Raw genomic sequence first — 115,343 nt, forward strand, 5'->3', positions numbered from 1 at the left:
TGTCGACGGTGCCGTGGGCGAGCGTGAGGCGGCCGCGGCGCGCGGCGCCGTGCTGGGCGAGGAGTTCAAATTGCATCGTTGCGGTGGGTGATGAACATGGCATCGCCGTAGCTGAAGAATCGGTAGGAATGGCCGACGGCGTGCGCATACGCGCGGCGCACCGTCTCGAGGCCCGCGAACGCCGACACCAGCATCAGCAGCGTTGATTTCGGCAGGTGGAAGTTCGTGATCAAGGCGTCTGCAACCTGGAAGCGGTAGCCCGGCAGGATGAAGAGTTCGGTCTCGCCGGTGCCTGCTTCGAGCGGTCCGTCCTGCGCGGCGCCTTCGAGCGCGCGCAGGCTGGTCGTGCCGACCGCGATCACGCGACGCCCGGCGGCGCGCGTCGCGGCGATCGCGTCCACGGTTTCCTGCGGGATCACGTAGCGTTCGCGGTGCATGCGGTGCTCGCCGAGATCATTGACGCGCACCGGCTGGAAGGTGCCGGCGCCAACGTGCAGCGTCAGCCAGGCACCGCGTACGCCTCTCTTCGCCAGTTCGGCGAGCATCGGCTGGTCGAAATGCAGTCCGGCGGTCGGTGCCGCGACCGAACCGCGCTCGCGCGCATACACGGTCTGGTAGCGCGATTCGTCGTGCTCGTCGGCGCTGCGGTCGATGTAAGGCGGCAGCGGCAGCTTGCCGTGCTGTTCGAGCAGGTCGAACAGGTCGTCGCTGTCGGGGAAGCGCAGATGGAAGAACTCGCCGACGCGGCCGAGCACCGTGACGGCGAACGCGTCGGCCAGGCGCAGCCGGCTGCCGGCGCGCGGCGACTTGCTCGCGCGGACCTGGGCGAGCGCTTCGTGCGGGCCGACCGCGCGTTCGATGAGGACTTCGATGTGGCCGCCGGTTTCCTTGGTGCCGTACAGGCGCGCGTGGATGACTCGCGTGTCATTGAATACCAGCAGATCACCGGGCTGCACGAGTTCGGGCAGGTCGCAGAAACCGCGATCGTCCAGGCGGTCGCCGTCGAGCACCAGCAGGCGGCTGGCGCAACGCTCGGCGAGCGGCGCCTGGGCGATCAGTTCGGGCGGGAGTACGTAATCGAAATCGTCAAGAGTCAGTGACATGCGCTTGCTGCTCGCGGGCAGTTTCATGGATAATGCGGCGCTTCCCTGCCGGGATGGCGGAATCGGTAGACGCAGCGGATTCAAAATCCGCCGGTGGTAACACTGTGAGGGTTCGAGTCCCTCTCCCGGCACCAGTCAAGACCGGAAAGCGCGACAAAGCCGCGCATTCTATCAGAGTCCGGCGCGGCACGCGGCCCCCTCTCCGGGTCACACCTGGCACGAGCCCGCGCAATCGCTGTCCTTCCTCTTCATCCCGGACCCCGGGCCCGCGCTTTCGTACGGCTCCCGATCGCCCTCAATCCCGCTTCGCGCCCTCCAGTCCCGAACGGCTGATCGCCAGCGTCGCCGGGTGGGAGATGCGGCGCTCGACCGAGATCGCGTAGTAGGCTTCGCTGACCGCGGGCGCTTCGCCGATGCAGCGCACGCCATGCTGGCGGCACACCTGTTCCGCGATCAGCGTCGCCGCAGGGAACACGCCGACGCCCGCTTCGCCGAACGCTTTCATCAGCGCGGCATCGTCGAACTCGCCGACGATGTGCGGCGCGATGTGCTGCTCTTCGAACCACTGCATCAGCGGCCGCCGCACCGCGGCATCGGCGCCCGGGATCAGCATCGGCTGGCGGGCGAGGTTCGCCGGAAAACTGCCCGTCAGGCTTTCGGCGAGCGAAGGTGCGGCGAAGAAGCTGATCGTCGATTCTCCCAGCTTGTGGTTGTAGCCGCGCACGTCCATGTGGGCCGGCATCGGGCTGTCGGCGAGCACGACGTCGAGCTTGTGGATCGCCAGTTCGCCGAGCAGCCGGACCATCTTGTCCTCGCGGCAGACGATGCGCACCGGTTCGGCGAGCTTCATCGACGGTGCGAGCAGCAGCCACGCGATCGCTTTCGGCACGACATCGGCGATTCCGACGCGGAACGGAATCGCGCGACCGGCGGCACGGTTGTGCAGCGCCTCCTCGAGTTCGCTGCCGACGCGGAAAATCTCCTCGGCGTAATCGAGCACCATCTGGCCGGTTTCGGTCAGGGCGAGCCCGCGTCCGCGACGGCGGAACAGCGAGACGCCGAGGCTCGCCTCGAGGATTGCGATCTGGCCGCTCAGCGTTTGCGGAGCGAGGCCCGAGCGCTCGCTTGCGCGCACGATGCCACCTGCGCGCGCAACGTTCCAGAAGTGGTGGAGCTGCTTGAAATTGAGCATCGCGCCCTCTCGACTCTTCGGTAAAACATGATAAAAATTCCGTTGAACTCGTATTTTATCGAACAGTCTCACGCTTAGTATCAACGAGCAGATGCCGGTATCAACCACAAGGGAGAAGAAACATGCGCATCGATCTGCAATGTAGCGGTCTGGAAGCACCGTCGGGTCTGCGGGACTACGTCGCGCGGCGAATGCGTTTTGCGATCGGCCGCTTCCGCGACCAGATTCAGTGGGCCCGCATCAAGGTCGCGGACGTAAACGGGCCGCGCGGCGGGGCCGACAAACGTTGTGTGGTACAACTGCGGTTGCGCAATTGCCCGGACGTGATTTTTTCGGTGACCGGGACGGACGCGCGCCCGGTCGTCGATCTGGCCGCGGAACGGGTCTCCCAGGTGCTGATACGCCGCCTCGCGCGGCTGCGGCAGTTCAGCCGCGATGCGGCAGCCGGCCCGGATCCCGTTATGGCCGGGACCTGATCCGGGCAGCGGGTTCAAACAAGTTCGATTCAAGGAGGTAGACATTCAATGGAAAACCGCATCGGTACGATGACAAGGTCGGAGGCCTCGGTCCTGTCGACGAACAGGGTCATCCGCAACACCTACATGCTGCTGTCGCTGACGCTGGCATTCTCGGCGCTCACCGCCGGCGCGTCGCTCGCGCTCGGCCTGCCGCACCCGGGGATCATCGTCACGCTGGTGGGGTACTTCGGCCTGCTGTTCCTGACGACGAAGTTCCGCGACAGCGGGCTGGGCATCCTGTTCGTGTTCGCGCTCACCGGTTTCATGGGCTACACGCTCGGCCCGATCCTGTCGCACTACCTCGCGATGCCGAACGGCGGGCAGGTGGTGATGCAGGCGATGGGCGGCACCGCGGCGATCTTCCTCGGCCTGTCGGCGTACGCGCTGACCAGCCGCAAGGACTTCTCGTTCATGGGCGGCTTCCTGGTGGTCGGCATCCTCGTCGCCTTCCTCGCCGGCCTGGGCGCGATCTTCTTCGAGATGCCCGGCCTGTCGCTCGCGGTGTCGGCGATGTTCGTGCTGCTGATGTCCGGCCTCATCCTCTATGAGACCAGCAACATCATCCACGGCGGTGAAACGAACTACGTCATGGCGACCGTGACCCTGTACGTGTCGATCTACAACCTCTTCACGAGCCTGCTGCACATCCTCGGCGTGATGAACAACGACTGAGCGTTGCCGCTGCGGCGGCCAAGCGGGGCGGTTCGCGCAGGCGGGCTGCCCCGTTTTTTTGGTGCGACCTCTCCCCGCTGCTGCCGGCGGCGCAATGGTCTATGGCTGCTTGCGAGCGGGAAACAGCCGCCGCTGCAGCAGCTTGCGCGCTTCGTCGAGCAGCAGGACGCTCGAGGCGACCGCCGCGGAGAGTAGCCAGTCCCCGCTCTCCAGCGCGGTCGTGCCGAAAATGGCCTGAGCCGGTGGCCAGTGGACCACCACCCCCTGCAGCGCGAGTACGCCGCCGAGCGCGATCCATAGCCGGACATTGGTGAGGAATTGCGAGTTGAATGCGCTGCCGTGTTCGTTGCGGGCGTTGAACACGTTGAAGAACTGGAACAGCACGAAAGTCGTGAACGCCAGCGTCAGCGCGCGCGCCTCGCCGTGCTCGGCCAGCGCGGAGCGGAACAGCCACAGCGTGCCCACCATCATTGTCGCGCCGTATAGCGACAGCCGCGCGAGGCGGTGCAGCGTGAGAATCTGTGCGTCCTGTGCGCGCGGCGCGGCGCGCATGATGCCCGGGCGGGCCGGCTCGATGCCGAGCGTCATCGCCGGTGGGCCGTCCATGATGATGTTGATCCACAGCAGCTGGATCGCGGTGAACGGCGCCGGCATCCCGAGCAGCGTCGCGGCCAGCACGGTCAGGATCGCGCCGATGTTCGTCGACAGCTGGAAGCGCACGAACTTGACGATGTTGTCGAAGATCACGCGCCCTTCCTCGACCGCGCGCACGATCGTCGCGAAGTTGTCGTCGGTCAACACCATCGTCGCCGCCTCGCGCGTCACCGCGGTCCCGGTGATGCCCATTGCGATGCCGATGTCGGCCGCTTTCAGCGCCGGCGCATCGTTGACGCCGTCGCCGGTCATCGCGACGACATGGCCGGCCGCTTTCAGCGCCTTGACGATCCTGACCTTGTGCGTCGGCGACACGCGCGCGAAGACGGTGATGCGGTTGACGCGCGCGGCCAGCTCGGCGTCCGTCATCACGTCGAGCTCGGCACCGCTGACCACGTCGCCGCGCAATCCGATCTCGCCGGCGATCGCCGTCGCCGTGACCTTGTGGTCGCCGGTGATCATCTTGACCTGGATGCCGGCCCGGTTGCAGCGCTCGATCGCCGCCGCCGCTTCGGGGCGGGGCGGATCCATCAGGCCGGCGAGGCCGACGAAAGTCCAGCCGTCGGCCCACGCCCACAGGTCGGCCTCCGGATCGAATTCGTGCTTCGGAATGCGGCGCCGCGCGACCGCGAGCACCCGCAACGCCTGTCCGGCGAGATGGTCGTTCTCGGTGATGATGCAGTGGCGCGCGGTCTCGTCGAGCGGCTCCTCGCGGTCCGCCACGAGCCACCTCGAGGAGCGCGCGAACAGCACGTCCGGTGCACCCTTGATGAACATGTCGACGTGCTCGCCAGCGTCGTGGAACGTCGCCATGAACTTGTGCGCCGAGTCGAACGGGATTTCGGCGATGCGGGCGCGCCGTTCCTGTTCGGCGGGCGGCTCGCAGCCGCCTTTTTGCGCGAGCACCCACAGCGCGCCTTCGGTCGGATCACCGACGAGTTCGCCGTCATGCACACGCGAGTCGGAGCACAGCGCCACCGGCAGCAGCAGCGGTCGCAAGCGCAGGGCCGCGTCGCCGTCTCTGCTGCCGGTGATGCAGCCCTCGGCGCGGTAGCCCTCGCCACTGACCGCGAACCGCTCGCACGCGATCCAGCACGCGCGCGCGGTCATCTGGTTCAGCGTCAGCGTGCCGGTCTTGTCGGAGCAGATCACGGTCGTGCAGCCGAGCGTCTCGACTGCGGAGAGTTTCTTCAGGATCGCGCGGTTCTGCGCCATCCGCCACATGCCGATCGCGAGCGTCACCGTGACGACCGCCGGCAGGCCTTCAGGGATCGCCGCGACGGCCAGTGCCACCGCGCTCATCGCCGCCTGCGTCCAGGGCAGGCCGCGCGCGAAGTCGAGGGCGAAGATCACGGTCACGACGACGCCGGCAATCGCCGCGAGTTTCTTTCCGAGGCTGTCGAGCTGGCGCTGCAGCGGAGTCTCGGTCTCGGCGGTGCTGGCGATCATGCCGGCGAGCTGACCCATCTCGGTCGCCATGCCGGTCGCGACGACGATCAGCTCGGCGCGTCCGCGTGTCACCACGGTGTTCATGTAGAGCAGATTCGCGCGCTCGCCGAGCGGTAGCTCCGCCGTCTCCAGCGCCGCGGTCGATTTGCCGACGGCGTGGGATTCGCCGGTGAGTGCCGCTTCCTCGACTTCGAGGTGGTGCGCGGCGAGGAGCCGGCCGTCAGCGGGGATGCGATCGCCCGCCTCGAGCAGCACGATGTCGCCGGGAACCAGCTCGCTGGCGTCGACTTCGACGAGCCTGCCGTTGCGCCGCACGCGAGCCCGCGCGGCGAGCATGTCCTTCAGTGCCGCGAGCGTGCGTTCGGCGCGATGCTCCTGGTAGAAGCCGAGTGAAGCGTTCAGCAGCACGACGACGAGGATCACCATCGCATCCTTGAATTCGCCGATCGCCCAGGCGAGGACGGCGGCGAATATCAGGACGATCACCAGGAAGTTCCTGAACTGATCGACGAACTTGAGCCACACCGGCCGCGGTGCCGCTTCGGCGAGCCTGTTCGGGCCGAAGCGCGCGAGCCGCTCGGCGACCTGTTCAGTGCTCAGGCCGCGGACGGCGTCCAGCCCGAGCGCCTCGGCGGCGGTCTCGGCGGTCAGGGTGTGCCAGCGGCGGGTTTCGGTAGCCATGAGCATGCGGTCGGTGGTGCCAGTCGGTGATGCGATAAATGGCCGCCACCACGGATTCGGCCGGCTTCAGTCTGCGGGCGGAGTCAGCGCCGGAGAATCCTGCGTCACGGCAGCCGAGGGTTCCGGGATGCGGGTCGCGAGCACCTTGTCGATGCGCTTGCCGTCGAGATCGACGACCTCCAGTCGCCACTCCCCCCACTGGGAAACATCTCCGGTATGCGGCAAGCGGCCGAGCAGCCACATCACCATGCCGCTCAGCGTGTGGTAGCGCCCCCTTTCTTCCTCCGGTACCGTCTTGAGTTCGAGACGGTCTTTCAGTTCTGGGATCGGGATCATGCCGTCGAGCAGCCAGGAGCCGTCCTCGCGTTGCACCGCCCAGGCTTCTTCCAGGCTGTGCGGGTGGAATTCGCCGGTGACCGCCTCGAGCACGTCCTGCAGCGTCACCATGCCCTGGATTTCGCCGTATTCGTCGATGACGAACACCATCTGTGTGCTCGATGCGCGGAACTGGTCGAGCAGTTCCATGCCGGTCAGCGACTCGGGCACGTAGATCGGCGGCTGCAGCTGTTGCGTGAGATCGGTCTTGCCGCCTTTGAGCGTCTGGTTGAAGAGCTGCTTCGACGAAATGATGCCGAGGATGTCGTCGAGCCCGCCGCGACACACCGGAAAGCGCGAATGGTCGGACTCGGCCATCCGCGCGAGGTTCTCGTCGAGCGGGCGCGTGACGTCCAGCCATACGATGTCGGCGCGCGGGACCATCAGCGAGCCGATCTGGCGGTCGTCGAGGCGGAACACGTTGCGCACCATCGTGTGCTCGTTCTTTTCGATGATGCCGGCTTCCGATCCCTCTTCGAGCAGCGCGTGGATCTCTTCCTCGGTGATGCTCGGTCCGCCTTCGTCGCGCTTGCCCAGCAGGCGCAGCAGCAGCGCGGTCGACCACATCAGCAGGCGCACGAACGGGCGCGACCCGATCGCGAGCGCCTTCATCGGGCGGGCCACGAGGATCGCGATGCCTTCCGGGTTGATCTGGCCGATCCGTTTCGGCACCAGTTCGCCGACAACGATCGAGACATAGGTGATCACGACGACGACCAGCACCGTCGCGCCGACTTCGCTCGGATCCTGCGCGAGGCCGAGCGTCTGCAGCCAGGTGGCGAGCGGCGCCGCGAGCGCGGCTTCGCCGACGATGCCGTTGAGGATGCCGATCGACGTGATGCCGATCTGGATCGTGGACAGGAAGCGGGTCGGCTCCTCGCCGAGTTCGATCGCGACGCGGGCCGACGCGTCGCCGTCTTCGGCGAGCCGCGCAAGCCGGCCACGGCGCGCGGTGACGAGGGCGATCTCGGACATCGCGAAGGCCCCGTTCAGCAGAATCAGGGCGACGAGAAGGAAAATTTCCATTTTCGGACTATCCGGGAAAAGCGTGGAACGAACCGGCCGCAGCCCGCTTGTCGCCAGCAACGACATGACGTGCTGCAGGCGGCAGGGCGGCGATCAGCGGAGGGACGAAGCGGAGAGGCTGCGACACGGAATGTGCCGGGACCCGGACGGCCGGGGCAGGGCCGGGTGAGGGCGGAGTCGATCGGGGGTGAACGAGCGTGTTCGCGCGATGGCGGGAGAAAGCGTTCTCCGGGCGACATCGCCGGGAGCCTTCGCTGCTGTTGCGCTTGCCGCGCATGGCGTCTTTCGGTGTGGCCGAAAAGGCCGTCGTCGGAGTGTTTCGACTACTCATGGCGCGGAGATTGTGTCGTCCCCGCTGCTCCTTTGCGTTGTATGTCTGCGTGCATCATGCCTCAGCGGTCCCGAGCTGTCACGTCCGGGCGGCCCGCGAAGGGTGCGACGGCGCATGCGGCAGGCCCGCGGCTTTGCGGTGACAAGCGTTACAATGTCGCACTTTTTTTCGCTTGGAACGGTCGGATGAAGACCACCTTTCTGGATTTCGAACAACCTGTTGCCGATCTGGAAGCAAAGATCGAGAAGCTGAGATTCGTCCAGGACGATTCGGCAGTGGATATTTCCGAGGAGATCGCACGCCTCGAAGCGAAGAGCCAGACGCTGTCCAGGAACCTGTACGCGAAGCTCACGCCGTGGCAGATCGCGCAGGTGTCGCGCCATCCCCAGCGGCCCTACACGCTGGATTACGCGCGCCACATCTTCACCGACTTCGTCGAGCTGCACGGCGATCGCAGCTACGCCGACGACAAGGCGATCGTCGGCGGCCTCGCCCGCTTCAACGGCCAGAGCTGCGTCGTCATCGGTCACCAGAAAGGCCGCGACACGAAGGAAAAAATCCTGCGCAACTTCGGCATGCCTCGGCCGGAAGGCTATCGCAAAGCGCTGCGGCTGATGCGGCTGGCGGAGAAGTTCGGTCTGCCGGTGTTTACTTTCGTCGATACCCCCGGCGCGTATCCGGGGATCGGCGCCGAGGAGCGGGGCCAGTCCGAGGCGATCGGCCGCAATCTTTACGTGATGGCCGAACTCAAGGTGCCGATCATCGCGACGATCATCGGCGAAGGCGGTTCCGGCGGCGCGCTGGCGATCGCGGTCGGCGACCAGGTGATGATGCTGCAGTACGCGACGTACTCGGTGATCTCGCCGGAGGGCTGCGCGTCGATCCTGTGGAAGAGTGCCGAGAAGGCGTCCGAGGCGGCCGAGACAATGGGCATCACCGCGGCCCGCCTGAAGTCGCTCGGTCTCATCGACCGGGTCGTCAACGAACCGGCGGGCGGCGCGCATCGGGATCATCGCGCGATGGCGCAGAGCCTCAAGCGTGCGCTGCAGGATGCGTTGCGCCAGGTGGCGGATCTTTCTCCGACCGAACTGGTCGAGAAGCGGTTCGAGCGCCTGATGAGCTATGGCCGGTTCAAGGAACAGAACGTCGCCTGACCCCATCCCCCTGCTTGCCGATGCTGTCGCCGGCGTGCTCGCGGCGGCAGCGGTGGCGCCGCGACAGCGCCTGTGCGTCGCGTTCAGCGGCGGGGCCGACTCGACGACGCTGCTGCATCTGCTCGCCCGCCTGCGGCCGCGCTTCGGCTTCGACCTCTGCGCAGCCCACGTCCATCACGCACTGAGTCCGAACGCCGACGCGTGGCTCGACTTCTGCGCGCGACAATGCGCCGCGCTCGGCGTGGCTTTCCACCCGTTTCGCGAGCAGGTCGCGCGCGATCATCCGGCAGGGCTCGAGGCGGCTGCGCGCGAGGTCCGTCATGCCGCGCTCGCGCGCGTCGCGTGCGACTGGCTGGTGTTCGGCCATCACCAGGACGATCAGGCCGAAACGCTGCTGTTCCGGCTGCTGCGCGGCACCGGTCTGCGCGGCGCCGCGGCGATGGCAGCGATCGAGCCGGGATCTCCGGGACGGCTGCGGCCGCTGCTCGGCGTGCGCCGTGCCGACATCCGCGCCTTCGCGCAGGCGGCTTCGCTCGAGTGGATCGAGGACGAGAGCAACGCCGATCCGCGCCATGCCCGCAATTTCCTGCGTCACCACGTATTTCCGCTGCTCGGCGAAGCCTTCCCCGGTGCGGTCCCGGCGCTCGCGCGCGCGAGCGGCCATTTCCACGAGGCGGACGGGCTGCTCGGCGATCTCGCGGTGCTCGATTGCGCCGCGTGCGGCGGCTGGCCATTGCCGCGTGACCGGCTGCTGGCGCTGTCCGACGAGCGGGTGCGCAACGTCTTGCGTTGGCGGATCCGGGAGATGGGTTGCGAGGCGCCGGCGCGCGCGCGGCTCGTCGAGGCCGTCCGGCAACTGCGCGCCACGCAGGCGCCGCTGTACCTGCCGCTCGGCACGGCGGCGTGCTGCACCTACCGGGGCCGGCTGTGGCTGGAGCCGCCGCGCGACGGCGCACCGGAGCAGCCGCTCGCGTGGCGGCAGGAGCCGGTGCTGCGCTGGGGGGCCGGCGTCGTGCGCTTCGAGCCGGTGACCGGCGCGGGCCTCGGCCGGGCCGCGCTGCAGCGTGCGGTGGACGTCGCGCTGCTGCCGCGCTGGCCGGGGCTCACGTTGCGGCAGGACGGCGGGCGTCCGCGGCGCAGTTTCAAGAACCTGTGCCAGGAAGCGGGTATCCCGGCGTGGCTGCGTCCACGGCTGCCGGTGTTGTGCGTCGATGGTGAAGCCGCGTGGATCGGCGAGATTGGCGTCGCGGCCGAATTTCGCTGCGGTGCGGGCGAAGCCGGACTGCTGCCGGTGTGGCAGCGCTGAACGCAGGCGGCTAGCGCCCGCCGACCAGGTTGATCAGCTGAGCGAGCTCGACGGCTGAGCGCACCGCCATCTTGTCGAAGACTTTCGAGCGATGGGCCTCGACGGTGCGCATCGAGATGTTCAGGTGGTCCGCGATCACCTTGTTGTATTTGCCGGCGAGAATCTGCTCCATCACTTCGCGCTCGCGCGCCGTCAGCAGCGCGAGCCGTGCTTCGACCGTTTCACGCGTCGCGGCCGCAACCTGGCGTTGGGCGTCGGCATCGAGGGCGCGCACCACGACGTCGACGAGATCGCTGTCGTTGAACGGTTTCTCGATGAAATCGAACGCGCCTTTCTTCAGCGCCGCCACCGCCATCGGCACGTCGCCGTGGCCGGTGATGAACACCACCGGCAGCAGATTGCTGCGCGCACGCAGCGCGTCGAAGCACTCCAGCCCGCTCATGCCTGCCATGCGGATGTCGATCACCGCGCAGCCGCGCCAGTCCGGCTGCACGGCGGCAAGGAATTCTTCGGCGCTCGGCCACGTCGCGCACGCCACGTCGCGCGTCTTGAACAGCCACTGCAACGCGTCGCGGATCGCTTCGTCGTCGTCGATGATATGGGCGCAGGCGGGATTCATGAGAGTTCGACCGGGAACGACAGGATGAAGATGGTACCGCCGTCCGGATTGCTTTCGAAACCCAGGCGGCCATGATGAAGTTCGGCGATCGAGCGGCAGATGTTCAGGCCCATTCCCATTCCTTCGGGCTTCGTCGTGAAAAACGGTTCGAACAGGCGGCGCGCGGTGTCCGCGTCGATGCCGCGGCCGGAATCGGCGACCCGCACCACGAGCTGGCCGCCTTCCTCGCGCGTGGCGACGCGCACCGTGCGCCGGTCGGGCGGATTGTCGTGCATCGCGTCCATGCCGTTGCGCACCAGGTTGACAATGACCTGCTCGATCATCACCGGATCGGCGGGGATGTCTGGCAGGCGCGGCGCCAGGTCGGTTTCGATGCGCATGCGCCGCTTGTGCGCGTCGGCTTCGATCAGGCCGATCGCTTCGCGGATCACCGTGTTGAAGTCGAGCGCTTCGCGTTTGGGCTCGGCGCGGCGGACGAAATCATGCACGCGGCGGATGATCTCGCCGGCACGCCGCGCCTGGCGGCCGAGCTTCGCATGGATGTCGCGCAACTCGTCGCGATCGATCGTCGCCTGCTCGAGCCGGTTCAGGCAGCCGGTGTTGTAGCTCGCGATCGCGGCCAGCGGCTGGTTCAGCTCGTGCGCGAGCGTCGAGGCCATTTCGCCCATCGTCACCAGCCGCGAAGTCGCCTGCAGCCGCTCTTCCTGCTGGCGCCCGAGCTCGCGCGCGCGTTTCTGCTCGGTGATGTCGAGCAGCGACCCCATCCAGCCGGTATGGCAACCGGCGGCGTCGATCAACGGCGCTTCGAAGATCAGCGCGTCGAGCCGCTCGCCGTTCTTGCGGCGCAGGCGCAGTTCGACGCCTTCGGGCGGCGCGGCGCCGGAGAGGATCATGTCGTGGACCTCCTGGGTGCGTTCGAGGTGATCGGGGTCCCAGTAGGGCATCGGCGGCAGGCGGCCGATCAGCTCTTCCGGGCTGTAGCCGACCATCTTGCAGAACGCTGGGTTGACGTAGGTGATGCGCCCGTCGAGATCGCGGGCGCGCAGCCCGGTCAGCAGCGAATCTTCCATCGCCTTGCGGAACAGCGACTCGCGGCGCAATGCCTGTTCGGCGCTGTGGCGGCGCACCAGCTGGCGGCGCAGCTGCCACACGCTCCACACGATGATGCCGGCGAGCAGCACGATCGACGCGATCAGCAGCACCGGCACCCAGCGCGTCTCGCCCCGGTAGGCGGTGATATGCAGGCTCAGCCCGTGGCCGGGCGGATCGAAAGGGATCATGTATTTCATGTCCCCGGACAGCGGCGCGACTTTCGACTTGGCGACGATCTGCCGGCCATCGGCATCCAGCACGCTGACGCGGTAGCGCTCGGAGAACCACCATGGCAGCTCGCCCGCGATCAGTTCGTGCAGCGAGTAGATCCCGACCGCTGCGCCGATGAACGCGTCCTCGGAGTAGATCGGCACGTGCACCTCGAACTGATGGCTGCCGTCGGCGACCTCGTAGGCCGGCCCGTAGGCGCGCCGGCCGATCGCGCGCGCAAGGCGGAAAACCGAGTTCGCCGGGACTGCGCCGACGCTCTCGCCGATCAGGTGGCTGCCGGACATCGGCGGCATCTCGCCTTTCCGGCGGCCTTCGGCGTCGAGCCATATCACGCGCACGAGCCCGCTCTCGGGGCGCAGCAGCTGGCGCAGCTTCGCCTCGGTCGATGCCGGCTGGGTGTCGTGCGCGAAGAGTTCGGGGCCGATCTGGGCGAGCAGCGAGGCGTTGCGGTCGAGCTGGAACTGGAGGTTCTGTTCCATCCACAGCACGTCGTTGATCAGCGTCATCCGCTGCTCGTCCCGGTCGGCGCTGCGGGTCAGCCATACCAGCGCGGCGATGACCGCGAGAAACAGGGGCAGGGTCAGGTACGGCAGCACGGCGAGCCATTTCGCCGGCGCCGGGGTCGGCGCATCGGGCGCGCGCCGGCGAGGTGCAGGCTGCAAGACGGTGGCGCGAGGCGTCGGCGCGGGGTCGGGCCGTTGGCTCATCGTGTCGGTACGAAGGGGGCGGAGTTGCGGATGACCACAATATGGCCGGATCGAGGACGGTACTAGACTTTACCTGTATCCGGGGCCCCGGTTCTTGTTTTGCCAAGGCTCTGGTACTCGAGAATAGACAAATTCGCCGGAGGAGAGAGTAATGAAAATTCGCGCACTTTTGGTTGGCCTGTTTGCCGTCGGCCTGTCCGCCGCGGCGGTTGCCGCCGAACCCATCGTGATCAAGTTCAGCCACGTCGTGGCAAACGACACGCCGAAAGGCAAGGCGGCCGAAAAATTCAAGGAGCTCGCCGACAAATACACCAAAGGGGCGGTGAAGGTCGAAGTCTACGCGAACAGCACGCTTTACAAGGACAAGGAAGAAATGGAGGCGCTGCAGCTCGGTGCGGTGCAGATGCTCGCGCCGTCGCTCGCCAAGTTCGGTCCGCTCGGCGTGCGCGAGTTCGAGGTCTTCGACCTGCCTTACATCTTCGATGGCTACGATGCGCTGCACAAGGTCACGACCGGTGACGTCGGCAAGGAGCTGCTCGGCAAGCTCGAAAAACGCGGCATCAAGGGCCTCGCATTCTGGGACAACGGCTTCAAGTCCTTCTCCGCGAACACCCCGATCAAGAAGCCCGAGGACCTGAAGGGCAAGAAGATGCGCGTGCAGTCGTCGAAGGTGCTCGAGGAGCAGATGCGCGCGCTCGGAGCGATTCCACAGGTGATGGCGTTCTCCGAGGTCTACCAGGCGCTGCAGACGGGCGTCGTCGACGGCACCGAAAACCCGCATTCGAACCTGTACACGCAGAAGATGCATGAAGTGCAGAAGCACATGACGCTGACCGACCACGGCTACCTCGGCTACGCGGTGATCACGAACAAGAAATTCTGGGACGGCCTGCCGGCCGAGACGCGCACCCAGCTCGAACAGGCGGTGAAGGAGTCGACCGAGTTCGCGAACAAGATCGCGAAGGAGGAAAACGACAAGGCGCTCGAAGCGGTGCGCGCGTCGGGCAAGACGGAGGTCTACCAGCCGACCGACGCCGAGAAGATGGTGTTCAAGAAGGCTCTGGTGCCGGTGCACAAGAAGATGGAATCGCGCATCGGTGCCGAGACCATCCAGTCCATCTACAAGGACACCGGGTTCGACCCGTCCAAGCTGTAATCCATCATCCGCTCAACGCCCGCCGGCCCCTGCGCAACGCCGCGTACCGGCGGGCGTTTTCGTGACGGGAGTATCCCATGCTAAAAATCCTTGACCACATCGAGGAGTGGCTCATCACCTTCCTCATGGGTGTGGCCACGATCATCATCTTCGCATCGGTCGTGCACCGCTACGGTTCCGGGCTGGCGATTCCCGGCCTGCAGGACTGGCTGCTGTCGCTGCATTTCGGCTGGGCGCAGGAGCTGTGCATCATCATGTTCGTCTGGATGGCCAAGTTCGGCGCCGCCTATGGCGTGCGCACCGGCATCCACGTCGGCGTCGACGTGCTGATCAACCGGCTGTCCGCCCCCAACCGCGCCAGGTTCGTCGTCATCGGGCTCGGTGCCGGCGCGCTCTTCACCGGCATCGTCGGCACGCTCGGCCTGACGTTCGTGCTCGAGAACGGCGCCCATTATCAGTTTCTGACGTGGTTCGGCATGGACACCGGCGACCTGTATGAAGGACCGACGACGCCGGACCTCGAATGGCCGACGTGGATCGTGTATTCGGCGATCCCGCTGGGGTCGTACCTGATGTGCTTCCGCTTCCTGCAGGTGATGGCGGCGTTCCTGCGCACCGGCGAGCTGCCAACGCACGACCACGGCCACGTCGAGGGCATCGACGAGGAGCACCTGCCGGTCGACGCGAACTACTACGACATGGACGACAACCTGCACCCGCACGACCTGAAGCATAAACAGCTGGGCAAGAACGGCAACGGTGCCCGGGGAGACAAGCAATGAGCGCCGCAATCATCTTCGTATTGCTCCTGGTGCTGATGCTCACCGGGATGCCGATCTCGATCTCGCTCGGCCTCACGGTCCTGACCTTCCTATTCACGATGACCGAAGTGCCGATCGAGTCGGTCGCGCTGAAGCTCTTCACCGGCATCGAGAAGTTCGAGATCATGGCGATCCCGTTCTTCATCCTCGCGGGCAACTTCCTGACGCACGGGGGTGTGGCGCGGCGGATGATCAACTTCGCGACCGCGATGGTCGGCCACTGGTACGGCGGTCTGGGTCTTGGCGGCGTCGTCGCGTGCGCGTTGTTCGCCGCGGTATCGGGCTCGAGCCCGGCGACGGTCGTCGCGATCGGCGCGATCCTGCTGCCGGCGATGGTCAGGCAGGGCTTCCCGAACAAGTTCGGCGCCGGCGTGATCACGACTTCGGGCGCGCTCGGCATCCTGATCCCGCCGTCGATCGTCATGGTCATGTACTCGGTGTCGACGAACACTTCGGTCGGCTCGCTGTTCATGGCGGGTGTCGTGCCGGGCCTGCTGCTCGCGATGTTTCTCGGCTTCACGACCTGGTACCGCGCGCGCAAGTACGACTACCCGCGCCAGCCGAAGGCGAGCTGGGGGCAGCGGCTGCGCGCGTTCAAGGAATCCGCGTGGGGTCTGTTCCTGATCGTCGTCGTCATGGGCGGGATCTACTCCGGCATCTTCACGCCGACCGAGGCGGCTGCGATGAGTGCGGTGTATGCGTTCTTCGTCGCGGTGTTCGTCTACAAGGACCTCGGCATGAAGGACGTGCCGAAGGTGCTGCTGAACTCCGCGAACATGAGCGCGATGCTGCTGTACATCATCACCAACGCGGTGCTGTTCTCGTTCCTGCTGACGCATGAAAACATTCCGCAGGAGATGGCGGACTTCATGATCGGCACCGGCGTCGGCATGATCGGCTTCCTGATCATGGCCAACATCCTGATGCTGATCGCCGGCAACTTCATGGAGCCGTCGTCGATCGTGCTGATCCTCGCGCCGATCCTGTTCCCGATCGCGATCAAGCTCGGCATCGACCCGGTGCATTTCGGCATCATCATGGTCGTCAACATGGAAGTCGGCATGTGCCATCCGCCGGTCGGCCTGAATCTTTACGTCGCCAGCGGCATCACGAAGATGGGCATCACCGAGCTGACGGTGGCAGTGTGGCCGTGGCTGCTGTCGATGCTGGTATTCCTGATCCTCGTCACCTACGTCCCGGCCATCTCGCTGGCCCTGCCGCGCGCGCTCGGCATGATGTAGCGAGGCCGTGTCGTCGCACAGCAAAGGCCCGCCTTTCGAGGCGGGCCTTTTTACTTCCAGACGGTGCGATCGGGCGAGCTAGAATACGTGTCCCCTCGTGCATCGGCGGGAGCATTTGCGTGGATTGCTGGGCAGGAGATACATGGCGATATATCTGAATGAAGCCGAAGTCGGCGGCCTCCTCGACATGCCGATGGTGCTCGGCGCGGTCGAGCAGGTCATGGCCGCTCACGGGCGCGGCGAAACGATCGACTTCCCGCGGCAGCGCGTACGTCTGCCGGCGACGATGACACACCTGCTGCAGGGCGGTGTGCCCGCCGTCAACCTCTCCGGGCTGAAGGTCTATACGAGCGCCGGCGGCCGCAACCGGTTCTGGGTGCACCTTTTCGACGCCACCAGCGGCGATCCGGTCGCCGTGCTCGAGGCCGACCGTCTCGGCATGATGCGCACCGGCGCCGCGGGCGGGATCGCCGCGAAATGGCTGGCGCGAGCCGATGCCCGCGTTGCGGGCGTGTTCGGTGCTGGCTGGCAGGCGCAGGGGCAGATCCTCGCGCTGTGCGCGGTACGGCCGGTCGAACGCATAAAAGTGTTCGCGCGCAACCCGGACCGGCTGCAGGCTTTCTGCACGCAGATGAGCCTTGACACCGGCCGCGAGGTGGTGCCGGCGGCGAGCGCCGAGGACACCGTACGCGGCGCCGATGTCGTCGTCACGATCACGACGTCGCCAAAGCCGCTGTTCGACGCCGCGTGGCTCGCCCCGGGCATGCACATCACGGCCGCCGGTTCGAACAGCCTCGCCCGCCAGGAGCTTTCGGAGGCGGCGGTGAGGCGCGCCGACGTGATCTGCGTCGATTCGCGCGAGATCGCGCTGCGCGAGGCGGGCGACCTGATGCCGCTGCTCGAAAAAGGACGCACGCAGCCGGGGCGGTGGGTGGAACTGGGTGAAGTGGTCGCCGGGATCCGCCCGGGACGCACGAGCGACGCCCAGATCACGCTGTTCGAATCGCAGGGCATGGCGATCCAGGATATCGCCGTGGCGGCGCAAGTCGTCGCGCGCGCCCGCGAACGCGGCCTCGGCACCGCGCTGCCCTACTGAAAGCCGCGCGGCCGCCGCGGGCAGCGCGCTTCCGCACTCGAGAAATGGAACAAATGCAATGCCGAAGTTGATCCTCAGCATGGACGGGCTGGTCCTCAAGGAAATCGTCCTCGACAAGCCGCGCACGACCATCGGGCGCAAGCCCAGCAATGACGTCCAGATCGACAACCTGGCGATCAGCGGCCAGCACGCCGTGATCACGACGATCCTCGATGACGCCTTCCTCGAGGACCAGAACAGCACCAACGGCACCTACGTGAATGGCCAGCCGATCAAGAAGCATGTGCTGCGCAACAACGACATCGTCGAACTCGGCAAGTACCGCCTCAAGTACATCGTCGAGCCGGCCGCGCCGGCGGTGCACGCGTTCGGCTATGCCGGGACGGTTGCGGACGGGCCGGTATTCGTGCCCCCCGAGGTCGCGCCCGCCGCCGGCCGGGCGCCGGGCGCAGCGGCGCCGGAGATGCCGCCACCTCCGGCTTCGTCGCCCGCCGCGGGCGGTGGCGCGGTGGGTGTCATGCAGCTGCTCAACGGCCCGAATGCGGGGCGGGAACTGGAACTGACCAAGTCGCTGACGACGCTCGGCAAGCCCGGCAAGCAGGTGGCGGCGATCACGCGGCGGGTGAACGGATATTTCCTCACCCACGTCGAGGGCGAAGAGTTCCCGCGCGTCAATGGGCGCCCGCTGGACGCCCAGGCGCGCCGCCTCGACGAACACGACATCGTCGAGATGGCCGGGGTCAAGATGGAGTTTTTCCTGCGCCCCTGACTCGCCCGGGCCATCGCGGGCCACCCGCCCCGCGTCGTGAGGTAATGTCGTGAAGTAATGCACGCAGCACGATCCGCAGGTAGTGGTAGCGTGCTGCGTCACCTCACCGGAGCGACGCTCGCAGCCCGCCGCGGCGGACTCCCGGCGCTGCGACCCAAACCCATGAAGCTCAGGATACTTGGCTGCAGCGGCGGAATCGGCGGACGGGCTTCGGGCACGACGGCGTTCCTCGCTGACGACGACATCCTCGTCGATGCGGGCACCGGCGTCGGCGAGCTGGAACTCGACGACTTGCTGCGCATCGATCACGTTTTCGTCACGCACGCGCATCTCGACCATATCGTATCGATTCCGCTGCTCGTCGATTCGGTCGGCGAACTCCGCGACACGCCGCTGACGGTGTACGCCACGGCGGAAACCATCCGCATCCTGCGCCTGCACGTCTTCAACTGGCAGATCTGGCCGGATTTCACCACCATCCCGGACTGCCACCGGCCGTACCTCCGCTTTCATCCCGTCGAGGCCGGCCGCCCCATCCGGCTCGGAGCACGAACAGTCACGCCGCTGCCGGCCCGCCACAGCGTGCCGACGGTCGCCTACTGTCTCGACAGTGGCGAGGGCAAGCTCGTCTATACCGGCGACACCGAGTATTCGACCGAACTGATCACCGCCATCAACGCGCTCGACAACGTGCGCCACCTGATCGTCGAGACCGCTTTCCTCGAAAGCCAGCACGGTCTCGCGCTCACGGCGCGCCATCTGTGTCCCAGCCTGCTGCATGCGATGCTCGAAGAGCTCACCGGGGCGCCCGAGGTCCACATCACCCACCTCAAGCCCGGCCAGTGCGAACGCATCATGCGCGAGATCGCGGCCGGAGCCGGGCGTCTGCATCCGGTGAGGCTCGAGCAGGGCACGATCCTCGAGTTCTGAATTTCCTGGCGGCGCCGGCTAGAATGGCCGGCCCCGAGCACGCCTTCGTTGAATGCCCTGACCAACAGGAACAGGAATGCCCATGACAGCAGCGCCCGGACGAGCTGGGAAAGGTAGCGACGTCGCCGGTCGTCTCGCGTTTTTCAAAGGCCTGCAGGCGATCACGACACGAATCGACGCGGCCGACGACGTCGATCGCGTCGTCCTCGACCTTTCCGCCGACCTGTGCGCGCTGTTCGACGCTGACAGCCTGTGCTTGTTCGCCCTCGACGAGGCCGGTACGACGCTCGTTTCGCGCGTCAGGACGGGCGCGGCCCCCGCCGACGCACGACTCCCGGTCGAGGCGCGCAACATCGCCGGCTACGTCGCATTGAGCCGGCAACCCGTCAATATCCGCGACGTGCACGACCAGGCCGAACTCCGCGCGCTTTCCCCGGAGCTGCGCTTTCCCCGCAGCGGCGACGAGCGCAGCGGCTACCGCACGCGGCAGATGCTTGCGGCGCCGGTCATCGATCCCGCGAGCGGCGCGCTGCAGGGCGTGATCCTGCTGATCAACGCGACGCAGGGCGAGAAATTTTCAAGCGTCGCGAAGGACGGTCTGCTTGGGCTTGCGCAGGCGCTGGGCGTCGCGTACGCCCAGCGCGGCAGGGCGCCGGCGGCGCTGCGCTCGCGCTACGACGCGCTGGTCGTCGACGGGCGCCTCGGCGCGGCCGAACTCGAAGAGGCGGTACGCCGCGCCCGCGAAGGGGGGGCGACGGTCGATGAGGTGCTCGTCGCGACCCGCGGTATCGCGCTGTCCGAACTGGGCGACGCCGCCTCGCGCTTCTTCCATGTGCCGTACGAGCCTTATCGTCAGGATCGCGTCAAGCAGCTTGACTTGCTGCGCAACATCAAGCGCGAGTACGTGCAGCAGACCGGATGGCTGCCGCTCGAGGAGACGCCCGAAGGCGTCGTCGTGCTCGCATGGGACCCCGAACAGGTCCGCGCGTCGCGCATCGCACACAACGTGTTCCCCAAACGCCGGCTCGCCTTCTGTGTGACGACGCGCGACGAGTTCGACCGCACCGTCGATCAGTATTTCGAGCCCTCGATGGAGCTCGGCTCGGTATCCGACCTGCTGCACGACCTGCCCGAAGACGAGCAGGACCTGTCGGTCGCCGACGACGTCATGGCCGCGGCGGACAACGAACTCGTCAAGCTCGTGAACAAGGTCATCATCGACGCGTACCGGCAGGGCGCGTCGGACATCCATATCGAGCCGCGCCCGGGCAAGGACAAGACGCACATCCGTTTCCGCAAGGACGGCACGCTCGTGCCGTACATCCAGGTGCCTGCGAGCTACCGCAACCCGCTCGTGACGCGCATCAAGATCATGTGCGACCTCGACATCTCGGAGCGGCGCAAGCCGCAGGATGGCAAGATCCGCTTCCGCAAGTTCGCGCCGCTCGACATCGAGCTGCGCGTCGCGACGGTGCCGACCGCCGGCGGCATGGAAGACGTCGTGATGCGCCTGCTCGGCCACAGCGAGCCGATCAGGATCGAACAGCTCGGTCTGACCGAGCACAACCTCGAGCGCCTCAGGCGCACGATCGCCAAGCCCTACGGCCTGTTCTTCGTCTGCGGGCCGACCGGCTCGGGCAAGACGACGACGCTGCACTCGATCCTCGGCCACCTCAACACGCCGGAAACGAAGATCTGGACCGCCGAAGACCCAGTCGAGATCACGCAGAAGGGGCTGCGCCAGGTACAGGTCAACCGCAAGGCCGGCCTCGACTTCGCGACGATGATGCGCGCGTTCCTCCGCGCCGACCCGGATGTCATCATGGTCGGCGAAATGCGCGACCTCGAGACGGTGTCGGTGGGCATCGAAGCGTCGCTGACCGGCCACCTCGTGCTGTCGACGCTGCATACCAACAGCGCGCCGGAATCGATCGTGCGCCTGCTCGACATGGGCATGGACCCGTTCAACTTCGGCGACGCGCTGCTCGGCGTGCTCGCGCAGCGGCTGGCGAAGCGGCTGTGCACCCATTGCCGGCAAGCCTATCGCGCCGACGAGGCCGAAGTCGTGCAACTGCTCGACGAGTACTGCGAAGACATGCACGCGACGCCGGAATTCCGCGCCGATCCGCTCGCCGCCCGCGCCGCGGTGTTCGAGCGGCTGCGCGCGACGCACGCGGATGCCGAAGGCCGCTTCACCCTTTACCGGCCGATTGGCTGCGCCGAGTGCAACTCGGGCTATAAGGGGCGGGTCGGACTGCATGAGCTGATGCTCGCCTCGGCCGAGATCAAGCGGATGATCCAGGAGCGCGCGCGTGTCGCGCAGCTGCTGGGTGTCGCGCTCGCCGAGGGATTGCGCACGCTGCGCCAGGACGGCATCGAGAAAGTGCTCGGCGGCATCACCGACATGGCGCAGGTGCGGCGCGTGTGCGTGCGCTGAACGGTTAGAATCCGCCGCTCGAACGAACAGGAGAACTTCATGCACCGCATTGCCCCCAGCCTGCTCTCGGCGGATTTCGCCCGCCTGGGCGAAGAGGTCCGGGATGTGGTCGCGGCCGGCGCCGACTGGATCCACTTCGACGTCATGGACAACCATTACGTGCCGAACCTCACGATCGGTCCGCTCGTCTGCGAAGCAATCCGGCCGCACACGAGCACGCCGATCGACGTCCACCTGATGATCAAGCCGGTCGACCGCATCGTCCCGGACTTCGCGAAGGCCGGCGCGAACATGATCACTTTCCATCCCGAGGCGTCCGAGCACATCGACCGCACGCTGCAGCTGATCCGCGACTGCGGCTGCCAGGCGGGCCTGGTGTTCAACCCCGCAACGCCGCTGCATTATCTCGACCATGCGCTCGACAGCATCGACATGGTGCTGCTGATGAGCGTCAATCCCGGCTTCGGCGGGCAGAGGTTCATTCCCGGCACGCTGCCGAAACTGCGCGCGGCGCGCGAGAAGCTCGATGCGTACGAGGCCACAAGCGGGCGGCGGATCCTGCTGCAGGTCGACGGCGGCGTGAAGGTCGACAACATCGCGCAGATCGCCGCTGCCGGCGCGGATACCTTCGTTGCCGGCTCGGCCGTGTTCGGCGCCGGCCGCGACGCCGACCCGCACCGCTATGACAGCGTGATCGCCGCGCTACGCGCCGAACTCGCGAAGGTGGGGGCGTGAGCGCCTCGCCTGGCCGCCCCAAGAAGCGCGCAGTCCCGCTTGGCGGTACCGCGCGTAGCGCGAGGGCGCACCAGTGAACGCGCGGCGCTTCCCGGTGCGGGCGGTGTTGTTCGATCTCGACGGCACGCTGCTCGACACGATCGCGGATCTCGCCGAAGGCGCGAACCGCATGCTCGCCGAACTCGGCCGGCCGACGCGGCCGCTCGCCGAGATCCATTCCTTCGTCGGCAAGGGCATCCCGCACCTCGTGCGGTGCTGCATGACCGAGAACGCCCGGGCGAGCGAGGCCGAGATCGAAAGCGCGGTGGCGGTCTTCCGTCGTCACTACACCGAAGTGAACGGCCGGTACACGACGATCTACCCCGGCGTCGCCGAGACTCTTGATGCGATGCGGGCGATGGATCTGCGGCTCGCGTGCGTGACGAACAAGGCCGAAGCCTTCACGCTGCCGCTGCTCGAACGCATGCGGCTCGACCGCTACTTCGACGCCGTCGTCAGCGGCGACACGCTGCCGGTGAAGAAGCCCGACCCGGCAGTGCTGCACCACGCGTGCGGCCTGCTCGGCGTCGCCAGCGCGCAGGCGCTGATGATCGGCGACTCGGCCAACGACGCGCTCGCGGCGCGCGCCGCCGGCATGCCGGTGCTGCTCGTGACCTATGGATATAGCGAAGGCATGCCCGTGGACACCATCGAATGCGATGGGCTACTATCGATCGCCACCGGGGCGCTCGAGCGCATCGAAGTCGTCTGACGGCTCTGCTGCCCCGCTTGCACCCATCATGAACGAATCGACATGACCCACAACGACCGGGCTTCGGACAAGAAACGCAACGAGTCTGCCGCAGTGCTGCGCTGTTGGCGGCGCTGGTGCTCGTGGCCTGCGGGCCACTAAAACACGACCGTTTTCGCGGGCCGGCCACGCGCCCGCACTCCTTGTTCCGATTGAACCGTTTTTTGTGGAATCTCCATGCTTGAGCACGAATTCAACGCGCTGGCCGCGCAGGGCTACAACCGCATCCCGGTCACGCTCGAAACCTTCGCCGACCTCGACACGCCGCTGTCGATCTACCTGAAGCTCGCGAACGAACCCTACAGCTACCTGCTCGAATCGGTGCAGGGCGGCGAACGCTTCGGCCGCTACTCGATGATCGGTCTCGCGGCCTCGACGCGCATCGAGGTGTATGGCCGCTCGGCGCTTCTCCTGACCGGCAACCGCCTCGTCGAGCGGCGCGACTACGGCGACCCGCTGAACTACGTCGCCGAGTTCATGGCGCGCATCAAAGTGCCCCCGCGCGACGGCCTGCCGCGCTTCGCCGGCGGCCTGGTGGGCTGCTTCGGCTACGACACGGTGCGCTACATCGAGCCGCGCCTCGCGAAGACCGAGAAGACCGACACGATCGGCACGCCCGACATCCTGCTGCTGCTGTCCGAGGAAATCGCGATCGTCGACAACCTCTCCGGCAAGCTCACGCTGGTGGTCTATGCGGAACCCGAAGTGCCAGGCGCGTTCAAGCGCGCGAAAAAACGCCTGCGCGACCTGCTCGCGCGGCTGCGCGCGCCGGCGGTGATCCCCGAAGACGTGCATGCCGAATCGCAGCCGGCGACGTCCTGCTTCGGCGAGGATGCGTTCAAGGCGGCGGTGAACCGCGCGAAGCAGTACATCATCGACGGCGACATCATGCAGGTCGTGCTGTCGCAGCGCATGAGCAAGCCCTACGCGGCGAGCCCGATGGCGCTGTACCGCGCGATCCGCACGCTGAACCCGTCGCCTTACATGTTCTATTTCAACTTCGAGGATTTCCACGTCGTCGGCGCATCGCCCGAAATCCTCGTCCGGCTCGATCAGGACGGCGACGCGAAGCGCGTCACGGTGCGCCCGATTGCCGGCACCCGCCCGCGCGGCGCGACCGTGGCGGACGACCTCGCGCTCGAGGCGGACCTGCTGTCCGACGAGAAGGAACGCGCCGAGCATCTGCAACTGCTCGACCTCGGGCGCAACGACGCCGGCCGCGTCGCCGAGATCGGCAGCGTGAAGGTCACCGAGCAATTCACGGTCGAGCGCTACTCGCACGTGATGCACATCGTCTCGAACGTCGAAGGGCGCCTGAAGGACGGGCTCAACGCGCTCGCCGTGTTGCGCGCGACCTTCCCGGCGGGCACCGTGTCCGGCGCGCCGAAGCTGCGCGCGATGGAGATCATCGACGAGCTCGAGCCCGTCAAGCGCGGCATCTACGCGGGCGCCGCCGGCTACATCGGTTTCCACGGCGACATGGATCTGGCGATCGCGATCCGCACCGCGGTCATCAAGGACGGGCAGATCCACGTCCAGGCTGGCGCCGGCATCGTCGCCGATTCGAACCCCGACGCCGAATGGACCGAGACGCAGAACAAGGCGCGCGCGATGCTGCGCGCGGCGGAGATGGCCGAATCGGGGCTCGATACGCGGGTCGACTGAACGCGCGGCCGGCTGCGCGATCCGGTCCCGCATCCGTCGGCGGGCGCGGCGCCGGCGGGATTTTTCTGGCGGAACGTGAGACTTGCCCGCGAGAAAATTTCCATATGCATTATCGTAGCGGCTGACCCGATGAACCCGCCCAAGGACTGCCGATCATGAATGTCGTCATCGTCGACGACACGCCAACGAACCTGCAGCTGATGAGCGGCCTCGTCCAGCGACTGGACGGATGCCGCCCGCTCCTGTTCGCCGACTCCGGCTCGGGCCTGTGGTGGTGCCTCGAACATGATCCGGACCTCATCATCGTCGATTACATGATGCCGAGCCCGAACGGGCTGGAGTTCATCCGGCAGGTCCGCCGCGAGCCGCGGCATGCTGATCTGCCGATCCTGATGGTGTCCGCGGACCACGAGAAGCAGGTGCGCTACGCGGCGCTCGACGAGGGCGCCACCGACTTCCTCAACAAGCCGGTGGACGGTGTGGAGTTCCTCGCGCGAGCGAGGAACATGCTGGCCTTGCGGCGCAGCCAGCTCGCGCTCGCCGGCCGGGCGCTGACGCTGGCCGAAGAGGTCCGGCGGGCCGTCGCCGACATCCACGACCGCGAGCGCGAGACCATCATCCGCCTGGCACGTGCCGCCGAATACCGCGACCCGGAGACCGGCTCCCACATCCTGCGTATGACGCAGTACACCGAACTGATCGCCGCCCGTCTCGGCCTGCCGAAGGACTTCCAGGAAATGCTTCTGCACGCCGCGCCGATGCATGACATCGGCAAGCTCGGGACGCCCGACCACATCCTGCTCAAGCCGGGCCGGCACACCCCGGAGGAATTCGAGATCATGCGGCGGCACACGTTGATCGGCTATGAGATCCTCAAGGAAAGCAGCTCCCGGGCGATCCAGCTCGCGGCCTCGATCGCGCTGCACCATCATGAAAAGTTCGACGGTTCCGGTTATCCACGCGCGCTGGCCGGCGAGGCCATTCCAATCGAGGGGCGGATCGCCGCGGTGGCCGATGTGTTCGACGCGCTGACCTCGGAGCGCCCGTACAAGTCGGTGTGGAGCCTCGAGGATGCCGCCGCCTACCTGCGTGACCATCGTGGCCGGCATTTCGATCCGGCCTGCGTCGACGCGTTCTTCGACTGCTGGGGCGGCGTGCTCGAAATCGGCCACCGCTTCGACGGCGCCTGATGACGGGCCTTGCGCGCGGCGTCGATGTCGAACCTGAGGAGGCCTGACGATGCAGGATGAACCGTTGTTCGATCGCCGCGCGACGCTCGACAATCTCGGCCAGGACCTCGCGCTCATGCGGCTGATGGCTCAAACGTTCATCGACGACATACCGCGGATGTTCGCGGAACTGCGTGCCGCGCTGTCTTGCGGGGACGGGCCTGCGGCGGTCCGCGCGAGCCACAGTCTCAAGGGATCCGCGGCGAATTTCGGCGCGGCGCCGCTCGTCGGTTGGGTCGGCGGGATGGAACGGGACTGCCGGGCGGGGGACCTCGCCGGCGCCAGCGCACGGACCGACGAGGCGGCACGTCTGACCGCAGTCCTCGTCGCCGAGCTTTGGGCGGAATTGTCCGGTCCGGCGTGACGGGCTCCAGGGAAAAGGCCCGGAGCGCCGGATTCACTCAGTTCCTCCAGCCCCGCATGATGTCGGACCAGTTGGGCTTCGGTGCACTTCGGTGCGCGATCGCCCGCTGCAGCAATTGGTCGAGCGCCTCGCGCCGGATCGGCTTGGACAGATAGTCGTCCATGCCTGCGGCGAGGCAGCGTTCGCGATCGCCTTCCATCGCGTGCGCGGTCATCGCGGCAATGTAGCTCAGACGCTGGCTCTCGCCGACGAACCAGCTGCGGCGCATCTCGCTCGCGCGGATCTTCTCGGTGGCTTCCATGCCGTCCATCACCGGCATCTGCAGATCCATCAGGATCAGGTCGAAGCGCTGCGTCTCGAAGCACTCGATCGCTTCGAGGCCATTGTTCGCGACGGTCACGCGATGGCCCGCCTTGTTCAGCAGATGCACCGCGAGGGTCTGGTTGACCGGCGTGTCCTCGACCAGCAGCACGGCGAGAGGTTCCGACTGTCCGTCCGCATCGGCGGGATCGCGGTCAATGACGAGTTCGTCGAGTTCGACGCTGGCGAGTTCGTTGACACCGAGAGCGGTTTTCAGCGCATCGAACAGGTCCGCTTCGAACACCGGCTTGACGACATATGACCGGATCGCGTCGCGCCCGTGGCGCCCGAGTTCCTGACGCTGGCCATGGTTGGCGAGCAGCATCACCAGCGCCTCGCCGCCACCACCTTGCGCGAGCGCGGACGCCAGCGCGAATCCGCCCGGTGGCGGCATGCCCGCATCGATGAGCAGCAACTCGACCGGCTCGCCCGCCTGCCGCCGCGCCACGAGCCGTGCAGAAATGCATGCCGGATCACCGGCGATCTCGGTTTCGATGCCGAGGCGCTGCAACATGCGTGCAAGCAGTTCGGCGGCGCTCGGGCAATCGTCGACGATGAGGGCCCGCCGGCCGCACATGCTGGCTGGGGGTGCCGGCGGTAGCGACTCGTTGCGGTCGGTCGCGAGCCGCACGCTGAAATAGAAGGTGCTGCCTTGGCCCGGCTCGCTCTCGAGCCAGAGCTGGCCGTCCATCAGCTTGACAAGCAGGTCGCTGATCGACAGGCCGAGCCCGGTCCCGCCGAAACGGCGGGTGGTCGAGGCATCGGCCTGCGAGAACGCGTCGAAGATCTGTTCGTGGTGGTCGGTCGCGATGCCGATGCCGGTGTCGTGCACGGCGAACTGCAGATACAGCGACATCCCGCTGCGCCGGAGTACGCTCACCTGGACCGAAATTTCGCCGCGCTCGGTGAACTTGATCGCGTTGCCGACCAGGTTCGCGAGGATCTGGCGCAGCCGGGTCGGGTCGCCATAGAGCCGCTCGGGTACGTCGGGGGCGATATCGAGCATGACCTCGAGGCCCTTGCGCTGCGCGGACACGGCAAGCCCGCGGATCGACTCGCTCAGCGTCGTGCGCAACGGAAAGACGACCGTCTCGAGATCGATGCGGCCGGCTTCGATCTTTGACAGATCGAGGACGTCATTGATGATCGTCAGCAAGGCTTCGGCCGAAGACTTCACGGTCGTAAGGTAGCTGTGCTGCTCGTCGTCCAGCGTGGTATCCAGTGCCAGTTCGGTCATCCCGAGGATTGCATTCATCGGCGTGCGGATCTCGTGGCTCATGTTGGCGAGGAAGGTGCCGCGCGCCCGGCTTGCCGTCTCGGCTTCCTCCTTCGCCCGCAGCAGCGCGGCTTCGACCCGTTTCTGGTTGCTGATGTCGCGGTGCAGTACGAGCAGGCGCGTCGGCTTGCCCTGGTCATCCCGCGCCGCCACCCTGCCGCGCAGCAGCCACCAGCGCCATTCGTCGCCCGGCGCCTGCAGGCGGTGCTCAAACTCGATCAGGGGCGCGCGGCCCTGCAGCACGACGTTGAGTCGTTCGTTGACGAGTACCCGATCTTCGGGGTGCACCCAGGCGCTCCATTCGCTGATCGGCTTGTCGGCGTCGTGGGGCGCGGCACCGAAACGCTGCTTCCACACCGTCGAGCCCCGAATCGTCCGCGTCACGAGATTCCACTCGCAGACGATGTCGCCGCTCAGGTCGAGCCGGTCCAGCAGGTGTTTCGCCTTCGCGGCGGCGCGCTGGACCGGTGCGAACTTGAGGTAGGTGTCGTCCACCCTGGCGAGCAGGCGCTCGAAGTTCGCGGCAAGTCCGGACAGGCCGGCGGCGTGCAGCGGCGCCAGCGCATGCTCGAGCGGTTCGTCTCCGGATGTGCCGAACGCGGACGCGATCTGCTGGTTGAGGCGCGGTGATCTCATCGGCGGGTCGTGGTCGAAAAACGGCGTCGGGAATGGGGGCCGCGGCACGGACGGAGGGTTGCGGGGGTGGACCGTGTCGCCGCGGGCGATTCCGCATTCTATGGCGCCCGCGGCGCAGCGCTTGTGCGGTAATGCCGCCGTTCCTGATTATGTCATTGCAGTGGGGCGCCGGGCAGGTCGCGCCGGAGCGCACCGGGCCCCAGGGGACGGCTGGTGCGCTCCCTAGACCGCCGCGAGCGCGCGCTCGAGGTCCGCGATCAGGTCGGCCACGTCCTCGATGCCGACCGACAGGCGCACGAGCGCGTCCCCGATGCCGAGCGCGGCGCGCACCTCCGCCGGCACCGACGCGTGCGTCATGAGCGCCGGGTGTTCGATGAGGCTCTCGACACCGCCGAGGCTCTCGGCGAGCGTAAACAGCTCGCAATGCTCGAGAAAGCGCCGCGCCTCGTCTTCTCCGCCCTTGACCACCGCCGTCACCATGCCGCCGAAGCCGCGCATCTGACGGCACGCGAGTTCATGCTGCGGGTGGCTCGGGAGGCCGGGATAGATCACGCGCTCGACCTGCGGATGGCGTTCGAGCCACTGCGCGACCGCGAGGCCGTTGGCGCAGTGGCGTTCCATGCGCAGCGCGAGCGTCTTCAGGCCGCGGTTGACGAGGAAGCAGTCGAACGCGCCGGGAATCGCGCCGACCGCGTTTTGCAGGAAGCCGAGCCGCTCGGCGAGCGCCGCGTCGCGCACGACGGAGACGCCGCCGATGACGTCCGAGTGGCCGTTGAGGTATTTCGTCGCCGAATGCACGACGACGTCAAAGCCGAGCGCGAGCGGGCGCTGCACCCATGGCGACGCGAACGTGTTGTCGGCGACCGCGAGCACGCCGTGGCGCTTCGCGACCCGCGCGACCATTTCGAGGTCGACGAGCTTCAGCAGCGGATTGCTCGGCGACTCGACCCAGATCATCCGCGTCTCGGGCGTGATCGCCGCTTCGAGCTCGGCTTCGGAGGCGAGCGTCGAATAGCTGAAGCGTAAGTCCGCCGAGCGCCGCCGCACGCGCTCGAACAGCCGGCGCGTGCCGCCGTAGAGATCGTCGAGGGCGACGACGTGGGCGCCGGCGTCGAGGAGTTCGAGCACCGTCGCGATCGCCGCCATGCCCGAGCCGAACGCGAATCCTGCGGCGCCGTCCTCGAGCGCCGCGACGCAGCGCTCGTACGCCCAGCGCGTCGGGTTGTGGCTGCGCGCGTAGTCGAGTCCCTGATGCACGCCGGGGCTTGTCTGCGCATACGTCGAGGTCGCGTAGATCGGCGTGATCACCGCGCCGGTCGCCGGGTCCGGTGCCTGGCCGGCGTGCACCGCGAGGGTCGAGAATCCGGCTTTGTCGGTCATGGTCTCTTGACCCGGCGGCGCAGGTGGTTCAGCAGGTCGATGCGCGTGATCAGGCCGACGAAGCTGTCGCCGTCCATGACGATCGCGACCATGCCCTGGTCGAGGATCTGCACCACGCGCGCGAGCGGCGCGTCGGGCTGCAGGGTTTCGAGCCGCGTGCTCATCACCGACGACACCGTGTCGCCGAAGTGCGTCGCTTCGCTGACGACCGCGTGCAGCACGTCGGACTCGTCGATGATGCCGACGACGTCGTTGCCATCGAGCACCGGCAACTGCGACACTTGGTACAGCTTGAAGCGTCCGAACGCGGTCAGCAGCGTGTCGTCCGGGCGCACCGTGACGACCGAGCCTTCGGCGTAGCGGCGCTGCACGAGATCGGTCAGGCCGCCCGCGGCCGGGTGCGTCAGGAAGCCCTGGTCGTACATCCAGAAGTCGTTGAACATCTTCGACAGGTACTTGTTGCCGCTGTCGCAGGCGAAGGTCACGACGCGCTCGGGCTGCTCGCGGCTGCGGCAGTAGCGCAGGGCCGCGGCGAGCAGCGTGCCCGACGACGAGCCGGCGAGGATGCCTTCGGTCGCGAGCAGCTCGCGCGCGGTCGCGAAGCTCTCGGCGTCGTCGATCGTGTAGGCCTCGGCGACGCCGGAGAGGTCGGCTATCGGCGGCACGAAGTCCTCACCGATGCCTTCGACGAGCCACGCGCCGGCGTCGGTCATCTCGCCGGTCCTGACGAAATGCGCGAGCACCGAACCGGCCGGGTCGGCGAGCACCATTTTTACGTGCGGCGCATTGCTGCGGAAATAGCGCGTGAGTCCCGTCAGCGTGCCGCCGCTGCCGACGCCGCAGACAACTGCGTCGAGCCGCTCGCCGGTCTGCGCCCAGATCTCCGGGCCGGTCGTCTTTTCGTGTGCGTCCGGGTTCGCGGGGTTGCCGAACTGGTTGATATAGACCGAGTTCGGTGTGCGCACGGCGATCGCCTCGGCCATGTCCTGGTAATACTCGGGATGGCCCTTGCCGACATCCGAGCGCGTCATGATGATCTCGGCGCCGAGCGCGCGCAGGTGGAAGATCTTCTCCTGGCTCATCTTGTCCGGGATCACGAGCTTCGTGCGGTAGCCTTTCGCGAGGCCGACCAGCGCGAGCGCGAGACCGGTGTTGCCGGCGGTCGCCTCGATCAGCGTGCCGCCGGGGCGGATGCGGCCGTCGCGCTCGGCGGCGTCGATCATCGACACCGCGATGCGATCCTTGATCGAGCCGCCGGGATTCTGGCTTTCGAGCTTGATGAAGAGCTCGCACGGCCCGGTATCGATGCGGGTGATCGGCAGCAGCGGCGTGTTGCCGATGAGCTCGAGCAGGCTTGCGGGCGCCATCGATGCCTCCTCCCGAACCGGGGCCGGACGTGGCTTGGACCGAAACGTGGCGGCGAGTCACAAACCCGCCGCAAACATGCGACAGCGCAGCGGTGCGCGGAGTTCGCGGGGGCCGCTGCAATTCGGGCCGTTCCGGCGCCGCCCTTTTCTCGACTCGGGGCGGGCAGTCCCGCCGGGGCCGGGCTGCTTTCGGGCGGACCGCGCGAGTTCCCGCGCGGTCCGCTTTTCTACCGCCGTGTGCCGGCTGGGGCAGGCAGTGCGGAGCGCAGCGGGCGGAATCCGGAAGGCGTATTGAACCGGATCGTCCGGAGAGCCTCTGAATGAGCGATGCCGCGATCGCTTTCACCGGATGTTCTTTCCCCGTCACTCTGCACAACCTGGGAGGCCCCGATGACCACCGAAACCCTGACCATTGCCTGTCCGCACTGCCACGTCCTGAACCGCTTGCCGGGCGGCCGTCTCAGCGACGACCCGAACTGCGGCAAATGCCATCAGCCGCTCTTCACCGGCCATCCGGTCGAACTCGACGCCACGAGCTTCGACGTGCACGCCGGTCACGGCGATCTGCCGCTGCTCGTCGATTTCTGGGCGTCGTGGTGCGGCCCGTGCCGGACGATGGCGCCTGCGTTCGAGGAGGCCGCGGCGAAGCTCAAGCCGCATGTTCGGCTCGCGAAAGTCAATACCGAGGAGGCGCAGGATCTCGCGGCGCGCTACGCGATCCGCAGCATCCCGACGATGGTGCTGTTCCGCGCCGGGCGCGAAGTCGCGCGCCAGTCCGGGGCGATAAACACCGGGCAGATCCTGCAGTGGGCGAAGGCGCAGGGACTGTGAGGGCGTCCGCCCGCCTGCAACGACGCTGCCGCGCGACGCAAGGGTTGCCGAGGCCGGGCGGGGCGCGGATACTGCCGGCCTTCGAACCCGATAGCCTGAGGAACCATGTCCACGATCCCCGCTTGCCCCCGATGCGCGATGGAGAACACCTACCCGGACGGCGGCAATTACATCTGCGCCGATTGCGCCCACGAGTGGCCGATCGCGGCAGCCGCCGACGCGGATGATGAGGCCGATGCGCTCGTGAAGGATGCCAACGGCAACGTGCTGGCGGATGGCGACTCGGTCGTGCTGATCAAGGACCTGAAGGTCAAGGGGTCCTCGATCACGCTGAAGGTCGGCACGAAGGTCAAGAGCATCCGCCTTGTCGGCGGAGACCACGAGGTCGACTGCAGGATGGACGCCGGCAGCTTCATGCTGAAGGCCTGCTACCTGAAGAAGGTCTGAGCGGCTTTCTTCCTGCCGGCCGCGGCTGGGGTCAAGCGGAGCGTACGTGGCGCAGCACCGGATGAGTCCGGTCGATCTCTTCGAGCGGGCGCTTCTTGCCCGCGGGCGACAGCGCCGTGTAGGCGCCCAGCATGTCGGCGGGGAGCCGCCCGACGATGCCGAACAGGTCCGCGAAACGCACGCCCTGGCGCACCAGATAGGCGATGTAGCTGTGACGCAGCGCCGCGGACGTGATCTCGTCCGCGCCGGGGATGCCGGCATCGTGCGCGGCGTAAAGAAGCGTCGCATCGAGCGCGTCGGACGTCTCGCCACTCGCGGCGGGGACGACAGGGCCGTCGTCCGTTTGCGGAGGGTGTTCCCGGTACCGGCCGAGTTGCGCCTCGAACGCTGCAGACAGCGGCACGGCGCGGTCCGGCAGGAGAATGCGGCGGTTGGCCAGATCGACCGCCGGCCATTTCAGCCGTGCGAGTTCGTCGAACGACAGGCCGGAAAGCAGCGCGAGCGCGCCGATGCGGGCGTCGTCGGGCAGTTCGTCGAGCAGCTGCGCGATCTCGGTTTCGTCGAGTTCGCGCGGCAGTTGCGCGGCGCCCGCGAGCAGCGCCGACGACGCGAACTGCCCGAGCGCCTCCGGTGCGCGCGCTGCCGGCAGCTGCACGCTGCGCAGCCACGCGGGCGCAATGACGAGCGACGGAGCCGGGGCCGTGCGGTTGAATAGCTCGACGATCCAGGTCGTCAGCAGCGCCAGCAGCAGCGACGCCGTCACGCCGATCGCCGCGTCCCGGCCGTATTGGGGCCGCCACGGCTCGCCCGGCGGGAAAGCCGCTTCGAACGTCGTCACTTCCGGGACGCGGATCCGCTCCGCGGCCTGCAGTCCGGTCGCCCTGACGACCGCGGTCCGGTGCATCTCCTCGAGTCCGGTCAGCTCCTCCTGCATGGCCTTGAACTCGCCCAGGCGCGCAGTGAACGCCTGGACCGTCCGCCGCTCGCCGCCCGCCTGTTGAGCCAGCCGGTCGACGGCCGCACGCGCCGCCGCGACTTCCTCTTCGGCGTCGCTCAGCGCTGCCTGCTGCCCGCCTTCGCGGACCTGCTTCATCTGTTCGTCCAGGCTCGCGATCCGCATGCGCAAGGCCTTGGCGCGCGGATCGAACGCGAGGAAGTCCGGCGTGTAGGCCCGCTCCAGCTCGTGCTGCTCCTCGCGCAACTGCGACGCACGCTGCTCGAGATTGGACAGCGTCGGGTTGTCGCGCGCCCGGACGATCGACTTGCCGGCCGCGATCGACTCGCGCAACGAACGCAGTTTCGCTTCGGCTGCGACGAGCCGGTCGTTCGCCGCGTTCAGCGATTGTCCGACGCCCTTGACCTGGCTCAGGACGTGATTTTCGTCGCGCTCCAGCGAGACGATGTCGTGGCGGCGGCGATAGTCGTCGAGCGCGCGCCGCTTCTCGGCGACGCGCTCTTCGAGCTTCTCGGCCTCGTCCTGCGCCTTGGTCGCACGGCTGCCCGAATACTGGCGATAACGTTCGGCGAGCTGGCCGCGGTAAGTGTCGATCAACGCGTTGACGAGCGGAGCGAGCGCGTCGGCCGGCCTGCCGCTCGCGGCGAGCTCGACGACGTCGGTTCCTTCGACCGGTGTCGCGTCGAGCATCCGCCGATAGTCCTCGACGCTATCGCCGCTATCGCCGCTGCCATCGCCGGAGCCGGCCGGCAGCGGCGTGCCGATGCCGGCGAGCCGGGCGGCCGCTTTCTCGACGAGCGGGCGGCTCGTGAGCACTTCGACTTCGGTCAGGAACGCCGCCTGGACTGCGGCCCTGCGTTCGTCGGCGGTGTCGCCGTTGCCCGGCATGTCGATGCGCAGCCGCGCGGCAGTGCGGTATTCGGCGGGACGCGAGTAGTCGTAGATCAGGCTCGCGGTGGCGAACAGCAGGAAACTCAGGCCGAAGACGGCAATGCGCCGCCGCTTGTGCGGAGCTGGGTGGGCGGTCGGGGCGAGGCCGCTCCAGAACGGATCGACAGTAGTGGGGCCGGTGTCGTCGCGGATCATGCTCTCGATCCGCACAGAATATCTGAGCAGCATGACGCGGTGCGCAAAGCGAATTCTTCCATGTGCCTGTCTCCTTCCTCGCCGCATCGCCTCGACTTGACGGACGGATTAAGTGGATGAACTGCGTATGCCTATTGAAGCATTCCGGCGGCGAAAACTCATGCAGGTATTCATCCGCTTACAGTCTCGGCGGACAGGGGCGCAGCCGTGCCGCCCACGTGGCCTGTGGTCGGTCGGGGCCTGTTGCGGGGAGTGCTACGGGCGGGTTGTGTCGCCGCGGCGACAGGCGCTGGTGCTGCGCCCTCCAGCGCGCGACAGCGCAAGCTTCAGTTGAAGCCGGGCGTGAAATCGGGCGCCGTGCCGCCATCTCCGGCAAGGGATGGACGGCCCTGCAGGGCGGTGAGGATGCCGGCGAGGATGTCCGCCGGGGGCGGGGGGCAGCCGGGAACGGTGACGTCGACCGGAATGACGTTCGACACCCGCCCGCAACTCGCGTAGCTTTCGCCGAAAATGCCGCCGGTGCAGCCGCAGTCACCGATTGCGACGACGAGCTTCGGTGCCGGGGTCGCATCGTAGGTGCGCTTCAGCGCGAGCTCCATGTGCCGCGACACCGGGCCGGTGACGAGCAGCATGTCGGCATGACGCGGGCTCGCGACGAACTTGATGCCGAGTCCCTCGATATTGTAGTAGGGGTTGTTCAACGCGTGGATCTCGAGCTCGCAGCCGTTGCACGAGCCGGCGTCGACCTGCCGGATCGCCAGCGCGCGGCCGAGGATCGCGAGAATGTCGGCGTGGATCAGGTGTGCCCGGTGGCGCGACGCGGAAAGGGGCTGGGGGGCCGATGCGCCGGGACGGCCATGGCGGACGATGTACTTGAGGATGTGCCACATCACAGATCCTGCGCGGAATAGCCGAGGTTGAAGGATTTGTTGATCAGCGGGAAGTCGGCGACGATGTTGTCGATGATCGCGTGCTCGATCACCGGCCAGTTCTGCCACGACGGATCGTGGCAATGGCAGCGCGCGATGCGCCCGCGCGCATCGGTTTCGAGTGCGACGAATATTTCGCCGCGCCAGCCTTCGATCCAGCCGGCGCCGGACCCCGCGGCGCGAATTGCGACCGGTACATGGAGCGGACCCTCTGGCAGCGCGGCGAGCAGGGCGTCGATCAGCCGCAGCGACTCGAAGCATTCGTCGAAGCGCAGCGCGACGCGGGCGGCGACGTCGCCGTTGAGCTGCGTGGACGCGGTCACCGCCAGCTCGTCGTACGGCGGCCACGGAAAGTCCGCGCGCAGGTCCGCGGCCTGCCCGCTCGCGCGCCCGGCGAGCCCGGTCAGACCGAGCCGCGCGGCGAGTTCCGGCGTCACGCGGCCGGTGGTCACGAAGCGGTCCTGCAGGCCGGCGTGCTCGTCGTAGATGTCCTTCAGTTCCGCGACTTCGGCGGCGAGCGCGTTCGCCTCGCGGCGCAGCTGCGCGGCGGTGGCGGCGTCGAGATCCTGCACGACGCCGCCCGGGCGGATGCGGTCCATCAGAAGCCGGTGGCCGAACGCCTCGAAGTTCGCCCGCAACCAGTCTTCGCGCAGGCGCGAGAACTGCGCGAGCGCAAAGCCGAATGCGGCGTCGTTGCCGAGCGCACCAAGATCGCCGAGGTGGTTCGCGACGCGCTCGCGCTCGAGCAGCAGCGCGCGCAGCCATGCCGCGCGCTCCGGCACCACCACGCCGGCAGCCGACTCGGCCGCCATCGCGTATGCCCACGCATACGCCACCGTGCTGTCGCCCGACACGCGCCCCGCCAGCCGCGCGCCTTCGTCGATGTCCATACCCATGAAGCAGCGCTCGATGCCCTTGTGCGTGTAGCCGAGCCGCTCCTCGAGCCGCAGCACTTTCTCGCCTACGACCGAGAAGCGGAAATGCCCCGGCTCGATCGTGCCGGCGTGCACCGGCCCGACCGGGATTTCATGCACGCCGTCGCCTTCGACAAGGACGAAGGGGTAGTTGTCGGGTTGCGGTGCGAAGCGTTCCTGGCCGGTGTTCTCGATGCGCAGCGGGAAGTAGTCGGCCGGCCACGCGCCGTGGCGCAACCACGGGCGTGTGTCGGCGGCGTCCTCGGCGTCGATGCCGACCAGATCATGCGCGGTGCGCTGCATGCGGACTGCCGGGGCGAAGAAGCGCGAGATGTCCGGGTAGGCCGGGCGCACAACGTCGAGCCCGAGCTCCGCCCACAGCAAGCCTTCCGCGGTCGCGTACGCTGCCGCCACCGCGAAGCCGTCACCCGCCGCGCGCCGGTCGCTGCCCCACAGGCTCACGAGCCGGCCTTTCGCTTCGGCGACCGCGAGCGCGAGCGCGCTCCACTGCGCCGCATCGACGCGGGCGCGATGCATCGGCAGCGGCGCAGCGAGCCGTTCGAAGCGGCAATCGAGTCCGGGTAATTCCATCGTCAGCCTCCGATCATGCGCGCGGCCTCGCGGTACCAGCCGTCGAGCCAGGGCGGGATGTAGAGCCCGAGCATCAGCGCGAGCCCGAGATGGACGAACACCGGCAGCAGCGCCGGCGGATGCGCGAGCGGGCGCAGCGAGGTCTCGCCGAACACCATCGGCTGCACGCGGCCGAAGATCGCGGCGAAGGCGACGCCGAGCGCGACGAGCAGGAACGGCGTCGCCCATGGCAGCTCGCGCATCGCCGTCGTCAGGATCAGGAACTCGCTCGCGAAGACGCCGAACGGCGGCATGCCGAGGATCGCGAGCGTGCCGAGCATCAGCCCCCAGCCGACCGTCGGGCTCACTTTCAGCAGGCCGCGGATGTCCTCCATCGCCTGCGAGCCCGCTTTCTGCACCGCGTGGCCGACGGCGAAGAAGATCGCGGACTTGACGAGCGCATGCACCGTCATGTGCAGCAGCCCGGCGAAGTTCGCGATCGGACCGCCCAGACCGAACGCGAACGTCATCAGCCCCATGTGCTCGATCGACGAGTACGCGAACATGCGCTTGACGTCGCGCTGGCGCGACAGGAAGAACGCCGCGACGACGACGGTGACCAGCCCGAACCCGATCATCATGCGCCCTGGCAGGCCGTTGGCGAGTGCGCCGTCGGCAAGCACCTTGACACGCAGCACCGCGTACAGCGCGACATTCAGCAGCAGCCCGGAGAGCACCGCCGAAATCGGCGTCGGGCCTTCGGCATGCGCGTCGGGGAGCCAGTTATGTACCGGCACGAGGCCGACTTTCGTGCCGTAGCCCAGCAGCAGGAACACGAACGCGAGCGACAGGATCGCCGGGTCGAGCAGGTGCTTCGACTCGGCCAGGTGAGTCCACAGCAGCGCGCCGTCGCCGCCGCCGATTGCGCGTTCCGCGGCGAGGTACAGCAGGATCGTGCCGAACAGCGCCTGCGCGATGCCGACGCCGCACAGGATGAAGTACTTCCACGCCGCCTCGAGGCTCGCCGCGGTGCGATAGACCGACACCAGCAGCACGGTCGTCAGCGTCGCCGCCTCCATCGCGACCCACAGGATGCCGAGGTTGTTGGTCGTCAGCGCGAGCAGCATCATGCCGTTGAAGAGCTGGTACATGCTGTGGAAGAGCCGCATGCGCCGCGGCGTCATCTTGCCGTGGTCACGCTCGATGCGCATGTAGGGGCGGGAGAACAGCGCGGTCGTGAAGCCGACGAACGCGGTCAGCGTGACGAGGAAGACGTTGAGCGCATCGACGAAGAACCACTCGCCCCACGCGAGCAGCGGGCCGTCGCGGATCACCTGCACGGTCAGCCACGCGGCGGCCGCGAGCGTCGCGAGACTGACTCCGGCGTTCAACTCCGGCGCCGACTCGCGCTCGCCCCACAGCGCGAGCAGCGCGCCGCCGGCGAGCGGGATCGCGAGGACGAGCAGCAGCGCTTCCATCAGTCTTCCTTGAGCTTTTCGAGATGGCGGATGTCGAGGCTGTCGAACTGCTCGCGGATCTGGAACATGAACACGCCGAGGATCAGGATGCCGACGAGCACGTCGAACGCGATGCCGAGTTCGACGATCATCGGCATGCCGGAAGTCGCTGCGGTCGCCGCGAAGAACAGGCCGTTCTCCATCGACAGGAAGCCGATCACCTGCGGCACCGCCTTCGCGCGCACGATCATCATCAGGAAGGACAGCAGCACGCACGCGAGCGCGATGCCGAGCGTGCCGCGCGCGATCGACGTCGACAGCCCGGCGATCGGCGCGGCGAGATTGAACGCGAAGATCACCAGCACGATGCCGATCAGCATCGTCGTCGGGATGTTGAAGAGGGTCTCGACGTCCCAGCGCACGTTGAGCCGTTCGATGACCCGATGCAGCAGGATCGGGATCAGGATCACCTTCAGCACGAAGGTGATCGCCGCCGAGTAGTACAGGTGGTGCTGGCCGGTCAGGTGCGCGACGACCAGGGTCGCCGCGACCAGCGCCGCGCCCTGCAGCGTGAACAGGTGGATCAGCGTCAGGATGCGGCGCTGCGCGATCATCGCGAACGCCAACACCAGCAGTACGACTGCGAACAGGTTGATCGACTGGGCGAGCAGCGAGGTCATCGGTCCTTACGCTCCGAGCAGGACATGCACCAACAGCGCGATCACCGCGAGCAGGAACGCGGTCGCGAGGAATTCCGGCACGCGGAAGAGGCGCATCTTCGCGTTGATCGTCTCGATCAGCGCGAGCAGCACGCCGCCGATCGCGAGCTTCGCGACCAGCACCGGAATCGCGAACAGGATCGCCAGCGGCGTGCCGGCCTCGGCGATACCCCACGGCACGAACAGCGCGAGGCCGATGCACGAATACGCGAAGAGCTTCAGCGACGCCGCCCACTCGACGAGCGCGAGATGGCGGCCGGAGTATTCGAGGATCAGCGCCTCGTGGATCATCGTCAGCTCGAGGTGGGTCGCCGGGTTGTCCACCGGCACGCGCGCGTTCTCTGCGAGCGACACCAGCGTGAAGGCGACGCCGGCCACTGCCAGACTCGGGTAGATCGCGAACGGCTGGTGCGCGAGCGTCTCGACAATCTTCGCAAGCGACGTCGATTGCGTGATCAGCGATGCGGAAAACAGCACCATCAGCAGCGCCGGCTCGGCGAGAAAGCCGACCAGCATCTCGCGGCGCGCGCCGAGCGTGCCGAACGAGGTGCCGATGTCCATCGCCGCGAGCGAAATGAACACGCGCGCGAGCGCGAACAGCCCGACCAGCGCGATCGCGTCGGCGGCCGGGGCGAGCGGCAGGTCGGTCGACAGCGTCGGGGCGATGCCGCACGCGAGCGCCATGCAGCCGAACATCACGTAGGGCGCGACACGGAACAGCGGCGACGCGGTCTCGGCGACGACCGATTCCTTGTTGAACAGCTTGTGCAGCACGCGGTAGGGCTGCAGCAGGCTCGGCGCGCGCCGGTTCTGCAGCCACGCGCGCCACTGGTTGATCCAGCCGGTCAACAGCGGCGCGAGCGCCAGCGCGAGGACGATTGCGAGCAACTGCGCGAAGAGGCCCGTGAGCGTCATGATTTCGCCACCAACAGCAGCACGATCAGCGTGACGAAGCTGTACAGCAGGTAGATCGCGATGCGCCCCCGCTGCAGCCGCCCGACCACGCGCGCGATGCGCTCGGTAAGGCGCGCGAGAGGCAGGTACAGCCAGTGCCAGAAGTGGTCCTCGATCGTCACGCGATATACCGGCCTCAAGTCGGACGGCGACGGCAGCTCGCGTTGCATGCGGAACACCGGCTCGAAGATCTGGCGGATCGGCTGGCCGAAGCCCTCGGCCGTGTCCTGCATGCGCGCGGTCTGCGCCGGATAGCCGCAATCCCATGGCGGCGCGCGCCGCACGCGGCCGTGATAGAGGCGGTGCACCAGCACGACCGCAAGCATCACCGCGAGACTCACGACGACGAGGAACACGAGCGGGCCGTAGCTCGCGCGCTCGAGCGAGCTCGGCGCGAGCAGCAGCCAGCCGTTCGCACGCACCATGGCGCCGATGCCGCCGCCGACGAGGATCTGCGTGACGCGGTCGATGACGCCGATGACCGGCACCGGGAACAGCCCCAGCAGCACGCAGCCGGCGCCGAGCCACACCAGGCCGGCGCGTTCGAGCGGCGACGCCGGGTGTGCTTCGGCGAGCTTCGGTTCGCGCGGCCGGCCGAGGAAGATCACGCCGAAGAATTTCACCATCGTGTAGCCGGCGAGCGCGGCGACCAGCGCGATCGCTGCGGCGAGCACCGGCACCATCATGTTGAGGAAGGAGTCCGGCAGGCCGGTCGTGAACAGGAAGCTCTGCAGCAGCAGCCATTCGGAGACGAAACCGGAAAACGGCGGCAGCCCCGAGCTCGCGAGCGCGCCGACGAGCGCGAGCCACGCGACCCACGGCATGCGCCGCATCAGCCCGCCAAGCTTGCCGAGGCTGCGCTCGCCGGTCGAGTGCAGCACCGAGCCGGTGGCGAGAAACAGCAGGCTCTTGAAGAACGCATGCGCGAGGACGTGGTACAGCGCCGCGGTCAGCGCCAGCGCGGACAGCGCGGTCATCCCGTACGCGTTGAACAGCACGCCCAGCCCGATGCCGACGAAGAGGAGGCCGATGTTCTCGATCGACGAATAGGCGAGCAGGCGCTTCATGTCGGTCTGCACCGCGCTGAACACGACGCCATACAGCGCCGTCGCCAGTCCCACTGCGAGCAGCAGTACGCCCCACCACCACTGCTGCGCGCCGAGAAGATCGAAGCTCACGCGCAGCAGCCCATAGATCGCGGTCTTCAGCATCACGCCGCTCATCAGCGCCGACACCGGCGACGGCGCGGCCGGATGCGCTTCCGGCAGCCACACGTGCAGCGGCAGGATGCCCGCCTTCGCGCCGAAGCCGAGCGTCGCGAGCAGGAACGCGACCGACGCCCACAGCGGCGGCAGCGACTGCGCGCGCATGTTGGCGAAGGTGTAGTCGCCGGTGTTCGCCTGCAGCACGCCGAAGCACAGCAGGATCGCGATTGCGCCGACGTGCGCGACGAGCAGGTACAGGAAGCCCGCTGCGCGGATCGCCGGCACGCGGTGGTTCGCCGTGACGAGGAAGAACGACGACAGCGCCATCGTTTCCCACATCACCATGAACGCATACGCGTCGTCGGCGAGCACGACCATTGCCATGCTCGCGAGGAAGAGATGGTATTCGAGGCACATCAGGCCCGGCGGCGTGCCTTCGCCGACGCGGAAATAGCCCGCGGCGAAGACCGAGATGCCGACGCCGGTCGCGCCGATCACGAACAGGAAGAACGCCGACAGGCCGTCGAGCCGCAGGTGGAACGGCAGGTCGGGCAGGCCGAGCGCGAGGACCGCGGTCTGCGGCGTGTCGAACATCGCCGCGAGCGCGAATCCGGCCAGCGCGAGCCCGAGCGCGGCGCCCGCCGGGAACAGCGTGCGGGCGACGAACGCGGTGTTGCGCAGCGCCGCGATCCCGGCGAGCCCGAGTGCGAGCCAGCCGGCGATGACGATCAGGATCCAGTCGAGAAGCAGCACGTGCGCGTGGCTTTCAGCGCCGGCGCTTGCCGGATGGCCACGGGTCGTCGCGATCCTCGCGGCGGTGGTCGAGCCGGTGCTGGATCCGCTGCGCCAGCGGAACCAGGCCGAACGGATGGTCGAGGGCGAGCGCCCGGGCGCGGTCGAGCAGTTGCGCCCGCCCCGGCGGAAAATGCGGGTCCTTGCTCGCGAACACGATGCGGTTCGAATCTTCGTCGGCGCGCACGGCGACCATCCTGCCGTCGAAGCTGTCGCGGATGCGTGACGCATAAAGCCCGTAGCGCCGGTCGCCCGACCACAGGTTCACCACCATCATGCCGCCCTCCGCAAGCATCGCGTAGCAGTGATCGTAGAAGCCGGCCGAGCACAGCTGCTCCGGCATCCCCCCGGCATCGAAGCCATCGACGATCAGCACGTCCGGCGCCTCGTCCGGATCGCGCACGTATTCGGCTCCGTCGCGACACAATACCTGCAAACGCGGTCCGTCCGGCGGGATTCCGAACGCATCGCGAAGGGCGATCACCTCCGGGTTGATTTCGACGGTGGTAACGTGCGTCCCGGGCATCGTCTTGAGACAGTACTTGAGCAGCGAACCGCCGCCCAGGCCGATCATCGCCACGTGACGCGGCGCGGGGTGGAACAGCAGGAAACCCATCATCGTGCGGGTGTAGTCGAGCGCGAGCGCGTCCGGATCGTCCAGCGCCATCTGGCTCTGGATCGTGAGGCCGTCGAACTGCAGCGTGCGCTGGCCGTCGGCGTCGACGACGAACGGATGACCATCGCCGCGCAGCGACAGCAAACCGCACCAGCCCAGAAGGGTCTCCCTGTCGCTCACCCGCGGCCTCCTTGCGTTTGCCCATTGCGTTCGCAACAGGTGCACATTACATTGCAAGCCGTAGCACTTTCAATGTTAATTTCATGTTAATCGATATGAAAGAAAACCGTACCGCCCGCCTGACGCTGCTGATCGATCCGCAGAAGAAGAAGCTCTTCGAGGAAATCTGCGCGAGCAAGGACCTGACGTCGTCGCAGGTCGTGCGCCGCCTGATCCGCCAGTACGTCCAGGAGAACGCGGGCAGCCGCGAGCTGCCGGAATGGCTGAAGGACAACGACTGAGCGCGGCTTCCGGCGCCACGCCGCTGTTGTGCCTTGCGTGCTCGGGGGGTGAAAATGACTCCCTTTTACGCCGTTTCCCGCCCGTTTCCGGCCCCGCCGGGGGCAGGCGGGCGCAGGCGCAGCGTGCTCGGGGTCTTTCCCGGTACGCATCAATAGGATGAGATTCATGCTGCTGATGATCGACAACTACGACAGCTTCACCTACAACCTCGTCCAGTACTTCGGCGAGCTCGGGGCGGACGTCAAGGTGTATCGCAACGACGAGATCACGCTCGAACAGCTCGCGCTGATGAAACCCTCGCAGCTGGTGATTTCGCCCGGCCCGTGCACGCCGGCCGAAGCGGGCATCTCGGTGGCGGCGATTCGCGAGTTCGCCGGCAAGCTCCCGATCCTCGGCGTCTGCCTCGGGCACCAGAGCATCGGCGCGGCGTTTGGCGGCCGGGTCGTCCATGCGAAGCGCCTGATGCACGGCAAGACGTCGCCGGTGTTTCACGAAGGGCAGGGCGTGTTCCGCGGGCTGCCGAACCCGGTCACCTGCACCCGCTATCATTCGCTCGCGATCGAACGCGAGAGCCTGCCCGACTGTCTCGAGATTACGGCGTGGACCGAAGACGGCGAGATCATGGGCGTGCGGCACCGGACGCTCGCGGTCGAGGGGGTGCAGTTCCACCCCGAGTCGATCCTTTCCGACCACGGCCACCAGCTGTTGCGGAACTTCCTCGAACAGAACTGAAACCGGCGGCGGGACGCCGTGAAACGCTCCCGCGCACTTTTACGAATTGCTCCTACAGGCCCACCATGACCATCACCGCCCAGGAAGCGCTGCAGCGCACGATCGACCACCGCGAGATCTTCTATGACGAAATGCTGTCGCTGATGCGCCAGATCATGGCCGGCGAGATCTCGCCGGTGATGACCGCGGCGATCCTCACCGGCCTGCGCGTCAAGAAGGAGACGATCGGCGAGATCACCGCGGCGGCGACGGTGATGCGCGAGATGTCGACGCCGGTGCGCGTCCCGGGGGCGGACCAGAACTTCCTCGATGTCGTCGGCACCGGCGGCGACGGCGCCAACACGTTCAATATCTCGACGACGACGATCTTCGTCGCCGCGGCCGGCGGCGCGCGCGTCGCGAAGCACGGCGGGCGCAGCGTGTCGTCGAAGAGCGGCGCCGCCGACGTGCTCGAGGCGCTCGGCGTGAAGCTCGGGCTAACGCCGGAGCAGGTCGCGGAATCGATCGAGGCGACCGGCATCGGCTTCATGTACGCACCGGCCCACCACAGCGCGATGAAGAACGTCGCGCCGGTGCGCCGCGAAATGGGCGTGCGCACGATCTTCAACATCCTCGGGCCGCTCACCAACCCGGCCGGCGCGCCGAACACGCTGATGGGGGTGTTCCATCCCGACCTCGTCGGCATCCAGGCGCGCGTGATGCAGCGTCTCGGCGCGGATCACGTGCTGGTCGTCCATGGGCTCGACGGCATGGACGAAGTGAGCCTCGGCGCGGCGACGATGGTCGGCGAGCTGAAGGACGGCGAGATCCGCGAATACCAGATCCACCCGGAGGACTTCGATCTGCAGATGGTCGGCAGCCGCAACCTGCGGGTCGAAACTGCCGAGGAATCGAAGGCGGTGCTGCTCGGCGTGCTCGACAACCAGCCCGGTCCGGCGCGCGAGATCGTCATCCTCAACGCCGGCGTGGCGCTCTACACCGCGAACCTCGCCGATTCGATCGACATCGGCATCCGGCGTGCGCGCGAGCTGATCGCGAGCGGCGCGGCGCGCGCGAAGCTCGACGAGTTCATCGCCTTCAACCGCAAGTTCGCGTGAGCGCGACGATGAGCGACATCCTGAACAAGATCCTCTCGGTCAAGCGCGACGAAGTTGCCGCCGGCAGCGCGGCGCGCCCTCTGGCGCGAGTCCGCGCCGAAGCCGAAGCGCTCGCTGCGCCGCGCGATTTCGTCGGCGCGATCCGCGCGAAGATCGCCGCGGGAGACGCTGCGGTGATCGCCGAGATCAAGAAGGCGAGTCCGTCGAAAGGGGTGATCCGCGAGGATTTCCGCCCCGCCGAGATCGCGTTGCAGTACGAGCGCGGCGGCGCGGCCTGCCTGTCGGTGCTGACCGACCAGCAGTTCTTCCAGGGGGCGCCGGCGTATCTGCAGGCGGCGCGGGCGGCCTGCAGCCTGCCGGTGCTGCGCAAGGATTTCCTCGTCGACCCGTGGCAGGTGTATGAGGCGCGTGCGATGGGCGCGGATGCGGTGCTGCTGATCGTCGCAGCGCTCGACCTCGCGGCGATGCGCGACATGGAGGCGGTCGCCGGGAGCCTCGGCATGGCGGTGCTGGTGGAGGCGCACGACGCGGCCGAACTCGACATCGCGCTGCAGCTCTCCACGCCGCTCGTCGGCATCAACAACCGCAACCTGCGCACGTTCGACGTCAGCCTGCAGACGACGCTCGATCTGCTCGCGCGCGTGCCGGCGGAGCGCATCGTCGTCACCGAGTCGGGCATCCTCGCGCCCGCGGACGTCGCGCTGATGCGGGCGAACGCGGTCAATGCCTTCCTCGTCGGCGAAGCGTTCATGCGCGTGCCGGACCCGGGTGAGGGATTGCGCTCGCTGTTCGGCTGAGCCGGACCGACGATGGCGCCCGCAGTCGAGACTTCGGTGCGGCGCCGGTTTTTCCGCATCGCGGGCGGACTGCTGCTGGTCGTGCTGCTGCTCGTCGTGGCGGCGGCGCTGTTTGCGACGTGGCTGGTGCGCGCCGAATCCGGCCTGCGCTTTGCCGCCGACGCCGTCGGACGCCTGAGCGGCGGGCAGGTCGTCGTCGTGAACGCGTCCGGCCGTCTCGCCGGACCGCTGCAGCTCGATGCGCTGCGCGTCGTCACCCCGGACCTGCGGCTGCGGATCGGCAACCTGGCGCTGCAGTGGAACGCGGCGGCGCTGTTCGACCGCCATCTCGACATCGCGTCCCTCGCGATCGACGAAATCACGCTTGCGCGCCGGCCCGCTGACGCGCCCGCCCCCGCGCAAGGTCCTCCTGCCACGCTCGAACTGCCGTTCTCGCTGTCACTGCGGGCGCTGCAGGTCGGGCGCGTCGCCGTGCTCGACCGGCCGGCGGAAGGCGGCGAGGCGGTGCCGGTCGACGCAGTGAAGTTCGAACTCTCGTCGCTCGCGGCCACGCTCGCGAGCGACGGCCGGCACCACCGCGTCGAAGCCCTCTCCGCCACGCTGCCGTTCGGTCAGGCCAGCCTGTCGGGCGAAATGGACGGCGGCGCCGCGCCGTTCGCGCTGTCGGCCAGCGGCGTGCTGCAGGGCGAGCGGGCCGGCCGTGCCTACACGCTGAACCTTCGCGCCGACGGCGACCTGGTCACTCCGCACCTGCTCGTCGAGGCCGAGGGCGCGGGGCTTGCCGGCAGCGCCGATGTCGTCGCCGCGCCGTTCGAGCCGGTGCCGCTGCGCCGCCTCCAGGCCGCGCTCGGCGATATCGATCCGTCCGCGTTCCAGCCGGCCGCGCCACAGGCCGCGCTGCGCCTCGAAGCCGACCTCACGTCGGCCCCCGGCGAAGCGTGGGTGCTCTCCGGGCCGGTCACGATTGAAAACCGGGCGCCCGGCACGATCGACCGCAACGCGCTGCCGGTCGAGCGCATCGCGGCGCAACTGCGCTGGACGCCGGCTGAAACGAGTGCCGATTCGCTGCTCGTCGAACTTCCCGGCGCCGGCACCGCCGCGGGAAACGTCCACTGGTCGCCGGATGCCGACACGGCGTTCGGGCGCGTGACCGCGATGCTGCAGCTCGCCGGCATCGATCCTGCCCGGCTCGACGCACGCCTGCCGAAAGGCAACGTCGCCGGAACCGTCGAAGCGGCAGGTGACGCCTCCCAACAGACGGCGCGGTTCGACCTGCGCCTTGGCGCTGCGCGGATCCGTGCCGATGGCGAACTGACGGCGCCGACGGATGACGGTGCGCGAACCCTCGTCGCAACCGGCCAGCTCGCGGCGTTCGATCCGCACGCGCTGCTCGCCCGCGCGCCTGCCGCGAGCCTGAACATGAGCTTCGAACTGCGGGGTGCGCTGGGCGAGCGGCGGCGTTTCGACGCCCGCTGGCAACTGCAGCCGAGCCGGCTCGAAGGCCGGCCGCTGAGCGGAAGCGGCCACGTCGTCATCGACGGCGAGCGGCTCGCCGACAGCGACCTCGACCTGACGCTCGCCGGCAACCGGGTGCAGGTGAAAGGCGCGTGGGGCGGGCGCGGCGACGAGCTGGAGATCGACGTCGATGCTCCGGCGCTCGCCGCGCTCGGCGACGAATTCGGCGGCCGCGCACGGATCGAGGGGACTGTGAGCGGCACGCTCGAACGCCCCGGCGCGACGTTCGACCTGTCGGCGGCGGCGCTGCGCCTGCCGGGCGGGCTGCGGGTTGCAGGACTCGGCGCGCAGGGGCGGTTCGCCGACGGCATCGACGGGCCCCTCGAACTCGCGCTCGACGTCACCGGATTGGGCCGCGGCGAGGACGAGAACCTCATCGACCGCGCGAAGCTCGGCGTCAGCGGGAAGGGTACGGACCACATCCTCGACTTCACGGCGAGCGGCCTCGAGGACGACACGCTGCGCATGCGCCTCGCAGGCGGCCTGGTGAGGAAGCCCGGTGCCGCCGGTTCGGCCGGTTCGGCCGGTTCGGCCGGCGCCGCAGGCGAAGGGGGCGGCGCGGCCGGGCCGGACTCCGCGCCGCCCGGCGAGCAGCGCTCCCGCTTCGCGTGGCAGGGGCGCGCCGTGACGCTCGAGACCGGCGGGCGTTTCAAAGCGCGGCTGACCTCGCCGGCGCAGCTCCACATCGAGTCCGAACGCGTCGCGCTGGGGACGGCCGCGTTCGACGCCGGCGAGCGCGGTCGCATCCGGCTCGACGAAACGCAATGGACGCCGCAGCTCATCGCCGCACGCGGTTCGCTGACCGGTCTCGCGCTGCGCCTCGCGAGCCGGCCGGACGGACGCCGCGAGGGACGCATCGGGCGCGAGCGGGGGGCGCTGGTGCTCGGCGCCGAATGGGACCTGCAGCTCGGCCAGAGCGCGAACGGGACGGCGCGGGTATTCCGCGAGTCGGGCGACCTGAGCGTCAGCGGCGAGCTCCCGGCGCGGCTCGGCCTCGAACATCTCGAAGCCCGGTTGACCGTGCGCGACAACCGCCTGGCGCTGTCGCTGGACGCGCGAGGGTCCGAACTCGGCGAACTGGTCGGTTCCGCAACCGCGCTGGCGGAGCGCGACCCGGGCGCGGGCTGGCGGCTCGCGCCGGACGCGGCGCTGCTCGGCTCGGCGCGGCTGGCGATGCCGTCGATCGCGTGGCTCGGGCGCCTGATGCAGGAAAACATCGTCACCGGCGGCAGCCTCGCGGCCGATTTTGCGCTCGCCGGCACGCCGTCCGACCCGCGCGCGAGCGGCAGCATCGACGGACGCGCGCTGTCGGTCGCCCTCGTCGACGAAGGGCTGCAGCTGACGGGCGGCGAACTCCGCGCGGAGTTCGATCGCGACCGGCTGCGCCTCGTCCGGCTCGAATTCGTGTCGCCGAATCGCGTCCGGCCCGCCGACGGGCGCGTGCCGGTGGCGCGCTTCACGCGCGAGCCGGGCCGCCTCACCGCGTCGGGTGAAATCGCGCTCGACAGCGGAACGGGCAGTTTTCGCTACCAGGCCGACCGCCTGCCGATCCTGCAGCGCCCCGACCGCTGGCTGATCCTGTCCGGCGGCGGCACCGCGCGCAGCACGTGGACCAGCCTCGACCTGGAGGCAGAGTTTCGTGCCGACGCGGGATACATCGAACTGGCCGATTCGCCGCCGCCGAGCCTCTCCGAGGATGTCGTGATCCTCGGGCGCGAAACGCCGTCCGGCAAAGGCGGCTTCAAGCTCGCTGCCGACGTGCAGGTCACGCTCGGCGACAACCTGTACCTGTCGGCGCTTGGCGTCGACACGCGGCTCGCGGGCGAGCTGCGGCTGCGCGTGCGCGATGGCGAGCCGCTGAGCGCGGTCGGCACGATCGCGACGGTCGGCGGCACCTATCAAGGCTATGGCCAGAGCCTCGTGATCGAGCGCGGCCGGATCAATTTCCAGGGGCCGCTGAACAACCCGGGCCTGAATATCGTTGCGTTGCGCAAGGGGCTCGCAGTCGAAGCCGGGGTCGCGATCGTCGGCAGCGCGAGGCGGCCGCAGGTGCGGCTGGTGTCCGAGCCGAACGTGCCCGATCCGGAGAAGCTGTCGTGGCTCGTCCTCGGCCGCCCGCCGACGGCCGGCGGCGGAGCGGACCTCGGCCTGCTGCTGCCGGCCGCTCAGGCCCTGCTCGGCGGGCCCGGCGGCGGCATGACCGAACAGCTGTCGCGCAGCCTCGGCTTCGACCAGTTCTCGATCGGGCAGGGAGAACTCACCAGCGTCACGCGCGGCGCGACGAGCCGCGTCGTCGGCGAAGGTTCGGTCGTGACCGGCGAAGGCACCGTCAGCGGACAGGTGCTGTCGCTCGGCAAGCGCCTGTCGTCGGACCTTTTCCTGTCGTTCGAGCAGAGCCTCGGCGGCGCCGAAAGCCTCGTCAAGCTGACCTACCAGCTGACCCGGCAGGTCTCCGTCGTGGCGCGCGGCGGCAACGACAACTCGGCCGACGTCTATTACACAATCTCCTTCAAATAACCGGGAATGGACGTGCCGCGGCGCTGTCATACCAGCAGCGATTCCCAAGGAGGTAATCCGTATGACGGAACAGGAAATGCCCGCGGCACGTGAAACCGCCATTCTGGCCGGCGGCTGCTTCTGGTGCCTCGAGGCCGTGTTCAAGGATGTGGAAGGCGTGGAGGCGGTGACGTCCGGCTATACCGGCGGACGCGTCGATTCTCCGTCCTATCGCCAGGTCTGCGAGGGTGGAACGGGCCACGCGGAAGCCGTGCGCATCGTGTTCGATCCCGAAGTGATCGGCTACCGCGATCTGCTGGAGATATTCTTCGTCATCCATGACCCGACGAGCCTCAACCGGCAGGGCAACGACGTCGGCACGCAATACCGTTCCGCGATCTTCGCGACGACGGACGAGCAGTTGCACGAGGCGCTCGCGCTGATCGAGGAAATGGGCGAAATGCGCGTGTACCCGTCGGCGATCGTGACCAAGGTCGAGCGTGCCGGCACGTTCTGGCCGGCGGAGGATGTGCACCGCGATTATTACGCGCGTAACTCGGACCAGTCGTATTGCCAGTACGTCGTCGCGCCGAAGATCGCGAAATTCCGCGAGAACTTCGCCAGCCGGCGCAAGCAGGGCGGGTAGAATCCGGGTTTTCGCCTCAACCAGGAGAGTACCGATGTCCCAGACCACGACCGCCAGCGGCCTCATCATCGAAGACATGGAGGTCGGCAGCGGCGCGACGGCCGAGAAAGGCAAGAGCGTATCGGTGCATTACACCGGCTGGCTCACCGACGGCCGCAAGTTCGATTCGAGCAAGGATCGCAACGATCCGTTCGAGTTTCCGCTCGGCGCCGGCCACGTCATCCGCGGCTGGGACGAGGGCGTGCAGGGCATGCAGGAAGGCGGCCGGCGCAAGCTGACGATTCCGCCCGAACTCGGCTATGGCGCGCGTGGCGCCGGGGGTGTGATTCCGCCGAACGCGACGCTGGTGTTTGAAGTGGAGCTGCTGAAGGTCCGCTGAACGCGCTGCATGCCAGCGCTTCGCGCGCCGGCCGTAATGTCGGGAAATGTTTCAGGCGCCGGACTCTTCCGTCGTTCCGCCTGCTCCCGCGCGCATTGACGTGGTTTACCATGGCGACCGTTCCGTTCCCGTCGTCATCATGCGCACTCTCACTCCGCACCAGGCCCTGCTGCTTTCGATCCTCGCCGCGCTGACGACGATCGGCATGAAGGCGGGAGCGTGGTGGCTGACCGGTTCGGTCGGATTCCTCTCCGATGCGCTGGAGTCTCTCGTCAATCTCGCCGGCGCGTCGTTCGCGCTGCTGATGGTGTCGTTGGCGCGTGCTCCGGCCGACCCCGAGCATCCGTACGGTCACGGCAAGGCGGAATATTTCTCGGCCGCTTTCGAAGGCATGCTGATCTTCGTCGCCGCGCTGGTGATCCTCGCGATGGCCGTCGAACGCCTGATCCATCCGCAGCCGCTCGGCGCGCTCGGTCTGGGCACTGTGCTGTCGGTCGGCGCGAGCCTCGTCAACCTGGCCGTTGCGCGCATCCTGTTCGACGTCGGGCGGGCGCACCGTTCGCTCGCGCTCGAAGCCGATGCGCGTCATCTGATGACCGACGTGTGGACGACCGCGGGTGTCGTCACGGGCGTCGGGCTGGCGAGCCTCAGCGGCTGGAACTGGCTCGATCCGCTCGTGGCAGCCGGCGTCGCATTGAACATCCTGCGCGAAGGCTGGAGCCTGATGCACCGCTCGGTCGATGGCCTGATGGACCGTGCGCTCGATGACGCCGAAATCCGGCATATCGAGGCGGTGCTGCAGTCCTGTTGCAACGGGGGCGGATGCTTCGTCAACCTGAAGACGCGCGTCGCCGGAGCGATGCAGTTCGCGCATGTCGATCTGCGCGTGCCGGGAAACTGGACCGTCGCCCACGCCCATGCGCTCGCCGACGCGGCCGAGCGCGCGGTGCACAAGCAGACCGGGACGCGGCTGACGACCCACATCGAGCCGACCGAGTAGCGTTCGCGGCCCCGGCGTCGCTCACGGCGTTGCCGCGGCCCCTCCGGGTTGGGCCATCGAGTCGCCGATGATCTGTCGTGCGTAGGTCGTCTGCTCCTCGGTCGTGGCATGCGCGACGAGGACCACGTGGCCGCTCGCGAGCGCATCCTTGACCAGATCGGCGACGTCGCCCTTGCTGTTCTCCGCGCCGGCAGCCGCCCCGACGATGGCGCCGAGGCTTGCTCCCCAGCCGAGCATCGACAGCGCGCCGAGCACTGGGCTGGCGACGAACAGACTGATGTTCGCCGCCGCCAGCGCAACGGTCCCCGCAGCGCCGGCGAGCGTCCCGACCGCGGTGCCGATCGCGCCGTCCCGCAGCACTTCCTTCAGCACGTCGTCGCTGTCTGGCGTAGCGTCCTCGCTCTCGCGGTTGCCGCCCGGTTCAAGCAGCTTCGCCTTGTCCCGCGGCAGGCCGCGCTGAACGAGGCGCTCCAGCGCTGCTTCGGCCGCCGCGCGCGTCTCGTAGACGCCCAATACTCTGTGCAGGTAGTTTTCCATCGTGTGCTCCTGTCCGGCGGACGGTGCGCGGTCGCACGCGTTCTCCGCATCCGGGATAGAGTGCGGCGGAGAGGCTCGCGTTCCGAAGCCCTGCACGGACGCGCCTGCGAAGGGCTCTCTCTACGCATATGCCGATCCGGGTTCAATTCTTGCGGGAATCGTCGAGCCGTTTCCGGCTGCGGCGCACGGCAAGGTGCGCCGCGAGGCCGATCGCAACGACGAGGACGATGAAGATGAGAGGATGCAGCAGATCGCGCACGGAGCGTACTGTATCGCGGCACGTGCCCGCGCGAGCGAGCGGCGTGGCTCGATTCCGCAAACTTCGCCGATGATACGCACGCGCCGATGATCCGTTCCCCCCGTCCCGTTCGCACCGCGGTCCTGTTCGCCACGGTGTTTGTCGAGGGCTTTTCGTCGCTCGGCGCGGAGATCATCGCGCTGCGCCGCCTGGTGCCGCATCTGGGCAGCGCGATCACCGTGACGGCGCCGACGATCGGTTTCTTCCTGCTCGCGCTCGCGCTCGGATACCAGGCGGGCGGACGTGTCGAGCGCGATTTTCTCGGGCGCGTGCGGCGCAACTTCCTGCTCGCCGCCGCATTGATCGCAGTGGGACTCGCCGGACCGGTCGTCGACGCGTTGTTCGCGCACGTGACTCCCGCGCCGCTTGCGTACCTGATCTTCGTCGCCGGCGTGGTGTGCCCGATCGCGTGGCTGCTCGGCCAGACGGTGCCGGTGCTGACCAACCTGCTGCGCGACGATCGTGTCGGCGCGCGCAGCGGCGCGGCGCTGTACTGGTCGACGCTCGGGTCGTTCCTGGGTTCGCTGTCGCTGTCGTTGCTGGTCATGCAGTGGCTCGGCGTCGCCGCGGCGATCCTCGTCTGTGCGGCGCTGCTCCTGTGCCTGGTGCCGTGGCTGCAGGATTCCGGGGAACGGACGGTGGCGGCCGACCTGCCGATCATCGCGCTGGTCGCCGTCGCGGCGATAGGCGGCAACGTGCTGCTGCCGCAACAGATCGAAACTGCCTACGCCACTTACCGAGTCGGCCCGGTGGTGGTGCCCGGCATGACCGACCCGCAGGTGTTCTGGATCAACAACCAGGTCGCTTCGATCATCGACGACAGCGAGCCGCCGCGCTACACGCGTTACATTGAGCGGCTGCGCACGGTGATGCTTGAAGAAATGGGTTTTCGTAACCGCAGCATCCTCGTGCTCGGCGCCGGCGGCTTCACGCTCTCGCACCGCGAACCGCTCAACGACTACCTCTACGTCGATATCGACCCGGCAATACGCGAACTGGCGGAGCGGGAGTTCCTCGGTACCGGCAGCCGTGGACGCTTTGTCGCCGCCGACGCGCGGCGTTTCGTCGCCGACACCGACGAGCGCTTCGACGCGGTCGTCGTCGACGCCTATAGCGCGCTCACGAGCATTCCCGCGCACCTGGTCACGCGCGAATTCTGGCAGGGGACGCAGCGCGTGTTGGCCCCGCAAGGCGTGATGTTCGCGAACTTGATCCTCGATTCGCGCCTCGCGACGCCGTACGCGCGCAACCTGCTGGCCACGATCCAGTCGGTATATGGCCCCTGCGCGGTTGAAATCCTGTTCCGCGACCGCCCGCTCTCGAACGTCCTGGTGCAATGCTTCGCCGGCGCCCCGCCGCCGGCCGCCGAGCCCTACACCGACGAGCGCAACCGCGCGGATCTCGACCTGCTGCGCTCGCGCTAGCGGGCAGCAGGCGGGCGCGCACCGGCGTTTCAGACTTCGCGCGCGATCTCGGCGAGGATGTCCGCGCCGTACGCCTCGAGCTTGCGGTCGCCGATGCCCGAGATGCCCGCGAGTTCGGCGAGGCTCACCGGGCGGGCGAGCGCGATTTCGCGCAGCGTCGCGTCGTGGAAGATCACGTAGGCAGGCACGTTGCGTTCGCGCGCGGTCGCCGCTCGCCACGCGCGCAGGCGGTCGAACAAGGTCAGCGGCACGCCGTCGGGTATCTCCAGGCGGGTGCTGCGGCTGCGCTTCGAACGCCGCTTTTCCGGCGCCAGGCGCAGCGCGAATTCGGCTTCGCCGCGCAGCAGCGGGCGGGCGAGGTCGGTCAGCGTCAGCGCGCTGTGGCGGTCGTGGTCGACCGCGAGCAGCCCCCGCGCGACGAGCTGGCGGAACAGCGTGCGCCAGGTCTTGTCGTCGAGCTCGGCGCCGATGCCGAACGTGCTGACCTGGTCGTGCTTCCAGTCGCGCACCTTGTCGGTGAGTTCGCCGCGCAGCACGTCGATGACGTGGCCGGCGCCGAAGCGCTGGCCGGTGCGGAACACGCCCGACAGCGCGCGACGCGCCGCGTCGGTCGCGTCCCACGTGCGCGGCGGCTCGAGACAGTTGTCGCAGTTGCCGCAGGCCTCGCCCTCTTCGCCGAAATGCGCGAGCAGGAACTGGCGCCGGCAGCCGGTCGTCTCGACCAGGCCGACCAGCGCGTCGAGCCGCGCCCGCGCCCGCCACTTGAAGTCGTCCGCGCCTTCGGATTCGTCGATCATGCGCCGCTGCTGCACGATGTCCTGCGCGCCCCACGCCATCCACGCCTGCGCCGCGAGGCCGTCGCGACCGGCGCGGCCGGTCTCTTGGTAATAGCCTTCGATCGAGCGCGGCAGGTCGAGGTGCGCGACGAAGCGCACGTCGGGCTTGTCGATGCCCATGCCGAACGCGATCGTCGCGACCATGACGATGCCGTCCTCCCGCAGGAAGCGGCTCTGGTGCGCGGCGCGGATTTCCTGCGCCATGCCGGCGTGGTAAGCGAGCGCGCGGATGCCCTGTTCGCCGAGCCATGCCGCGGTCTCCTCGACCTTGCGCCGCGACAGGCAATACACGATGCCCGCTTCGCCGGCGTGATCGTCGCGGATGAACGCGAGCAGCTGCGCGCGCGGGTTGTCCTTGTCGACCATGCGGTAGCGGATGTTCGGCCGGTCGAAGCTCGACACGAAGCGGCGCGCGTCGCCGAGCGCGAGGCGCTGGGCGATTTCCTCGCGGGTTTCGGGGTCGGCGGTCGCGGTCAGCGCGATCCGCGGCACCGCCGGGAAGCGTTCGGACAGCACCGACAGCTGCAGGTATTCCGGGCGGAAGTCGTGGCCCCACTGCGACACGCAGTGCGCCTCGTCGATCGCGAACAGCGCGATGCGTCCGGCCTCGTGCAGCCGGTCGAGCGTCGCGAGCAGGCGCCCGGTCAGCAGGCGCTCCGGCGCGACGTACAGCAGGTCGAGCCGTCCGCCGACGAGGTCGCGCTCGACCGCGGCGGATTCGTCGGCGGCCTGGCTGGAGTTCAGATAGGCGGCCGCGACGCCGGCTTCGCGCAGCGCGCTGACCTGGTCCTGCATCAGCGCGATCAGCGGCGACACGACCACCGCGGTGCCCGCGCGCATCAGCGCCGGGATCTGGAAGCACAGCGACTTGCCGCCGCCGGTCGGCATCAGGACCAGGGCGTCGCCACCGGCGGCAACGTGTTCGACGATCGCCTCCTGCTCGCCGCGGAATGCGGTGTAGCCGAAGACGTGTTCGAGAATGTGGAGCGAGGAGGGGGAAGCTGCAGCGGGAGTCATCGGCAGCATTTTAACGGCGCTCGTGCGCTGGCGGGCGGCCGATCGGGGCGTCGCCGCCGCAGCGGCGACCGGATCCGTTGCGGTGCGCGATTTCAGCTGCCGCGGATGCGGCCGAGCAGCGTCGTCGTCGAGCGCTCGTGCTCGAACGGAATCGAATGCACGGCGCCCCCCCAGCCGCGCACTTCGGTCGCGCCGACGATCCGTTCGGGCGCCCAGTCGCCGCCCTTGACGAGGACGTCGGGCCGGGCTTCGAGGATGCACGCGAGCGGTGTGTCTTCGTCGAACCACGTCACGAGGTCCACGCATGCGAGCGCGGCCATGACCGCGGCGCGATCTTCGAGCGGATTGACCGGCCGGTCGTCGCCTTTGCCCAGACGCCGCACCGACGCATCGGTGTTCAGCGCGACGACCATTGCGGCGCCGAGCGCGCGCGCCTGGGCGAGGTAGGTGACGTGGCCGCGATGCAGGATGTCGAAACAGCCGTTCGTGAATACGAGCGGGCGGGGGAGCGCCGCGGCACGGATCGCGAGTTCCTCCGGCGGGCAGATTTTGGTCTCGAAAGCGGGGCGGGAATAGCGCATTTTTCGGGTCGCAGTGGACGGGCACGCGATTTTAGCCCGGAAGCCCCGCGGCCCGTTGCGCAGTGCAGTGCGCACCCCTGCGGGAAAACCCCGATAGGGTTCCCCATTCCTTGCGGGCAGTAAGCGACTAGCACGTATTGCACTGCAAAATATTGATGATGCTCAAAAACCCGTATTGCGAACGCTGATTTTGCTATGGCATGATCAGTTCGACTACACGGAAAAATCTTTCATCATCAGGATTGCGATTCCTTCCGGGTAGCGGTTTGTTCTCGCCGGTGGGCCACGATGCACGGCTTCCGGCGCCGGCCGTCACGGCTCGGAAAGCGGGCTCGCACGTGATGCGATTCCGCCTCCCCGGGCGACGCCGACACTGCATTCGATAGAGGTTGGGACATGCGTCTTGCCGGTCGCGTTGCAGCTCCAGTCATCTTGCTCCCCGTAGCTTCCGCTGCCGTCGCGCAGAGCATACCGAGCAAATTCAACCTCCCGCCGCCCGTCACGCCGATCGGCGCCCAGATCTACGACCTGCACAACCTGATGCTGATCATCTGCCTGGTGATCTTCGTCGCGGTGTTCGGCGTCATGTTCTGGGCGGTATTCCGGCATCGCAAGTCGCGCGGCGCGGTGGCGGCGAATTTCCACGAGAACACGTCGGTGGAGATCGCCTGGACGATCATCCCGGTGTTCATCCTGCTCGGGATGGCGTGGCCGGCGACGAAGACGGTGCTGGACATGAAGAACACCGCGGACCCCGACATCACGATCAAGGCCACCGGTTATCAGTGGAAATGGGGCTATGACTACCTGCAGGGCGAAGGCCAGGGGATCCGTTTCGTCTCGAACCTGTCGACGCCGCGCGACCAGATCGAGGGCGATGCGCCGAAAGGCGAGCATTACCTGCTCGAGGTCGACAACCCGCTCGTCGTGCCGGTCGGCAAGCGCATCCGGGTGCTGACGACGGCCAACGATGTGATCCATTCGTGGTGGGTGCCGGCGTTCGGCGTCAAGCAGGATGCGATCCCCGGTTTCATCCGCGACGCGTGGTTCCGCGCCGATACCGAAGGCGTATATCGCGGCAACTGCGCCGAACTGTGCGGCCGCGACCACGGCTTCATGCCGGTCGAAGTGCACGTCGTGTCGCAGCAGGCTTACACCGAATGGGTCGCCCGCCAGCTTGCAGCAGGGGCGGCGGCGCCTGCCACGGGAGGCGCAACGGCGCAGGGCGCCACCCCGATGCCGGCCGCACCGGCTGCCGAAGAGGGGGCTGCGCAACCCGCCCCGGCGAACGCGGCCCCGGCAGGCAACTGAACGGCAGCACGAGCGCAGCAACCGGTCCGGGCCAGCAAGCCGGAGCGGAACGTCAAGGAGGCAGCATGGCCGCGGTAACCCCCGATCAGTTGCACGACCACCATCACGGCCCGACCGGGCTGATGCGCTGGGTCACGACGACGAATCACAAGGACATCGGCACGATGTACCTGATTTTCAGCTTCGTGATGTTCCTGTCCGGCGGCGTGCTGGCGCTGACGATCCGCGCCGAACTGTTCCAGCCCGGCCTGCAGATCGTCCAGCCGGAATTCTTCAACCAGCTGACGACGATGCATGGTCTGGTGATGATCTTCGGCGCGATCATGCCGGCCTTCGTCGGCTTCGCGAACTGGCAGATCCCGCTGATGGTCGGCGCCTGCGACATGGCCTTCGCGCGCATGAACAACTGGAGCTTCTGGCTGCTGCCGCCGGCGGCGATCCTGCTGATCGGCTCGTTCTTCGTTCCCGGCGGCGCCACCGCGGCCGGCTGGACGATGTACGCGCCGCTGTCGGTGCAGATGGGCATCGGCCAGGACATGGCGATCTTCGCGGTGCACATCATGGGGATCAGCTCGATCATGGGCGCGATCAACATCGTCGTCACGGTGCTGAACATGCGCGCGCCCGGCATGACCCTGATGAAGATGCCGCTATTCTGCTGGACATGGCTCATCACCGCCTATCTGCTGATCGCGGTGATGCCGGTGCTCGCCGGCGCGGTGACGATGGTGCTCACCGACCGGCACTTCGGTACGAGCTTCTTCAACGCCGCGGGCGGCGGCGACCCGGTGATGTACCAGCACATCTTCTGGTTCTTCGGCCACCCGGAGGTGTACATCATGATTCTCCCGGCCTTCGGCATCATCAGCCACATCATCCCGACGTTCGCCAGAAAACCGCTGTTCGGCTACGCGTCGATGGTGTACGCGCTTGCAGCGATCGCGATCCTGAGCTTCTCGGTGTGGGCGCACCACATGTTCACGACCGGCATGCCGGCCGTCGGGCAGCTGTTCTTCATGTACGCGACGATGCTGATCGCGGTGCCGACGGGCGTGAAAGTGTTCAACTGGGTCGCGACGATGTGGCGCGGTTCGATGAGTTTCGAGCCACCGATGCTGTGGGCGGTCGGGTTCATCCTGGTGTTCACGATCGGCGGCTTCACCGGCCTGATCGTCGCGGTCGCGCCGATCGACATCCAGGTGCAGGACACCTATTACGTCGTCGCGCATTTCCACTACGTGCTGGTGGCCGGCAGCCTGTTTGCGCTGTTCGGTGGCGCGTACTACTGGCTGCCGAAATGGACCGGCCACATGCCTGACGAGCGGCTCGGCAAAATCCACTTCTGGTGCTCGATGGTGTTCTTCAACATTGCGTTCTTCCCGATGCATTTCCTCGGGCTCGCCGGCATGCCGCGGCGCATCCCGGACTACGCGCTGCAGTTTGCCGATTTCAACATGCTCGCGACGATCGGCGCGTTCGGCTTCGGTCTGTCGCAACTGATCTTCATCGTCGTCGCAGTGAAATGCGTGCGGGGCGGCGCAAAGGCGGCGGCGCGTGCGTGGGAGGGCGCCGACGGGCTGGAATGGACGGTGCCGTCGCCGGCGCCGTACCACACCTTCGAGGAAGCACCGGTCGTGAGGTGATGAGAAACATGGCAAGGGATCCGCGCCGCTCGGCCAACGTCCGCACCGCACTGGTGCTGGCGGCGCTCGCCCTCGCGTTCTTCATCGCCGTCATCCTCAAGTACGGAGTGTTCGCGCGATGAGCATGATTGCTGCCGAGAACCGCCGGCTGCTGTTCCGCCTCGCGCTGGCGGCAGTGGTGATGTTCGGCTTCGGCTTCCTGCTCGTGCCGTTCTACGAAAAGATCTGCGAGGTCGCCGGCGTCAACAACCTGCTGCGGCCGGACCGCGTCGCGAACTCGCAGGTGGACGCCTCGCGCACGATCACCGTGCAGTTCGATGCCAACACCCACGACCTGCCGTGGCGCTTTCGCCCGCTGCAGGCGGCCGTGAAGGTCCACCCCGGCGAACTGGTGACGATCGCGTACGAAGTGTCGAACACCCGCGACGAGCCGGTCACCGGACAGGCCGTGCCGAGCTACGGGCCGCAGCGCGCGGGGAAGTTCTTCCGCAAGCTGGACTGCTTCTGCTTCACGCAGCAGACGCTCCAGGCTGGCGAAAAGCGCACGATGCCGGTCGCCTTCGTCGTCGATGCCGAGCTGCCTGCCGAAATCACGACGATCACGCTGTCTTATACCTTCTTCGAGATCGCGGGTCGGCGGGTGGTCGGCGCGCCCGGAGGCGGAGCCGCGTCTTGAGCGATGAGCGGGACGACGGCGCATTGCCGGGGCCGGGGCCGGAACCGCGGGGCGAGCCGCGCCGGGCCGGTTTCTGGGCGACGTTCAGGGCCGTGCTGTGGTCGTTTCTCGGTGTGCGGCGGCACGACGCCTACCACCGCGACGCCACTTCGCTGGACCCGAAACTGGTCGTCGCGGTCGGGCTGCTGGCGGGATTGCTGTTCGTGCTCGGCCTCGTCACGGTCGTGCACTTCGTCGTCGGAGCATAGAAGGCCTGGGAGGCAGTCATGACGCACACGCTGGACAAATACTTCGTGCCGGAGCCGTCGAAGTACCCGATCTTCGGCTCGATTGCGCTGCTGCTGTCCGCGTCCGGCGCGGTGATGTGGCTGAACAGGATCGGCGCCGGGCGATGGGTGCTGTTCCTCGGCGCAGCGACCCTCGTCTACATGCTGTTCGGCTGGTTCGGACAGGTGATCCGCGAATCCCAGAGCGGCAAGTACGGCAAGCAGGTCGACCGCTCGTTTCGCTGGTCGATGGGCTGGTTTATTTTTTCGGAGGTGATGTTCTTTGCCGCGTTCTTCGGCGCGCTGTTCTACGCCCGCGTGCTGAGCGTGCCGTGGCTTGCGAGCGGCGCGAACGAGGCATTGATCTGGCAGGGTTTCACCGGCGCCTGGCCGTCCGACGGCCCCTATCTGGTGGACCCTTTCACGCCGATGGGCGCCTGGGGCATCCCGGCGCTGAACACGCTGATCCTTCTGTCATCAGGCGCGACGCTGACGTGGGCGCATTACGGCCTGCTGAAAGACAATCGCAGCCAGCTCAAGATCGGCCTGCTGGTGACGATCCTGCTCGGCGTGACGTTCCTCGGCTTCCAGATCTACGAATACGTCCACGCCTACCAGGAACTCAATCTGCAGCTCGACACCGGCATCTACGGCTCGACCTTCTTCATGCTGACCGGCTTCCACGGCCTGCATGTGACGATCGGCGCGATCATGCTGACGGTGACGCTCGGCCGCGTGCTCGCCGGCCACTTCAGTCCGGAGCACCATTTCGCCTTCGAGGCGACCGCGTGGTACTGGCACTTTGTCGACGTCGTGTGGCTGATGCTGTTCGTCGTCGTGTATTGGCTATGAACCGAGGCGCTGCGTGATCAGCCCCGACGCGAACCCCGCCATCAGCAGCACGAACAGCGCGATCGACAGCGCGACGCGCAGCGCAAGCGCATGCACGGTGCGCCGGCCCTTGCCCTGGTCGCGCAGCAGGAACACCAGCGCCGACGCGAGGCTGCCGACGATGAGCACCAGAAAGACGATCACGACGACGTGCATGACGGGACTCCGGCGAGCTGGCGAAGAGTTCCATTCTGGTCGAAACGGACGGCGGCGGCGATGATTTTCGACCGCTTTCATCCGCTGCCGCTGATCGCCGGCGTCGCGCTAGCGCTGCTGACCGCGCAGCTCGGCAACTGGCAGCTGGGCCGGGCGGCCGAGAAGACCGCGCTGCAGGCGCGCATCGAATCCGCGGCTGCCACCGCCCCGGTTTCGCCTTCGGCATCGATGCAGATGGCCGAATGGCAGCCGGTCCGCCTGCACGGCGAATGGAGCCCGGCAGCGACGATTTATCTCGACAACCGCGTCCATCGCGGCCGTGCAGGCTACGAAGTCCTGACACCGCTGCGCCTGGAAGGCGATGCGGGCTGGGTGCTGGTGAATCGCGGCTGGATCGCGGCGGGCGCGGACCGCGCCGTATTGCCCGATGCGGCGCCCGCGGCGGGGAGCGTGAACCTTGCCGGTATCGTCCGCATGCCGCAGGTCGACCCCTTCACCCTTGCACCGGAGGCTGCGCAGGGGCGAGTCTGGCAGTACCTCGACATGGAGCGCTATCGCGCGCTGTCGGGGCTCGCGGTGCGCGACTGGATCGTCCAGCAGACCTCGGCTGCCGCCGATGGACTGCAGCGCGACTGGCCGCGACCGGACGCCGGCATCGACCGCCACCGCGGCTATGCGCTGCAGTGGTACTCGCTCGCCGGATTGTCGCTGGTGATGACCGGCGTGTATGTCTTCAGGAGGCTCAGGCCGTGACGCAACGCAGTGCAAAACTCACGCTCGCCGCGCTTGTGCTGGTATGCACCCTTCCTGTTGCGGCGTCGTATTTCGCCTATTACGTGTGGCAGCCGCAGGGCCAGGTGAATTACGGCGAGTTGATTCCGCCCGCGCCACTGCCCGACGCGGTTTTCCCCGGCGTGGCCGGCCAGCCGCCGTTCGGACGAGAGGCGGTGGACGGCCGCTGGACGCTCGTCTATGCCGGCTCCGGCGCCTGCGGGGCCGATTGTGAACGGGCTTTGTACGCGGTGCGCCAGTCGCGTCTCGCGCAGGGCAAGGAGATGACGCGCGTCGCGCGCCTGTGGCTCGTCACCGACAACGTCGATCCGCCGGCGGCGCTGCTCGGCCGGCACGACGGGCTGCGTGTCGCGCGCGGCAACTCGCCGTGGCTCGTCCGCTTTCCCGGCGCGGCGCGGGGCGTTCATGTGTTCCTGGTCGATCCGCTGGGCAACGTGATGATGCGTTTCCCTGTCCCGACGGACATCAAGGGAGTGATCAAGGACCTGGAGCGCCTGCTCAAGTATTCCGGGCTCGGGCGGGGGTGACGAGGTGCGCGCCGCGAACGCTGCCGAGGAGGCACCGATGACGCTCTACCGCCGCCTGGTGCTGGCCGCGCTGGCGCTGACGACGCTGGTGGTCGTGTTCGGCGCCTATGTGCGGCTCTCCGACGCCGGCCTCGGCTGTCCGGACTGGCCCGGATGCTACGGCCGCCTCACGCCGCACCACGCCGCGGCGGACATCCTGCAGACGCACGCGGCCGATCCGCACGGGCCGGTGAGCCTGCCCAAGGCGTGGAAGGAGATGATCCACCGCTACCTTGCCGCGAGCCTCGGGCTGTTGATCGTTGCGATCGCCGTGCTCGCGTGGCGCAGGCGCGATGACCCGGCGAGTTCGCCACGGGTCGCCGCTGGGCTCGTCGGCCTCGTGATCTTCCAGGGATTGCTCGGTAAATGGACCGTCACGCTGCTGCTCAAGCCGGCGATCGTCACCGCGCATCTGCTCGGCGGGCTGGCGACGCTGGGATTGCTCGCATGGCTTGCGCTGAAGGCGTCGCGAAGGCCGCACGTTGCCGTGTCGCGCGGCCTGCTGGGCGCGGCGCGCTTCGCGTTCGTGCTGCTCGCGGTCCAGATCATGCTCGGCGGCTGGACCAGCACGAATTACGCGGCGCTCGCATGCAGCGATTTTCCTGCGTGCCAGGGGAGCTTCTGGCCGCCCGCGGACTACACCGGGGCATTCCAGGTCGTGCGCGAACTCGGCATGACTGCCGATGGCGAGATCCTGTTGTTTGCCGCGCTGACGGCGATCCACTGGTCACACCGGATCGGGGCTGCGCTCACCGCGCTGGCGCTGTCCCTGCTCGCGTGGGCGTTGTTCCGGCGTCGGGCGACGCGGGTGGCGGGGTTGGCGCTGTTTGCCGTGCTCGCGCTGCAGACGGCGCTCGGCGTGGCGAATGTCCTGCTCAGCCTGCCGCTGCCGCTTGCCGTCGCGCACAACGCGGGCGCGGCGCTGCTGGTCAGCGTGATGGTGACGATCAACTACCGGATGCGCGCCATGCCCCGGCTGGCCGCAGTGGGGAGAAGCGAACATGAGCGTCCTGAACACAAGAACTCTTACGCTTGATCGCCATGCCGCCGGCCGGCGGCTGCATGCGTTCTACGTGCTGACGAAACCGCGCGTCAATACGCTGATCGTGTTTTGCGCGGTGATCGGGATGTTCCTCGCCGTGCCCGACGGGCTGCCGGATCCGAAGAGCGTCATTTTCGCGACGCTGGGTATCGCCTTCGTCGCCGGCGCCGCAGCGGCGATGAACTGCCTCATCGAAGCCCACATCGACGCCCGCATGGCGCGCACCCGCCACCGCCCGCTGCCCCGCGGCGAACTGGCGCCGGCCGAAACACTGCTTTTTGCCGGCGTGCTCGGCGGCACCGGGCTGACGGTGCTGTACCAATGGGTGAATCCGCTGACGATGTGGCTGACGCTCGCGACTTTCGTCGGTTACGCCGTCGTCTATACAGTCCTGCTCAAGCCGCGCACGCCGCAGAACATCGTGATCGGGGGCGCATCCGGCGCAATGCCGCCGGTGCTCGGCTGGGCCGCCGTCACCGGCGAGGTCAGCGCCGACGCCCTGTTGCTGTTCCTGATCATCTTCGCCTGGACGCCGCCGCATTTCTGGGCGCTGGCGCTCTATCGCAGCGCCGACTATGCGCGCGCCGGCCTGCCGATGCTGCCGGTGACCCACGGGCCGGAATTCACCCGCCTGTCGGTGCTGCTCTACACCTGCATCCTGTTCGGCGTCACGCTGCTGCCGTTCGCCACGCGAATGAGCGGTCCGCTGTATCTCGTCTGCGCCATCGCGCTGGGCGTCGGCTTCCTGCGCCATGCGTGGCGCCTGTACGCACACTACAGCGACGCGTTCGCGCGGCGCACGTTCCGCTTCTCGATCCTGTATCTGTTCTTGCTCTTCGCGGCGCTCCTGGCGGATCATTACCTCCCGTTCTGATCCCGCTGCTGTTGCAGCCCGCCGACGTCCCGATGCTACGCACCCTGATCCTCGCGACCGCGCTTGCGCTCGCGGGCTGTACCGATTCCTCCGCACCCAAGCCTTCTTTCCACGCCACGGACATCACCGGTGCCGAATACGGCAGCACCTTTTCGCTGACCGACCACCACGGCACCCCGCGCACGCTGGCGGACTTCCGCGGCAAGGTTGTGACGATGTTCTTCGGCTATACGCAATGCCCGGACGTCTGCCCGACGACGCTGTCGACGATGAGCGAAGTGATGCGCCAGCTCGGGCCGGACGCCGAGCGCGTGCAGGTGCTGTTCGTCACCGTCGACCCCGAGCGCGACACACAAGCGCTGCTCGCGAACTACGTTCCGCAGTTCGACGCGCGCTTCCTCGGCTTGTATGGCGATGCCGCCCAGACGCAGGCGGTGGCGAAGGATTTCCGCGTTTTCTACCAGAAAAGCGGCGATATCGAAGGCGCGAACTACACCGTCGATCATGTTGCCGGGACCTATGTCTTCGATCCGGCAGGGCGGTTGCGCCTGTATGTGAAGCACGGAGAATCCGCCGAAAACATCGCGGCGGACATCAGGGCGTTGCTGCCGCCGAAGTGACGGGTCCCCCGGCGTGAGGCCGCATGCTCGCGCCTCCGGCTCTCACGCAGCCGCCAGCAAGCCCCGCATCTTCTGCATCGCCTTGGCCTCGATCTGGCGGATGCGTTCCGCCGACACGCCGTATTCGGCGGCGAGTTCGTGCAGCGTCGCACTGTCGCCTTCGGTCAGCCAGCGCCGTTTGACGATCGTGCGGCTGCGGTCGTCAAGGCTCGCGAGCGCGTCGCTCAGCCCCTCGTCCTGCAGGCGGGCCAGTTGTGCCTGTTCGAGCACTTCCGAAGGCTCGGCGTGCGGGTCGGGCAGGTAGGCGATCGGCGCGAAGTGATGTTCGTCGTCGTCGGCCCCGCCCTCGAGCTGGACGTCCCGCCCGGTGAGCCGGGTCTCCATCTCGACGACTTCCTCGGGTTTTACGCCGAGCTGCTTCGCGACCGCGACCACTTCGTCCCGATTCAGCGTGCCGGTGTCCTGCTTGAGACTGCGCAGGTTGAAGAACAGCTTGCGCTGCGCCTTGGTCGTCGCGATCTTGACGAGGCGCCAGTTCTTCAGGATGTACTCGTGGATCTCGGCCTTGATCCAGTGGATCGCGAACGAAACGAGCCGCACGCCGCGATCGGGGTCGAAGCGCTTCACCGCTTTCATCAGGCCGATGTTGCCTTCCTGGATCAGGTCGGCGTGCGGCAAGCCATAGCCGAGGTAACCGCGCGAGATCGCGACCACCAGCCGCAGATGAGACATCACCAGCCCGCGGGCAGCTTCCAGATCGCCTTCGTGGCGCAGGCGCGTGGCCAGATTCACCTCTTCCTGCTCGGTGAGCAGCGGGATGCGATTCACCGACTGGATGTACTGGTCGATACTGCCGACGGCAAAAGGTACCGGGAAAGACAGGGCTTGGCTCATATGTACGGGTCCTCCTCGAAACCAATGTTAGCACTCATGGCCTGAGAGTGCTAAGCGCATGCCCGAGTTCCGGTGGCGGGCATCCGGCATTGGGGTGTGCCGCACCGGCGGCGCCATGTCCGTGGCGCCGAAAATCTTTGCCGTCTGCCGGTTTCGCCGGACTCCGCAGGCATGCGCATCACGTTGCGTCCGCAGTGCAGCAATGCCGAAGGTATATGCCCGGCGCGCCCTCGGAAAAGGGCTGCAATGCCCGAGTGTGCCGCATCGGGTATCCATGTTGCGTCGGTGCAACATCTTTTGCCGGCAGGGTGCATTCCGGCCCTGCTTGACTTGCGCCTGCATGCTCCCGTTTTGTACAATCGCTTCAACTTCTCGCTTGAGAGGTAAGTCGGGCCGTGGTGGATTCCCCGGTCTCAGCTTCAAATTAGAGGAGAAACATACATGCAGAAGAAACTGATTGCCCTGGCCGTCGCCGGCCTGGTCTCCGCCCCGGTTTTCGCGCAGTCGAACGTCACCGTGTACGGTATCGCCGACGCTTTCTTCGGCTACGGCAAGATGGACGACAACAAGTTCACCGGCGTCGAGAGCGGCGGCTGGGCGGGTTTCCGCCTGGGCTTCAAGGGTAGCGAGGACCTCGGCAACGGCCTGAAGGCCGTGTTCACGCTCGAGTACGGTATCGAACTCGACGACAACGAAGGCGTCGGCTCCGGTGCCTCGCGTAGCCGTCAGCAGTTCGTCGGCCTGCAGGGCGGTTTCGGCTTCCTCGGCCTCGGTCGCCAGTACTCGCCGGGCTACTACGTGCTCAAGTACGATGCGATCAACGTCGTTCCGTTCAGCCCGCAGTTCATTCTTGCCAACGCCCTCGGTTCGAACATCGTCGCAGCCAGCCCGGCGCGCCTCAGCAACTCGATCAACTACAAGTCGCCCGATTTCGGCGGCCTGACGCTGAACGCGATCTATGGTTTCAACGAAGAGAACCAGGACAATAACCGCCAGGCGGGTGACACGGCAGCCATCGGCGCCGAGTACGCGAACGGCCCGCTCGCCGTCGGCCTCGTCTACAGCCAGGTGAAGCAGGACGCCGGCGCCATCGCGAGCGAGAAGTTCAACGGGGTTGCCGACGACACCAAGAAGGAAGCGTATCTGGGCGCCGCCTACGACTTCGGCATGTTCAAGCTGATGGGTTCGTACCAGGTCATCAAGGATGCCACCGACAGGGAAGACAGCGACAAGGTCTGGCAGGTCGGCGGTATCGTCCCGGTCAGCTCGGCCGGCAAGGTCCATCTGTCGTATGGCCGCACGGATGCGGATAGGGATGACAGCGACGCCGCTGCCTGGTCGCTGCTGTACTCGCACAGCCTGTCGAAGCGCACGACCGCTTACATGGGCTACACGCAGGTCGATAACGACGACGCGACCAACATCTCGGTCCTCGCTAAAAGGACCGACGAGACCACTGGCGCCGCCCTCTTCGACGAAGAAAGCCGCAACTTCCTGATCGGCCTGAACCACTCGTTCTGATCGTCTCCTGACGATTTGAAATCCGCGGGCGCTTCGGCGCCCGTTTTCATGTGCGCCCAGTGACGCGCGCGACTGCGCCCACTATGACGCGATGGGAGATCGGGCTTGGCTTTGCCGGAATCTGACCACGGATTCGTCCGCTGGTCAGGAACAATGAATGTGGCGTTGCCGATTCTGACGCGCGCCCGGCGGGCGGCGCCGTCGGCTCAGACCGCGAAGCGCGGACTTTGCAGGTCCAGCAACATCTTGTCCTGTTCGGCAGGCGAGAAAAACAGACGGTAGAGGCTGCGGTCCCGCGACGACGCATTCCCGCCGATGCGCCGGATTTCGTGTTCCGCGTGTTCGAGTGAAAGCCGCATCAGCACTGCGGGGGCGCCGACGCGCGGGCAGATGCGTTCCGGCCCCGCGACCTCGTAGCCCATCATGCGACTGTAGAAGGCCGTATGCCGGGGATGCACCTCGATGAACAGATCCGTCATGTGATGCACGAGGCGCGTGATCATGAAAGCGAGGTGAAAAACCGACGCCAGCACTTCCGGCGAACTGTGCGACGGGTCCATTGCCAGCCGGGTCACTTCGCATACCCGTGCGCCATTGCTGCGCGCCTCGTCGATCTCGCCCTGGTAAAGTGTGTCGGCGAGTAAGCCGCGGGGCGAATCGATGCCCACCGTCAAGGTGCCGAAAAGAAGGTCTCCCTTGCAAGCCGCCAGCGTTGTCTGGCCGGCATGTTTCGACAGCTTCGCCGGCTGATCCGTCGCAAGCCCGCGCCATGAATACATCCGCTGGATGAGCTTGCTGATTTTGCCGTATACGCCGTCCATGTCGTCATGGACAAGCCGAACGTGATATCCATCCCGCCTGATCGCAAAGTCCGGATCCATCGCGCCGAATCTGTAGTCGACGATTGAAAGCGACGGTTTCAAGCGTGATTGCTTCGCTTTTGTAATGCGTTCGGCGTGGTAAGCTGCTTCTGTCATTTGTGTTTGCGCCTCGTCATTGGAGGAGGAAACCGCCCGGACGAATTCGGGGGCAAGAAGAGCGCGATCCGTTTCAGGCCGCGCGCCGAACTCTACCGGCAGGGGATTATGGACGCTGTAAGCGGTTGTGTATTTTTTCCTGCTGTATAAGGGGTTACGATTCGTAGCATGAAGGGAACTTGCCCAGCGCATGATGGGCATCGATCCAGAAGGGGGAGCATGGGTGATGAAAGACAATGCATCGATGTTGGCTGACGGTGTCCGCAAGTTCCTGGGATTGACGATTGCGGCGGGGCTGTTGTCGGGGTGTGCGACGTCCTCGTTTCCGCCGGCACCGAGCCTCGCGTCCGATGCCGATTACAACTATGTGATCGGGCCCGGCGACAACGTGAATATCGTCGTGTGGCGAAACCCCGAATTGTCGATGTCGGTGCCGGTGCGGCCGGACGGAAAGATCACGACGCCACTGGTCGAGGATCTGCCCGCGCTAGGGAAGGATTCGTCGACGCTTGCGCGCGATATCGAGAAGGCACTCGCCAAGTTCATTCGCGAGCCGATCGTGACGGTCATCGTGACCGCTTTCGTCGGGCCCTATAGCGAGCAGGTTCGCGTGGTCGGCGAGGCGACAACGCCGCAGACTCTGCCCTACGTGCAGAAGATGACGCTGCTCGACGTGATGATTGCGGTGGGGGGCATCACCGAGTTTGCCGACGGCAACGGCGCGTCGATTCTCCGTACCGGTGAAGGAAACAAGCAGTACAGCGTTCGCATCGAGGATCTGATCAAGGATGGCGACGTGTCGGCGAACGTCGAAGTGCGGCCGGGCGACGTCCTGATCATCCCCCAGAGCTGGTTCTGATTTCCTGACTTGAGCTGCGTGCCTGCGCAGTGCGGCAGGTACGTCGATTCACACGGTGACAAGGGACGGGGACGCTGATGGAAGAACTTCTTTCTCGGATGGTCGGGTACCTGCACGGCATGTGGCGCTTCCGCTGGTGGGGGCTCACATTTGCGTGGATCGTCGGCATCGCGGGAGGCTTCGTGATCTATTCGATGCCCGATCGTTACGAATCCACGGCACGCATCTTCGTTGACACGCAGTCGGTGTTGCGCCCGCTGATGTCGGGGCTCGCGGTTCAACCCAACATCAACCAGCAGATCGCGATCCTGAGCCGCACCCTGATCACGCGCCCGAACGTCGAAAAGCTCATCACGATGGCCGACCTCGATCTGGAGGTGCGCACCCCCGCCGAGCGCGAGGCGCTCATCGCCGAGCTCACGGGAGGGCTGGAGATCGTGGGTACCGGCCGGGACAACCTGTTCACGCTGGCCTACCAGGACGCTCATCCGGAGCGCGCCCAGCGCATCGTCCAGGCCCTGGTGTCACTGTTCGTCGAATCGGGGCTGGTCGGGAAACGCCAGGATTCCGCTTCGGCGCGGCGCTTCATCGACGAGCAGATCGCCGGTTACGAGCAAAAGCTTGCCGAAGCCGAAAACCGCCTGAAGGACTTTCGCCTGCGCAACATGGCACTGCTCGGCGACGGCGGGCGCGACTACGTTTCACAGATGAATGAATTGTCTGCCCAACTGGGGCAGGCGGAACTCGAACTCAAGGAAACGGAGAATTCCCGCGATTCGCTCAAGCGCCAGTTGGCCGGCGAGGACGCCGTGCTTCTGTCGCAGCCGGAGAACCCGGCCGCGGTCGCGTTGCCCGAGATCGACGGGCGGATCGACGCGCTGGAAAAAAATCTCGACGGCCTGCTGCTGCGCTATACGGACGACCACCCCGACGTTGTCGGCGCACGGCGCGTGATTGCGCAGCTCGAGGAGCAGAAACAGAAAGAAATCGAAGCGATGCGCAAGGTCGACGCCTCCGCGCCGTGGGTGCCGAATGCCAACCCGGTCGTGCAGCAGATGAAGATCTCGCTCGCCGACGCCGAGGCCATGGTCGCGTCGCGGCAGGCACGGGTGGCCGAGTTCGGTTCGCGGCTTGCACGGTTGCGCGCGTCGGCCGAACTGCTGCCGAAGATCGAAGCCGAGCAAACGCAGTTGAACCGCGATTATGAAGTACATAAGCGCAACTATGAATTGCTGGTGGCGCGTCGCGAGTCGGCAAACATATCGGTGGAAATGACCACTCAGGGCGGCATCACGGAATTTCGCGTGATCGACCCGCCGAGCCTGCCGAACAAGCCTGCGGCACCCAACCGCGTCCTGCTGATGCCATTTGCCGGGTTGATTGGGCTGGCAGCCGGCATCGCATTGACTTTCCTGCTCTCGCAGCTTCGCCCGGCCTTCGACAATGTGCGTTCGCTGCGGGAAATCACCGGCCTGCCGGTGCTCGGCGCGGTTTCGCTGGTTGCCGACCCCGTGCGCGAAAGGCGAAGGCGCCGCGGCCTGCTGGCATTTGGCGGAGGCGTTGCCGGGTTCGTCATGACGGTTGTTGGAATGACCGCGATGGTTCAGTTGCTGCAAGGCTAGGAGAGATCAATCCATGAGTCTCATCGAAAAGGCCGTCGAGCGGCTCGGCCAGTTGCAGCGTGCGGACGCGCAAACACCGGAGCGGGATGCCGGTAACGCCGGCAATGCCGGCGGAGCCGAAAAGCCGGCGGATTCCAGCACCGCGGCATCGGGCGAATTGCCCGGACGCGCCGCACGAAGCGAACGTGCGGCGCAGGCGCCGCGGGTCGCTGCAGAGGCTGTCAGCGTCGAACTCGATCTGGACCGCCTGACCCAGCTCGGGTTCGTCACGCCGAAACAGCCGCGCTCGGTGATCGCCGAGGAATACCGGGTGATCAAGCGTCCGCTGATTCACAATGCGCAGGGCAAGGGTGCGGCGGCGGTGGCCAATGGCAACCTGATCATGATCACCAGTGCGTTACCCGGCGAAGGCAAGTCGTTTACCGCGATCAATCTCGCGATGAGCATTGCGATGGAGCTCGACCACACGGTCCTGCTGGTCGATGCCGATTTTTCTCGACCGGCGATCCTCTCGCGTCTCGGCCTGCCACCCAGGAAAGGTCTCATGGACGTGCTGGCCGGCGACGTCGGGGATCTCTCCGAAGTCCTGCTGCGAACCAATATCGAGAAGCTTTCGATCCTTCCTGCGGGGATGGTCCATCAGCGGGCGACCGAGCTGATCGCGTCCGATGCGATGAATCACATGCTCGAGGAGATGGCCAGTCGTTACGCAGAACGGATCATCGTGTTCGATTCGCCGCCGCTGCTGGCAACCACCGAAGCGCGCGTGCTTGCGACCCACATGGGACAGGTCGTGCTGGTCGTCGAGTCCGAGCGGACGACCCATGGTGCCATCCAGCAGGCGCTTTCGACGATCGATGCGTGCCCGATCAGGCTCCTGGTGCTCAACAAGGCGGCGGAGGGCGGTCGCGGCAGCCTTTACGGATATGGATACGGCTACGGATATGGTTATGGCGGAGGTTCTCGAACGGAAGAGTACGGTGCGGATTCGCGGACGGACGCTGCGGCCTGAACCTCGCGTGCTCCGCGAGGGTCGCGCCGGCATGAAACTTCTTGCGCTTGCCGGTGCGGTGATCGTTGTCGGGAACGCGAACGCGCAGGTCTTCACCGTGAGGCCGTCGATCTATTCGAGGCTGACCTATTCCGACAACGCCAGCGCGACCGAGGGCGGCGGCGACTGGGTTGCCGAAATCGCGCCCGGGATTGCCGTCGCGCGCGACCGGGGACGTGTCACCGGAAGCCTCGACGCGCGCCTGCGCAGCATCGTGCATGGCAACGACAGCGAGCGGGATTCCACCTTCGTCGCGATGCAGGGGCAAGGTCAGGTCGAAGCGGTCGAAGACGTCTTGTTCCTCGACATGTCGGCTTCGATCAGCCGCAACAACACGTCGGATCTGAGGGGGCGGGCAACGCAGGATTTTCTCTCTACCGACAGCGCCAACGAGACCCGGGTTTTTTCGCTCGGACCGCGCCTGCATTTCAGGCTCGGTGCCGGTCCGCAGGGTGTCGCCAGCTATCGGATGAACTGGTTTGACGGCGGGGGGGGCATCCTGTCGCGCACCGTTGCGAACACTCGCGGCCAGCTCTCCGACCCGCAGGCGTTCGGCAGGGGCGGCTGGTCGCTGGATTACTCGCGCGTCGATACCCGTTATGACGAGGTGGCGAACAGTGAGGTGACGGAGGAAGTCGTTCGCGCGACGATGTTCCTGCGCGTGTCGCCAGAGTTCCGCCTGCGTGCGATCGCGGGTCACGAATCGAACGAGTACTCCGTGCGTTCGGGTGAAAGCGGCACGATCACTGGCGCCGGTTTCGACTGGAACCCGACGCCGAGAACGGCGCTGTCGGCTACTGCCGAAGACCGCATCTTCGGGCGCGGCTATTACCTGAATTTCAACCATCGCCGGCCGCTGTCGTGGTGGGACATCTCCTATTCGCGCGACATCTCATCGTCGCTGCAGACGAATGGCAGCGTATTCGACGATCCGGCCTTCAGGAGTCTCTTCGATGCGCTTGCGGACGAAATCCCGGATCTGTTCGAGCGGGAGGTTCTCGTGCGCCAGCAGCTCGGCTATCCGGCGCTCGGGGTGCGGGACACGTTCGTGACCAACAACTACTTCCTCGCGCGGACGCTGCGCGGCAGCGTGTCGCTGCTCGGTGCGCGCAATGTCCTGACATTCTCGCTGCAACGCACGGAACGCTCCCGCCTCGGCGATCCGTTCATCAGCGACCCGCGTGACGACCTTGCAGTCTTCGATGCCGTCACGACGCGCTCGGCGACGGTTTCGCTCAGCCACAGCCTGTCGCCCGCGGCGTCGCTGAACACGAGCCTCGTCCGCTCCTACGCGGAGGGGCGGGGAGCAGACGATGCCGAAACGAGGCGGACGACGTTTTCGCTCGGGCTCAGTACCCGCCTCGGGAGGCGAACTGCGGGGAGCCTGACCTACCGCCACCAGCGTGCGACGGGGGCCAGCGATTTCAGGGAAAACATCCTGACTGCCAGTCTCGGCATGCAGTTCTGACCGGGGGTCGAATGTACGAATCGTATTTCAAGCTCCGCGCAAAACCCTTTCAGCTCAATCCCGATCCGGCATTTTTTTATGGCAGCCGGGGTCATCGACGGGCGATGGCGTATCTCGAATACGGGCTGCACCAGAACGAGGGGTTCATCGTCGTGACGGGCGAAATCGGCGCCGGCAAGACGACGCTGGTGCGCAGCCTGCTCGAGCACCTCGAGCCGAGCAAGGTCGTCGCCGCGAACCTGGTCAGCACGCAGGTCGATCAGAACGACATCCTGCGCATGGTCGCGGTGGCGTTTGGCGTGCCCAGCCGGGGTCTCGACAAGGCCGGCCTGCTGCTCGCCCTCGAAACCTATTTCGTGTCGCTCGCCGCCGCCGGCAAGCGGGCGCTGCTGATCGTCGACGAGGCGCAGAACCTCTACGAGGAAGCGGTCGAGGAACTTCGCATGCTGTCGAACTTCCAGCTCGAAGATCACGCGCTGCTGCAGAGCTTCCTCGTCGGCCAGCCCGAGTTCAGGGAGGTCATGCAGAGTCCGCAGATGCAGCAGCTGCGGCAGCGGGTGATCGCTTCGTATCATCTCGGTCCGATGGACGCCGAAGAGACGCGCGCCTATATCGAGCATCGCCTGCACCACGTCGGCTGGGAGAGCGACCCGGTTTTTGCCCCCGCGGCGTTCGATGCGATCTATGGCTACACCGGCGGCATCCCGCGGCGCATCAACGCGCTGTGCGACAGGCTGATGCTGTCCGCGTTCCTCGCCGAGCGTCACGAAGTGTCCGGCGAAGACGTGCGCGAAATCGTTGCCGAACTGAAGGAAGAGTTCGACCCGGCGCCGCGGCGGGGCACGAACGGAAAACCGGTTCCGTTCCAGGGCGGCGCCTTTGCCCCGGGATCGATCGATCCGGCTCGCCTGGTGGTTCCCCACGGGCTGACCGGGCAGGTAGCAGGCATGGCGGCCAGCTTCGACGTGCAGCGCATCGAGGCGCGCATTGCCGGGCTCGAACATTCGCTGTCGGCCACTCTCGACGTCCTCAACCAGCTCCTGGCTGCGGTGCGGCGCGACGGCACGACGGAGGATTCGCCTCATGATTGAGCCAGGGGCGGCGGCGCCGGTGATCTGCGTCGTCGGGGCGCGCCCGAACTACATGAAAATGGCGCCGATCATCCGCGCCCTCGCGGCACATCGGCCGCCGCTGCGGACGCTGCTCGTGCACACCGGGCAGCACTACGACAGCGCGATGAACGAGCGCCTGTTCGCCGACCTCGATCTGCCGCACCCGGAGGTGAACCTCGAAGTGGGTTCGGCCAGCCATGCAGTGCAGACCGCCGAGGTGATGAGGCGTTTTGAACCGGTCATCGACGCGCACGGCGCCCGCGCGGTGCTGGTGGTCGGCGACGTGAACTCGACGCTGGCGTGCGCGCTGGTCGCGGTCAAGCGCCACGTGCCGGTCGCGCACGTGGAATCCGGCCTGCGCAGCCATGACCGCAGGATGCCGGAAGAGATCAATCGCGTCCTGACGGACCAGATCGCAGATCTTCTGTATACGACCGAACGCAGCGCCCACGACAATCTCGCGCGCGAAGGAATTGCGCCCGAGCGCATGGTGTTCGTCGGCAACGTGATGATCGACAGCCTGCTCGCCAACCTGCCGAAGGCCGCGCTGCCGGCCGAGCTGCTCGCGGCCGTGGGGTATCCGTCGGAACGGATCGCCGGCGGCTACGGCGTCGTGACGCTGCACCGCCCGTCGAACGTCGATCATCCGCAAACGCTCGGGCCGATCATCGACGCGCTGAGCGAGATCAGCACCCGCCTGCCGCTGGTGATCGCGCTGCATCCGCGCACGCGCAACAACCTCGAACGGTTCGGCATGCTCGACCGGCTCGGCGCGCCGGGTTTCGTCATCCTGCCGCCGCAGGGCTATCTCGAGATGCTCGGCCTGATGGCGGGGGCGACGGTCGTGCTGACCGATTCGGGCGGCATCCAGGAGGAGACGACGGCGCTCGGGGTGCCGTGCCTGACGATCCGCGAGAACACCGAACGCCCGATAACCGTCGAGCAGGGCACGAATACGCTGGTCGGCGTCGATCCGGCGGCGCTGCGGGCGGCGGTCGATACGGTTCTCGCTGGCGGGGGCAAACGCGGGCGCGTGCCGGAATACTGGGACGGCCGGGCGGCGCAGCGCATCGCCGCACACCTCGCGGCGTGGCTCGACGCGCATGAGAAACAGGCGCAGCCGGCATGAGCACGGCGATCGTGAACGCGCTGACGATCGATGTCGAAGACTACTTCCAGGTGTCCGCGCTCGCCCCGCATTTCCCGCGCAGCGAGTGGGAGCGGATACCGTGCCGGGTCGAGCGCAACGTCGAACTGATCCTCGAACTCCTCGATCGACACGGGACGAGCGCGACGTTCTTCACGCTCGGCTGGGTCGCGGAGCGCCATCCGTTGCTCGTGCAGCGGATCGCGGCGGCCGGGCATGAGGTGGCGAGCCACGGCTACGCGCACGAGCGCGCCAGCGCCCAGTCGCCCGAAGCCTTCCTCGCCGACATCGTGCGGGCGAGGAGCGTGCTCGAGCACATCACCGGCCAGCCGGTCACCGGCTATCGCGCACCGAGCTTCTCGATCGGCAAGACCAACCTGTGGGCGCACGACTGCATCGCGCAGGCCGGATACGCATACAGTTCGAGCGTGTATCCGGTGCGGCACGATCACTACGGCATGCCGGACGCGCCGCGCTTCCCGTACCGGCTGGACAACGGCCTGCTCGAAGTCCCGGTCACGACGATGCACTGGCTGGGGCGCAACTGGCCCGCGGGCGGCGGCGGGTACTTCCGCCTGCTGCCCTATGCGGTGTCGCGCTGGCAGATCGACAAGGTCAATCGCGACGACCACCGCGCGGCGATTTTCTACTTCCACCCGTGGGAGATCGATCCCGGGCAGCCGCGGGTCGCGGCGGCGTCGGTGCGGACGCGTTTTCGCCACTACCTGAACCTCGACCGCACCGAGGAGCGCCTGCGTCATCTGCTGGGCGATTTTTCCTGGGGGCGGGCCGACCACGTGTTCTGCTCCGGTGCCGGAAGCCCGTCGTCCCGGGAGCACTGACGATGGATCGGGTTCCGGTGGTCGTCAGGCAACTCACCGGCGCGGATCACGACCGCTGGGACGCATTCGTCCGCGGCTGCCCGGACGCGACGTTCTTCCACCTGTCGGCGTGGCAAGGGATCATCCGCGAAATTTTTCGCCACCGGACCTTCTTCCTGTATGCGGAACGCGCCGGCGACATCATCGCCGTGCTGCCGCTCGCCGAGGTCAATAGCCGGCTGTTCGGCCACGCCCTGACGTCCCTGCCTTTCTGTGTCTATGGCGGCCCGGCCGGCGATCCCGAAGGCGTTGCGCTCGTCGAGGCGGAGGCCGAAACGCTCGCGCGCCGGTTGCGCGTCCAGCACCTGGAGTTGCGCAACCTCGCGCCCCGCCACGAGGAGTGGCCGCGGCAGGACCTGTACGTGACGTTCCGCAAGGAGATTCAGGCGGATGACGACGCGAACCTGCTCGCGATCCCGCGCAAGCAGCGAGCGATGGTGCGCAAGGGCATCAGGCACGGGCTGGCGAGCCGGGCCGATCCGGATGTCGAGCGCTTTTTCTCGCTGTATGCCGACAACGTGTTGCGGCACGGCACGCCCGCGTTGCCGAAAGCATTTTTCGCGCGCCTGATGAAGGACTTCGGGCCGGACTGCGAAGTGCTCACGGTGAGCGACCCGGAGGGAAATGCGCTGTCGAGCGTGCTGAGTTTCTATTTTCGCGACGAAGTGTTGCCGTATTACGCCGGCGACGCGGTGATGGCACGTGACGTCGCGGCCAACGATTTCAAATACTGGGAACTGATGCGCCGCGCATCCGCGCGGGGCTGCCGGCTGTTCGATTTCGGCCGCAGCAAGATCGGCACCGGTCCGTTCAGCTTCAAGAAGAACTGGGGCTTCGAGCCGCAGCCGCTGTCGTACGAATATCGCCTCTACAAGCGCGACTCGGTGCCGCAGAACAACCCGATGAATCCGAAATACCGCGCCTTCATCGCGCTGTGGCGCCGGTTGCCGATACGCGTGGCGAATGCGATCGGGCCGCACATCGTGCGCAACCTGGGATGATCATGGATTCCCGGCCGCCGCTGCTCTACCTGGCGCATCGCATCCCCTATCCGCCAAACAAGGGCGACAAGGTCCGTTCGTTCAACATCCTGCGCCATCTCGCGCGCAGCCACCGCGTCTACCTCGGCACCTTCGTCGATCACCCGGACGACCGGGAGTGCATCGGGCCCCTCGGTCAGTGGTGTGCCGGCATACATGCCGTCGAACTCAAGCCACGACGCGCACGGCTCGCCAGCCTGCGTGGCTTATTCACCGGAGAAGCCCTGAGTCTGCCGTATTACCGTGACGGCGGCATGCGGGCATGGGTGCACGAAACCGTCCGGAACCATGGCATCCGGCGGGCGGTCGCGTTTTCCGGTCCGATGGCGCAATACCTCGATGTGCCCGGTCTGGCGCGGTGCATCGTCGATTTCTGCGACCTCGATTCGGCCAAGTGGATCCAGTACGCGGCCCGGCGGCCTTGGCCGATGTCCTGGCTGTACCGGCGTGAGGGCGAGCGCCTGCTGGTGTTCGAGCGCACGGCGGCACGCGCCGCGGATGCGAGCCTGTTCGTGACCGACGCCGAGGCTGCGCTTTTTTGCCGTACGGCGCCTGACCTGGCCGATCGCATCGTGTCGATGCGAAACGGCGTCGATGCGGAGTTCTTTTCGCCCGGGCGGGAATATCCCAACCCTTATCCCGACCGCGGGCCTGTGGTGGTGTTTACCGGTGCAATGGATTACTGGCCGAATGTCGATGCGGTGACATGGTTTGTGCGCGACATCCTGCCGGTGCTTCACCGCGTGCGGCCCGCAGTGCGTTTTTACGTCGTTGGCATGAATCCCGCGCCAGCGGTTGTCGCGCTGGCCGGACCGGCGGTTGTCGTCACCGGCAGCGTGCCCGATGTACGCCCGTGGCTCGCGCACGCCGATCTCGTCGCGGCGCCGCTTCGCATTGCACGCGGCCTCCAGAACAAGGTTCTCGAAGCGATGGCGATGGGCAAACCGGTTGTCACGTCGGCAGCTTCCGCCGCGGGCCTCGAAGGCCGTCCGGGGCTGGATTTCGATATTGCCGACGGTGCCGCCGAGTTTGCCGAGCGCATCGATACGCTGCTCGGCGACGCGGCGTTGCGCAGGAAAATGGGCCAGCACGCGCGCGCGCGCGTGCTGGCCGACTACAGTTGGGACGCCCACCTGGGCCGGCTCGATCGGCTGCTGGGCGAGCGTCCCGACGCCGGGCAGTCGCAGGAGCGGGCACGCCGGGCGTGGTCCGACGCCGATGCTCGCCCGTTGATCGTCCATGTCGTGTATGCGTTCCACGTCGGCGGGCTGGAAAACGGGGTCGCGAACCTGATCAATCATCTGCCCGCGGCGCGTTTCCGCCACGCGGTTGTCGCACTGACCGACTGTTCGCCGGATTTCTGCGCTCGCGTGGTGCATGACGACGTGCAGTTCATCTCGCTGCAAAAAGGGCCCGGACATGGCATCAGGCTATATCCGGCACTGTACCGCCTGTTTCGGGCGTTGCGTCCGGCGATCGTGCATACGCGCAACCTCGCCGCGCTCGAAGCGGTCGTGCCGGCGTGGGCGGCCGGCGTGCCGGTGCGGATTCATGGTGAGCACGGCTGGGATGTCTCCGATCCGCACGGCATCCGCCTGCGGTTTCGCCTGATTCGCCGGGCATACCGGCGGTTCGTCACGCACTATGTCGCCCTGTCGAACCATCTGCGGGCGTACTTGACGGAGAGTGTCGGGGTGGCGCCGGAGCATGTCACACGGATCTGCAACGGCGTCGATACCGCGCGCTTTCGCCCCGCGACCGCCGGCCGGCACCGGCTCGACGGCTTACCATTCAAGGAATCCGGTTTGCGGGTCGTCGGCACGGTCGGCAGGTTTCAGGCGATCAAGGATCCGCTCAATCTTGTGCATGCGTTTGCGCTGCTCGTGGCGCGTGACCCCGCGCTGGCGCAGCGGCTGCGCCTCGTGATCGTCGGCGATGGTCCGTTGCGGGGCGAGATCGAGGCGGAAATCGCCGCTGCGGGCATCGGCGACCGGGTGTGGCTGGCCGGTGAACGCGAGGATGTGCCGGAGATTATGCGGGCGATGGATATCTTCGTGCTGCCGTCGCGGGCGGAAGGAATCTCGAACACGATCCTCGAGGCGATGGCCAGCGGGCTGCCGGTGATCGCCACGCAGGTGGGGGGGAATTACGAACTCGTCCTTGCCGACGAAACCGGCTCGCTGGTCCCGCCCGGCGACGCCGCCGCCCTTGCCGATACGCTGGCCTATTATGCGGCTGACGAGGCGATGGCCGCGGCGCGCGGGCGGTCGGGCCGCCGGCGCGTCGAGGGTGAGTTCAGTATCGATGGTATGGTCGGGCGTTACGCCGATCTTTACGAGTCGCTTCTGGATGCGGCCGGGCTGCCGGTGCTCGCAACCTGACGGGGGAGGGCGCGTCGATGTGCGGAATTGCCGGATTGTTCCACACCCGTGACAAGCGCGAGTTTCCGCGCGATCTGCTGCAGCGGATGAACGACATCCAGCTTCACAGGGGGCCGGACGAGGGGGGTGTGCATTTCGAGCCAGGCGTCGCGCTCGGCCATCGGCGCCTGTCGATCATCGATCTGTCGACGGGCCAGCAACCGCTGTTCAACGAGGACGGTTCGGTCGCGGTCGTGTTCAACGGCGAGATCTACAACTACCGCGAACTGGTGCCTGAGCTCGAACGCTGCGGCCACCGCTTCCATACTCGCAGCGACACCGAGGTCATCGTCCATGCCTGGGAGCAATGGGGTGAAGACTGCGTGCAGCGTTTCCGCGGCATGTTCGCGTTCGCGCTATGGGATCGCAACCGCAACACGTTGTTCCTCGCGCGCGACCGCCTCGGCGTGAAACCGCTGCATTATGCCGTGCTGGCTGACGGCACCGTCGTTTTCGGCTCCGAACTCAAAGTGCTGATGCAGCATCCTGCACTCGACCGGCGTATTGATCCTTGTGCGGTCGAGGAATACTTCGCGCTCGGCTACATCGCCGAACCGCGCACGATCTTCGAGGGGGCGAAAAAGCTCGGTCCGGCGCAGACCCTGACGATCCGTCGCGGCGAGTCGGTGCCGGCACCGAAAAACTATTGGGATGTTCGCTTCACGCTTGACAACCCGATCGGCCTGACCGATGCGCTCGCCGAGCTCACCGAGCGGCTGCGTGAATCGGTGCGTCTGCGGATGATTTCAGACGTGCCGCTCGGCGCGTTCCTTTCCGGCGGCGTCGATTCCAGCGCGGTTGTCGCGACGATGGCGGGCCTGTCGACCGAGCCCGTCAACACCTGCTCGATCGCGTTCGACGATGCGCTCTTCGACGAATCGGAGTTCGCGCGGAAGGTCGCGGAGCGCTACCAGACGAGCCACTACGTCGAGACGGTCCAGTCCGACGACATCGACCTCATCGACACGCTCGCCGCGCTCTATGACGAACCGTATGCCGACAGCTCCGCGATCCCGACCTACCGCGTCTGTCAGCTCGCGCGCAAGAAGGTCACCGTGGCGCTGTCGGGTGACGGCGGCGACGAGAGCTTTGGCGGTTACCGCCGCTACCGCCTGCACATGATGGAGGAGAAGCTGCGCGCGAGCCTGCCGCTCGGCGTACGCCGGCCGATGTTCGGCATGCTCGGACGCCTCTATCCGAAGGCGGACTGGGCGCCGCGGGTGTTCCGCGCGAAAACGACGTTCCAGGCGCTCGCGCGCGATTCCGTGCAGGCGTATTTCCATTCGGTGTCGATCCTGCGCGACGACATGCGCAGGCGGCTTTATTCGAGCGGCTTCAAGGCGCAGTTGGCCGGCTATAGCGCGCTCGACGTGTTCCGCCGTCACGGTGAGGCCGCGGGGACCGACGATCCGCTCGCTCTTGTGCAGTATCTCGACCTCAAGACCTATCTCGTCGGCGACATCAACACCAAGGTCGATCGCGCGAGCATGGCCCATTCGCTCGAAGTGCGCGAGCCGCTGATGGATCATCCGCTCGTCGAATGGCTCGCGACGCTGCCATCCGGTTTCAAGGTGAAGGGGCAGGAGGGTAAATACCTGTTCAAGAAGGCAATGGAGCCCCTGCTGCCCCACGACGTGCTGTACCGGTCGAAGATGGGATTTTCGGTGCCGCTCGCACGCTGGTTCCGTGGGCCATTGAAGCAACGTGTCAGGGACGCGATGCTCGGCGAGACCCTGGCCGGCACCGGCCTCTTCAATCCCGACTATCTGCGCCATCTGGTAGATGCCCACCAGAGCGGGGTGCGCGACTACAGCGCGTCGTTGTGGACGCTGCTGATGTTCGAGGCTTTCCTGCGCCACAGTGACGCGTTTGCGACGCCGGTCGAACCGGCGCGACTGGCGGGATGACTCATGCGCATCCTGCACGTTTTCGACCACTCGATCCCGCTGCACAGCGGATATACCTTCCGCTCCGCGGCGATTCTGCGTGAGCAGCGGGCGCTTGGGTGGGAGACCTTCCATCTGACGTCGCCGAAGCAGGGCGAAGCAGCTGCTGCCGAGGAGGAGATCGATGGTTTGTGCTTCTTCCGGACCCCGGCGCAGGCACCAGCGCCCCCGGTGATCGGCGAGGTCGCGCTGATGCGGGCGCTCGAGGCGCGCATCGGGGAAATCGCCGCGCGGCTGTGTCCGGACCTGATCCACGTCCATTCGCCGGTCCTCAACGCGCTGCCGGCGCTGCGGGTGGGGCGGCGCCTCGGGATCCCGGTGGTCTATGAGATCCGGGCCTTCTGGGAAGACGCCGCAGTCGACCATGGCACGACGAGCGAGGGCAGTCTGCGCTACCGGCTCACGCGTGCGCTGGAGACGTACGCGCTGCGCCGCGTCGATCATATATTCACGATCTGCGCCGGGCTGCGGGCCGACATCCTGGCGCGCGGAATCCCGGCAGACCGCGTTACCGTGATCCCGAACGCCGTCGACATCGAGTCCTTCCAGTTGTCGGGTGTCCCGGACGCCGCGTTGAGGGCGCGTCTCGGACTCGACGCCGCGACGGTGATCGGCTTTGTCGGCTCGTTCTATGCCTACGAGGGCCTGGATCTGCTGCTCGACGCCGTTCCCGGGATCCTCGTACGTCAACCCGACCTGCGCGTGCTGCTGGTCGGCGGCGGCCCGCAGGAGGCGAACCTGAAGGCACAGGCGGCCCGGCTCGGCATCGGCGACCGTGTCATCTTCGCCGGGCGGGTGCCGCACGATGAGGTCAGTCGTTACTACGATCTCATCGATCTGCTCGCCTACCCGCGTCATTCGATGCGCCTGACCGAACTCGTGACACCGCTCAAACCGCTCGAAGCGATGGCGCAGGGGCGGGTGTTCGTCGCCTCCGACGTCGGTGGCCACAAGGAGCTTGTCCGCGACGGCGAAACCGGACGGCTGTTCCGTGCCGGCAGCACCTCGGCGCTGACCGCCGCGGTCGGCGAAATGTTTGAGCAGCGTGGACACTGGAGCGACTACCGCGCCGCCGGCCGCCGCTTTGTCGAGTCGGAGCGCAACTGGCGCAACAGTGTCGAGGCATATCGCGTCCCCTACAGCAGACTGGTACCGGAGACTGCCCTATGAGCGCCCCTGAACACAAAATAGCACTTTCGCATGACTCCGCCGCACTCGCGGGCGAAGGTGACCGGAGTGTGCCCGACCGCTCGCTTCATCTGGCTGTGCTGGTCGCCGCGCTTGCGCTACTGCTGTTCTGGTATCGGGATACGGTCGGTTCGCTTCTGGCCATCTGGAGCCGCTCGGATACCTACGCGCACGGCTTCATCGTTGCGCCGATCTCGTGCTGGCTCATATGGCGAAATCGCGCCCGGCTGCGCGGCCTGCCGCTGGCGCCCTCGCTGGCGGGCGCGCTCGCCGGTGCCGCCGCCGGTTTCGCCTGGTTGCTCGGCGAACTCGCAAGCGTCACGAGCGTGTCACAGTTCGCGCTCGTCGGCATGGTCATTGCGCTGGTGTGGGCGATCGCCGGCACCGCGATCGTCCGGGCGCTGGCCTTCCCGCTGGGGTTCCTGTTCTTTTCCGTGCCGTTCGGTGAATTCCTGTTCCCGTGGATGATGGATCGCACGGCGGATTTCGTCGTCTGGGGGCTGCGCCTGTCCGGCGTGCCGGTGTATGCGGAAGGGCGGAGCCTGGTGATTCCGTCCGGCAACTGGGCGATCGTCGAGGGTTGCAGCGGCGTGCGTTACCTGATCGCATCCGTCGTCGTCGGCAGCCTGTACGCCTATCTGACCTACCGGTCGCTGCGCCGCCGGCTGATCTTTGCCGGACTATCGGTGCTCCTGCCTATCCTCGCGAACTGGCTGCGCGCCTACGGCATCGTCATGCTCGCCCACTTCAGCGACAACCGGATCGCGGCGGGGGTCGATCATCTGATCTACGGCTGGGTGTTCTTCGGCGTCGTCATGCTCGTGCTGTTCTGGGTCGGGGGACGATGGCGCGAGGACGACGCGCCGCTCGCCCCGCCTGCCACGCGCGCGTCGCCCGGCGAGATGCGTCCAACGGTTGCGTCGCGGTCGGTCGCCGGCTTTCTCGTCGTCGCGCTTGCGGCCGTCCTGGCTTGGAAGCCGGCGCTCGGGATGCTCAACGAGCAGGGGCAGCATGGACCGGTTCGGCTTTCCGCGCTGCAGCCCCAGGGCGAATGGCAGCCGGTCGAGGCCGAACGGCTGCCCGCGTGGTCGCCGCGCTATTCGGGGATGCGCAGCGAATTGCGTGCGGCATGGGATGCCGGCGGGCAGCCCGTCGGGCTCTATATCGCCTACTACCGCGACCAGCGGCCGGGCGAGGAGCTGGTCAATTCCGAGAATCGGGTATTGCAGAGCAAGGATCCGGTGTGGACGATGAGGGCCTATGGTGAACGCGAAACGCAAGTGGGCGCGCGCGATGTGAAGGTCGGCAGCATCGAGATGGCGAGTGCGAGTGGGAGGCTGCTCGTGTGGCACGGGTACTGGATCGGGGGGCGATGGACGACGAACGATTACGTCGCGAAGCTGTACCTCGTGGCCTCGATGCTCGGCGGCAGCGGCGACGACTCCGCCGCGGTGATGGTTTATGCCCCGTTCGCCGTCGAAGACCGCGGCAGGGCCGAGGCGGCGCTGGGTTCGTTCATGCGTCAAATGGGGCCGGCCGTGGGCGACATGCTGGCGGCTGCGATGGAGCATTAGCATGCGAACGGACAAGGTGCACGTCGTGGTCTTCTCCACGTTGTTCCCGAACATCGCGCAGCCTCATGCCGGCTTGTTCATCCGCGAGCGGATGTTCCGGGTCGGTCAATCCCTGCCGCTGACCGTTGTTGCGCCGGTCGCCTGGTTCCCGCTTCAGTTCCTCGTCCGCCTGTGGCGCCCCCGTTTTCGTCCGGCGGTGCCCCGGCGCGAGACGCAGAGTGGCATTGAAGTGATTCATCCACGATTCCTGAGCTTTCCTGGCATTTTCAAGGCGCTCGACGGGATTTTCCTGGCGCTTGGCTGTCTGCCCGCGCTGTGGCGGTTGAAGCGCGCCGGACGGCTGGACGTTCTCGACGCGCACTTCGCGTACCCGGACGGCTACGCCGCGACCCTGATCGGACGCTGGCTGCGCACGTCGGTGACGGTCACGTTGCGCGGCACCGAGGTTCGGCACGCCGCGACGCCCACGCTGGCACCTCGCCTGCGTCGCACGTTCGAACGGGCCGAGCGCATCTTTTCCGTCTCTGGATCGCTGCGCGCGCTCGCGCTGCGGCTGGGGGCCACCGAGGACAAGGTCCGGGTCGTCGGCAATGGTGTCGATACCTGCAGGTTTCATCCGCTGCCTCGGCCGCAGGCGCGCGCTGTCTTCGGCATACCCGCTGGCGCGCGGGTGCTGATCTCGGTCGGCGGGCTGACCGAACGCAAGGGCTTTCACCGCGTGATCGAGCTGCTGCCGGAGTTGCGCAAGCGATTTCCCGATCTCGTCTATCTGATCATTGGCGGCGCAAGTGCCGAAGGCGACTGGCGCACGCGGCTGGAGCAGTCCGTGCAGGAGCTCGGGCTGACGGACACGGTCCGCTTTCTCGGTGTCGTCGAGCCGGACGATCTGAAGCTGCCGCTGTCGGCGGCGGATGTCTTCGTGCTCGCGACCCGCAACGAGGGGTGGGCGAACGTGTTCCTCGAGGCGATGGCGTGCGGGTTGCCGGTGGTGACGACCGATGTCGGCGGCAATCGCGAAGTTGTGAGTCGAGCGGAACTGGGAACGGTCGTCGCGTTCGGCGATCAGGCGGCGCTGCTCCGCGCGATCGAAGCCGCATTGGAAAAAGTCTGGGATCGCGACGCGTTGCTCGCGTACGCGCGGGAAAACGAATGGTCGAGGCGCGTCGCCGAGTTGCTCGAGGAATTCGCGGCGCTCGCGCCGGATGCCGCCGCCGCTTCGCCACGGCACGTGAAAGCGGAGGGGCGGGTGCATGGTTGAACGCCTGAGCGTCAGTCACGTTCGCGAGCGGCTCGAATACAAGATGCTCGTTGCGTCGAAGTCGGCGTATCAATGGGTGCGGCGCAGTTCGCCTGCGCAGGTGGTTTTCGTCGCCGGGATGCAGCGTTCCGGCACGAACATGCTGATGGACCGTCTGGAGCGCAGCTATCTGACCGACGTGTACCATGAACGTGATCCGCGCGCGTTCGACAATTACCGCATGCGCGACCGCGCGGTGATCCGGCAACTGGTGGAGCGCTCTCGTGCGTCAACCTTCGTCATCAAGGCACTGTGCGAACTCGAACAGCTAAGCGAGTTGATGACGGAGTTCGCGCCGGCCAAGACGGTCTGGATCGTTCGCGACTACCGCGATGCGGTCAGATCGGCGCTGATCTCGTTCGGCAATTTCACGAAGCAGGTCGCACGCATCGCCGCTGACCGCCATGTCGATGATTGGCGTGCGCGGGGGATGTCGGATGCGACGCATGCGCTTGTCCGTCAGCTCTGGCATCCCGAAATGAGCGAGGCATCGGCGGCGGCGCTGCTCTGGTATTTCCGCAATGTGCTGTTCTTCGAACAGGCCTTCGATCGTGATCCGAGGGTCAGGCTTGTCTCTTACGAACGACTCGTGCAGGAGCCGGAGCAGGAGTGTGCTTCGATTTTCGGTTTCCTCGGTGTCTCGTACTCGAAGGAGATTACGCGCGGAGTCTTCGCGAGTTCGATCCGGCACAAACCGGTGTCCGGGATCGAGCCGGCCGTGGCGCAACTGTGTGAGGGCCTCGCGCAGCAGTTCGATTCTTGCCATGCACGGGATGCCCGGCCATGAACGAGGTGATGAACGACATGTATACCGCCTTCGTCTCGAAACTCGTGTTCCCGGCGCAGGAACGTGCGAAGCGACACGACACGCTGCGGGTGCGCAGGCAACTCGAGGAGAGCCAGTGGTGGGACCGCTCGCGCATCGAGCGCCTGCAACTCGACCGCCTGCGCGCTCTGCTCGCACATGCGCAGCGCCACGTTCCATATTATCGCGAGCTTTTTTCCCGCTCGGGATTCGATGCGGACGCCCTCACGGACGTTCGTGACCTCGCGCGCCTGCCGTTCCTCGGCAAGGCCGAAATTCGCTCGAATGCGGACGCGCTCAAGTCGGACCAGGCGCGCGATCTCGCCCGCTTCAATACGGGCGGCTCGAGCGGCGAGCCGCTGATTTTCTTTATCGGCGGCGAACGGGTGAGTCACGACGTCGCAGCCAAGTGGCGCGCGACGCGCTGGTGGGGCGTGGATATCGGCGACCCGGAAATCGTCGTGTGGGGCTCGCCGATAGAGCTGGGTACCCAGGACCGCATCCGCCAATGGCGCGACGCGCTGATGCGCACTGAACTGCTGCCGGCGTTCGAGATGTCGGAAAACCGGCTCGATGCGTTCGTCGAGCGCATCCGCAGGCGTCGCCCGAAAATGCTTTTCGGGTATCCGTCGGCGCTGTCGCTGATCGCGCGGCACGCTGAAGCGCGCGGACAGCGCATGGACGATCTCGGCGTGAAAGTTGCATTCTGCACGTCGGAGCGGCTCTACGATGAACAGCGCGCGACCCTCGAGCGCGTCTTCTGCTGCCGGGTGGCAGACGGCTACGGCGCGCGCGACGCCGGGTTCATCGCGCATCAGTGTCCGTCGGGGGGGATGCATCTCACCGCCGAGGACATCGTCGTCGAGATCGTCGACGCGCAGGGTGGGGCGGTACCGGACGGGCAGTCGGGCGAGATCGTCATCACGCATCTGGCGACGCGGGACTTCCCGTTCATCCGCTACCGCACCGGCGACGTCGCGGCGATCGATCCGGCTCCGTGCGCCTGCGGGCGCGGCCTGCCGCTGCTCAAGGAAATTCACGGCCGGGCGACGGACTTCGTCGTCGCGCGCGACGGGACCGTGATGCACGGCCTCGCGCTGATCTACGTCCTGCGCGACCTGCCCGAGGTCGCGGCGTTCAAGATCGTGCAGGAGAGCACCGAACTGACCCGCGTGATGGTCGTGCCTGGGGCGGGTTTCAGCAGCGAAACCGAGGACAGGATCCGGCATGGCTTTGGCAAGCGCCTCGGCCAGGGGGTCAGCGTCGAAGTCGAACGCGTGCCCGCCATCCTGCCGGAAAAATCCGGCAAGTATCGTTACGTCGTGAGCCGTGTGGATGTCCGGGGAGTTCCTCAATGCGTGACATAGCGGTAACACTGGCCGTATTCGGGTCGCTGCCGTTCATCCTCAGGCGCCCGTGGATCGGCATCCTGGTGTGGACGTGGCTGGGCTTCATGAATCCGCACCGGATGGCGTGGGGGTTCAGCACGACGATGCCGTTCGCCATGATCGTGGCGCTGACGACCCTGATCGCGATGCTGTTCTCGAAAGAGGAGAAGCGCATTCCGTGGGAGCGCGAGACGGTGGTCCTGGTGCTCTTCACCGGGTGGATGTTCATCACGACGATCTTCGCCGTCTACTCCGAGCTGGCATGGCTGCAGTTCGAAAAGGTCATCAAGATCCAGTTGATGATCCTCGTCGCGATGATGCTCATCACGACTCCGCAGCGCCTGAAGCTGCTGGTATGGACGATCGCGCTTTCACTGGCGTTCTACGGGGTCAAGGGCGGCATCTTTACGATCCTGCACGGCGGCGTCTTCCGGGTACAGGGACCGCCCGGGACTTTCATCGGCGGCAACAACGAAATCGGGCTCGCGCTGGCGATGACGATCCCGCTGCTTTATTTCCTCGCCCGGAGCATCGATCAAAAATGGCTGCTGCGTAGCGGAATCTATGCCGCGACGGTCCTCACCGCGCTCGGCGCGATCGGGACGCAGTCGCGCGGCGCATTGCTCGGCATGGCCGCGATGGGCCTGATGTTCTGGCTCAAATCGCGACAGAAAGTCCTCGTTGCGCTGCTCGCTGCAGCGTCGGTCTTCGCCGTCGTGCAGGTCATGCCCGAGGCCTGGTATGAGCGCATGCACACGATCCAGAGCTACGAGGAAGACAAGTCGGCGATGGGGCGCGTCAATGCGTGGTGGATGGCCTTCAATCTCGCGAAGGACCGCCCGCTCGGCGGCGGGTTCGAAACCTTCCAGCGCGGAATGTTCGCGCTCTATGCACCCGATCCCACGAACTCCCGGGATGTCCATAGCGTGTATTTCGAGGTGCTCGGAGAGCATGGATTCTTCGGTCTGGCGCTGTTCCTGCTGCTCGCTGTCCTGACGTGGCGCTCGGCGGGCGCCGTGGCGCGCGCGGTGAAGAAAGTTCCGGAACGCGCCTGGATGGGAGATCTGGCCACGATGGTCCAGGTCAGTCTGATCGCCTACTTCGCGGCCGGCGCTTTTCTCGGCATGGCGTATTTCGACTATTACTACAACCTGGTGCTGATCATCGTGATCGTGAAGGCGATCCTGCATCGGGAGGGGCTGCTCGGCGACGCGAAGGTCGGGCGGGCGGGGGACGCATCGCCGGCGCCGGGACTCTCCACGCCTATCGGCCCCGTGCCCGATCGTTCTGCTGCAGCCAGAGCTCGAGCTGGGTGAGTACCCAGATCATGACGCCATAATAAGTCGCATGACTGCTCGAATGTTCCCGCCACAGGCGTTGCAGATAATCCGGGCGCACGATGCCGCGTTCCCGGAGGCTCCCGAGCGCCTGCCTCGCCTGCGTCTGCAGCGGCTCGCTGGTGCCGAGCCAAAGCCCGAACGGCAGGCCGAACCCGTGCTTGGACTTCGCGATCGTCTCGCCCGGCAGAAAATCGCGCAGCGCGTCCTTGAAGAACACCCGCAGCCTGTTGCCACTCACCTTCTGCGCGACGTGCAGCGTGCCGGAGAATTCGACCAGATCGTCGTCGAGGAACGGGTAACGCACATCGATGCCTGCCAGTTCGCACACCCGGCCGACCTTGCGCAGGTCATTGTCGGCGAGCGTGAACTTGTGATCGAGGTGCATCATCCGGTCCACCGGGTCTTCCGACTCCGTCCTCGAATAGGCTTCCCGCATCAAATCGAGCGGCCTTCCGGTATCCACCGCGGCGAGGAACTCGGGTTCGAGGATCTCGTCGAGCGGGTCCCGGTGCAGGAAATTATAGGTTTCGAGGCGGTCGGGCAGCGGGATTCTCGCCTGGCGCACATAGCTCTGAGCCTTGCGCACCGGCAGCAGCGATGCCCCGCGCGGGAAGTTGAGCACGACCGGTTCGATCAGGCGGCGCAGCGCGGGCCCGAGCGCCTGATAGTGTTCGAATATCCCCTGCTTCGCGTAGCGCACGTTGCCGCCGAAGAATTCGTCGCCGCCGTCACCGGCGAGCAACACCTCGACGCCATGTTCCCGCGCGAGCCGGGCGCAGAAGTACGCCGGTACCGCCGACGCATTGCCGAACGGCTCGTCATATGCGCCGGCAATCAGCGGCACGGCCTCGGCGACATGTTCCGGGGTCACGTAGAACTCCTGGGCCTCGGCGCGGAAGTGCCGCGCGGTGACGCGTGCATACTCCAGCTCGTCGAAGCCCTCCGCGTCGAAGCCGATCGAAAAGGTGCGTGCAGGGCGACCGCTGATTTCGCCGAGCAGTCCGGTCACCGTCGAGCTGTCGGTGCCGCCGGAAAGGAATGCACCGGTCGGCCGCTCATCGATCTGGCGTCGCACGGATTGCCGCAGCAGGTCCCTGAAGGATTCTTCCTGTGCAGTCGCGGAGGCTCCGGCTGCGGGTTCGAAGCGCATTGCCCAGTAGAAGTCGCGCGCCGCGTGGTGCGAGGTCGCGACAAGCCGTTGCGCTGGCAGCAGCTTCTCGATGCCGGCGAATGCCGTACCAGGGCTCGGTACCATGTGGCAGTAGAGATAGTCATAGAGCGCCTGGTGGCTCACCCGCGCACCGACGGCCGGGTGCCATGCGACGGCGCGCGCGCTGGTCGAAAAGACCAGCAGCGAACCGACGCGCGCGAAACACATGCGCTCCACCCCCGCCCGGTCTACCGCCAGCACGACGCGCCCCTGAGCGAAGTCGATCAGCACCAGCGCGAAGCTCCCGAACAGGTCCGCGAGCATGCGATCGCCGTGCTCGCGGTAACGCGCAATCGCGGCGGCCGCGTGGCCGCGGTCGTTCGCGAGCGCCGCCGTCGCGTGCTCGCCCCAGCGTGGCCGGCCGAGGATGGCGACGGCGCACTGCGCCGTGGCGTCGTATTCGATCCAACTCGCCGTCGGACCCGCCGCGATCCGGCTTGCGCCAGGCAGATCCAGCACGCGAGCCGGCTTGACGGTGCCTTCGGCGCCGAACATCGCTTCCAGCGCCTCGGGCGCGATGTCGTTTCCGCCCCCGAGGTTTGCCCATCCGCACAGAATTCGGTGGGTTTTCATCGCTTCGGATCCTCCAGGTTGATTGGGGCCGCTGCAATGGTAGCCGATGATATGCGAGGAAAGTGCGGCGCGACTCGCGCTGCCTGCCTGCGCGCGTGTGCGGGGAGCGCGGCATGATCGCGAAAGACGGCTGTGGAGCGACCCGGCGATGAGTACGGTTCTGACCTTGCTGCTGCTGTGGATCGTCGTTTCGGCCGGCCTGCTCACGGCGATGCATGGACGGTTGCTGCGGGCCCTATGGCGCGAGCCGGTGCTGACGCGGCCGGTCGTGATTGTCGAGAGCGACGACTGGGGTCCGGGGCCTGCCGCAGACGCCGGGATCCTGCGCGCGATCGCCGCCATTCTCGATGCAATCCGCGACCGATCCGGTCGGCCGGCGGTGATGACGCTCGGCATCGTGCTCGGTGTGCCAGACGGATCAGCGATCCTCGCCGCGAACGGGAAAATCTACGTGCGGCGCAGCCTCGCCGAAGCCGAATTCGCGCCGATCGTCGCAGCGATCCGGGACGGCTGCGTGAAAGGCGTTTTCGCATTGCAGCGGCACGGTCTGGAGCATTTCTGGCCGGCGGCGCTGCTCGCGCGCCTGGCCGGGGACGCGGCGCTACGCGAATGGCTCGCCGACCCGTCGGCACGCAGCGAAGCGCTGCCGGCGGCGCTGCAGAGCCGCTGGGTCGATTCGGCGCGCCTGCCCAGCACGCCGCTTGCGCCGCCCGTGATCGACGCCGCGGTGAGTGAGGAGGCCGCGCTTTTCGAGCGGATCTTCGGCGAGCTGCCGCAGGTCGTGGTGCCGAACACCTTCGTCTGGAACGATGCGCTCGAGCGGGCCTGGGCGGCGCACGGCGTGCGCTGCGTCGTGACGCCCGGTTGCCGCTACGAGGGGCGCGATGCGGCCGGCGCTCTCGGGCCGCCGACGCGCCGCACGCTGAATGGCGAGCGCGGTGTCGGCGGGCTGCGCTACGTGGTGCGCAACGATTATTTCGAGCCGATTCGCGGGCACCGCGCGGAGCGGGTGTGGCAGGCGATAGCGGCACGGACGGCGCAGGGTCGGCCGACGTTGCTGGAGACGCATCGGGAGAGCTTCATCGCGCCGCCCGAGCCCGCGCGAACGGCGCTGATCGAACTCGAGCGTGCATTGCGCGGCGCGGTCGCGCGCCACCCGGACCTGTGCTTCATGCGCACGGCCGAACTCGTCGGCCACTTCGACGACGCCGCGTCGCCGCTGCGCGCGCGCGCGCTGCCGATCCGCCTGTGTGCCTGGCTGTGCCGCCTGCAGGCGGAGCCGCGATGCGCGCGACTGCTGAAGGCAACCGGCCTGGCCTGGCCGCTGCGGTCTGCCGGGTGGCTGCTCGGCACGCTGACGCGGAACGGGGCGATGTCGCCACGACTTGCTAGACTTCATTGACTCCCTTGAGCGAGTGCACCGGTCGATGACTCAACGCTACCTCGTGATCACCGAACTGTTCCTGCCTACCAAGGGCGGTACGGCCGTGTGGTTCGATGAAGTCTATCGGCGTCTCGGCGGCAAGGAGATCCATATCGTCACCGCCGCGGTGCCGGGCGCCGCGGCACATGATGCCGCGCATCCGAACAGCGTGCATCGCCTCGATCTGCGCCGCGTCACCTGGCTGCGACCGGAATCGCTCGCGATGTACGTCAAGCTCTTCGTCCGCTCGCTAGCGCTGGCGCTACGCCATCGCTTCGACGCCGTCCACGCCGGCCGGGCGCTGCCCGAGGGGCTGGTAGCCTGGCTGGTCGCGCGACTCACAGGCCACCCGGTCGCGATCTATGCGCATGGCGAGGAACTGACCGGCTGGGGGCGCGGAAACAAATACCGGGCGATGTGCTTCGCGCTGCGTCACGCCGACCGGGTCATCGCGAACAGCGACTTTACGCATCAGACGCTGGTCGGCATGGGGGTCGAGGCGCGGCGGATCTCGGTCATCCATCCCGGCGTCGACACGGGCCGCTTCCGTCCCGGGCTGCCGTCCCAGGATTTGCGCAGCGGCCTGGGCCTGTCGCCGGACGCGAAGCTGCTGTTGTCGGTGGGGCGCCTGCAGCGGCGCAAGGGCTTCGATACCGTGATCCGCTGCCTGCCGGAACTCGTCGCGGCCGGGCTCGACGTACATTACGCGATCATCGGAATCGGCGAGGACGACGACTATCTCGCCGGTCTCGCGCAGCAGTCAGGCGTCGGCGATCGCGTGCATCGCCTCGGCCACGTGCCGCTCGAGGACCTGCCACGCTGGTACAACGCGTGCGACCTGTTCGTACTCGCGAACCGCGACATTGCCGGCGATACCGAGGGCTTCGGCATCGTCTTCATCGAGGCCGCGGCCTGCGGCAAGGCCGTCGTCGCGGGGCGGGCGGGCGGGACCGGGTCTGCAGTGCTGGAAGGGGTCACCGGTCTGCGCATCGACGGAGAGTCGCAGATCGAGGTGACCGCGGCGCTGGCGGCTATCCTGGGTGACGAAGATCGACGCGAGGCACTGGGCGCTTCGGGCCTTGCGCGTGCTCAGGGGTCCCTGAGCTGGGATGCGGTCGCGGCCCGTACGCTGGCCTTGGGGCGGAACGAAAGCTGAGGAGAGTGCAATGAAACGCATGTTGATCGCGGGCCTGCTGGCCTGCCCGCTGTGCGCCACCGCTGTCGAGCAATTTCCGCCCAGCGCTACCGAACTGCGGATGCTGCCGCCGTTCTGCGCCGACCGACTCGAAAAGGGGTCGGGCGGGAAGAACGTCGCCTCGGCCGCGCGGCTCGGCAAGGCGAACTATCTACATATTCATCATTACTGTTTCGCGGTGAATTTCGTCAATCGGGCCCGGCGTGCGCACGACCAGAAGGACCGTATCTACAATCTCGGGCTCGCCAAGAGCAATTACAACTATGTCATCAAGGCGACCGAGCCCCGGTTCTGGATGCGCCCGCAGATTTACGTCGAACTCGGCAGGGTCCATCTCCAACTGAAGGAGGCCGGCGACGCGGTACGCCTGTTCAACGACGCGATCAGATTCAATCCCGCATATGAACCTGCCTACCATGCGCTGATCGACGTGCAGCGGCAGAGCGGGCGTGCCAAGGACGGGCTCGAGGTCGCGACGGCGGGACTGCAGCGCATTCCGGACTCGCAGTCCTTGAAGAAGGCTTACCTCGAACTGGGCGGCAAGGAGCCGTTCCCGGAACCCGTCGCGAAAGCCGCGCCGGAACCACCGGCGGCTTCGTCGGCGCCGGAGCCGGACCATGCCGACAAAACCGCCACCGCTGCGGTTGCCCCGACAGCCGAAGGAACCGCCGCGTCCGATCCGCCGCCGCCGGGCGATTCGGCGCCGGTTCCGACGAGCGGTTGCCGTTACTGCCCGCCTGAAGAGGTACAGCGCAAGTGGCGGGAGTCGTTCGGCGGCGCAGAGGAATAGGCAGCGCGCCATGCCGCGCAAGGGAAATGGCCGGTGGTGGTGCGTGGCCCCGGTGTTGTCGCGATCCGGCGTCGGCCGAATCTCGCCAAAGTCCGGATTCGGAACGCGGATTCTTCCAATGGCGATAGCCTGGCTCATATGCGTGACGCTGGCCGCACTCGTACTGCAGGCGACACCTGCCATCGCCGACTGGCGGGACGAGCGCTGGATCGTCGAGGACTTCACCAACGTTCTGGGCAACGGTCCCGACGGCGGACCGCTCGCGCAGGCAGGCGGCGACGTCTATGCGCTGTGTGGCGACGAGTCCGGCCGCCTGTTTCTGAGCAGCGGACAGTTCATCGACGTCGTCACCCGCGATGGCATGCGCAGCCGCCTTGCTGGCACCGGCGAGCCGGGGTACCGCGACGGCCCCGCGTACCAGGCGCAGTTTCGGCTCGGCTTCAGGTCCTATTACGGTGCTCACAACCTCGCCTGCGGCCCGAACGGCGTGTTCGTGCCCGATGGCGGCAATCGGCGGATCCGGCGCATCCACAAGAGCGACGGCAAGTGGCAGGTCGATACTTGGGCCGGCGGCGGCTCGCGCCGGCTGAACCCGGGGGAAGCCGCCGGGGCGCGGGACGTGACGTTTCGCGGCACGATTTCGGTCGCCGTGACCGCCAACGGAGAGGTGACCATTGCCGACGACGGCGGCTACTACAGGGTCAGCCCGGACGGCAGGACGATCCGCTACGTCGGAACCTGGCCGATGACGATGGCGCGCAGTCCGGATCGCGCACCCAAACTCAACGTCATGATGGGTGATGCCGATTCGCGCGGCTTCGTGTATTTCGTTTCCCGCACGCCGCACTTTGTCGTGCGCATCGATCCTGACGACACGGTGGTGCATCTGGCGGGACGTTTCGCCGAAACGCGGACGCGGGTGCGGATCGGCGATGGCCCGCCGCGCGAGGCATATTTCGATACGCCGACCAGCATCGCGGTGCAGCCCGACGGTTCCGCCGTCTATGTGTGCGGCGGCGACGAGTACGACATCCGCCGCGTGCCCGCCGACGGCGCGGGGACAACCGCAACCCTGATGAACAACGGCCGCTGGGGCATCGCCTCGGTGCATCCGAATCGCAGTCGCGGGCCGGCCGTCGTGAAACCCAATGCGGGCGGCCGCCTGCGACCGGACGGAGAGCTCACCGACCTGATGGTGAGCCATCTCCTCGGCCGCGATGCCCAGGGGAACCTGTATGGCTCGATCAATTTCTGGACCGGGATGACGCAGTACGTCGAAGGCCACGGGCTGCTCGGCACGCGACTCTTTCGGCTGCGGCGCGCGCCCGCGCGGGGGGCGCAATGAATGCCAAGGTCTGCTCGTGGGTGCTGACCGCCGTGCTCTGTTGCGCCCCCGCTGCGCATGGCGCGGCGACCCCGGAATCCGTCGTGCTGCCGGCGCCCGACGCAAGGCCAGCGCTGCATCCGGAGCTCGCGTCCGACGGGCGCGGAAACTTCCTGCTCGTCTGGCAGCAGGGCAGAAACTACTTCGAACAGCAGGAATCGGACATCTTCGCGCTCCGGCTCGACGGGGCCGGGCGCCCAGTGGGACAGCCGATTCCGGTATGCGTCGCGGCGGGGAACCAGGAGCGCCCGAAAGTCATTTTTGCGAACGGCGTATTCATTGTCGTGTGGCACGATTTGCGCAACGGGCGCGACTGGGACGTCTATGCCGCGCGCGTCGGCGTGGACGGGGCGATGCGCGATGCGAACAGTTTTCTCGTCGCTGGCGGTGCGGCGAATCAGGCGAGTCCTGCAATCGCCGTCGCCCCGGCCGGCGCGCTAGTGCTCTGGCAGCATTACGCGGGCCGCTACTACGAGATCCATGGCGCGTTCGTCGGTGCATCAGGCAAGGGCGGGGCCGCGCGTGCGCTGGCATTCCGCGGTGAAACCCTGCACGGCGGTAACCTGTCGCTCGCCAGTTTCGGTGATCGTTGGGTCATGTCGTGGAAGGACGAACGCAAGTGGAGCCTCGGTGAGTCCGGCAGCACCATCACTCGCTACTTTGCCAGCCTTCGCCCGAACGGATCCGATCCGGCCGTACTGGACGTCGAGCGCGCGCCCGCCGCGACATTGAGCCGGGAAGGGGGGCGTTTCGCAAGCGATCTGGCGGGGAGCGCCCTCTACACCGCGTGGGGCGACATCGGTCGCGGCCAGCGTATATCGGTCGGAGCGGTTTTTGGCGCAAAGTCAGCCGCCGCGCTCGCGAATCCGAATGCCGAACCGGAATTGCGAGCGTCCAGCTGGAATCCCCGCCAGGCGATGACCCTGTTCTCGACTCGTATCCAGATCGACGGGCCGGTCGTCGCGGCATTCGGCGACGGCGCGTTTCTCGTTGCGGCCCGGCAGACCGGGGCCGCCAAACCGCCGTATCGAAGCCGCATCCTGGGCTCGCGCCTGTCGCCTGCGGGGGTGCGTCTCGATAGTCCCGACAAGCTGCTGTCGCTGCACGAGACCGGCTCGTCGGTCGCGAATCCCGCGCTGGCCGCCGGGCCGGAGGGGTTCGTGCTCGTGTTCGAGCAGGACGATGGGCCTGAAAAACAGCGGCTGGTTGTGAAGAGTGTGAGGTTGCGATGATCCCCTTGTTGCGCTGTGTGGCTGGCCTGGTGCTGTGCATTGTGCTTTCCGGAGGCAGTCTTGCGGCGCTGCCCGAAGCGGCCAGCCGTGCTTACGAGTCGCGCGACGGACGCTTCTCGGTGCCGCTGACGATCAAGGACAATTCCGGCGTCGAGCGCCACAACTGGCCGGTCACGACCGGCGTTCCGCTGCCATATGGGACAGTCCATGACGTCGGTGAATTGCGCCTCGTTGACGGCAATGGGCGGGAGCTTCCACTCCAGGCGGAGGTGCTCAGTCGGCATTGGGCGCGCGACAAGTCGATTCGCTGGGTTTTGCTTGATTTCCAGATCAGCCTGACGGCTGGAGGCAAGGCTGTCGTATATCTTCAGAACCGCCGTCCGGAACATGCGATCGCCGATCCCGTCAGGCTTCACGAGGAAGGCGACGTCATCACCATTCGGTCAGGGCCGCTGACCGCGCGGGTGTCGACCCGGGACGGTTCGCTGTTCAAGTCGGTCAGCATCGACGATCACGAGATCCTGCGCGCGCAACCGGACGACGGCCCATGGCTGCGCTCCGGCGAGGTCGGGCGAATGGAGCACAACACCGGTTCGGCGTGGAACACGCACGGCTGGGAAAAGACGCGCAGCGTCAAAAACGTGGACATCGCCGAGCACGTTTATCGGTCGGGCCCGCCGAACGAAGTCGTGGTCGAAACCCGTGGTCCGCTGCGCACCGTGGTGCTGGTCCGGGGGCGCCACCTGCCGGGAAAGTCCGGCAAGGGGATTCTCCGCGACGGCCTTTACAACTACACGACGCGACTGCATTTCTTTCGCGGTCAAAGCTTCGTCAAGGTGGAGCATGCGGTCGAGAACTCCGATCGCGCGCAGCCGCTATACAACCATATGTTCCGCGAGGCGGGACTCGCACATGCGTTGCGCCTCGACGACGAACCGCTGGTCACCGGCGGCGGGCTGCAGGCCGAGTCGGGCCTGCCGGCCACAGTCTCGACCCGCCTCGCCGGCAGCGAACAGGCCTGGCTCTATCAAGGCGCTGCGGAGGCGGAGAAAAAGCACGGGCGCGTTGTCGTCAGCGAGGGAAACTATCAGATCGGCATCGGTCGCGACGGGCAGATCGAAAAGCCGCTCGCCGCCGGCAAACGCGGACGTTTTCTCGATATCTCCGATTCGAGTCGCGGGCTGGCGGTCGCGATGCGTTACCTGTGGGAACACGCGCCGCGAGCGATCGCGCTGTCGCCCGGGAGCCTGCAGGTCGTGCTGCAGGGCGATAGCCCCGGCCATGCGGAACCGCGTGACGGCCTGCGCCCCGAATACGATCTCGACTTCGGCCGCCGCAATGTCCATGACGTGCTCTACTACTTCCATCGCGCCGATGCGCGCACGGCGCGGGTCGCGGAAGTCGCCGAGGCGTTCGAGTACCCGCTGTTCGCGCATGCGCCGCCGGCGTGGTATTCGGATTCCGAGACTTGGTATTTCGAGATTGCGCGCGATGGCGCCGACCTGCGGCGCAGCAAGATGAGCGACGTCCATTGGGTGCCCGACGGGGCCGGCCTCCGCGCGCATGGTCAGAACAGCAGCTACAACTCGGGGGGGCACCACGACAGCCTGAGCTCCGGCTGGCTCGCCTTCCTGCGCAGCGGCCTGTTGTCGGAACTGGAAAAAAACCTGGCGTACGGTCGCTGGAGCATCTCGCAAAATCCGGGTTGGGCCTACCGCGACAATGTGATCCGCTTCGGCGAGGGCGCGCAGCGCCTCACGGCGGTCGATCGTGCGCTGGCCGACTGGAACCTCCTTGCGGGCTTCGGCCCGAAAGAGTTCTACACCTGGCAGAGCGAGCGACAGAAGGAGGTGAAGACGCCGCGCGGCCCGGTGATCAGGCAGGCCGGCGGCTGGAGCTATCTGAACGGCTACAAGGTCCTGCCCGACATGGAGCATTTCGCGCTGTTCCGCCTGTTCGAGTACTACTACCTCACCGGCGACCGCCGCGCGCTCGACGCGATCAACGGTTTCGTGAACTGGGGCATCAATTTCCAGCACGTGCATCTTTTCAAGGGTCGGATGCAGCCGCTGAGCAATACCAGTCTCTTCGACGAGGATTCCGGCGCGCTGTGGCGGGGGCATTATGCCCGGGTCTACACGTGGATGCTGTACACGAATCTCGCCGGTTTCCACGCCACCGGCAGCCCCGTCTTCGATGAGTTCGCGCGCTGGCAGGTGCGCCGCATGCTCGCCGTGCTGCGCCACCGTCATGGGCAATTGACGAGCATCAAGCGCGAGGAACAGGTCATGGGGAAGATGCTCGAATTTTTCAGGGACAGTCCGATGTCGATATCCAGCGCGCAGACCTGGATGGAGGCGCAAGGCGTGCTGGCGCTGCACGAGGCCTACAAGACCTACGACGACGAACGCATCCTCGATGGCCTGTGGGGGCAGGCCGACTACTTCTCGCACCACGTGCTGTTCTATCCCGGACTCGGGATGATCAACAACTGGGCGACGATGCCTTCGCAATACATCGGGGCCGACGACAAGTCAGTGACTCCGAGCCGCCACGATCACCTGCTGCAGGCGTTCCCCTACCTTTATCACTACACCGGCTGGCCGGAAATGCGGCGTCGTTACGAAGGCATCGTGAATGGGCCGGGTAAGCGCTGGTCGGATGCCCGCTTTGAGCAGGTCATCGCCTGGGAGCGAGCGAACGTCGCCAAGCGGTCGACGACCCCGCCGGAGCCGATCACCGACCTGCGTATCGTCCAGGCCGGCCGTGGCGGCGTCACGCTCAATTGGACCGCGCCGCGGGATGACGGGCCGACCGGGCGGGCGGCGCGTTACTTCGTCAAATACAGCGACAAGCCGATCGTCGAATTCGCACCGACGGATCACCCGCAGCGCGCCGCCGAGAAACAGCGCGTCGTGGCGCAGGTCGAATCGGTGATCCTCGCGCGGCCGAAAAAGGTAAGGCTCGACGCGCGCATCGACCGCAGCGGGTTTGCCGCCGAGAGCCGGGAGGTGCCGCGGGGGCATCCCGACTGGGATCGGGTGAATGCGTTCTGGATGGCGGAGCACACTGCGGGCGAACCCGTGCCTGGCCCGGCTGGCAGCGCCGAAACTTTCACCCTGCGGGAACTCCTTCCACACGGAGCATTCGGCGCCCCGACCCAGCCGACCCTCGATGGCCTGAAGCCGGGAACCTACTATGTGGCGATCTGCTCGTGGGATGCCGACCGCAACCTCAGTCGCCCCTCGAATGTCGTGAAATTCACGCTGAAGTGACGACGGTTCGTCGTCGCGGCGGCAGTGGGGGCGGGCCCGGCTGTCGTGTCATGCGACGCGCGCGCGCCGCCGCAGCACCGGATCCTTCTCCATCCACTTGCGCAGTTCCGCCCACAAGCGCGCGACCTCCATTGGGTGATCCTCGGCAAGGTCGTACGTGCATCCCGGATCCGCTTCAACATCGTAGAGCGCCAGCAGCATGCCCGACTCGAGCGGTTGATACACCAGCTTCCAGCGCCCGTCGCGCACCATGCGGTCCTTCGCGAGCAAGACGATGTCGTGGTACTCGGACTTGATCGCGAGCGTCCCGCTGGCATCGTCAGGCACGTCGAGCAGTTGCAGCAAGTCCGGGTAGCTCAGGTGCCGGGGCGGCAGGCCCGGCACCGGCGTGATCCAGATGCCGGTCTCGTTGTACGCCTTCAGTTTCAGGTCGAACGCGGGATCGAGCATCGCCGGGACGAGCGACGAACCGTCACATTTGACCGACGGCGCCTGCAGCAGGTCGAGCAACGTCGGGACGAGGTCGATCGTGCGCACCACCTGGTCGACCCGTTGCCCGCCCGGTTGCCGCGGGTCGGCGATGACCAGTGGAATGCGCGCGCTGAAGTCGCCGAGCGCCGAGTTGCCCTGGCCCCATGTGCCGTGTTCGAAAAATTCCATGCCGTGATCGCTGTAGAGCACGACGATGGTGTTCTCGGTGAGGCCGCTGGCCTCCAGATGGCGCATCGTCCGGCCCACTTCGTCGTCGAACTGTGCGACGCAACCGTCGTAAAGATCGAGGATCTGGTCGAGATCGAATTCCTCGCGCGGTTCGCCCTGGCGGCGGATGATCTCGAACGGCTCGGTCAGCCGCGCCATGGCGAACTTCGATTCTCCAGCGTAGGCGGGGTTCGCATGGCGGACGTAGTACGGAAATTCGGATGCGAACGGCGGATGGGTGGTCGAATAGAACAGGTTCAGCAGGAACGGCTCGGCGGTTGCCGCGAGGCGCGAAATCATCCGCCGCCCGCGCCTTCCGAGTTGCATGGTCTGGGGTACGCCGCCGAGGTAATACAGCTCGGGGAACAGCAGCCGGCCGATGCGGTTATGCAGGAAAAGCGAAAGAAACAGCCGGATATCCTTCGGCCCCTGACGGATCAGGTACTTCAGGTTCCACTGATCGTCCGGCAGGTCGAGGATGTCGAAGCCGAGCGAGAATTTGCCGAGATCGGCGCCGCACCAATCCGACATCGCTGCGGTGCGATAGCCGAGTGCCCCCAGGATGCTCGGCAAGGTGGGCAGGTCGAGTTTGGTTTCCTCGTTCGATACAAAGTTGTCGCGTATTCCGTGGGTATGTGGCCAAGTGCCGGTCAGCATCGAAATCAGGCTGGGTGCGGTACGGGCGCAGGGCACATAGCAGGCGCCGAAGCGGGTGCCGCGGGCGGCCAGCGCGTCGATGTTCGGCGTGAGCGACTGGCCTCCGCGGCGCGCACCGACACGATCGGCCCGCAGGGTGTCCGAGCCGATCATCAGCACGTTCGGTGTACCGTCGCGGCGCGGTTGCAGCGCGGGAGCATCGGGTTCCCGCAGCGCGAACACCAGGATTCCCAGATAGCCGGCGGTCACGCTCGCGAGGGCGGCAGCCATCGTCGACGCGCCGCGGGCCGCAAGCAGCAGGACGAGTGTACCGCACAACAGCGCGACGGCGCTGCTTGCGACCATCGCGGCCCGGCGTAGTCCGCGTACCGACAGCAGCCCCCATAGCCGCTGGAGGTGGGCGCTGCGGTACTGCCATGACGCGACGATCAGCCCCGGATTGTGGGCGAGTGTATAGCAGACGCAGTAGCCGGTGGCGAGGGCGAGGCTGAGGGCGGCCGCCAAGGTGGCGAGGAAGGGGTTATGGTGCACTGCAAACGCGTCGGCGGCAGCCACTGTCAGCAACGAGCCGGGTAACGAGGCAAACAATCCGACAGCGAACGTCCACAAGCCGAGGCGCAGCATCGCGAACGGGACGTAGGATCGATAGCGGTGCATGATTTCGTCGCGCATGCGCGGACCGGACTGCGAGAAATCGACGATCGACTTCACCAGCAGCGCGATCGTCAGCACGAGCGCGACGATGACTGCGGGCACGATTGCATCGCCGAAGCGTGAGCCCGCCATCCATCCCGCGAACGCGAACGCTCCGGCACCGGCGAGGCCCGCCAGTGCCACCCTGTTCTGGCCCGGCAAGCGGGACAGGCGTGCGCGTCGGCGGCGGCGCGACTCGGCTTCGTGCATTCCGCTCATCTCGCCGAGCGAGGATGCGAGCCGCACCAGGTAAAAGCGGGTTGCCTGCGCGCGCAGCACCAGCCCGCTGCGTAGCGCATAGCCGGCAACCTTCCGCCACATGTAGAGCGGCACTCCGCCTTCGGTACGGCGGAAGCGCATCACCGACTTCGAGCGTTGGAATCCCTTGCGCATCAGATACGAAAGGGTCAGGCGTTCGCCATCAACATAGTGATACTGCACGATCTGCGGGGCGTAATGCAGGATGGCACCGCCACGCATCGCGCGCCGGACCCATTCGAGATCCTCCGCACCCCCCAGATCGTGTCCAGTGGGGCCGAGTTCGGTCAGGAACGGCCCCGTCGTCTGCAACACGTCGCGCCGTGCGACGAGATTTCCTCCGCCCGGTATTCCGCCATCGAGATCCACCCGGATCGGCGTGTCGCCCTGATCGTAACGCGGCACCGGTAGCGGGTAGATGCGGTACGGACCGTCATCGTGGACCCACGCCGGTTCGCTGCCGTCCCAATCGGGCAGGATACGGCCGCAGATCAGGTCCGCGTCGGGCCAGCTGCGCGCCGCGTCGGCCACTCCGACAAGATATCCGGCGTCGACGCGATGGTCGTCGTCGACGAACGCCACCACCGGGTCCTTGAGCATCGGCAATGCGCGGTTGAGGGCATGCGATTTCCCGGGAGTCGGTTCGGCGATCCAGTCGAGCGGCAACAGTCCGGGCCCTTCGCGGCCTGCGCAGTAGCCGGCGAGAAAGTCATGCGTGCCGTCGGTGCACGCATTGGCGACGACGAACAGGCGGACGCATGCATTTGCCGGTCGGTTCGCGGCATTGAGTGACGCGATCGCCCGGGACAGCAGCTCGACCCGATTGTAGGTGCAGATCAGCACCGAGATTTGCAGCGGATCGGCGAACATGCTCATATCGGCCGGTTGCGAAGCATCGCGACGAGCAGGCTCGCCATCAGGCGTCCGCGGCTCAGCGGCGCGATGCACAGTCCGGTCAGCGCGTCGCGGAGCGCCCGGCCGCGGCGCTGCGTCCGCCACGCCCATTTTGCGTAATCCGAAAGCATGCCCGCATAGGCATGGCGCCAGAACGCGCCGCGCTTGCCCGGCGGCAGCAGGTGCCGGTTCTTGCGCATCACGGTAATCGCGGCGTTGCGCATCACATCGAGGTTACCGCTCATGCTGTCGGGGCGCTTCAGGATGACCGCGAGGGGGGCCGCGATGCAGGCATAGCCGCCGACCGCCGCGAGCCGCATCCACATGTCGATGTCTTCGAGGCTGTGCAGGCTCTCGTCGAAGCCGCCCGTCCGGTCGAGGGCGTCTCGCCGCGCGAGCACGGCCGATCCGCTACCGGCGACGAACGCATTGACGGCGAAGATCGCCTCGAGCGCGGTGTCCGTGTCGCCGCGGCAACGCCACTCGCCGAGCGCTTCCCCGTCCGGGCCCTCGATCCTTGCCGCGGTCGAGCAGAATGCCAGTTCGGGCCGCGACCGCATCAGGGCGACCTGCCGCTCCAGCTTGTCCGCCAGCCACCAGTCGTCGGCGTCGAGGAACGCAACATAGCGCCCGCGCGCGGCCCGGATGCCGGCGTTGCGCGCGCTGCTCAAGCCGCCATTCGACTTCGACAGCACATGCAGAGCGTCGCCGTAGCGGGACAGCACGGCGCCGGTGCCGTCGGTGCTGCCGTCGTCGACGACGATCAGCTCGAAGTCGCGGAAACGCTGCGCGAAGACGCTTTCGACCGCGCGGGCGATGCACCAGGCGGCGTTGTACGCGGGGATCACGACACTGACCGTTTGGGCTTCAGTCATTCGGGTCGTAGCCCAGTTCGCGCATCATCGGCGCAATCATCGGCAGGATCCTTTCGATGGCCTGCGGGTTGTGCGCCTTCCATTTATGCTTCTTGGGCGCACCCTTGACGATACTTGTCGGCCGGCTCGCGAGGCTGGCGCAGCGCTCCGTCATGGACGTGTCGAAGGGTACGTCGAGGCGCTCGAAGAGGTCGCGAAACATGTCGACCGGGCGCTCGAAGAGGTCTTCGTAGCGCAGCACGATCCACTGCTGCGGCGGGATCGCGCGCGCCGCGTCGAGCGCGAGGCGGTTCGCCGTGAGCCATTGATACGCGCACACTTCCTCGAGGCTCGCGCGGTTGTGGTCGCGCCAGCCCGGCGGCAGGAAGAAATGCCATTCGCGGAACTCGCCGGCATTGATCGCAACCGGCTCCGGCGACGGGCCGAAAAACTGTTCAAGGCCGAAGCCGCCGTCGCTGCGGCCGAGGCGCCAGCCGTCGATCATCGAGCTGACGTTGTCGCGGCCGTCGCGCTGGATGAACACGAATTTCGCGTGCGGGAACAGCGCATGCAGATACCCGACCCGCAGCGTGTTGATGCAGGTCTTGTCGAGCACTGGCCCGGCCCCGAGGCGCGCATAGAAGTGCGCGAGCGCGCGGTCGCGGTGCTGCGGCTGGGCATCGACGACGACGGCCGCTTCCGACGCCCAGCCGTTCGTCAGCGGACCATGCAGACTGTTCCAGAACTGCGGGATTTCGTAATCGAAATGCAGGAAATGGCCGGATGCCGCGATCGTCTCGAATGTCACCGTCGTCCCCGAGCGCGAACAGCCGATGACGAATACCGGGTCGGGCATGTCCGGCTGCAGCACGGTGAAGGCCGCTTCGCGCACCCGATGGCGGGCCGCGGTGAGGTTCTTGGCGCGGATTTCCGGGTCGGCGAGTTTGGCGAGTTTGTCGAACATGAGGCGACCTGTTTAGCGAATCACCCCAGGGTTTCGAGGTAGAGGTGCTCCAGCTTTTGCACGGGAGCCTGGATGAACGATTTTTCGACGGCCTGGTAGGCTCGCTCGCCCAGCGCGGCCCGCTCGGCCGGGTGGTCGATCAGCTGCCGAATGTGGCGCACCAATGCTGCAAAATCGTCACGCTCGAAGAGCAGCCCGTTGACCCCGTCCTGGATGATCTCCGGGGTGCCGCCGGTGCGGCTGGCGATGATCGGCTTTCTTGCCGCCGCTGACTCGAACAGCACCATCGCGCAAGGTTCTTCCCACTGCGAGGGCATCACCAGGATGTCGGCGCTGGCGTAGATGTTCTCCGGGTCGGAACGAAAGCCCACGTAGTTTATCGCCGGGTTGGCGGCGACCGCCGCGTTGAATCGGGCGATAAATTCCGGATCCTTGTCCTTGGTTTCGCCGGCGATCATGAACTTGACTTTCGGGTTGTCGAGTGCCTCGGGCAGCCGCAGAAACATCTCGACGCCCTTGATGCTCTTGATCTGGCCTAGAAAGCCGATGACGATGTCGGACTCGGCAAAGCCGAGTTCCTGGCGGATCGACCGTCCGTGGCCGAAACGTGCCACGTCGGCGATATTGTGCACCACGGAAATCGATTTCCCCCCGAACGGAGTGTGTTCGGCGACGAATCTGGAGACGGCGATGACACCCTGCACAAAGCGGAGGAACGGCGTAACGCTCTTGCTCACAATGTGGTAGTGCACGAGCACCGGTGTGCCGAGGATGCGGGCGGCGATCAGCTCGGGGGGCTTCCAGCCTAGCGAGCCGCCGTTGAGGTGAATCAGATCGACCTTCTGCTCGCGCAGAAATGCTATCGCTTGGAAGACGTCGAGGACGAACTTGAAAGGATTGCCGTTCCAGTCCTGCTTCGGGCGTACGGCCGTCGCGATGCCCAGTTCGGCGAGTTTTTCGAGCAGCTTGCCGGGTTTGGTCACGACCACCAGCGGGTCGAATTTCTGCCGATCGACGCGGACTATGAAATTGAGCAACGCGCGGCTTGCCCCTCCCCAGTCCTCATAGGTTCCCAGGAAATAACAGATACGCCTGCGCATTCAATTTCTCCACGGTCGGGTGTCGGGTCAAGTCTTGCCGCGCTGTCCGTAGCCGACGAGGCAGCCGAGCGCATTCGTCGCGTTCATCGCCTGGCGCAGCGCGCCGGGGCGCTGCGTGACCTGCATGCGCAGGGCGTCGAGGGTCTGGCGCAGGAACTGCGAGACGAGGAACGGCGGAACGCCGAGCACGGTGCGCGGGTAGGCCGGCAACTGATAGCGGCCGCGGCGCAGTCCGGCGCGGTAATGGAGCTTGAGGAAATACCCGCGCTGCAGCCGCCACGGCTCGACGGAGTGCAGCACCGCCATGCCCGGGCAGTAGCGCATCGGGATCTTCCGTTCGAGCAATGTGCGGAACATGATCGCATCCGAGCCGCCGCCGACGACGTTGCCCTTGCGGTCGTAACGCTTGTCGAACCTGAGGTCGGGATCGTCACGGAAGATCTTCATCGCGTAGGCGACGTTCGCGGTCCAGATCGGAGTCGACGTGTCCTCGATCCAGAACGCTTCCTCGCCGTGGTCGACGGCCGCGAGGAAGCCGAGCAGTTCGTCGCCGAGCCACGCGGGGCGCGGGTAATGCGAAAAATCCATTTCCACCCGGCCGCCGGCGCACTGTGCGCCTTCGTCGAGGATTGCACGCGCCGCGGCGTCGAGCAGGCCGGGCAGCGGCGTCTCGTCGTCGTCGATGAACACCATGATGTCGCTGCCGAGCGATTCTTCGATTGCGCGGTTGCGCGCGGCGACGATGCCCTGGGTGGTTTCGGTGACCCAGCGCAGCGTCGGACCGGGTAGTTCTGCGAGGCGCGCGAGCACCTCCTCGGTCGCGTCGTTGCTGTTGTTATTGACGGCGAGGATCTCGAATGGAAGCGGGCAGGCTTGCACGCGCATCGCGGCGACGAGCTTGTCGAGACGATCCGCGCGGTTGTAGGTACAGAAGGCGAATGTCAGCATGATCAGGCGTGTCGACCGTTGAAGAATGATTCTGCCAGTGCCGCGCTGGGCACGGATGTGACGCGTCGCCCGAGCGGATCGGATTGCGGCCCAGCGCCGTTCATGTGCCGCTCCGCGCTTCCTTCGTTTCGAGCGCGCGGATCAGCCGGCGATGCAGCGATTCGGGGAGCAGCGACGGAAGCATGTACTTCCAGTCCTGCGCGGTGCCGTAGCGCTCCTTCATGACCGCGCGAAAGATCGTGCGGGCCGCCTTCAGGTCGCGCTTCCAGTAGCACTCAAAGCCGCGCCTGAGCAATTCGCCGGCCGTCAACTCGCGTATCCGCTCGACCCCGAGCCTGTCCGCGAGAGCCGGATTCGCGTCAAGGAACTTCTGCTGCGCACGCCAGTGATTGAGCGCGATCCGCGCGCGGTTCTTCGTGATCTGTTCACCGGCATGGTGATGATAGTAGGCCAGCACGCGCGGCACCCGGATCAGGCGGTGGACCGTCCCGAGGCGCAGCCACAGGTCATAGTCCATGCACGAACTGAGTCTTTCGTCGAAGCCTCCGCTTACGCGGATCGCTTCTGCAGACGCCAGCGCCGCGTGGATCGGCCAGCGGCAACCGCCGAGCAGCGCCTCGACCTTATGCCCGTCCTCATAGTCGGGCGGCACGAACGGCGTGTCGCGCCCGCCGCCGAGCCCGAGGTTCTGCCAGCCGCAGTAGGCAAGATCGTGGCCGGATGCATTCTGCAGCGCCGCCTGCATCGATTCGAGGAATTCGGGGTGCCAAGTGTCGTCCGCGTCGAGAAACGCGATGTAGTCGCCGCGCGCCTCGCGCAGTGCATGGTTGCGCGCCGCGGCGGCTCCGGCATTCGCTTGGCGGTAACCCCGGATGCGTGGCTCGACGTTCGCGAGGCGCTGCAGTTCGTGCCACGAATTGTCGTTCGACCCGTCATCGACGATGACCAGTTCCCAGTTCCCGAGCGTCTGCGCCAGTACGCTGCCGACGCTGCGCGCGAGGTGTGGCGCGGCGTTGTAGCAGGGCATGACGATGGAAGTCAGCGCGCTCATGTGCGAACCTTTCCTGCCACCAGGCGCCACAGCAGCGGCGTCTTCCCCAGGCATTGATGTAGCGCGCTCGATACGTTCTTCCACGTCAGGGTGGGATATTTGAAGGCGCGGACCAGTTGCTGAATCGGGCCGGGCTGCGTCAGGCGCAACGCGGCGCTGGCGCTGCGTTCATAGCGCACGGCCACGGAGCCGTGTTCTGCGCGACCGGCGCGGGCGCGGATCGCCAGGCCGGGTGCGCCGTTTTCCGTCGTATACAGCCCTTCTTCGCACGCGATGACGCGATAGTTCGCACGTTCGAGCAGGATGCGCAGGGAGTCGACAGTGAAGTAATTGACGTGGGTGACCGGTTCGCTGGGTAGCGGCGCCCCTTTCCATATCTCGAGCGGCACCTCCACATAGAAGATTCCTCCGGGAGCCAAATGATTGCGCAGGGCATCGACGACGCCGTAAGGGGCAGCCAGGTGTTCGAGAACGTGGCTGCAGACGATCAAGTCGAACTTCATCGCTGCCGGTATATCGCTCAGCTGGCTACCGAGATGGCGGATATGCGGGAGCTTCGTCCCCGGATAATCGATCAGATAGCAATGGTGCCCGCGGGTGAGGAATGCCTTCATGAGCCGTCCGTTGCCGCCGCCGAAATCCAGGATCGAGGCGTCCGGAGCAAGCGCGCCACCGACGCGCTCGAAAAGATCCTGCGAGCGCTTGTCATCGCTGAGCAGCGTTTCGGAAATTTCGTGCTGTGTGACGTCGTCGCCGGCAAGAAAGGCATATTTTCGATTGATGTCATGCTCGTCCGGGCGCGGGGCATAACAGATGAAACCGCACTTTTCGCACAGTACCGACGTCAACGTTACGGTCGGTGTGCCGGGAAACCAGACGTTGAACAGGACCTCCAGGCGTTTGCGCGTGTAGGGGGAAAGCTTGGAGGTTTCAACAGTCCGATAGGTTCGTGAACCGACGGTTTTCCAGGAAATCGAGCTGCAAACGGGGCAGCTTGGATTGCTCTGCATTGACGAAACCTCCGCGTATCAGGCCGACTTGCGCGCGAATCGACTTCGCGCGCGGCTGCCGAAATGACTCCATGCCCGCGCCCAGCTGGCGTCGTTGTCGCCGAGATACAACTTGCGGGCGATGCTGCTCGCGGTATCCGTATTGAACACGGTCAGGCGACGCAGGAGATACGGGTTGCCGTCGCGCAATGCCCACCCGGTCCGCGTCGTGCAGGCGCCGCGATAGCCGGCCTGTTCGACCGCTTTGACGCAGTCGCTGTCCCACACCCCATAAGGGTAGGCGAAGCTGGAGATCGCGTTGCCCAGCGCCCCCTCGATTTCCGTTCGTGAGTCGACCAGTTCCGAACGTCGATGAGCTTCGCTTATTTCGGTCAGCCGCACATGGCTGACGGTGTGCGAACCGATTTCCATTCCTGCGGACTGCATCTCGCGCAGTTCCGCGGCGTTGAGGAGACGGCCCGCAGGTCGACCGGTCGCTGGCCAGGAGGGCTCACGGCCTATTGAACCGGAGACCACGAACCATGTAGCACGCATGCCCCGCTGCTGCAGTTCCTCGACCGCAAACAGATTGTCGGCATAACCATCATCGAAGGTAATGACGACGGTGCGGCTTGCCCAATGTTCCGGCGCAGCAATCAACTCCTGCAGCGTAGGGGTTCGCCATCCTTCGGCGGAGAGCAAGTCGAGCTGGGTTCGGAAGCGCTGCAAGGATACCGCCCAGGGCCAACGAGGACTTCCAGCTCCCGGTTCCACGGCGTGATACATCAGCATCGCCGGCCCATGCCAGCCAGCATTGCGGTGCATCAAGGCACTGAGTGGGTCAAGCATCGTTCCGGACACCGGCAACGGGAGTTTTCGTCATTACGCACACCCCGTCGATCGTGTCGAACCAGCGGGAATCCCATCCGGCCTCCTCGCTGGTCCAGGTCTCGACCATTCTCGATTCGGTCGCCCGGCTGGCATCGTCGACGAATATCACTGCGTTGGCGGACAGGCGTTCGCGCAGCAGCGGAAAGGCGGGATATCGGGCGTGCGCCGGGTTGGCCCGCATCTGGGGCGGACCATCGACCAGCAGCAGGTCGATCGGCCCCAACTCGTCGAGGCGGTGTGTCGGGATGTCGTACCAGTCGTAGCTCTGGTTGCCCAGCGTGACCGACTTCAGCGGCGCATCGACGACGGTGACGACATCGGCCAACCCGAGGAGATCGACGTAACGGCGGGTCTGGTCGGCCCACATCGGATCGTGGTCGACCGACAGCAGCCGCCCGCGTCCGTTTTTTCGCAGGATCTGCCCAAGGATCAACGTCGAGGCGCCGGAGCCGAGTTCGAGGACGGCGGCCGGTTTGCGCTCCAGCGTTTCGCGCGCAAGCAAGGCCGCCGAGTCGCCCGTCAAAGCCCATCCGCCGCCGACGGGCAGCGGAAGTTCAAGCGTGTAGGGGGCGAGGCGAACCAGCCCGTGTACGTCGCCGACGTCACGACGGATGCGCTCGATCCGGTTGCGCAGTGTATGCGTCCGGTTGTCGACGAGGCCGGTGACAGCCTGCTTGGTGTTGTGGACGAGGGCGGCGGCGACGGCGCAGGTTGTGAGCACCGGCCACACCGCTTCGAAGGATGTGAGCCCGAGGGCCGCGCCGGCTGCGGTGATCGAGCCTCCCGCAGCGGCAGCGCCGACGCCGAGGAGCAGGCTGCGCGCAAGGTGTTGTTCCATCCCGTAATCCTCATCGATCGCGAATGACCGGTCTTCCCCGGCCTGAGCGTTCGTATGGCAGACACAAGCGCTCGCAGCCATCCGGCCACTGGCGCGACAGACCGGGTTACATCGATTCTTCACGAAGCGGCGAAAGATGCAATACCCGACTTGCGTGATTGATTATGGAACGGTGCTTGATACCAGTCGCAACTTCTGTTTCCAGCGGTGCTGCTCGGAGCCCAGTGACGCAATGGGTAGATAGAGAAAGCAGAGCGCGTAGGTGAGGGCGCCGGTCACCATCACGACTGCGAGATAGGCCGGATTGTTGTCGCGAACCGTGCCGGGCATGTAATGGTCGAGGACGAACAGGACGCTTGCGAGAATGGCGTTCAGCGTTGCGGCGGGGAGCATCGACACCGGCAACTGCTTCCACGTCGCGTTCAGACACTGCGAGGCGAGTCGGTACATATGCAGGGCGTTGTAGATTGTCACGAGCACGAGTGCGCCGGCGATGCCGCGCAGTCCGTATCGCAGTCCGGCGAGGGTTGCGGCGACGGTCAGTGCGAGCACGATGAGCTGTACCACGAGTTCGCGGCCCAGCTGGTTGCGGGCCGCGAGGACGCAGCCGGACAGGTTGGCGATCGTCAGAAACGGCCCCGCGAGCGCGAGTATGGCGAGGGGGGCGGCCGCCTCGGCCCATTTCGTGCCATAGAGCAACGCAATCAGCGGCTCGGCGGTCCAGTAAACGCCGACATAAAGGGGGGTGACGTACACGGCGACGAGGCTCAGGCTGCGGAAGAACAGATAGCGCGATTTGTCCCAGTTAGCCTGCTCTTTCGCCAATGCCCTGAAAAGGACCTGATAGACGGGGCCGGTGATCAAGCCGTGCGGCATTCGCGCGAGGCTGTCAGCCTTGTTGAACAGTCCGACCGGCGCGGCGCCCAGCGTCTTCCCGAGGATGAAATTCGTCGCCTGGTTGCGCAGATAGGTCACGATGTCGTTGATGGAAACGAGGAGGCCGTAACGTGCGACCTTCCTTCCGCGCCGGATGTCGAGGGAAAACCCCGGGCGCCATCCCGAGAGCCGGATCAGCATCGCCATGCTGCACATCGAGCCGGCCAGTCCGCCGATGATCAGGCTCCACACCCCTTGTCCCCGGTACGCCATGCCGATGCTGACCACGCTGGACACCACCAGCGTCGTGATCCTCACGGCGGTTTGCGCCTTGTAGCGCATTTCCCGATGCAGGACGCTGCCGGGCAGGTTGACGAAGGGCCGGAGGATGAAGGACAGCGCGGAGACGCGCAGCAGGTTCGCGTACAGCGGCGTGTCGTACCAACTAGCGAACCAGGGGGCGGCGAAATAGAAAGCCGCGTAGATTGCGCAGCCGATCGCGAGCTGCAGGGTGAACACGATGTCGTAATCCTGTTTCGTCGCTTCGCTGGCGCGGACCAGTGCCTGGCCCATGCCGCCACCGGCGACGAAGCCGGCCAGACCGGTGAATACCTGGATCGTGACCAGCATGCCGAAGTCCTCGGGCGTCAGCAGCCGCGCGAGGATGATCCCGAATGCGAAGGTCAGCACCTGGCTGCCGGTGTTGCCGACGATGAGCCAGAGTGCACCGCGCCGAATGCTGTCACCGAGGGACATGTGCGCTCCGTCCGATGCCGCCGATCGGTGCTCGCAGATCGTGCGCGGGCAAATCGCGGTCCGACGTCATCGCTTCAGGCCGGTGAGGTCGAGCTTCAGCGCCCACACCGTCGGCGCTTCGGAGGGGCCTCCGCTGACCAGCAGGAAGACCTTGTGGCGAGGGTCGTAGGCCATCATGAAATTCATTCCGAGCGCCGGCATGTCGGCGCCGGGCAGACGGAGGTAGCGGTTGGCGTCGGGGTCGTACACGAAAGTACTGTTCGATTTCGGCCGGCGCGCGCGTTCGCGGCCGTTCGGAAGCAACTCGAATTCGGTGTTCCCCGGCACCAGCAGGAAGACACCCTGCTCACGGTCGAACGCGACCGGAAAGTGCTGGGCCCGGGGGCAGGCGTCGCCGTCCGGGGAGCGCTTTTCCCAATGGCCTTCTTCGCCGGGCCGTGCGCCAGGCATGTAAATCCAGACGTCATTGGTATTGCGGTAATCCCCGAATACGGCGAAGTTGCCGCGGCGGCTGTCGTACACCATGTTGTGATGCATTTGGTGGTGGTTTTCCCTGCTCACCTTCACCCACGCAGTTTCGGGGCTGTTCGTGGTTCCGCCTTGGGACAAGAGTTCCCAAATTCCCCAGCGATAGGCAACGGCCACCCTGCGCCGCTCGTCGTACGCCGCCGCGGCGCCGAAGAATTTTGGAGCTGCCTGATCGCTGTCCGGCAGCATCTGCCATTCGCGGCGAGTCTGGCTGTAGAACCACGAGGGGTGGATTTTTGCTGCCGGGGTCTTCTTGCCAATCGGGTTGTGCTCGGGGCGTGCGGCAACGATCAGGCCGTCGCGCTGCGGATCGTAGGCGACTCCCGCGAAGGTGTGCATCGCCCAGGGCAGGCGTCGTTGCCCGCCGGCAATCGCGCGCTCCTTGTCGTCGGCCCGATAGCTCGCCTGGGGCGCCTCGGGGTAATGCGTGACCCAGCGTGCCGTGACGGGGTCGAACTCATGCACCGTGTTGTCCCAGTCCAGGCCGTGCGTGTTCGATCCGAATATCAGCAGGGTGCCGCGCTTGCTGTCGTACGCCATGCCGGCGTGCGCCTGGCGCGACCATTCTTCAACGGCCGGTGTGTGGAGCCTCGTCCAGCGATTCGGGGCGAGGTCGAGGAGCGCAGGGTTGAGGTCGACGGCCTGTGCTTGTGCAGACCCGCCAAACGCGAGGGCAGCCCACGCGACGACGCGACAGGCTTGACGTACGGCGTCGATGACAGCGTGCATCGGAGAGCCTCGAAAACCGGTTCGGGCAAGCAGGAGAGCAAAGCATAACAAAGCTTGCGTCATCGGCGTGCCTGCATTGCCGGCTATTTCCCCGGCGCTCGCGCCCGGGTGCCTTCCGGAATCCCGGCGGCTGCCGTTCCTCACGCTGGTGCGCGTGAAGGTCTCCGGACGACCTGCGTCCGGACAGGTGAGACCGTGGTGCCGGCATGAGGCACTGCGCGCAGCGCTCAGACCAGCACTTCGACCGCTGCGGGGTGGCCCAGGAACGCCTGCGGGCTCGCACTCGCGCCGTACGCGCCGGACTGGAAGATCACGACGAGGTCGCCGGGTTGTGCGACAGGCAGCGGCATGCGGTCGGCGATCAGGTCGAGGGGGGTACAGAGCGGGCCGACGACCGAGGTCGGGATGTCGGCCGAAGCGTCGCAGCGATTGCCGATCGCGACCGGATAATTCTTGCGGATCACCTGGCCGAAATTGCCGGATGCCGACAGGTGATGATGCAGCCCGCCATCGCA

At 66.7% G+C, this 115,343-nt stretch carries 98 protein-coding genes and 1 tRNA gene (2 of these 99 only partly in view); 62 read left to right on the forward strand and 37 right to left on the reverse strand.

The genetic code is table 11. The features are described 5' to 3' along the window. A protein-coding gene (tgt, locus tag pbN1_RS13335; protein ID WP_169201356.1) for a tRNA guanosine(34) transglycosylase Tgt crosses the window boundary here: on the reverse strand, positions 1–76 show its beginning. 1,037 nt of this gene lie to the left of the window's left edge; 76 of the gene's 1,113 nt are visible here — the first part of the coding sequence; its start codon is at positions 74–76; its stop codon lies beyond the left edge, outside the window. Further along, positions 66–1,103 (reverse strand): tRNA preQ1(34) S-adenosylmethionine ribosyltransferase-isomerase QueA, encoded by a 1,038-nt coding sequence (gene queA / locus pbN1_RS13340; RefSeq protein WP_169201355.1) that lies wholly within the window; start codon positions 1,101–1,103, stop codon positions 66–68. Before queA ends, tgt begins: the two co-directional genes overlap by 11 nt. 47 nt (positions 1,104–1,150) lie before the next feature. On the opposite strand from queA, the gene pbN1_RS13345 reads away from it, so the two are divergent. Beyond that, a tRNA-Leu gene (locus pbN1_RS13345) sits at positions 1,151–1,237 on the forward strand. A 161-nt stretch (positions 1,238–1,398) separates the two neighbouring features. Here the strand turns inward: pbN1_RS13345 and nhaR are convergent. After that, positions 1,399–2,295: a transcriptional activator NhaR gene (gene nhaR / locus pbN1_RS13350; RefSeq protein WP_169201354.1), complete on the reverse strand. Its 897-nt coding sequence runs from the start codon at positions 2,293–2,295 to the stop codon at positions 1,399–1,401. Between the two features lie 122 nt (positions 2,296–2,417). Here nhaR and pbN1_RS13355 point away from each other — a divergent pair, with 122 nt between their 5' ends. Beyond that, a complete protein-coding gene (locus tag pbN1_RS13355; protein WP_169201353.1) occupies positions 2,418–2,771 on the forward strand; it encodes an HPF/RaiA family ribosome-associated protein in 354 nt (117 codons plus the stop codon). A gap of 48 nt (positions 2,772–2,819) precedes the next feature. Continuing rightward, complete coding sequence (locus tag pbN1_RS13360; protein ID WP_169201352.1) at positions 2,820–3,485, forward strand: Bax inhibitor-1/YccA family protein; 666 nt, start codon at positions 2,820–2,822, stop codon at positions 3,483–3,485. A 99-nt stretch (positions 3,486–3,584) separates the two neighbouring features. Here the strand turns inward: pbN1_RS13360 and pbN1_RS13365 are convergent, their stop codons facing one another. Then, entirely contained in the window at positions 3,585–6,269 is a 2,685-nt protein-coding gene (locus pbN1_RS13365) for a cation-translocating P-type ATPase (RefSeq protein WP_169201351.1), read from the reverse strand. Positions 6,270–6,335: 66 nt separating this feature from the next. Further along, positions 6,336–7,670, reverse strand: a complete 1,335-nt coding sequence (locus pbN1_RS13370; RefSeq protein WP_169201350.1) for a hemolysin family protein — start codon at positions 7,668–7,670, stop codon at positions 6,336–6,338. Positions 7,671–8,186: 516 nt separating this feature from the next. Here pbN1_RS13370 and pbN1_RS13375 point away from each other — a divergent pair. Continuing rightward, entirely contained in the window at positions 8,187–9,155 is a 969-nt protein-coding gene (locus tag pbN1_RS13375; RefSeq protein WP_169201349.1) for an acetyl-CoA carboxylase carboxyltransferase subunit alpha, read from the forward strand. Between the two features lie 34 nt (positions 9,156–9,189). Then, a complete protein-coding gene (gene tilS / locus pbN1_RS13380) occupies positions 9,190–10,461 on the forward strand; it encodes a tRNA lysidine(34) synthetase TilS (RefSeq protein ID WP_169201389.1) in 1,272 nt (423 codons plus the stop codon). A gap of 10 nt (positions 10,462–10,471) precedes the next feature. Here the strand turns inward: tilS and pbN1_RS13385 are convergent, their stop codons facing one another. Beyond that, positions 10,472–11,080, reverse strand: coding sequence for a response regulator transcription factor (locus pbN1_RS13385; RefSeq protein WP_169201348.1), 609 nt, complete (start codon positions 11,078–11,080; stop codon positions 10,472–10,474). Beyond that, a complete protein-coding gene (locus tag pbN1_RS13390; RefSeq protein WP_425305740.1) occupies positions 11,077–13,110 on the reverse strand; it encodes a sensor histidine kinase in 2,034 nt (677 codons plus the stop codon). The genes pbN1_RS13385 and pbN1_RS13390 overlap by 4 nt, the downstream gene beginning before the upstream one ends. Positions 13,111–13,261: 151 nt before the next feature. On the opposite strand from pbN1_RS13390, the gene pbN1_RS13395 reads away from it, so the two are divergent. The 12 genes from pbN1_RS13395 to pbN1_RS13450 all read left to right on the forward strand — a co-directional run bounded on the left by pbN1_RS13395 (position 13,262) and on the right by pbN1_RS13450 (position 26,343). Continuing rightward, entirely contained in the window at positions 13,262–14,266 is a 1,005-nt protein-coding gene (locus pbN1_RS13395) for a TRAP transporter substrate-binding protein (protein WP_169201346.1), read from the forward strand. Positions 14,267–14,343: 77 nt separating this feature from the next. After that, the gene (locus pbN1_RS13400; RefSeq protein WP_169201345.1) at positions 14,344–15,048 is read left to right on the forward strand and encodes a TRAP transporter small permease; all 705 of its coding nucleotides are present in this window, start codon (positions 14,344–14,346) and stop codon (positions 15,046–15,048) included. Further along, on the forward strand, positions 15,045–16,328 hold the full coding sequence (locus pbN1_RS13405) for a TRAP transporter large permease (RefSeq protein ID WP_011238168.1): 1,284 nt from the start codon (positions 15,045–15,047) through the stop codon (positions 16,326–16,328). The genes pbN1_RS13400 and pbN1_RS13405 overlap by 4 nt, the downstream gene beginning before the upstream one ends. A gap of 142 nt (positions 16,329–16,470) precedes the next feature. Next, the gene (locus tag pbN1_RS13410) at positions 16,471–17,424 is read left to right on the forward strand and encodes an ornithine cyclodeaminase family protein (RefSeq protein WP_169201344.1); all 954 of its coding nucleotides are present in this window, start codon (positions 16,471–16,473) and stop codon (positions 17,422–17,424) included. 58 nt (positions 17,425–17,482) lie between these two features. Beyond that, positions 17,483–18,193 carry an FHA domain-containing protein gene (locus pbN1_RS13415; protein ID WP_169201343.1) on the forward strand — a complete coding sequence of 237 codons (711 nt, stop codon included), beginning with the start codon at positions 17,483–17,485 and terminating at the stop codon, positions 18,191–18,193. Positions 18,194–18,355: 162 nt separating this feature from the next. After that, positions 18,356–19,123 (forward strand): MBL fold metallo-hydrolase, encoded by a 768-nt coding sequence (locus pbN1_RS13420; protein WP_169201388.1) that lies wholly within the window; start codon positions 18,356–18,358, stop codon positions 19,121–19,123. 76 nt (positions 19,124–19,199) lie between these two features. Continuing rightward, positions 19,200–21,560, forward strand: a complete 2,361-nt coding sequence (locus pbN1_RS13425) for a GspE/PulE family protein (RefSeq protein ID WP_210147502.1) — start codon at positions 19,200–19,202, stop codon at positions 21,558–21,560. Between the two features lie 39 nt (positions 21,561–21,599). Then, entirely contained in the window at positions 21,600–22,295 is a 696-nt protein-coding gene (gene rpe / locus pbN1_RS13430; protein WP_169201342.1) for a ribulose-phosphate 3-epimerase, read from the forward strand. Between the two features lie 73 nt (positions 22,296–22,368). After that, complete coding sequence (locus pbN1_RS13435; RefSeq protein WP_169201341.1) at positions 22,369–23,046, forward strand: phosphoglycolate phosphatase; 678 nt, start codon at positions 22,369–22,371, stop codon at positions 23,044–23,046. Positions 23,047–23,262: 216 nt separating this feature from the next. Beyond that, positions 23,263–24,750: an anthranilate synthase component I gene (trpE, locus tag pbN1_RS13440; protein WP_169201340.1), complete on the forward strand. Its 1,488-nt coding sequence runs from the start codon at positions 23,263–23,265 to the stop codon at positions 24,748–24,750. Between the two features lie 155 nt (positions 24,751–24,905). Then, positions 24,906–25,940 carry an HD domain-containing phosphohydrolase gene (locus pbN1_RS13445; RefSeq protein ID WP_169201339.1) on the forward strand — a complete coding sequence of 345 codons (1,035 nt, stop codon included), beginning with the start codon at positions 24,906–24,908 and terminating at the stop codon, positions 25,938–25,940. A gap of 49 nt (positions 25,941–25,989) precedes the next feature. Further along, entirely contained in the window at positions 25,990–26,343 is a 354-nt protein-coding gene (locus tag pbN1_RS13450) for an Hpt domain-containing protein (protein ID WP_210147503.1), read from the forward strand. A 37-nt stretch (positions 26,344–26,380) separates the two neighbouring features. Here the strand turns inward: pbN1_RS13450 and pbN1_RS13455 are convergent, their stop codons facing one another. The 3 genes from pbN1_RS13455 to pbN1_RS13465 all read right to left on the reverse strand — a co-directional run bounded on the left by pbN1_RS13455 (position 26,381) and on the right by pbN1_RS13465 (position 31,362). Then, positions 26,381–28,615: a PAS domain-containing hybrid sensor histidine kinase/response regulator gene (locus pbN1_RS13455; protein WP_169201337.1), complete on the reverse strand. Its 2,235-nt coding sequence runs from the start codon at positions 28,613–28,615 to the stop codon at positions 26,381–26,383. A gap of 222 nt (positions 28,616–28,837) precedes the next feature. Next, on the reverse strand, positions 28,838–29,995 hold the full coding sequence (locus tag pbN1_RS13460) for a trans-sulfuration enzyme family protein (protein ID WP_169201336.1): 1,158 nt from the start codon (positions 29,993–29,995) through the stop codon (positions 28,838–28,840). Further along, positions 29,992–31,362 carry a pyridoxal-phosphate dependent enzyme gene (locus pbN1_RS13465; protein WP_169201335.1) on the reverse strand — a complete coding sequence of 457 codons (1,371 nt, stop codon included), beginning with the start codon at positions 31,360–31,362 and terminating at the stop codon, positions 29,992–29,994. The genes pbN1_RS13460 and pbN1_RS13465 overlap by 4 nt, the downstream gene beginning before the upstream one ends. 390 nt (positions 31,363–31,752) lie before the next feature. Between pbN1_RS13465 and trxC the strand changes: the two genes are divergently transcribed. Together trxC and pbN1_RS13475 are read left to right on the forward strand one after the other, a co-directional pair. Beyond that, positions 31,753–32,193, forward strand: coding sequence for a thioredoxin TrxC (gene trxC, locus pbN1_RS13470; protein ID WP_169201334.1), 441 nt, complete (start codon positions 31,753–31,755; stop codon positions 32,191–32,193). A 105-nt stretch (positions 32,194–32,298) separates the two neighbouring features. Beyond that, positions 32,299–32,640 carry a zinc ribbon domain-containing protein YjdM gene (locus pbN1_RS13475; protein ID WP_169116608.1) on the forward strand — a complete coding sequence of 114 codons (342 nt, stop codon included), beginning with the start codon at positions 32,299–32,301 and terminating at the stop codon, positions 32,638–32,640. Positions 32,641–32,671: 31 nt separating this feature from the next. On the opposite strand, the gene pbN1_RS13480 is transcribed toward pbN1_RS13475, so the two are convergent. The 8 genes from pbN1_RS13480 to pbN1_RS13515 all read right to left on the reverse strand — a co-directional run bounded on the left by pbN1_RS13480 (position 32,672) and on the right by pbN1_RS13515 (position 43,017). Beyond that, a complete protein-coding gene (locus pbN1_RS13480; protein ID WP_169201333.1) occupies positions 32,672–34,681 on the reverse strand; it encodes a GumC family protein in 2,010 nt (669 codons plus the stop codon). A 326-nt stretch (positions 34,682–35,007) separates the two neighbouring features. Continuing rightward, a complete protein-coding gene (locus tag pbN1_RS13485) occupies positions 35,008–35,571 on the reverse strand; it encodes an NADH-quinone oxidoreductase subunit B family protein (protein WP_169201332.1) in 564 nt (187 codons plus the stop codon). After that, positions 35,571–37,115 carry a hydrogenase large subunit gene (locus tag pbN1_RS13490; protein ID WP_169201331.1) on the reverse strand — a complete coding sequence of 515 codons (1,545 nt, stop codon included), beginning with the start codon at positions 37,113–37,115 and terminating at the stop codon, positions 35,571–35,573. Before pbN1_RS13490 ends, pbN1_RS13485 begins: the two co-directional genes overlap by 1 nt. A gap of 2 nt (positions 37,116–37,117) precedes the next feature. After that, the gene (locus tag pbN1_RS13495; RefSeq protein ID WP_169201330.1) at positions 37,118–38,572 is read right to left on the reverse strand and encodes a hydrogenase 4 subunit F; all 1,455 of its coding nucleotides are present in this window, start codon (positions 38,570–38,572) and stop codon (positions 37,118–37,120) included. Then, positions 38,572–39,231 (reverse strand): formate hydrogenlyase, encoded by a 660-nt coding sequence (locus tag pbN1_RS13500; RefSeq protein WP_169201329.1) that lies wholly within the window; start codon positions 39,229–39,231, stop codon positions 38,572–38,574. The genes pbN1_RS13495 and pbN1_RS13500 overlap by 1 nt, the downstream gene beginning before the upstream one ends. A gap of 6 nt (positions 39,232–39,237) precedes the next feature. Beyond that, a complete protein-coding gene (locus tag pbN1_RS13505) occupies positions 39,238–40,185 on the reverse strand; it encodes a respiratory chain complex I subunit 1 family protein (RefSeq protein WP_169201328.1) in 948 nt (315 codons plus the stop codon). After that, positions 40,182–42,182 carry a hydrogenase 4 subunit B gene (gene hyfB / locus pbN1_RS13510; RefSeq protein WP_169201327.1) on the reverse strand — a complete coding sequence of 667 codons (2,001 nt, stop codon included), beginning with the start codon at positions 42,180–42,182 and terminating at the stop codon, positions 40,182–40,184. The genes pbN1_RS13505 and hyfB overlap by 4 nt, the downstream gene beginning before the upstream one ends. A 13-nt stretch (positions 42,183–42,195) precedes the next feature. Then, positions 42,196–43,017 (reverse strand): spermine/spermidine synthase domain-containing protein, encoded by an 822-nt coding sequence (locus tag pbN1_RS13515; RefSeq protein WP_169201326.1) that lies wholly within the window; start codon positions 43,015–43,017, stop codon positions 42,196–42,198. Between the two features lie 95 nt (positions 43,018–43,112). Between pbN1_RS13515 and pbN1_RS13520 the strand changes: the two genes are divergently transcribed. The 8 genes from pbN1_RS13520 (at position 43,113) to pbN1_RS13555 (ending at position 51,961) form a co-directional block, all read left to right on the forward strand. Beyond that, entirely contained in the window at positions 43,113–43,298 is a 186-nt protein-coding gene (locus pbN1_RS13520) for a CopG family transcriptional regulator (protein WP_169201325.1), read from the forward strand. Between the two features lie 166 nt (positions 43,299–43,464). Next, a complete protein-coding gene (locus pbN1_RS13525) occupies positions 43,465–44,031 on the forward strand; it encodes an anthranilate synthase component II (RefSeq protein WP_169201324.1) in 567 nt (188 codons plus the stop codon). Between the two features lie 65 nt (positions 44,032–44,096). Continuing rightward, entirely contained in the window at positions 44,097–45,128 is a 1,032-nt protein-coding gene (gene trpD / locus pbN1_RS13530; protein WP_169201323.1) for an anthranilate phosphoribosyltransferase, read from the forward strand. A gap of 8 nt (positions 45,129–45,136) precedes the next feature. Then, positions 45,137–45,925 (forward strand): indole-3-glycerol phosphate synthase TrpC, encoded by a 789-nt coding sequence (gene trpC / locus pbN1_RS13535; protein WP_169201322.1) that lies wholly within the window; start codon positions 45,137–45,139, stop codon positions 45,923–45,925. 12 nt (positions 45,926–45,937) lie between these two features. Continuing rightward, positions 45,938–49,957 (forward strand): translocation/assembly module TamB domain-containing protein, encoded by a 4,020-nt coding sequence (locus tag pbN1_RS13540; RefSeq protein WP_169201321.1) that lies wholly within the window; start codon positions 45,938–45,940, stop codon positions 49,955–49,957. A 61-nt stretch (positions 49,958–50,018) separates the two neighbouring features. Beyond that, positions 50,019–50,582 (forward strand): peptide-methionine (S)-S-oxide reductase MsrA, encoded by a 564-nt coding sequence (gene msrA / locus pbN1_RS13545; protein ID WP_011238192.1) that lies wholly within the window; start codon positions 50,019–50,021, stop codon positions 50,580–50,582. 34 nt (positions 50,583–50,616) lie between these two features. Then, positions 50,617–50,961 carry an FKBP-type peptidyl-prolyl cis-trans isomerase gene (locus pbN1_RS13550; protein WP_053421116.1) on the forward strand — a complete coding sequence of 115 codons (345 nt, stop codon included), beginning with the start codon at positions 50,617–50,619 and terminating at the stop codon, positions 50,959–50,961. Between the two features lie 139 nt (positions 50,962–51,100). After that, positions 51,101–51,961 carry a cation diffusion facilitator family transporter gene (locus tag pbN1_RS13555; RefSeq protein ID WP_169201320.1) on the forward strand — a complete coding sequence of 287 codons (861 nt, stop codon included), beginning with the start codon at positions 51,101–51,103 and terminating at the stop codon, positions 51,959–51,961. 21 nt (positions 51,962–51,982) lie between these two features. On the opposite strand, the gene pbN1_RS13560 is transcribed toward pbN1_RS13555, so the two are convergent. Beyond that, entirely contained in the window at positions 51,983–52,498 is a 516-nt protein-coding gene (locus pbN1_RS13560; protein ID WP_169201319.1) for a hypothetical protein, read from the reverse strand. A 345-nt stretch (positions 52,499–52,843) separates the two neighbouring features. Here pbN1_RS13560 and pbN1_RS13565 point away from each other — a divergent pair, with 345 nt between their 5' ends. Continuing rightward, positions 52,844–54,220: a fused MFS/spermidine synthase gene (locus tag pbN1_RS13565; protein WP_169201318.1), complete on the forward strand. Its 1,377-nt coding sequence runs from the start codon at positions 52,844–52,846 to the stop codon at positions 54,218–54,220. Positions 54,221–54,249: 29 nt separating this feature from the next. Here pbN1_RS13565 and recQ read toward each other — a convergent pair whose 3' ends face one another. Together recQ and rfaE2 are read right to left on the reverse strand one after the other, a co-directional pair. Continuing rightward, positions 54,250–56,082: a DNA helicase RecQ gene (gene recQ / locus pbN1_RS13570; RefSeq protein ID WP_169201317.1), complete on the reverse strand. Its 1,833-nt coding sequence runs from the start codon at positions 56,080–56,082 to the stop codon at positions 54,250–54,252. Between the two features lie 83 nt (positions 56,083–56,165). Then, on the reverse strand, positions 56,166–56,654 hold the full coding sequence (rfaE2, locus tag pbN1_RS13575) for a D-glycero-beta-D-manno-heptose 1-phosphate adenylyltransferase (protein WP_169201316.1): 489 nt from the start codon (positions 56,652–56,654) through the stop codon (positions 56,166–56,168). Positions 56,655–57,086: 432 nt separating this feature from the next. Here rfaE2 and coxB point away from each other — a divergent pair, with 432 nt between their 5' ends. The 6 genes from coxB (at position 57,087) to pbN1_RS13605 (ending at position 61,402) form a co-directional block, all read left to right on the forward strand. After that, positions 57,087–57,965: a cytochrome c oxidase subunit II gene (coxB, locus tag pbN1_RS13580; RefSeq protein ID WP_244856955.1), complete on the forward strand. Its 879-nt coding sequence runs from the start codon at positions 57,087–57,089 to the stop codon at positions 57,963–57,965. 65 nt (positions 57,966–58,030) lie between these two features. Beyond that, positions 58,031–59,608 carry a cytochrome c oxidase subunit I gene (gene ctaD, locus pbN1_RS13585; RefSeq protein WP_169201315.1) on the forward strand — a complete coding sequence of 526 codons (1,578 nt, stop codon included), beginning with the start codon at positions 58,031–58,033 and terminating at the stop codon, positions 59,606–59,608. 8 nt (positions 59,609–59,616) lie between these two features. After that, positions 59,617–59,730: a cytochrome oxidase small assembly protein gene (locus pbN1_RS13590; protein ID WP_210147504.1), complete on the forward strand. Its 114-nt coding sequence runs from the start codon at positions 59,617–59,619 to the stop codon at positions 59,728–59,730. Beyond that, entirely contained in the window at positions 59,727–60,284 is a 558-nt protein-coding gene (locus tag pbN1_RS13595; RefSeq protein ID WP_169116633.1) for a cytochrome c oxidase assembly protein, read from the forward strand. The genes pbN1_RS13590 and pbN1_RS13595 overlap by 4 nt, the downstream gene beginning before the upstream one ends. Next, a complete protein-coding gene (locus pbN1_RS13600; RefSeq protein ID WP_169116634.1) occupies positions 60,281–60,532 on the forward strand; it encodes a DUF2970 domain-containing protein in 252 nt (83 codons plus the stop codon). The genes pbN1_RS13595 and pbN1_RS13600 overlap by 4 nt, the downstream gene beginning before the upstream one ends. 18 nt (positions 60,533–60,550) lie before the next feature. Continuing rightward, positions 60,551–61,402 (forward strand): cytochrome c oxidase subunit 3, encoded by an 852-nt coding sequence (locus pbN1_RS13605; protein ID WP_169116635.1) that lies wholly within the window; start codon positions 60,551–60,553, stop codon positions 61,400–61,402. Here the strand turns inward: pbN1_RS13605 and pbN1_RS13610 are convergent. Next, the gene (locus pbN1_RS13610; protein WP_169116636.1) at positions 61,397–61,597 is read right to left on the reverse strand and encodes a twin transmembrane helix small protein; all 201 of its coding nucleotides are present in this window, start codon (positions 61,595–61,597) and stop codon (positions 61,397–61,399) included. The two genes, pbN1_RS13605 and pbN1_RS13610, sit on opposite strands and share 6 nt — an antisense overlap. 60 nt (positions 61,598–61,657) lie before the next feature. On the opposite strand from pbN1_RS13610, the gene pbN1_RS13615 reads away from it, so the two are divergent. From pbN1_RS13615 to pbN1_RS13635, 5 genes are read left to right on the forward strand one after another with little or no spacing between them, the layout of a single operon-like run. Further along, entirely contained in the window at positions 61,658–62,350 is a 693-nt protein-coding gene (locus tag pbN1_RS13615) for an SURF1 family protein (protein ID WP_169116637.1), read from the forward strand. Next, positions 62,347–62,916 carry an SCO family protein gene (locus pbN1_RS13620; RefSeq protein WP_169201314.1) on the forward strand — a complete coding sequence of 190 codons (570 nt, stop codon included), beginning with the start codon at positions 62,347–62,349 and terminating at the stop codon, positions 62,914–62,916. The genes pbN1_RS13615 and pbN1_RS13620 overlap by 4 nt, the downstream gene beginning before the upstream one ends. Positions 62,917–62,953: 37 nt before the next feature. Beyond that, a complete protein-coding gene (locus pbN1_RS13625) occupies positions 62,954–63,991 on the forward strand; it encodes a COX15/CtaA family protein (protein WP_169201313.1) in 1,038 nt (345 codons plus the stop codon). Further along, the gene (gene cyoE / locus pbN1_RS13630) at positions 63,957–64,871 is read left to right on the forward strand and encodes a heme o synthase (protein WP_169201312.1); all 915 of its coding nucleotides are present in this window, start codon (positions 63,957–63,959) and stop codon (positions 64,869–64,871) included. Before pbN1_RS13625 ends, cyoE begins: the two co-directional genes overlap by 35 nt. Before the next feature lie 32 nt (positions 64,872–64,903). After that, positions 64,904–65,491: an SCO family protein gene (locus tag pbN1_RS13635; RefSeq protein ID WP_169201311.1), complete on the forward strand. Its 588-nt coding sequence runs from the start codon at positions 64,904–64,906 to the stop codon at positions 65,489–65,491. 42 nt (positions 65,492–65,533) lie between these two features. Here the strand turns inward: pbN1_RS13635 and rpoH are convergent, their stop codons facing one another. Beyond that, the gene (gene rpoH, locus pbN1_RS13640) at positions 65,534–66,385 is read right to left on the reverse strand and encodes an RNA polymerase sigma factor RpoH (protein ID WP_169116642.1); all 852 of its coding nucleotides are present in this window, start codon (positions 66,383–66,385) and stop codon (positions 65,534–65,536) included. 441 nt (positions 66,386–66,826) lie between these two features. Between rpoH and pbN1_RS13645 the strand changes: the two genes are divergently transcribed. Further along, positions 66,827–67,906, forward strand: a complete 1,080-nt coding sequence (locus pbN1_RS13645) for a porin (RefSeq protein WP_169201310.1) — start codon at positions 66,827–66,829, stop codon at positions 67,904–67,906. A gap of 206 nt (positions 67,907–68,112) precedes the next feature. Here the strand turns inward: pbN1_RS13645 and pbN1_RS13650 are convergent, their stop codons facing one another. After that, positions 68,113–69,075, reverse strand: coding sequence for an N-acyl amino acid synthase FeeM domain-containing protein (locus pbN1_RS13650; RefSeq protein WP_244856957.1), 963 nt, complete (start codon positions 69,073–69,075; stop codon positions 68,113–68,115). Between the two features lie 34 nt (positions 69,076–69,109). Here pbN1_RS13650 and pbN1_RS13655 point away from each other — a divergent pair, with 34 nt between their 5' ends. The 16 genes from pbN1_RS13655 to pbN1_RS13730 all read left to right on the forward strand — a co-directional run bounded on the left by pbN1_RS13655 (position 69,110) and on the right by pbN1_RS13730 (position 89,997). After that, entirely contained in the window at positions 69,110–69,742 is a 633-nt protein-coding gene (locus pbN1_RS13655; protein WP_169201309.1) for an XrtA/PEP-CTERM system exopolysaccharide export protein, read from the forward strand. A 77-nt stretch (positions 69,743–69,819) separates the two neighbouring features. Beyond that, positions 69,820–71,364: an XrtA system polysaccharide chain length determinant gene (locus tag pbN1_RS13660; RefSeq protein WP_169201308.1), complete on the forward strand. Its 1,545-nt coding sequence runs from the start codon at positions 69,820–69,822 to the stop codon at positions 71,362–71,364. A 13-nt stretch (positions 71,365–71,377) separates the two neighbouring features. Then, positions 71,378–72,376, forward strand: a complete 999-nt coding sequence (locus tag pbN1_RS13665; protein ID WP_169201307.1) for an XrtA-associated tyrosine autokinase — start codon at positions 71,378–71,380, stop codon at positions 72,374–72,376. Positions 72,377–72,407: 31 nt separating this feature from the next. Then, positions 72,408–73,883 (forward strand): TIGR03016 family PEP-CTERM system-associated outer membrane protein, encoded by a 1,476-nt coding sequence (locus pbN1_RS13670; protein ID WP_169201306.1) that lies wholly within the window; start codon positions 72,408–72,410, stop codon positions 73,881–73,883. Positions 73,884–73,894: 11 nt separating this feature from the next. Continuing rightward, positions 73,895–74,974 carry an XrtA/PEP-CTERM system-associated ATPase gene (locus tag pbN1_RS13675; protein ID WP_169201305.1) on the forward strand — a complete coding sequence of 360 codons (1,080 nt, stop codon included), beginning with the start codon at positions 73,895–73,897 and terminating at the stop codon, positions 74,972–74,974. Then, positions 74,967–76,124 (forward strand): non-hydrolyzing UDP-N-acetylglucosamine 2-epimerase, encoded by a 1,158-nt coding sequence (gene wecB / locus pbN1_RS13680; protein WP_169201304.1) that lies wholly within the window; start codon positions 74,967–74,969, stop codon positions 76,122–76,124. Before pbN1_RS13675 ends, wecB begins: the two co-directional genes overlap by 8 nt. After that, positions 76,121–76,984, forward strand: a complete 864-nt coding sequence (locus pbN1_RS13685) for an XrtA system polysaccharide deacetylase (RefSeq protein ID WP_169201303.1) — start codon at positions 76,121–76,123, stop codon at positions 76,982–76,984. The genes wecB and pbN1_RS13685 overlap by 4 nt, the downstream gene beginning before the upstream one ends. A gap of 2 nt (positions 76,985–76,986) precedes the next feature. Continuing rightward, positions 76,987–78,024: a FemAB family XrtA/PEP-CTERM system-associated protein gene (locus pbN1_RS13690; RefSeq protein ID WP_169201302.1), complete on the forward strand. Its 1,038-nt coding sequence runs from the start codon at positions 76,987–76,989 to the stop codon at positions 78,022–78,024. Further along, a complete protein-coding gene (locus pbN1_RS21040) occupies positions 78,021–80,444 on the forward strand; it encodes a TIGR03087 family PEP-CTERM/XrtA system glycosyltransferase (RefSeq protein WP_342343969.1) in 2,424 nt (807 codons plus the stop codon). Before pbN1_RS13690 ends, pbN1_RS21040 begins: the two co-directional genes overlap by 4 nt. A gap of 17 nt (positions 80,445–80,461) precedes the next feature. Continuing rightward, a complete protein-coding gene (locus pbN1_RS13700) occupies positions 80,462–82,390 on the forward strand; it encodes an XrtA/PEP-CTERM system amidotransferase (RefSeq protein ID WP_169201301.1) in 1,929 nt (642 codons plus the stop codon). A 3-nt stretch (positions 82,391–82,393) separates the two neighbouring features. After that, the gene (locus tag pbN1_RS13705; protein ID WP_169201300.1) at positions 82,394–83,599 is read left to right on the forward strand and encodes a TIGR04063 family PEP-CTERM/XrtA system glycosyltransferase; all 1,206 of its coding nucleotides are present in this window, start codon (positions 82,394–82,396) and stop codon (positions 83,597–83,599) included. After that, complete coding sequence (gene xrtA, locus pbN1_RS13710; RefSeq protein ID WP_169201299.1) at positions 83,596–85,191, forward strand: exosortase A; 1,596 nt, start codon at positions 83,596–83,598, stop codon at positions 85,189–85,191. The genes pbN1_RS13705 and xrtA overlap by 4 nt, the downstream gene beginning before the upstream one ends. Position 85,192: 1 nt before the next feature. Next, positions 85,193–86,449: a glycosyltransferase gene (locus tag pbN1_RS13715; RefSeq protein ID WP_169201298.1), complete on the forward strand. Its 1,257-nt coding sequence runs from the start codon at positions 85,193–85,195 to the stop codon at positions 86,447–86,449. Positions 86,450–86,492: 43 nt separating this feature from the next. After that, the gene (locus pbN1_RS13720; RefSeq protein WP_280516187.1) at positions 86,493–87,275 is read left to right on the forward strand and encodes a sulfotransferase; all 783 of its coding nucleotides are present in this window, start codon (positions 86,493–86,495) and stop codon (positions 87,273–87,275) included. A gap of 8 nt (positions 87,276–87,283) precedes the next feature. Further along, positions 87,284–88,660: a phenylacetate--CoA ligase family protein gene (locus tag pbN1_RS13725; RefSeq protein ID WP_169201384.1), complete on the forward strand. Its 1,377-nt coding sequence runs from the start codon at positions 87,284–87,286 to the stop codon at positions 88,658–88,660. Continuing rightward, positions 88,648–89,997 carry a putative O-glycosylation ligase, exosortase A system-associated gene (locus pbN1_RS13730; protein ID WP_169201296.1) on the forward strand — a complete coding sequence of 450 codons (1,350 nt, stop codon included), beginning with the start codon at positions 88,648–88,650 and terminating at the stop codon, positions 89,995–89,997. Before pbN1_RS13725 ends, pbN1_RS13730 begins: the two co-directional genes overlap by 13 nt. On the opposite strand, the gene pbN1_RS13735 is transcribed toward pbN1_RS13730, so the two are convergent. Beyond that, complete coding sequence (locus pbN1_RS13735; protein WP_169201295.1) at positions 89,945–91,804, reverse strand: asparagine synthetase B family protein; 1,860 nt, start codon at positions 91,802–91,804, stop codon at positions 89,945–89,947. The two genes, pbN1_RS13730 and pbN1_RS13735, sit on opposite strands and share 53 nt — an antisense overlap. Before the next feature lie 148 nt (positions 91,805–91,952). Here pbN1_RS13735 and pbN1_RS13740 point away from each other — a divergent pair, with 148 nt between their 5' ends. From pbN1_RS13740 to pbN1_RS13765, 6 genes are all read left to right on the forward strand, one after another. Then, positions 91,953–93,206 carry a hypothetical protein gene (locus pbN1_RS13740; protein WP_244856960.1) on the forward strand — a complete coding sequence of 418 codons (1,254 nt, stop codon included), beginning with the start codon at positions 91,953–91,955 and terminating at the stop codon, positions 93,204–93,206. A gap of 25 nt (positions 93,207–93,231) precedes the next feature. Then, positions 93,232–94,383, forward strand: a complete 1,152-nt coding sequence (locus pbN1_RS13745; protein ID WP_210147505.1) for a glycosyltransferase family 4 protein — start codon at positions 93,232–93,234, stop codon at positions 94,381–94,383. Positions 94,384–94,393: 10 nt separating this feature from the next. Continuing rightward, positions 94,394–95,212 carry a tetratricopeptide repeat protein gene (locus pbN1_RS13750; protein WP_169203106.1) on the forward strand — a complete coding sequence of 273 codons (819 nt, stop codon included), beginning with the start codon at positions 94,394–94,396 and terminating at the stop codon, positions 95,210–95,212. Positions 95,213–95,330: 118 nt separating this feature from the next. Continuing rightward, the gene (locus pbN1_RS13755; protein WP_169203107.1) at positions 95,331–96,557 is read left to right on the forward strand and encodes an NHL repeat-containing protein; all 1,227 of its coding nucleotides are present in this window, start codon (positions 95,331–95,333) and stop codon (positions 96,555–96,557) included. Continuing rightward, entirely contained in the window at positions 96,554–97,828 is a 1,275-nt protein-coding gene (locus pbN1_RS13760) for a hypothetical protein (protein ID WP_169203108.1), read from the forward strand. Before pbN1_RS13755 ends, pbN1_RS13760 begins: the two co-directional genes overlap by 4 nt. Continuing rightward, entirely contained in the window at positions 97,825–101,103 is a 3,279-nt protein-coding gene (locus pbN1_RS13765) for a fibronectin type III domain-containing protein (RefSeq protein ID WP_169203109.1), read from the forward strand. The genes pbN1_RS13760 and pbN1_RS13765 overlap by 4 nt, the downstream gene beginning before the upstream one ends. Positions 101,104–101,151: 48 nt before the next feature. Here the strand turns inward: pbN1_RS13765 and pbN1_RS13770 are convergent, their stop codons facing one another. From pbN1_RS13770 to pbN1_RS13825, 12 genes are all read right to left on the reverse strand, one after another. Continuing rightward, the gene (locus pbN1_RS13770) at positions 101,152–104,280 is read right to left on the reverse strand and encodes a sulfatase-like hydrolase/transferase (protein ID WP_244856962.1); all 3,129 of its coding nucleotides are present in this window, start codon (positions 104,278–104,280) and stop codon (positions 101,152–101,154) included. 2 nt (positions 104,281–104,282) lie between these two features. After that, positions 104,283–105,179, reverse strand: a complete 897-nt coding sequence (locus pbN1_RS13775) for a glycosyltransferase family 2 protein (protein ID WP_169203111.1) — start codon at positions 105,177–105,179, stop codon at positions 104,283–104,285. Further along, entirely contained in the window at positions 105,172–106,122 is a 951-nt protein-coding gene (locus pbN1_RS13780) for a sulfotransferase family protein (RefSeq protein ID WP_169203112.1), read from the reverse strand. The genes pbN1_RS13775 and pbN1_RS13780 overlap by 8 nt, the downstream gene beginning before the upstream one ends. Before the next feature lie 20 nt (positions 106,123–106,142). Then, positions 106,143–107,222, reverse strand: a complete 1,080-nt coding sequence (locus pbN1_RS13785; protein ID WP_169203113.1) for a glycosyltransferase family 4 protein — start codon at positions 107,220–107,222, stop codon at positions 106,143–106,145. 27 nt (positions 107,223–107,249) lie between these two features. Continuing rightward, a complete protein-coding gene (locus pbN1_RS13790) occupies positions 107,250–108,170 on the reverse strand; it encodes a glycosyltransferase family 2 protein (RefSeq protein ID WP_211161485.1) in 921 nt (306 codons plus the stop codon). Between the two features lie 100 nt (positions 108,171–108,270). Then, the gene (locus pbN1_RS13795) at positions 108,271–109,221 is read right to left on the reverse strand and encodes a glycosyltransferase family 2 protein (RefSeq protein WP_169203114.1); all 951 of its coding nucleotides are present in this window, start codon (positions 109,219–109,221) and stop codon (positions 108,271–108,273) included. Beyond that, positions 109,218–110,231, reverse strand: coding sequence for a class I SAM-dependent methyltransferase (locus pbN1_RS13800; RefSeq protein WP_169203115.1), 1,014 nt, complete (start codon positions 110,229–110,231; stop codon positions 109,218–109,220). The genes pbN1_RS13795 and pbN1_RS13800 overlap by 4 nt, the downstream gene beginning before the upstream one ends. An 18-nt stretch (positions 110,232–110,249) precedes the next feature. Next, complete coding sequence (locus tag pbN1_RS13805) at positions 110,250–111,059, reverse strand: polysaccharide deacetylase family protein (RefSeq protein WP_169203116.1); 810 nt, start codon at positions 111,057–111,059, stop codon at positions 110,250–110,252. Beyond that, the gene (locus tag pbN1_RS13810; protein WP_169203117.1) at positions 111,052–111,939 is read right to left on the reverse strand and encodes a class I SAM-dependent methyltransferase; all 888 of its coding nucleotides are present in this window, start codon (positions 111,937–111,939) and stop codon (positions 111,052–111,054) included. The genes pbN1_RS13805 and pbN1_RS13810 overlap by 8 nt, the downstream gene beginning before the upstream one ends. A 162-nt stretch (positions 111,940–112,101) precedes the next feature. Next, positions 112,102–113,571 (reverse strand): lipopolysaccharide biosynthesis protein, encoded by a 1,470-nt coding sequence (locus pbN1_RS13815; RefSeq protein WP_169203118.1) that lies wholly within the window; start codon positions 113,569–113,571, stop codon positions 112,102–112,104. 66 nt (positions 113,572–113,637) lie between these two features. Continuing rightward, the gene (locus tag pbN1_RS13820; RefSeq protein WP_169203119.1) at positions 113,638–114,891 is read right to left on the reverse strand and encodes a Kelch repeat-containing protein; all 1,254 of its coding nucleotides are present in this window, start codon (positions 114,889–114,891) and stop codon (positions 113,638–113,640) included. A gap of 164 nt (positions 114,892–115,055) precedes the next feature. Next, a protein-coding gene (locus pbN1_RS13825) for a pyridoxal-dependent decarboxylase, exosortase A system-associated (RefSeq protein WP_210147506.1) crosses the window boundary here: on the reverse strand, positions 115,056–115,343 show its final stretch. The gene runs 957 nt beyond the window's last position; the window shows 288 of its 1,245 coding nt (coding positions 958–1,245); its start codon lies beyond the right edge, outside the window; the stop codon is at positions 115,056–115,058.

The organism is Aromatoleum bremense (assembly GCF_017894365.1).
GTDB lineage: Bacteria > Pseudomonadota > Gammaproteobacteria > Burkholderiales > Rhodocyclaceae > Aromatoleum > Aromatoleum bremense.

Coding starts and splice junctions, on each gene's coding strand:
- queA (WP_169201355.1), bottom strand. CDS start 1,103: ATGTCACTGACTCTTGACGATTTCGATTACGTACTCCCGCCCGAACTG.
- nhaR (WP_169201354.1), bottom strand. CDS start 2,295: ATGCTCAATTTCAAGCAGCTCCACCACTTCTGGAACGTTGCGCGCGCA.
- pbN1_RS13355 (WP_169201353.1), top strand. CDS start 2,418: ATGCGCATCGATCTGCAATGTAGCGGTCTGGAAGCACCGTCGGGTCTG.
- pbN1_RS13360 (WP_169201352.1), top strand. CDS start 2,820: ATGGAAAACCGCATCGGTACGATGACAAGGTCGGAGGCCTCGGTCCTG.
- pbN1_RS13365 (WP_169201351.1), bottom strand. CDS start 6,269: ATGGCTACCGAAACCCGCCGCTGGCACACCCTGACCGCCGAGACCGCC.
- pbN1_RS13370 (WP_169201350.1), bottom strand. CDS start 7,670: ATGGAAATTTTCCTTCTCGTCGCCCTGATTCTGCTGAACGGGGCCTTC.
- pbN1_RS13375 (WP_169201349.1), top strand. CDS start 8,187: ATGAAGACCACCTTTCTGGATTTCGAACAACCTGTTGCCGATCTGGAA.
- pbN1_RS13385 (WP_169201348.1), bottom strand. CDS start 11,080: ATGAATCCCGCCTGCGCCCATATCATCGACGACGACGAAGCGATCCGC.
- pbN1_RS13390 (WP_425305740.1), bottom strand. CDS start 13,110: ATGAGCCAACGGCCCGACCCCGCGCCGACGCCTCGCGCCACCGTCTTG.
- pbN1_RS13395 (WP_169201346.1), top strand. CDS start 13,262: ATGAAAATTCGCGCACTTTTGGTTGGCCTGTTTGCCGTCGGCCTGTCC.
- pbN1_RS13400 (WP_169201345.1), top strand. CDS start 14,344: ATGCTAAAAATCCTTGACCACATCGAGGAGTGGCTCATCACCTTCCTC.
- pbN1_RS13405 (WP_011238168.1), top strand. CDS start 15,045: ATGAGCGCCGCAATCATCTTCGTATTGCTCCTGGTGCTGATGCTCACC.
- pbN1_RS13410 (WP_169201344.1), top strand. CDS start 16,471: ATGGCGATATATCTGAATGAAGCCGAAGTCGGCGGCCTCCTCGACATG.
- pbN1_RS13415 (WP_169201343.1), top strand. CDS start 17,483: ATGCCGAAGTTGATCCTCAGCATGGACGGGCTGGTCCTCAAGGAAATC.
- pbN1_RS13420 (WP_169201388.1), top strand. CDS start 18,356: ATGAAGCTCAGGATACTTGGCTGCAGCGGCGGAATCGGCGGACGGGCT.
- pbN1_RS13425 (WP_210147502.1), top strand. CDS start 19,200: ATGCCCATGACAGCAGCGCCCGGACGAGCTGGGAAAGGTAGCGACGTC.
- rpe (WP_169201342.1), top strand. CDS start 21,600: ATGCACCGCATTGCCCCCAGCCTGCTCTCGGCGGATTTCGCCCGCCTG.
- trpE (WP_169201340.1), top strand. CDS start 23,263: ATGCTTGAGCACGAATTCAACGCGCTGGCCGCGCAGGGCTACAACCGC.
- pbN1_RS13445 (WP_169201339.1), top strand. CDS start 24,906: ATGAATGTCGTCATCGTCGACGACACGCCAACGAACCTGCAGCTGATG.
- pbN1_RS13450 (WP_210147503.1), top strand. CDS start 25,990: ATGCAGGATGAACCGTTGTTCGATCGCCGCGCGACGCTCGACAATCTC.
- pbN1_RS13455 (WP_169201337.1), bottom strand. CDS start 28,615: ATGAGATCACCGCGCCTCAACCAGCAGATCGCGTCCGCGTTCGGCACA.
- pbN1_RS13460 (WP_169201336.1), bottom strand. CDS start 29,995: ATGACCGACAAAGCCGGATTCTCGACCCTCGCGGTGCACGCCGGCCAG.
- pbN1_RS13465 (WP_169201335.1), bottom strand. CDS start 31,362: ATGGCGCCCGCAAGCCTGCTCGAGCTCATCGGCAACACGCCGCTGCTG.
- trxC (WP_169201334.1), top strand. CDS start 31,753: ATGACCACCGAAACCCTGACCATTGCCTGTCCGCACTGCCACGTCCTG.
- pbN1_RS13475 (WP_169116608.1), top strand. CDS start 32,299: ATGTCCACGATCCCCGCTTGCCCCCGATGCGCGATGGAGAACACCTAC.
- pbN1_RS13480 (WP_169201333.1), bottom strand. CDS start 34,681: ATGATCCGCGACGACACCGGCCCCACTACTGTCGATCCGTTCTGGAGC.
- pbN1_RS13485 (WP_169201332.1), bottom strand. CDS start 35,571: ATGTGGCACATCCTCAAGTACATCGTCCGCCATGGCCGTCCCGGCGCA.
- pbN1_RS13490 (WP_169201331.1), bottom strand. CDS start 37,115: ATGGAATTACCCGGACTCGATTGCCGCTTCGAACGGCTCGCTGCGCCG.
- pbN1_RS13495 (WP_169201330.1), bottom strand. CDS start 38,572: ATGGAAGCGCTGCTGCTCGTCCTCGCGATCCCGCTCGCCGGCGGCGCG.
- pbN1_RS13500 (WP_169201329.1), bottom strand. CDS start 39,231: ATGACCTCGCTGCTCGCCCAGTCGATCAACCTGTTCGCAGTCGTACTG.
- pbN1_RS13505 (WP_169201328.1), bottom strand. CDS start 40,185: ATGACGCTCACGGGCCTCTTCGCGCAGTTGCTCGCAATCGTCCTCGCG.
- pbN1_RS13520 (WP_169201325.1), top strand. CDS start 43,113: ATGAAAGAAAACCGTACCGCCCGCCTGACGCTGCTGATCGATCCGCAG.
- pbN1_RS13525 (WP_169201324.1), top strand. CDS start 43,465: ATGCTGCTGATGATCGACAACTACGACAGCTTCACCTACAACCTCGTC.
- trpD (WP_169201323.1), top strand. CDS start 44,097: ATGACCATCACCGCCCAGGAAGCGCTGCAGCGCACGATCGACCACCGC.
- trpC (WP_169201322.1), top strand. CDS start 45,137: ATGAGCGACATCCTGAACAAGATCCTCTCGGTCAAGCGCGACGAAGTT.
- pbN1_RS13540 (WP_169201321.1), top strand. CDS start 45,938: ATGGCGCCCGCAGTCGAGACTTCGGTGCGGCGCCGGTTTTTCCGCATC.
- msrA (WP_011238192.1), top strand. CDS start 50,019: ATGACGGAACAGGAAATGCCCGCGGCACGTGAAACCGCCATTCTGGCC.
- pbN1_RS13550 (WP_053421116.1), top strand. CDS start 50,617: ATGTCCCAGACCACGACCGCCAGCGGCCTCATCATCGAAGACATGGAG.
- pbN1_RS13555 (WP_169201320.1), top strand. CDS start 51,101: ATGCGCACTCTCACTCCGCACCAGGCCCTGCTGCTTTCGATCCTCGCC.
- pbN1_RS13560 (WP_169201319.1), bottom strand. CDS start 52,498: ATGGAAAACTACCTGCACAGAGTATTGGGCGTCTACGAGACGCGCGCG.
- pbN1_RS13565 (WP_169201318.1), top strand. CDS start 52,844: ATGATCCGTTCCCCCCGTCCCGTTCGCACCGCGGTCCTGTTCGCCACG.
- recQ (WP_169201317.1), bottom strand. CDS start 56,082: ATGCTGCCGATGACTCCCGCTGCAGCTTCCCCCTCCTCGCTCCACATT.
- rfaE2 (WP_169201316.1), bottom strand. CDS start 56,654: ATGCGCTATTCCCGCCCCGCTTTCGAGACCAAAATCTGCCCGCCGGAG.
- ctaD (WP_169201315.1), top strand. CDS start 58,031: ATGGCCGCGGTAACCCCCGATCAGTTGCACGACCACCATCACGGCCCG.
- pbN1_RS13590 (WP_210147504.1), top strand. CDS start 59,617: ATGGCAAGGGATCCGCGCCGCTCGGCCAACGTCCGCACCGCACTGGTG.
- pbN1_RS13595 (WP_169116633.1), top strand. CDS start 59,727: ATGAGCATGATTGCTGCCGAGAACCGCCGGCTGCTGTTCCGCCTCGCG.
- pbN1_RS13605 (WP_169116635.1), top strand. CDS start 60,551: ATGACGCACACGCTGGACAAATACTTCGTGCCGGAGCCGTCGAAGTAC.
- pbN1_RS13610 (WP_169116636.1), bottom strand. CDS start 61,597: ATGCACGTCGTCGTGATCGTCTTTCTGGTGCTCATCGTCGGCAGCCTC.
- pbN1_RS13615 (WP_169116637.1), top strand. CDS start 61,658: ATGATTTTCGACCGCTTTCATCCGCTGCCGCTGATCGCCGGCGTCGCG.
- pbN1_RS13625 (WP_169201313.1), top strand. CDS start 62,954: ATGACGCTCTACCGCCGCCTGGTGCTGGCCGCGCTGGCGCTGACGACG.
- cyoE (WP_169201312.1), top strand. CDS start 63,957: ATGAGCGTCCTGAACACAAGAACTCTTACGCTTGATCGCCATGCCGCC.
- pbN1_RS13635 (WP_169201311.1), top strand. CDS start 64,904: ATGCTACGCACCCTGATCCTCGCGACCGCGCTTGCGCTCGCGGGCTGT.
- rpoH (WP_169116642.1), bottom strand. CDS start 66,385: ATGAGCCAAGCCCTGTCTTTCCCGGTACCTTTTGCCGTCGGCAGTATC.
- pbN1_RS13645 (WP_169201310.1), top strand. CDS start 66,827: ATGCAGAAGAAACTGATTGCCCTGGCCGTCGCCGGCCTGGTCTCCGCC.
- pbN1_RS13650 (WP_244856957.1), bottom strand. CDS start 69,075: ATGCGCTGGGCAAGTTCCCTTCATGCTACGAATCGTAACCCCTTATAC.
- pbN1_RS13655 (WP_169201309.1), top strand. CDS start 69,110: ATGAAAGACAATGCATCGATGTTGGCTGACGGTGTCCGCAAGTTCCTG.
- pbN1_RS13660 (WP_169201308.1), top strand. CDS start 69,820: ATGGAAGAACTTCTTTCTCGGATGGTCGGGTACCTGCACGGCATGTGG.
- pbN1_RS13665 (WP_169201307.1), top strand. CDS start 71,378: ATGAGTCTCATCGAAAAGGCCGTCGAGCGGCTCGGCCAGTTGCAGCGT.
- pbN1_RS13670 (WP_169201306.1), top strand. CDS start 72,408: ATGAAACTTCTTGCGCTTGCCGGTGCGGTGATCGTTGTCGGGAACGCG.
- pbN1_RS13675 (WP_169201305.1), top strand. CDS start 73,895: ATGTACGAATCGTATTTCAAGCTCCGCGCAAAACCCTTTCAGCTCAAT.
- wecB (WP_169201304.1), top strand. CDS start 74,967: ATGATTGAGCCAGGGGCGGCGGCGCCGGTGATCTGCGTCGTCGGGGCG.
- pbN1_RS13685 (WP_169201303.1), top strand. CDS start 76,121: ATGAGCACGGCGATCGTGAACGCGCTGACGATCGATGTCGAAGACTAC.
- pbN1_RS13690 (WP_169201302.1), top strand. CDS start 76,987: ATGGATCGGGTTCCGGTGGTCGTCAGGCAACTCACCGGCGCGGATCAC.
- pbN1_RS21040 (WP_342343969.1), top strand. CDS start 78,021: ATGATCATGGATTCCCGGCCGCCGCTGCTCTACCTGGCGCATCGCATC.
- pbN1_RS13700 (WP_169201301.1), top strand. CDS start 80,462: ATGTGCGGAATTGCCGGATTGTTCCACACCCGTGACAAGCGCGAGTTT.
- pbN1_RS13705 (WP_169201300.1), top strand. CDS start 82,394: ATGCGCATCCTGCACGTTTTCGACCACTCGATCCCGCTGCACAGCGGA.
- xrtA (WP_169201299.1), top strand. CDS start 83,596: ATGAGCGCCCCTGAACACAAAATAGCACTTTCGCATGACTCCGCCGCA.
- pbN1_RS13715 (WP_169201298.1), top strand. CDS start 85,193: ATGCGAACGGACAAGGTGCACGTCGTGGTCTTCTCCACGTTGTTCCCG.
- pbN1_RS13720 (WP_280516187.1), top strand. CDS start 86,493: ATGCTCGTTGCGTCGAAGTCGGCGTATCAATGGGTGCGGCGCAGTTCG.
- pbN1_RS13725 (WP_169201384.1), top strand. CDS start 87,284: ATGAACGACATGTATACCGCCTTCGTCTCGAAACTCGTGTTCCCGGCG.
- pbN1_RS13730 (WP_169201296.1), top strand. CDS start 88,648: ATGCGTGACATAGCGGTAACACTGGCCGTATTCGGGTCGCTGCCGTTC.
- pbN1_RS13735 (WP_169201295.1), bottom strand. CDS start 91,804: ATGAAAACCCACCGAATTCTGTGCGGATGGGCAAACCTCGGGGGCGGA.
- pbN1_RS13740 (WP_244856960.1), top strand. CDS start 91,953: ATGAGTACGGTTCTGACCTTGCTGCTGCTGTGGATCGTCGTTTCGGCC.
- pbN1_RS13745 (WP_210147505.1), top strand. CDS start 93,232: ATGACTCAACGCTACCTCGTGATCACCGAACTGTTCCTGCCTACCAAG.
- pbN1_RS13750 (WP_169203106.1), top strand. CDS start 94,394: ATGAAACGCATGTTGATCGCGGGCCTGCTGGCCTGCCCGCTGTGCGCC.
- pbN1_RS13755 (WP_169203107.1), top strand. CDS start 95,331: ATGGCGATAGCCTGGCTCATATGCGTGACGCTGGCCGCACTCGTACTG.
- pbN1_RS13760 (WP_169203108.1), top strand. CDS start 96,554: ATGAATGCCAAGGTCTGCTCGTGGGTGCTGACCGCCGTGCTCTGTTGC.
- pbN1_RS13765 (WP_169203109.1), top strand. CDS start 97,825: ATGATCCCCTTGTTGCGCTGTGTGGCTGGCCTGGTGCTGTGCATTGTG.
- pbN1_RS13770 (WP_244856962.1), bottom strand. CDS start 104,280: ATGTTCGCCGATCCGCTGCAAATCTCGGTGCTGATCTGCACCTACAAT.
- pbN1_RS13775 (WP_169203111.1), bottom strand. CDS start 105,179: ATGACTGAAGCCCAAACGGTCAGTGTCGTGATCCCCGCGTACAACGCC.
- pbN1_RS13780 (WP_169203112.1), bottom strand. CDS start 106,122: ATGTTCGACAAACTCGCCAAACTCGCCGACCCGGAAATCCGCGCCAAG.
- pbN1_RS13785 (WP_169203113.1), bottom strand. CDS start 107,222: ATGCGCAGGCGTATCTGTTATTTCCTGGGAACCTATGAGGACTGGGGA.
- pbN1_RS13790 (WP_211161485.1), bottom strand. CDS start 108,170: ATGCTGACATTCGCCTTCTGTACCTACAACCGCGCGGATCGTCTCGAC.
- pbN1_RS13795 (WP_169203114.1), bottom strand. CDS start 109,221: ATGAGCGCGCTGACTTCCATCGTCATGCCCTGCTACAACGCCGCGCCA.
- pbN1_RS13800 (WP_169203115.1), bottom strand. CDS start 110,231: ATGCAGAGCAATCCAAGCTGCCCCGTTTGCAGCTCGATTTCCTGGAAA.
- pbN1_RS13805 (WP_169203116.1), bottom strand. CDS start 111,059: ATGCTTGACCCACTCAGTGCCTTGATGCACCGCAATGCTGGCTGGCAT.
- pbN1_RS13810 (WP_169203117.1), bottom strand. CDS start 111,939: ATGGAACAACACCTTGCGCGCAGCCTGCTCCTCGGCGTCGGCGCTGCC.
- pbN1_RS13815 (WP_169203118.1), bottom strand. CDS start 113,571: ATGTCCCTCGGTGACAGCATTCGGCGCGGTGCACTCTGGCTCATCGTC.
- pbN1_RS13820 (WP_169203119.1), bottom strand. CDS start 114,891: ATGACGCAAGCTTTGTTATGCTTTGCTCTCCTGCTTGCCCGAACCGGT.